Genomic DNA, 115343 nt, shown 5'->3' on the forward strand with positions numbered 1-115343 from the left:
TAATGCTAAATTGGGGTTGTCTTTTAAGAATCGATAGAGTTCTATAAGCACTTTTTCTCCGTTATTGGTAATTGAAGAAGAGTCCGCAGGGAAATAAAGTTTTTCTAGGCGGAATTTGTGTCCTACCTTTATGTCTTTGCTATTAATGTTATCGGGTTCAAAATTTCCTTTATCTATTGTTTTGATGTTCTCTGCCGAAACATTTGGTTTCCTATTTTTATCCAAAGGATCTTCTTTGGGAGTGGTTGTTTTATCTTGTGGTTTAGGATTGTTTTTGGGAGGTGTATTATCTATTGGTTCGTTGATAGCAATAGGATCTGTTGGAATTTCACAAGAAAAAATTTCAGAAGCGTTATCAATCAATACATTGCCATTATACCAAGAAAAAGTAGGTGTTTTGTAGTATGCTTCGATACAAATATAGTTATAATCACCATCTTTAGGATTAAATTCAAAGTCATAACTTCTCCAATCAACATGATCAATAGGATCTTTTAATTCATCTAACAATTCTGCTCGATCACAGTAGCTGTTTCCTCCCCAGATTCTCAAAACTAAGCCTTTGTTAAAATTAATAGGTTGACTTTGGTTTTTACGTGTCGGACTCATATAAATTGGTGATTTGCAAGCATGCAAACTAAATTTATAACAAGAGCCTTGCTTTAGTGGATCTGTCAATCGTTGCGCCACGGCTTCCCATGTTTTGTTATCTCGACTAACCAAGCCAATATAAGTTCTACCGTCTTGGGCAGGACGTGTTACATTAAATCCACCATAAGGCTGAACATCTGGAGGAGATTCTTGGCTGTGACCACAATCTGCCCATCCATCAGGAGTACGACCAGGACGCGGCTGATCTTCAAACGATGGGTTTTCTAAATAAATAACTTGGGTTTCTTGTGCTGCACAAGTATTAGAGATAACAACAAGTATGATTGAAAGTAGTATGATTGATATTTTATACATATACAAATTGGTCTTTGTCTTTTGGAATGATAACAGTAAAAAACACTTTTAGTTTATGAATACTTTACAAGAAAATTATGTCAAATGGGCGATTAGGCATGATTAAGAATGACCCTCTGAATTGATTAAAATGAAAAAATAATACTATTCGTAGTTCTTTCTCAATACAAAAAATCCCCAAATGTTATTTATTGATTCTAAAAATATGCCAAATATAAGGATCTTCAAATCCCTTATTCTGACTCCATAACTCTAAAGCAATAATTTATTGACACACTTAATTTTTTGTTTCTTTTTATGTTGAAGCTTTGAGTTTGCAAAGCTATTATAGTTCACCATATGGGATTAAAAGGAATTAAAAAATAGATACTATTTGATAGTACTATTCTATTGGGTACAGAATTGGTTTTCAGTATTTTTAAAGAAAAAAAACTTATTGTAAAAAAAATATAAAGGTAACACAAATCTAAAAATAAAAAGCAGGTATGCCTTATCCTCTACAAGCGAATAACAAATTTTTAAGCAAAAGTAACAAAGTTCTTAACGCTATTACAATCAATTCTACAAATAAATACTAGAAAAAGATTAATGCTTCTTTTTATAAGATGGACTGTAATGAATTAAAATCTGTACGGGCTTTTTTTTTCAAAAATGTAAGAAAAAATTGAGACTTTATACATTAAATCTATCTTTGAGTAGTCTTAAGGAATAGTGATCATAACTATTTACTAAAGTGCCTACATCATCAATTTTAAATAGGTTGATGAGAGTTATTAATTTAATTAAGTAACAGGCAAAAATATTAGGTAAATCGAAAGGTGACTTTTTTGCTTTACTAAACATTCTATCATTAATAGTCCGTTAATGATCAATTGCGTAGCACTCGTGAAACGAAGCTCCTGCAATAACTGATTTAATTTGATTTTTTAGCGGGCGAATAATCGTACAAACTAATTTAAAAATGCGAGTATTTAAATTTGGAGGAGCATCTATCAAAGATGCTGAATCAATTCGAAATGTAGCCAGTATTGTGCGTCGTTTTCCTAACGACCAGTTAGCTATTGTTATCTCAGCTTCAGGCAAGACCACCAATGCAATGGAATTGGTTTTGAAGGCTTATTGGGAGTGGGATATAAAACAGATGGAAGCGTGTTTAAATAAGGTAAAGGAGCATCACAAAGCCTTGCTTGAAGGTTTGTTTGATAATACAGATCATCCTGTTTATAGTGAGATACATGATATTTTTATTGACTTGCAATGGATACTAGAGGAAGAGCCACAGGATGAGTTTGATTATCTGTATGATCAGATTGTAAGCGTAGGGGAGTTGCTATCAACAACCATTGTTAGTGCTTATTTTAATGAAGTAAATCTAAAAACAACTTGGTTGGATGTTAGAGATTGTATTCAGACAGACAATACTTATAGAGATGCCAATATAAATTGGGAAGAAACAGAGCGAGCCATTCAAGCAACGGTGCCAGCTTTATTAAAAAAAGGCTTGGTTATAACGCAAGGTTTTTTGGGAGGAACGACAGAGAATTTTACAACTACTTTAGGACGAGAAGGTTCTGATTTTACAGCAGCTATTTTTTCTTATTGTTTGAATGCGCAAGATATGTCAATTTGGAAAGATGTACCAGGTGTGTTGACAGCAGATCCTCGGTTATTTGATGATACGACATTAATCGAACAACTTTCTTATTCAGAGGCGATTGAGATGACCTATTATGGAGCACAAGTTATTCATCCTAAAACTATTCGTCCTTTACAGAATAAAAAAATTCCTTTGTATGTCAAGTCTTTTGTGCATCCCGAAGGAAAAGGTACGGTAATAGGGGCTTTTGATTTGGTTCAATACCCTCCAATGATTGTTGTTAAGAAGGAACAGGCTTTGCTAAGAATAATTTCTAAAGATTTTTTCTTTGTTGATGAAACCAAATTTGCAAAACTCTTTGAGGCATTGGCAAAACATCGCATTAAAGTAAATATGACTCAAAATACAGCATTAGCTTTTTCTGTTTGTGTGAATGATGACCCTGAAAAAATAAAGGCATTAGTAGCTGATTTGGAAATGGACTATGAAATTGAAAAAACAGAAAATTTAAAATTAGTAACCATTCGCCACACCTCAGAGGCTCTTTTGGGACGAATTGTAGGAACACGTGAAATTTATCTAGAAGAAAAGATAGGGACTAATATACAGTTGGTTATGAATAAAGCAGAAATTCTTTAGCTGGATTAGTCAATTATACCACCAGAAAAAAAATAATAAAATACAAAAAACGGAATCATTTTTGACTCTTCTTCGTTAAACTGTAGTGTCAAAAAAATGTAAGAACATAAAAGGTCAAATATATTGACTATACAATAACAAAATGACTGTAAGTGAATGTCTATAATAAAAAACAATATTATACATCATTTATCGTTTTAGAAACAGAACTTCTCTAGAGGTCGTTTTTTTACCCAAAATAAAAAACATATATCTTAAGTATGAAAAAAGCAATGCTATTTCTTGCACTATTATTAACTGTAAGTACCACGTTTGCACAAAAAGAATCTGACAAAACATTAGTAAAAACAATGGATCCTAAGGGAACTTCATCCATTAACTTTGATTTTAGAAACAAAGGGATTGAGTCTACACCTTGGGATGAAGGGTTTATTCGTGTTGAATTAGAGATTACAGCCAATTTTCCAGAAGCTGTTTTGGCACAATTAGTAAAAGCTGGGCGTTATACGTTGTCTTCTGAAATTGATGGCGAGACATTTATTATTAAAGCTAAAAACCTAGATAAAGCCGTTTCTATTGGTGGGACAGATTTAGACGATCATGTTCGAATTTTTATCAAAACGCCTGGATATTATGCTGTTTCGGAAGGAGTACTTCAGAAGAATTTCCCTGGAGGAATGGTGGAAGCTGTTGTTGGTCGATCAGAAAATATGAAAGAAGCAACAAAGATGATTAAGGAAATGCGTCAAATTAAAGAAAAGGTGGACGTACAATATCGCTTTGTGTATAAAAAATCTAAAGATGCCCAAAAGGATAACGAAGCAAGCAAAGCTAATCCTGCACTTTCTAAAGAAGGAGAAGCAGGCAACGCAGGTTTTATTCAAGGCAAGAAAAAAACATTGACTCCAAACTCTACTCTAAAAGAAGTGGAAGCTATGTATGGAGATATTATTATTGGTGGAATGTCATTGAATGATTTTGAGGACTAATAAAAACGCCACTAGCAAAAGCACTAGTTTGTTACGCTGCTACTGCATAGTTTCAACGACTGCGAAGTAGCAGCCTAGCTAATTATTGCAAAAGTTAACAATTATAATTTTTTCAATTCATTTTTTTTCTCTATTATAACAATTGCTTAATAGAGAAAGAGCCCCTTTTTTGATGAGAATAGATTTAAATGTTAGGAATGCTATTCTTGTTATCCTGCTAAAATCCACACCTAAATAACTTATTTTTGACCATTCCTAAAAATAAAACTTCAACAACATGAAAGTATTTTCTTTTTTATTCGCTCTTCTTTTTACTACATCTACTATTTTTGCTCAAGACTCTGACAAAACTTTGGTGAAAACTTTAAATCCTGAAGATTGTCCTAATGTACAAATTGACATTAAAAACAAAGGAATGGAGTCCGCACCATGGGACGAAGGTACTATTCGAGTAGAGTTAGAAATTAAGGCAAATGTTCCAGATGCAATTTTAGGACAACTGGTAAAAGCTGGTCGTTATTCAATTGATGGTGGAAAAGATGGAGAGGTGTATATAGTTTCAGCACCTAATTTGTCTAAGTCTATTACAATTGGTGGAAAAGACCTAGAAGAAGAGATTAATATTACGGTTAAGACACCGGGGTACTTTGCTTTGAATGATGCAGGTATGTTGTCTAAAGAAATCAATACAGAAACAATTGCTGCTCGCTCTAATAATGCTGAGGAGGCTGCCGAGATGATTAAAAAAATGAAGGCAATTAAAGAAGATTTGAATATGGAAGTTAAGGTGATCTCTACTTCTAAATACAAAGGAGAGGTGGATTTGTCTAAATACAAGTTAGTTATAGATGGAAAAGAGGTAACTGCCGATCAAATCAAGTTTTAAGATAATTTCTTTTGAGACAACAGTAATCTATTTGTTGGTACCTTTGACAATGTATTGGCTTAAAAGGAGGTGCTAGACAATCATAAAAAATTATAGATATATGATACCTTTGAGTATCTTAAAGTCATTTTCAATATTAGATTGGAAATGACTTTTTTTATGCTTTATACTGAAATGTCCTTTTAGCTGATTATCTTTACAGGCTTTCAAAAAATAGAGCAATTTATAGAATCTTTAAAGTAAGGTTTGTTTGAGTTAAGTTGCTGAGAATGAAGAATTTTTAATCATAATTAAATGCGTTTAAAAAGTTTAGATATAAAAGGCTTCAAGAGTTTTGCTGATCGTACGGTAATTAATTTTGGAGAAGATGTTATTGGAATCGTAGGTTCTAATGGTTGTGGGAAGTCAAATATTGTAGATTCCATTCGTTGGGTGTTGGGAGAGCAAAAAACAAGTCAGTTGCGCTCGGAAAGCATGACTAGTGTTATCTTTAATGGAACCAAAAGTCGTAAAGCATCTGGCTTGGCAGAGGTAACTTTGACGTTTATTAATGATAAAGGTATTTTGCCTTTGGAATACCAAGAAGTTTCTATCAAGAGAATTTTGTACAAAGATGGGTCTAGTGAGTACCAATTGAATGGTGTGAAATGTCGTTTAAAAGATATTTCTAACTTGTTGGTAGATACGGGTATGGGATCTGATTCTTATGCGATTATTGCGCTGGGGATGGTGGATGATTTGTTGCAAGACAAAGATAATTCGCGTCTTAAATTGTTTGAACAGGCGGCAGGTATTTCTAAATACAAAACAAGAAAAAAGGAAACGTTTAGCAAATTAAAAGCCACAGAAGCTGACTTGTCTAGGGTGGAGGATTTGTTGTTTGAAATTCAAAAAAACTTAAAGAGCTTGGAACGTCAAGCGAAACGAGCCAAACGCTATTTTGAGTTAAAGGACGAATATCGTCGGCTAAGCTTGGAATTGAGTTATTTTAAAATATCAGAGTGTAAGACAGCTTATAAAACACTGGACAAACAAATTGATGAGGAGCGAGAAAATAAAAAGGCTCTAGATCAGGAAGTAATTCAATTGGAGAAACGAGTAGAGCGAGAAAAAAATGGCAATGTGGAAAAAGAAAAGGCATTGGCAGATGCTCAAAAGCAATTGAATAGTTTAGTAGGAAAAATCAAAGGGAAAGAAAATGATAAAAAGATTCTGACCCAAAAATCGTTGTTCTTACAACAAAATAATGAAAAATTAGATGAACGTATAGCCTCGAATAGAAAGAGAATTGCTGAGACAGAACAAAATATAGAGCTGCAAAGCGAACAACTAGATGAGCAATATAAATTAGGAAAGGAGTTGAGTAGCCAATTGGCAGAAGCTAAGGAAATTCTAGAAAAAATTCGCAACAAACATGGCAATGTCAAGAAAGAATTAGAAGCATTTTTGGTAGAGCAAAAAACATTAAATAATGCGCTTTTTGAACAGGAAAAAAAGGCAGCTGTTTTGCAAAATCAAGAAGAATCTGCTTCTAAAAGTATTGAACGCTTAGAACGAGTTTTGGAGCAAAGAACTTCTGAAGTAGCGGGCATTACGGCTCAAGCCAGTCAACTTGCCACTGCCCAACAAGAGCAAGAGACTACTTTGGAAGGGTTAAGGGCAGCAGAGGCACTACGAAAAAAGCAATTGGAGGAAACTGAACAGAAGCTGGAAGTTGCAAAAGAGAGTTTGAGTGGCAAGAATCGCAATTTGGATTCAAAACGAAACGAATATAAATTGCTTAAAAGCTTGGTAGAGAATATGGATGGGTTTTCAGAATCTATCAAATTTTTAAGCAAAAATCGTTCTTGGTCAGACAATGCGCCTTTACTATCAGATGTATTTTATTGTCAACCAGAGTACAGAGCCGCTGTTGAGAATTACTTAGAAGCTTATTTGAGTTATTATGTTGTTCAAAATTTTACGGAAGCGTTGCAAGCAATTGAGCTGCTAGATCAACATCAAAAAGGGAAAGCGAATTTCTTTTTGATGGAGCAGTTTCCTACCACACACACAAAAGAAAAGACAACAAACAAAGGAACTTGGGCTTTAGAGGTATTGGAGTATGATGCTAAATATCAAGCTCTAGCGGAGCACTTGCTAGGAGATGTGTATATTGTTGATGAAAAGGTCGGAGTTGAAGAATTAAATGGGCAAACAATTTGGTTGACTAAGGATGGGAAATACACACAACGTGGATACTCTATTCGAGGAGGTTCTGTTGGTGCTTTTGAAGGTAAAAAGATAGGTCGAAAGAAAAATTTAGAATTGCTAGAAACTCAAATTGAAACGCTAACAGAGGCAGCTCAAGTTTTGGAAAATGAGGTAAAAGATTTGAGATTGGTGCAACAGAATCTGCGTCAGAACAATCAGCAAGTAGAGATTCAGAAGTTAGAAAAACAACTAAATAATACTGTCCGACAGGCTATTACGATAAAAAGTAAATTAGAGAGTTTTGAACAATTTAAGAAAGAAACAGAGGAACAGAAGGAAAGCTATTTGGAGCAAATTAAAACATACCAAGTAGCTCAAGAAGGCGTTCGGGGAGAACTAGCTAAAGTGCAAAAGCAATTGGTGCAACTAAGAGAAACGGTTTCTGAAAAGGATGCTTCTGTACAAAATATTGCGGAAGACATGGCAGAGGCTTCTTCCAATTATAATAAAAAGCATATTGAACAGGTTCGTCATCAAAATGGTATGGCTTCAATCGAAAAAGAATTGGACTTTAGCCATCGTCAATACAAAGAATTAAAAGATCAACGCAAACGAGATGAAGAAGTATTGAACGAATCAGGTGGAGACTTAACGTCTACTCAAAAAGAAATTGAAGCAGCTGATATACAGTTGGAAGAGTGGTATGAGGTAAAAAAAACGTATCAAGAACAGGTAGGTCAAGCAGAAAAAGCGTACTTTGAAGCAAGGGGAAATATTGTAGAAACTGAAAAAAAACTGCGAGACAAACAGCGTCAACAAACACAATTATTAGAGTTAATTGGTAAGTTGGATAATAAATTTAATGAGGTAAAACTAAAATTGACCTCTATTGCAGAACGCTTGAATGTCGAGTTTGAGGTGAAGATCAATGATCTAGTAAACGAAGCTCCTAACCCTGAATTTGAGGAAGCTGTTTTAGAATCGAACGTAGAACAATTGAGACAGCGTTTGACGAATTATGGTCCAATCAATCCTATGGCCATTGAGGCGTATGATGAAATTCAAGAGCGCAATAAATTGATCATTGAGCAAAGAGATGATTTGTTGAAATCCAAAGAAAATTTATTGGCGACGATTGCCGAGATTGAATCGAAGGCAACCGAACGTTTTATGGTTGCTTTTAATCAAGCTAGAACTTACTTTGTGGAAGTATTTCGTAGTCTATTTCATAAAGATGATACGTGCGACTTGAAGTTGATGAGTCCCGAAACGCCACTGGAGTCTAAAATCGAAATTGTTGCCAAACCCAAAGGCAAACGTCCTTTGTCTATCAACCAACTCTCAGGAGGTGAAAAAACCTTAACAGCAACGGCTTTGTTGTTCTCTTTGTATCTTTTAAAACCTGCGCCATTCTGTATTTTTGATGAGGTAGATGCGCCATTGGACGATGCGAATATTGCGAAGTTTAATAATATCATTAAGGATTTTTCTAAAAATTCTCAGTTTGTCATTGTGACCCACAATAAGAAAACAATGGAAGCGGTGGATATTATGTATGGAGTAACGATGGTAAAAGGAATTTCAAGGGTTGTGCCTGTTGACTTCCGTGAAATGGAAACAGTTACCTAATAAAAAACTGTTTGAAGGCCAGTAATTCATGGTTCAAACTACTTGTTGCTACAAAAAAGACAAGGCGAGTTGGTAGAAGGCTAACTCGCATAGTTTTTTCTATAAGAAAGGTTGTAAAGAGCTTTTAAATCGTAGTTTTTTTGTACTTTTGGAATATCTGAAATATATTACTTAACCACAATTCTACTAAAAAAAGTACCTAAATAATTATGGCTTTTTATCAAAAACTAGGAAAAATTCCACAAAAGCGACACACACAATTTCGCAAGGAAGATGGTAGTTTGTATGCAGAAGAGTTGGTGAGTACAGAAGGCTTTGATGCCAACTACTCGCTTATCTATCACGTACATCCTCCTACATTGGTCAAAGAAGTTGGAGAACCTTATTCTGTGGAGCCTAAAATTGCAATTAAAAAGAATTTAAAGTCTTTGTCTTTAAAAACGTTTGCTGTCAAACCAGAAGCAGATTATCTCAAAAGTCGTGTGGTTCTGATGGTAAACAATGATTTGCAAATTGGTGTTGCCGCTCCCAAAGGAGCTCCAATGGATTATTACTACAAAAATGCAGATGCAGATGAAATGCTTTTTGTCCATGAAGGGGAAGGAACCGTGCATACGATTTACGGAGATTTAGATTTTGAATATGGAGATTACATTGTCTTACCTAGAGGAACCATCTATCAAATTGAATTTAAGACAGAGAAAAATCGTTTGTTTGTTTTAGAATCATTTAGCCCCATTCGCTTTCCAAAGCGTTATCAAAACAACCAAGGACAACTAATGGAGCATGCTCCTTTTTGTGAGCGAGACATTCGTACCCCACAAAATTTAAAAACGCACGATGAGCATGGTGATTTTAAGGTGTTGATTAAGAAACAAGGAATGATTTTTCCTTATACCTATGCAACACATCCGTTTGATGCTGTAGGTTGGGATGGATACCATTATCCTTACATTTTTTCTATTCATGACTTTGAGCCAATTACAGGGCGAGTACACCAACCGCCACCAGTGCACCAAACTTTTGCAGGTGCGGGATTTGTAGTGTGTTCTTTCTGCCCCAGAAAATACGATTACCATCCTAAGGCGATTCCTGCACCATACAACCATAGCAACATTGATTCAGATGAAGTGTTGTATTATGTAGATGGTGATTTTATGAGTCGTAATAATATTGAAAGAGGTCAGATTACACTACATCCAGGAGGCATTCCTCATGGACCACATCCTGGCGCTGCGGAACGGAGTATCGGTGTAGAAGATACAGAAGAATTAGCTGTAATGGTTGATCCTTTCCGACCATTCCAAATTACAGAAGCAGCTTTGGAAATTCAAGATCCTAATTATTATTTATCTTGGTTAGAACACTAAACGTTAGTAGGTTGAAACGGCACGTAGCGACACAACTAACTACTATTAGAAATAATAAACAATGAACTATAATTTAATTAGTAAAATTTCAGAAAAACAACGCATTAAATTGGCCATTCAAAGTAGTGCCATGTGGTAAGTATTGGACTTTGTAAAACTAGGTACTTTACAAAGTCTATTGGGCTGTTGAATTATAGTTGCTAAATTCATACACTATTTGCTATTTATCTAAAATACTTGACAAAGGATGGTACAGTAAGTGCGATTTAGCAAAAAATTATTATCATTAACTTAAATACACTGGAAAATAGATTTTTAAACGAGTATTGGTGTTTTGATAACGGAGCTTATCAAGTTGTGAGTGCTCTTGAATTTTATCAAAAGTATTTTATACATAGTTTGTTGAAACCACGCAGTAGCAGCGAACCGAGCTATGCGAGCTCACGACCGTAGGGAGCTACCACGAAGTAGCAGCGTAGCTAACTACTATTATAATAACAATCACAAATTTCTGTTGCAGTGTACTAAAAGAGTTTTACTCTATCAAAATAAAATAATCATGGCAAACGATTTAAAAAATTTAGAGAATGTAAATTATGGCATCGAAAAAATCTTTGAAGAAGCAGAGGATTTCTTGCCATTGTTAGGAACGGATTATGTAGAGCTGTATGTGGGCAATGCCAAGCAATCAGCACACTTTTATAAAACAGCTTTTGGCTTTCAGTCTTTGGCATATTGTGGTTTAGAAACAGGGGTGAAAGATCGTACCTCTTATGTATTGGTTCAAGATAAAATACGATTGGTTTTAACAACACCAATGGATGCTGATGGACCTATTGCAGAGCATATTAAGAAACATGGAGATGGAGTTAAGGTGGTTGCTCTTTGGGTAGACGATGCTACGAAGGCGTTTGAGGAAACGACAAAGCGTGGCGGAAAGCCATTTATGGAGCCAACGGTTGAGAAAGACGAACATGGAGAAATTGTTCGTTCTGGAATTCATACTTATGGAGATACAGTACATATTTTTGTAGAGCGCAAGAATTATAATGGTATTTTTATGCCAGGCTTCAAAGAATGGAAATCAAATTACAACCCTGCACCAGTTGGTTTGAAGTATATCGACCATATGGTTGGTAATGTAGGTTGGGGAGAAATGAATACGTGGGTAGATTACTATGCTAATGTTATGGGCTTTGCCAATTTAATTAGTTTTGATGACAAGGATATCTCCACAGAATATACTGCTTTGATGTCAAAAGTGATGACCAATGGCAATGGTCGAGTAAAATTCCCTATTAACGAACCAGCAGAAGGAAAGAAAAAATCTCAAATTGAGGAATATTTAGACTTCTATCAAGGAGCAGGGATTCAGCACATTGCAGTCGCAACCGATGACATTCTAGCAACCGTAAAAGAAATGACTGCTCGTGGAATCGAATTTCTATATGTACCAGGAACGTATTATGATACGGTATTAGATCGTGTTGGCGAAATTGACGAAGAAATACTGAAGTTAAAAGAATTGGGTATTTTGGTTGATAGAGATGATGAAGGATACTTGTTACAAATCTTTACAAAACCTGTAGTAGATCGTCCAACGATGTTTTTTGAGATTATTCAACGCAAAGGTGCACAGTCTTTTGGAAAAGGAAATTTCAAAGCATTGTTTGAATCAATTGAAGCAGAGCAAGCTCGCAGAGGGACATTGTAGAAACTGCTTTTTTGAATAGTTTTTAGAGCAAAGGATAATCATTTAAGCGTATTATCCTTTGCTTTTTTTATTAAAACTAATCTAGTTTGTATTGTTATGGCATAAAAATAACGTTTTTAGGACAACGAATTTGAGGTGGTGTTTTTAGAATTATTTAAGATAAAGTAATGAATAAGGAATGAACAATTCTAAGTAAATCCTATGAATTAATCTGCTTTAGAAGACTTGAATTCATAATTCTTTGTTATTTTAGAGCAAGAACGATATGATTTTGGGGCTATTTGCTTTGATTGTGAAATCTTTGTATAATTAAAGATTGTAAATTGATTCTTGTAAAAGTTTAAAAAAATCATCCATACCCACATCAAAATGAATTGTTATGTTATATAAATGGATTTTAGTAGGAAGTTTAGTTAGTTGTTTTTTTGCTAGTTTTGCGCAGAAAAAAGACTCTATACGTGTTGTTATCGCTATGGATGCCGCTAATGACGATATTGAAACTTCTTATGGGTATTGGGAAGCTCGTTCTAACTTAAAGGTTTTGATTGATATGTATGGGTTTAGTGGGGGCGTAAAGCACTTGGCAGAACAATACGAAATGAAATACGATGTAGGAGAAGAAGCTTGGGTGGTAACCTTGCCGAAGGGCTTTTTTGAACTTCGAGTAGAGTCGTTGGGGTTTACTGATATTAAATCTCCGCTTCGATTAAAACAAGATTATAGAGAGAATATTTTGTTGAATGTAGATTCTACTTCTTATACCTATAAAAACAGAAAACGCTATAATTATATAGCAGGAACATTAAACTTTTGTTCTACGATATTGGTTCAATTTGGAAGTGGAGACCCCGCTGCTCAACGTGATTTTTTATTATCGGCTTTAGAAGTAGAAGGTTTTGAGCACATCTCTGTCCTTAGAACCCAAAAAATACGACATACCAATGCATTTTTAGTTACCCTAGCTATTACCGATCGCACTCCTTTAAATATTCTTTTGTATCGAAAAATGACCAAGCAGCCCGAAATAGAACGAGGCTATTTGATTGGAGGCGATATTACCAAGGCAATTGAGCTATTTCAAGAGAACAGCAATGTTCTTTTTGCCAATCCCAGTTTTTTGAATGACCCCAACGTTGTATTCAAGAATTCGGCTAAATTTACAAAGAGCGAACAGTTGGAACGCAAATTGTTAGGCTTAATGGAAGAGGACAGTCAAACATTGGATAAGATTAATTACATTTTAGATAAAACCACTCCCAAAGAAGAAATAGAATAGGTTCATGTTGCTGTCTGGGAGATTCTCTCTTATAGCAATTGAATCCCCTAATCATCCCTTTTGATTAAAAGTCCTATCATTTTAATTCTAAATGGTCGAAATACAACCACAATCTTATGAGATTAGGCGCATTGTTTTGCATTACATACTTATCATTTTATTCATTAGTTGTTGCACAAGCAGATGTAAAGCTTGAAGTAGAGTACTTTACAGATAGTATGGTTACGGTGGCTACCTTAGATACCAATTATTTGTATCCTTGGAATAAACGTGTCTTGGCTTCTGTAAAAGCTTTTTTAGCTTTGGAAAAGGGAAATCATGATGTAATGATTTTGGTGACTATGCCAAAGGGTAAACCAGCATTTGTTGAGGTGAGTTCAAGACCTCAGTTAAACAAAGAAACGACAGATCACTTGATTCGACGACTGGAAGCTTTGTCCCGTCCTCCTCGATCAGAATTGACGGAATATGCTTACTTAATTACAGCTACGGTAGGGAAAGGCTGCGAAAATCCGCAGTTAAAATTCTTACCTAAGGTGGCATTGCCAGAAGAAAAAGTTCGTGCAAAATTTGAAGCAGCAGACTTAGCAGGCAAAATTGATTTATTCCAGAATTGGGTCATCGAAGATGTCATTCCAGTCTTAGCATTTTATGAAGATAGTTTAAGGTCTGAGCTAAAAGGAGTAAATGCTATTGGTAAAATATTAAAAACCAAAGCTTTCAACGATAAAAGTGCTGAAGAGTTGACTATTGCGAATCCTGAATATTGGCGTGCAACTATGGAAATTGGTTCGGGGAATGGATTGGTTATTTTATCTAAAATTTCTATTCATATTGCGAAAGGAGAGTTTGATTTGGCGAAACGTTACCTTGATGTAGCACAAGCGTTTCCTGAGCAAAATTCAATGGCTCTTAATTTTTATAAACAATTTGGATTTAGAATGGAATGGCTCTATGATGATGTTCGAGAACAAATTCGAATTGGAAAAAAGTTTCAAATTGAGGGAGATTTTGAAAGCGCTGCTTTGCATTTTGAGGCACAACTAAAAAACTTTCCCAAATCTGCTGATTTTAATTTTGAAAAATACTATTCTCGTTCTTTGTTGATTAGCGAACATGATCCTGAGTACATCATTCAATTATGGAAAGATTGCAAAGCTGCTGTTTATGCTTGTGATCCTTTGTATAATATGAATGTTCCTGCCAAAAATAGTAAAGACCTATACTTGATGTCCAAACGACACGAAATTAATTTATTGTTTGATAATCAAGTAAGTATTAGCGAGAACATACTAGAATATGCCGATATTGCTTTGGATTTGGAAGTCTATGGATTTGCTGCTCATATGTATTGGTTAATTATCGGAAATAAACCTGATGCTTTTCCTGAAAGAGATATTTTGGCGCATTATTTATATTGTCTAGAAAAATTGGGCGATACCGAAAATATTCGAACATTTGAAGAAGAGTATACGCGTCAAAAATTCAAAAAAATAGAGCGAGAACGGAAACAAGCAATGGAGAATAGTCCCATTTACAATCGCTCAAAGGGCATTCAAAATAAGAACGACAAGCGCCGAAATAATCAAAAAAAAGATAAGGGATAAACGAAGAAATTTTACTCGTTTGTTCTATGTCTAGGGTGAAAAAGTTGGATTGTTTCTTTGAGGTACCCCATGTCTAAATGGGTGTAAATTTCTGTTGTAACGATGGATTTATGCCCTAGCAAGTCTTGTACGATTCTTAGGTTAGCGCCTCCTTCAATTAAATGAGTGGCAAAAGTATGTCGAAAAGTATGTGGAGAAACTTTTTTATCAATGCCTGCTTTTTTTGCTAAGTCTTTTATGATAATGAAAATCATGTTTCGGGTAAGTTGCCCACCTCGCCGATTAAGAAAGACGATGTCTTCACTTTCTGGTTTGATATTGGTCATTTGATTTCGATCCAATAGATAGAACTCTAAATGCTTAATAGCTTGATCTCCAATCGGAACCATTCGTTCTTTGTTGCCTTTCCCTATTACTTTGATAAAACCAATATGCAAATACATATTGGATAGTTTGAGATTGGTTAATTCGCTAACACGCAAACCACAAGCATACAAAACTTCTAAAATAGCTCGATTTCTAGAACCTTCTTTTTTAGAATGGTCTATTGCTGCAATTAGTAACTCTATTTCTTGATGTGTCAATACAGAAGGGAGCGAACGAGCTAGTTTGGGAGCACTAAGCAACAAAGCAGGATCTTCCAACAAAACATCTTCTAAAATCAAATAACGAAAAAAAGCTTTTAGGCTAGATATAATTCGAGCTTGAGAATTAACACTTAAACCCAATTCATTTAAATAAGTAATGAAATTTTGTAAATCATTGAGTTCTAATTGAGATAATCCCTTATTTAACGCATGAATTTCTATAAACTCTGTCAACTTTTTTAAGTCTTGCAGATAGGCAGTGATGGAGGCAGGAGAAAGCCCTTTTTCTAATGCCAAAAATGCTTTGAAAGATTTTATATAGGGTGTTTCCATTTTTACTCTCCTAAGGTGCTTTGAACGCCAAAATCAATAATTATGCGAGTTTCTGTAATAGGAATGGCTCTAAAGATAACTTTTAATTCCATTTCAAATTCATCTTGAGTAATGTGTTCTTTCATATCTAGAATAGACGGATAGAGTTGGATAGTTCCAGAGTTGGTTATGGGTAAGTCGGTTTGATAGGCCATTTCTTGGCGTTTTGTTCCATCTACGGTATAAAAATAGGCTTGTTGAATGAAATCCAAATTGCTCTCGCCATATTCTACCGTCATTGTAACATAGGCAGGCTTTGCTTCCAATAAGTCAGTACGACTTACGCCAGGAATGTCTCTTAAGACAAAATGATGCGAAAAACCTGTATTGAGTCCTGCGGGGATGGTTACATAGGTTCGAAAAGGAATATCTATAACAGGACCCTTTTGGCAAGCATTAAAAACACAAGCAATGATGATAAAGCAAAAAAAACGCAGCATGATAGTTTATTTTTTGTCTAATGCAATGGCTTATTAAAAATTTAAGAATCACAATTCTTAATTAGTAGTTCGCTAATTCGCACCTTATGCTTCGTTGCTCCCTCTGGTTATTAGGGGAAAACTTAGTCAACAGAAGATAAAAGAGTAGATTTACATTACTTTGTCAACGAACGATTACTTATAGCACAGGAACTATTGCTTAACTCCTTCAAAGATACTATTTTGCTTTAATACACCAACAGAACAAGCTCTGTCATGTTCATATTTCAGGATAAGTTGTCGGTTGGCAGGTGAAAAAGTTAGCAAATAAGCTTCCTTGCCGCTACAGTCTTGAGCAGAGTAAAGAAATACATCGTCGTATTGATTTTTGTTGGAAACCGATTGTGTAACTAAGTTGAGGACATTGCCATTGATAACAAGAGCATTGTCTTGAGTACTTGATTTTGTGATTTCAACTTGTTGATGCTCCAAGTGATCATAAGCTTTCGTAGATTCTTTGTTTTCGTTGGATTTGGCGATGTCTTCATAAGTAATGGTTCCTTCATAAATCCCTATCAGTTGATCTCTGTAGTCCTCTGTCTGGATGGGAGTTAAGGCTTCTTTTTCACAACTAGTTAACAAAAAAAGACTAGAAACAAGGCAAGCAAAAAGTAATTTATTCATTATTTAGCAATTGTAGGTGGTTATATCTTAATGTTTAAGGTTATATACTATAAGACGAACGTTTTTGAGTAAAGGTCTACAATACTACTTTATTTTTCTTAATTTTAACGTTATCTTAAGTGATCTATTGTAGAAGATTATTTCTACCAATAAGTTAAGAATACGTCCATTTTAAAACCTGTTTTGAACTAAAAAATAAAAAATGAATAAAAAAAAGATTTTGATTGGAATAGGGTTATTATTGATTGCGATGCAATTTTTTCAAATTGATAAAAGCCCCATTATGATTGATAATAGAGTAACATTTGCAACGAATGAAAAACCTCCTCAAGATGTTTTGGCACAACTAAAATCCTCTTGTTACGATTGTCATTCAAATGAAACAAAATATCCTTGGTATACGTACGTAGCTCCTGTATCATTTTGGATAAGAGGTCATATTAAAAATGCAAGAAAAGCGTTGAACTTCTCTACGTGGACTATAATGAGCAAAGAAGATCGCCGACACGCTTTGAGAGAATGTGCCGAAGAAATAGAAGAAGGACACATGCCGCCTAAAGGGTATTATAGAATGCATGGCGATGCTTATCTGGATGATGCTAAAAAAGTATTATTACAGGACTGGTTTGAGCAACAGAGCCTCCAATAACATTAATGTTATTACTTCAAAGGGGAGAGCGTTGTCAAACCATTAAAGAAACGCATGATATTGAACCAAGAAGTTGTTGCCGACGAATTTATTTATAGAATTGCTCTGAATTTAATTCCTAGAATAGGAAATAAAACTGCTTTTGAACTGCTAGATTGTTTTGGTTCTGCACAAGCTGTTTTTGAGCAAACATCAATTTCTGATTTACAGCAAATTCAAAAATTAGGAAAAACTGCTGCCCAAAAAATTTTGAATAAAAGCACACTTCAACAAGCAGAAGAGGAGTGGGCTTTTGTTCAAAAATACAGTATAAAAGTATTGGCTCAGGAGTCATTAGGATATCCTAAGCGTCTTAAGAATTGTCCAGATGCTCCTTTTTTGTTGTATTATAAAGGAAATGCCAATTTAAATGCTGCGAAAGTAGTAGCGATTGTAGGAACACGAAAGCCAAGTACAAAAGGGCGGGTATTTTGCGAACGTTTGGTTGAAGATTTGAGCATATACCATCCTTTAATTGTAAGTGGTTTGGCTTATGGGATAGATGTTACAGCACATAAGAAATGCCTAGATTTGGAACTTCCTAATGTCGGTGTTGTTGCACATGGTTTGGATCAAATTTACCCTAAGATGCACAAAACAGTAGCTCAGAAAATGACCAGCTGTGGGGGGATTCTTACTGAGTTTAGAAAAGGAACAGAACCATTGCCACAGCATTTTCCTATGCGCAATCGAATTATTGCTGGGATGGCCGATGCAGTCGTTGTTGTTGAAACGGCTAACCGAGGTGGCTCTATGATCACTGCTTACATTGCCAATGAGTATAATAAAGATGTTTTTGCCGTTCCTGGTCGCCTAGAAGATCCTTTGTCCAAAGGGTGTAACCACTTGATAAAAACACATCGTGCTTCTCTGTTGGAGTCTGCAAAAGATCTTGCTTATATCTTGCGTTGGGAAAAGAAAAATATTGGACAACAAAAGCAATTATTTAATGAGTTGTCCAAAGAAGAACGACTAATAGTTGATCTAATGTTGGGGAAAGAAATCCATTTAGAAACTATGATTCAACAGACAAAAATTTCGACTAGTAAAATGGCTGCTCTTTTATTAGATTTGGAATTGAGAGGTATTATTCGTGCGTTGCCAGGCAAAAATTTCCGTTTGATTTAATCAACAAATAGTTGGTTTTTATGTTGTTTTTAATAGAAACATGTTGTTAATAGTTGCTTTTAGCGCTTACTCAAGTTTATAAGAAAGACCCCAATTGGGAATATCTTATCTCATGCTTTTAGTAGACAACTATCTACAATAGTTCGAATAAAACATCAAATCAAATTAAAAAACAACACATGAATACTAAATTTCAAGCTTGTATAGATGCCTGCCAACAGTGTTTGATCGACTGCCAAGATTGTCTGACACAAATGGCTACAAAAGAGAGTAGTAACGATTGTCCCAAATGCTGTATGGCATGTATAGATGCCTGTTTGATCTGCATCAAATTTATGGTTGCAGATAGCAAATGGGCGGCAAAGTACTGCGAATTGTGTGCGGAAATTTGCGAATGGTGCAGCGAACAATGTGGAGCACATCAACACGATCATTGCCAAAAATGTGCAGAATCTTGTCGTATCTGTGCAGAAGAGTGCCGAAAAGTAGCGGCATAGTTGCTACAAGGCGTTTTAATATGTGGGCAATATGCCCACTACTATTCATGCCAATAATCTCTGCTTATTTAAAAACCTTTTTCTCGTAGTTTGATCAGTTTGTGCTTTTGTGTGCCGTATTGAGAGCTAATGTTTAGAATGATCATTCCTGTCGGAAAACCCTCTAAATAAGGGTGTAAATCGTGTAAACCTTCAGGCAAAGAAATAACTTTTTGTTTTTTACCATCTATGGACAAGAACGTTAGGTTACTATGATCAGATAATTTTAAAAATAGCTCGTTGGCAAATGGGTTGGGATAGGGAGTATTTGTTATCGAATGCTTTCCTGTTACACTAATAATATCAGAATAGTAGAAGCTTTCGTTTGTATCAAAGGACTTCAATCGATAATAAACGGTTTGTGGAAGACTTAAATCTTCAAAATGATAATAAGCACCCTTGGATGTTCCAATTGCGGCAATATTTCCTATTGTTTGGAAATAAATACCATCTATTGATTTTTCTAACTCAAAGTGACTACTAAATTCTTCGGATGAAGTTTGCCAATATAGTTGAGTCAAATTGTTTTGAGGCATCGCAGTAAAAGAAACCAAATTGACAGGTAAGAGACTTGTGTGGCTTACAACAACATTGTCTAAGGTCATCGTTTCTGTTCCTGCCGTATTACGCATGACGACTCTTAAGACTAAGGTGTTGCCCGAAAGACCACTTTGAGTAATTGTTGTACTTTCCCAGTCAGCATCTAAAGCACTTCCGTTTTGACTGTCCCCAGTAAGCGTATGTCCTGGCTCTCCATCTCCATTCCAGTCTTCTATTGTAATAAAAGCACCACCATCAATACTATAAGATACGTCAAAGTAGTCGATATTAACTCCACAAGCACAACCGGGACCTTCATGGTCACCTGTTTCGATAGCATCTAATGCAAAGGTAACATCACTCACTCCCGAGATGTTAATGGATTCAGATTCCCACGTAGAAAAATCATTAACATCTTGTGCTGAAAACGCGCCAGATCTAACTTCAAAAAAATCACCCGATAGGCAAGCGCCGCAGGTACTTGTCCAACGTCCAGTGGTGCCTACTGTCGTTCCATCTGTATAAGCATTAAAATCTTCTTGCCAAATAATTTGTGCACTTAGATACGGGGGGGAAAGCAGCAGTAAAAGGTAGGTAAATATTATTCTCATATTAATCATTTAATAATGTTAGATGAGGGTTCTAATTTGCTGGTTTACAAATATAAAAATAAGAAACTAGAAAATACTATTATCCTCTGTTAGATTAATAAATTGTTACCTTTTACTAGGGATAAAGCACCCGATTTTAAGTATAAATAGTAGCTACTAATTTTCTGCTTCCACCTTGATTTCTAAATTCACAAAGGTAAATACCTTGCCATGTGCCCATATTTAATGAGCCGTTGGTAATTGGAACTTGAATAGAAGCTCCTACTAATGAGGATTTGATATGTGCGGGCATATCATCAGGACCTTCTAAAGTATGGACTAAATAAGGCAAATTTTCGGGAACTAGCTCGTTAAAAATATTTTCAAAGTCCGTTCTAACATCTGGATCGGCATTTTCGTTAATACTCAAACCTGCTGATGTATGTTTTATAAATAAATGAAACAATCCAGTTGATGGAAGAGGAGGTAAAGCACTCAAAACTTCTTGAGTAATTAGGTGAAAACCTCTTTTTTTTGCTTTTAAATTAAACTCTATTTGTTGAATCATGTTGAAAATGGTTGATGAGCAGAAAAATTTTTGTAAAGAAAGTGCAATTTTCAATTAAAAATGAAAGTTTCTAGAAGTTTATATTTTTAGGTCAACTTTTTTTCGGCTTTTTTTGTTATTTTTATGCACTTTCCTCTAGTCGATAAAGTGATGAGCAAAGAATGATTTTTTAGTAGCAATAGTACTTATGAAAAAAGTAAAACGAATAGTAGTCTGGTTTCGAAAAGATTTGCGCTTGCACGATAACGAAGCGTTGACCAAAGCTATTGAAAATAGTGAGGAGGTAATACCAGTTTATGTCTTTAACGAAGAAGAGTTGATGGGAACCACACCTTATGGTTTTCAAAAGACAGGTGCTTTTAGAACTCAATTTTTATTAGAGAGCATCGACTACCTACGCCAAAAATTGAGAGATAAAGGTATTGACTTAGTAATTAGAAAGGGAAAGCCAGAGGAAGAAGTTTTTAAGCTTGTCCAAGAGGTCGAAGCCAGTTATGTCTATGCCAACATGGAGCGTACACATGATGAGGTATTGGTTCAGAATAGTTTAGAGAAAAACTTATGGTCTTTGGGGTTAGAGATACAGTTTTTTAGAGGTAAAATGTTGTATTATACACAAGATTTGCCCTTTCCAATTGCACATTCACCCGATACCTTTAGCACGTTTAGAAAAGAAGTAGAACGTTTTGTGATGATTCGAGAGCCTTTGCCCGAACCAGAGGACTTTGTGCCTTGGACTATTGATGTAGAAGATCAAGCGTTGCCAACTTTGGAGGAATTAGGGCATCAGAAAAATGAACAAGACGAAAGAGGAGATTTGAAGTTTGTGGGAGGAGAATCTGCCGCATTAACTCGACTAGCAATTTATTTTGGTGCTGAACGCCATCTGGATAGTTTTGTAGATAGCCGGTATGAATTAAAAGGTACTTATGCCGCTTCTCGTTTGTCGCCATGGTTGGCATTGGGATGTCTATCACCCAAAGAAGTTTATGCACAGCTCAAAGCGTATGAACAAAAATACAAGTCTAATAAATCCACTCAAACTTTTTTCTTAGAATTACTTTGGCGAGATCATTACCGTTTGATGGGAAAGAAGTATGGAGATAAAATATTTGAAGAAGGAGGAATTAGAGGGCAAGAAACCAAGGATTTAAAAGAAGATACTATTCTTTTTGAGCAATGGAGGAATGGAAAAACAGAAGTTGATTTGATCAATGCTTGTATGTTACAACTGAAAAATACTGGTTTTTTGTCTCACAAAGGACGCCAATTGGTTTCGAGTTACCTAGTCAACGATATGGGAGTACATTGGAGAATGGGCGCGACTTACTTTCAGCATATTTTAATTGATTATGACATTTGTTCTAATTGGGTCAATTGGAATGTGGTAGGGGGCGTTGGTCCTGATACTAAAGAAGATCGGTATTTAAATATTGAAAATCAAGCAAAACGATTTGATAGCAAAGGCGACTATACCGATTTGTGGTTGGGGTCGGTTTGTTCTTAGGTACTTGTTCTAAGATTATCTCTCAAATAAAGTACGGGTATTGCTAAGCTCTAAAAATATGAAAATTATTTGGATACTATGTTGGAGTTGTTGTGCAACATTATTAATTGGACAAAAAGGCAATACTTTTCAAGTAAAACGGCTGAAAAAAATTAAGCAGAAAATTCGACAAGACTTAAAAGGTTTTGGAGTCCAAATTAAAAATGTACGGTACAAAGGTAAGCGCCGTGCTATAGGTGAATTTTGGAATGGCGATGCAATTTTTCAAATGTCTCATGGAATTGTTCTTTCTACAGGTGTTGCAGAAGATGCCCAAGGTAACAATGATATTACAAGCAAAACAGGAGTCAATAGAAAAAAAGGACAAGCTATTTTTAAAACAACAACCAATCAAAAATTGTACGATGCAGCTGTTCTACAGTTTGACTTTTATCCCAATTCTGATTACATTTCATTCAATTTTGTTTTTGCTTCTGAAGATTATCCCGAATTAAGCTATTCTGGTTTGAATGATATTTTAATTTTTATATTAACCTTGCCGAATGGAGAAAAAGTTAATTTAGCCCATTTACCTAACTCCAACCATCCCATATCTGTTGCTACGATCAATCCAACTACACATCCACAGTACTATATTAATAACAGCATCCAATCAGCAATTCAAGTTGAGAATAGTGTAGATACTTTTTTAGAAACGAATTCTACCCACCAACTATTATTAACTCGTTCTTGGAATATGGAACAAGCGATTACAGCAACAAGTCTTTATCCCATTCAATACGATGGTTTTACTAAGGTGCTCCAAGCGCAATCAAATGTCATCCCACATCAAAAACATCGGTTACAAATAGGGATAGCAGATCATGGCAATTATATTTTTGACTCGGCTGTTTTTATCGAAATGGAAAGTTTGCACAGCCACGAGGATTCTTCTTTTCAAGCTGGAATATTAAAGAGGGAACCTAATTATTATTATACCATAGATACTCTATCCCAAACTAGAATTCGACCCATTATTATAGATCACCCAACCCGGCCAAGCATTTGTCTAGACCAACCATCAGATTTGTTATTTAGTTATGATTCTCCTAATTTAAGCCCAACCAACCAATCTTTGTTGAAGCAACTAAGTCAGCAATTACATCAATGCCCTGATTTGAAACTTAGAGTGGTGGGTTATGCGGCGGCTAAGGACAACCGATATAACCGAAAATTATCAAGAGAACGAGCCGAACGAGTTAAAATCTATTTGATAGAACAAGGAATTGCTAATGATCGAATTGAGGTCAACTGGCAAGGAGATGGATCTAAAACGACTAAAAAAGCATTGGCACAAAATCGTCGTGTTAAGCTACAAATTTATTAAAAAATAAAATGACAAACCAAAAAAATAATAAGGGCACTATATGGGAAGTGGCACAGGTGTTTTTTAAGCTAGGATGTATTGCTTTTGGAGGACCTGCCGCTCATGTTGCTATGATGGAAGATGAATTGGTGACAAAGCGAAAGTGGATGAGTCGCCAACATTTTTTGGATTTGATGGGGGCGACCAATCTGATACCTGGACCTAATTCTACCGAGATGACGATGCATTGTGGGCATGAACGGGCAGGTGTATTGGGGCTGTTTGTTGCAGGAATTTGTTTTATCTTTCCTGCGGTTGTCATTACAGGAATTTTTGCTTGGTTTTATGTTCAGTATGGTGCCCTTCCTGTGGTTGCACCTTTGATTTTTGGAATAAAACCTGCCGTTTTGGCGATTATAGCAGGGGCTGTTTATAAATTGAGCAAAAAGGCTTTAAAAAGCAAAGCATTGGGGGTTTTAGGAGGACTTGTTTTAGTTGTTAGTTTATTGGGGGTTAATGAAATTGTGGCATTATTAGTAGCAGGTATTGTTGGGACACTTTTTTTTATGGGAAGAAGCCAATGGCAGAATCATCCGAAGTCTATTTTTCCAATTTTGTTATTACAAACAGGAGGAACGGCAACTGCTAAAATTTCTGGTGGAACCGTTTTTTGGAGTTTTCTGAAAGTCGGTTCCGTATTGTATGGCAGTGGGTATGTTTTATTTGCTTACCTAGATGCTGAATTAGTCATGAAAGGATTATTAACTCGTGCAGAGTTGATTGATGCAATTGCCGCAGGGCAATTTACGCCAGGTCCTGTTCTGTCTACGGCAACTTTTATAGGCTATCAATTGGCGGGTTGGACAGGAGCAATTGCAGCTACATTGGGAATCTTTTTACCTTCTTTTATTTTTGTGTGGTTGCTGAATCCATTGGTGCCTAAGATGCGTTCTTCAAAACCTTTAGGTTTCTTTTTAGACTCTGTTAATGTTGCTGCGTTGGCAGTTATGGTCAATGTTCTTATTGAAATGAGTTTGGAAACATTGTTGGTTACTGCTTCTTGGATGCCTGATTGGCGGGCATGTGTCATTGCGATTTTTGGAGCAGTGTTAGTTTTTGGTTTTAAGAAAATAAATGCAATGTGGGTAGTGCTAGGAGGTGCTTTGTTGGGATATTTATTAATGTTAGTTTAAATAATCAATGGTGTATTAATAATAATAATATGGTGCTAAAATTAATGCTCTAAAAAAAGATTAAAAATTTAGCAGTATTGTTAAAAATGAACACAAAACAGCTAATTTTAGGAACTAGAAATGCTCAATAAGTTTTTTTTAAGTTAAAACAGTTGATTGTTATGAATAAAGACTTATTTGAAGAACATTATCTCAATGCTATCCATCCAATTTATATTGGTGCCATTCCTTCAGAATTAAAAGCACAATTACCAGATTTTGATACATTATGGAATACACATCCTGATGAGTATCATGTGGTGAAAATTTTGGGAAAGGAAGTGCCAACACCACGTTGGCAACAGGCTTATGGGTTTGATTACAAATACACAGGCTCCAAACAAAATGCTTTGCCTATTAGCCCTGTGTTGAAGTTGTTTTTAGATTGGTGCAAAAAAGAAATTCATCCCTCTTTAAATGGCTTGTTACTCAATTGGTATGAGGGAGAAAAAAAGCATTATATAGGACCACATCGAGATGCTGTTGTTGGTTTGAAAGAAGATAGCCCTATTGTAACCATATCATTGGGGGAGGAGCGTATTTTTAGATTTCGTCCTTGGAGAGAAAAAGGCTATCAAGATTTCAAGGTAGAGGATGGAACGGTAGTGATTATACCTTGGGCGACTAATAAAGCGTGGACACATGAAGTGCCGCATTTTGCTCGATTTAAAAACAGAAGAATTTCTGTTACATTGAGAGTTTATGAATAATGGAATGAACAAGTTAAAATTTGAAAACCTCTATCTTATCTTAGAGGTTTTCAAATCGATTCCTTGTTGCAAAAGGACTATTTCAGACCAAGCTCTCGGATACGTTCATCTAGAAACTCACCAGCTGTAATATCTTCGTAAGCTTTAGGATTGTCTTCAGAAACACAACTGTCTAAACAAGACAAATCCATATCGCTGCGTGGGTGTAAGAAAAACGGAGCAGAATATCTAGGAAAACGCATTGACTCCTTGTCCAAATTGATGACACGGTGAATAGTAGATTTTAAGCGACCATTGGTATGGCGGTGTAGCATATCACCAATATTGATAACAATTTCATTTTCTTTTGGAGAAACATCGACCCATTCTCCCGCAGAGTTTTTGGCTTGTAATCCTTTGGCAGATCCACCCATTAACAATGTAATCAAGTTGATGTCACCATGTGCAGCAGCACGAACAGCACCTTCTTCTATTTCATCCAAATTTTTGACAGGGAAATAATGCAACAAGCGAAGTACACTATTACCATTGTGAATTTTTGCATCAAAGTAGTTCTCCTCTAGTCCTAAGTATAACGCAATAGCACGCAATAAATTACGACCTGTTTGCTCAAATGTACTGTATATTTTTTTGCCTACGGTCTCCAAAGAAGGAACTTCTTCCATCCAAATATTGTCAGGGTATTCTGCTTTTAGAGCAGGCTCGTTAACTACTTCTTGACCAATATGCCAAAATTCTTTTAAATCAGGTACTTTTTCTCCTTTGGCAGTTTCTCTACCTTTAGAAATGTAGCCTCTTTGTCCACCGTTGTTTAAGTCTTCGTATTTTTGTTTTATTTCTTGTGGTTGATCGAAAATATTTTTTGAAACTTCAAAAAGTTCTTGACGTAGTTCTTCCGATACGCCATGATTTTTGACAATAACAAACCCAATTTGAGAGAAAGCATCTCCTAAGTCTTGGATAAATTGTTTGCGTTTTTGAGCATCGCCAGATGTAAAATCATGGTAGTCAACAGTTGGAACGGTCTGTAAAGCCATCTTATAATTTGTTTTTAAAAATTAAACAAGTAAATATCATCAAGAATTGTTTTAAGAAGAGGTCAGAAAAATAATAACAAAAAATGGGATTATTTTTTTGAACATTACTTAATATATAAATAGTGGATGATTGGTATACTCTAAAATTTGAATTAGAGATGATGTAGGCATTCCACATCTATACAATTCTAGGTGTAATAATATTTAGTAATTATCGTGAATATACAACATTAGAAGCAGTTGAAAAAGTAGATCTTAAAATCTTTACAGGAATTTATTCTTAAGAAGTGGCTTATGCTTAAATACAAAGGACAAGAATTAGTTTTCTTACCACATTTAAGATAATTTTAAGAGAGGTGTTTTTTGCAAATTACTTGCCCTTTTTTTTTTCTGCACGTTTATACCTTTGAAGCACCAAATACAGCTTCAAATTTCACTTTTAAATTACAGTTTCCTTATAAAAAGCACATCCACTTATAAGGTAGTTATTATATTATATAACAATAATTTTATTATAAAAATAATTATGATAAAAAGGACACTCTTTGCCTCAACTTTAGGGTTGACATTATTATGGACCAATTTATACGCACAAAAAAATAGCCCTTTGGTAGATAGTAATGAGGCAAAAATGCTAGATTATAACCACACACAGACCTATGAAATAGGAGGTATTAATGTTAAAGGGGCAATATATACCGATGCAAATGGAATTATAGCCATCACAGGGCTTACTATAGGTGAAACCATACGTATACCTAGTGATCAAATCAGCAAGGCAATTAGAAATCTTTGGAAGCAACAACTTTTTGTAGATGTAGCGATCAATATAGAAAAAACAATAGGGGATATTGTGTTTTTAGAAATTGAAGTACAAGAATATCCAAGGTTTGCTCGCCATGGGTACAAAGGAATTCCAAAAGGGCAACACGATGATGCAAATGCTGTTGTTCAACGATATTTGCAAAAAGGGCGAGCAGCAACTCCTGCTATGAAACAAAGTGCTATCAATGCGTTAAAAAAACTTTATATAGAAAAAGGTTTTTTGGACGTTGCTATTGAGGTGGACGAAACAGAGGACGTCATTCTAAAAAATTCCATTCGATGGATATTTAATATTCAAAAAGGAAAACGTGTACGGATTGCAAAAATCAACTTTCACGGGGTCAAAAATGCTAAAAAAGGCAAATTGTATCGTTCGATGAAAGAAACAAAACGCAACAACTTCTGGGCGATCTTCAAACCATCTAAGTTTATTCAAGAAGAATACGAGGTGGATAAAAATAACTTGATAGCTTATTATAATTCTATCGGGCATCGGGATGCTCGTATCCTAAAAGATTCTGTATACTTTATTCAGAAGAAAAATAGGAAGGTTTTGCATATTGATATGCAGGTAGAAGAAGGAAATATTTATCGTTTTGGAAGTATAAAATTCAAAGGAAATACCATTTACTCCGATCGAATTTTAAAAAACATTATAGGCATCGAAAAAGGAGCCATTTATGACAAAGATTTATTAACGACTCGTCTAGAATTTGACAAAAATGGGAGAGACCTAAAAACGCTTTATATGGATAATGGGCACCTGTTTTTTAGAGTTGATCCAATCGAAAAAGGAATTCGAGAAGATTCGATTGATTATGAAATTCGTATCGTAGAAGGACCGGTTGCCAAAATTGGTGCGGTTAGAATTATTGGCAATACTAGAACTAGTGAACATGTTATTCGCCGTGAACTGAGAACCTTGCCAGGAAATAATTTTAGTCGTTCTGATTTGATTCGTTCTCAAAGAGAATTGATGGCATTAAATTATTTTAATCCAGAAACGATGCAGATTAATACCCCAGTTAATATAGAACGAGGAACCGTAGATATTGAATATGTCTTAGAAGAGAAAATTTCTGACCAAATAGAGTTATCCGCAGGTTGGGGAGGGACGACCGTTTTTGGAACCGCAGGGATTAAATTGACAAATTTTTCTTTGCGCAAGTTTTTTCAACCCAAAACTTGGAATCCTTTGCCTGCAGGAGATGGTCAAACGCTATCGTTTAGAATACAAACCAATGGACCTAGTTATCAATCGTATAATTTCTCTTTTACAGAACCTTGGTTGGGGGGCAAAAAGCCTAATTCTCTAACGTTTTCTGCTTATTATTCTAACTTTACCAATGGGTACACCGAAGAGAGTTCGGCATTGAGACGTTTGCAGGTAACAGGCGCAACGATAGGGTGGGGAACTCGTTTGCGTTTTCCAGACGACTTTTTTGTCTATCAGGCAAGCCTGAACTATAAGAAAATGGATTTGTTGCGTTGGGATGACATCAATGTTCCTTCAGGAACGTACCACAACTTGAGTTTTAATCAAACTATTTCTAGAAATTCTGTTGACAATCCAATTTTTCCAACAAAAGGCTCCAATATTGCTCTAAGTATGAGTTTTACATTGCCGTATTCTTTGTTGTCAAACAATAATGAAACCTCAGGGACAAAAGACCGATTGGTCGAGTATCACAAGTGGGATTTTACGACGGAGTGGTATGGAAAAATCGCCAAGAATTTTGTTGTGAAAATAGGAGGCAAAATGGGATTCTTGGGCTATTATAATCCAGATTTAGAGGTAACTCCTTTTGATCGGTACGAATTGGGGGGAAATGGTTTGTCTAATCCTCAAACTGTTCAAGGACGAGATGTGATTTCTATGCGAGGGTACGAATTGGGTGATTTGGCAGCGAATGGCGCTGGTGCTACAATTTATAATAAGTTTAGTTTAGAGTTTCGCTATCTGATTTCTCCTAATCCAAGTGCTACTATATGGGCTTTGGCGTTTCTAGAAGCAGGAAATGCTTGGTCGAATGCAAAAGATTACAACCCTTTTGATTTAAAACGATCGGCAGGTTTAGGTTTTCGCATCTTTTTGCCAATGTTTGGTACACTAGGAGTCGATTATGGAATTGGTTTTGACAAACCTAATTTGAGTGGCGTGAAAGATTTTACAAAGTATGGAACCTTTAATATAGTGTTGGGAGTCGAACCAAAATAATTTTAAACAATATTAGACGATTACGAATGAAATGGTATGCCTACAAAAACATCTTGCTTTCTCACCTATACAACTCTATTCGTGATAATGTCTATTCTTAACTGGATTAAAATCAAAAATAACTGACCTCTTTTTTGCGATTTTAATAGATATATTTTCTTATTGCTATTAGATTACCTTACTTTTGTGCAAAAATTATCGTTTATAGGTTTGAGTAAAATTTATAGATAAGATATTACAGTAATCAGACGTTTAAGAATAGTAATTGTATGGTCTTTGTACCATATTGTTGCACGACAAAATTAGTTTGATAAATGTAGCCACAATAAAATGGACTTTTTAATGGCATCTAAATATAACTAAACAATCCAAAAAATAATGATTGTTTATGATTGGGTGTGACATTGAGAGCCACAATGCTGGTTTAAAATTGTTATTATTATAAAAAATATTATGATTCAGAGGTTATTTAGTGTAGTATGCGCTGTGTTGTTGTTATCGAACCAAAGTACTTGGGCACAAGCGACAGAAGAAAAATTAGATTCGTTAGAACCTGCACCATTGATTGATTATAGCGAACCACAAACTTATGAGATTGGTGGGATAGAGGTTGTAGGAGCAAATTATACAGATGCCAATGGAATCATTGCTTTATCTGGATTAACAGTAGGCAAAACAATTCGTATTCCTAGTGATCAGATTTCTAAAGCGATCCGAAAACTATGGAAACAAGGGTTGTTTGTAGATGTTAATATTAACATTCAAAAGAAAATTGGAGATATTGTATTCTTAGAAATCAAAGTAAAAGAATATCCACGTTTTGCTCGTCATGGATACAAAGGTATTCCGAAAGGTCAGCATGATGATGCTAATGCAGCTACAAAGCGTTATCTTCAAAAAGGTCGTGCGGCAACTCCTGCTATGAAACTGCACGCTGTACAAGCCTTAAAAGAAATCTATATCGAAAAAGGATTTTTAGACGTAGAAATAGAAGTGATTGAAGAAGAAGATAAAATTCTTAAAAATTCGGTTCGTTGGGTTTTCAATATCAAGAAAGGAAAGCGTGTTCGTATTGCCAATATCAATTTTCATGGTGTTGAAAAGATGAAAAAGGGAAAGCTTTATCGCTCTATGAAAGAAACCAAACGCAATAATATTTGGGCTATCTTCAAACCTTCTAAGTTTATTCAAAAAGAATACGAACAAGACAAAAAAAATATTATTGCTGCTTATAATAACCTAGGACATAGAGATGCTGTTATCACAAAAGATTCTGTTTATCTAGTTCAAAAAGGGAAGCGCAAAGTCATGAATATTGATATTCATATTGACGAAGGAGCAACTTATGTTTTTGGTGATATTGTATTTAGAGGAAATACAACCTACTCTGATCGTATCTTAGATAATATTTTAGGTATCAAAAAAGGAGATGTGTACAATGAAGAGCTGATTCAAACTCGTTTGAAGTTTGATCGTAACGGTCGAGATATTAGTACGCTTTATATGGACAATGGATACCTGTTTTTTGATGCAACGCCTATCGAAAAAGGTGTTCGAGAAGATTCCGTAGATTTAGAAATTCGTATTTCAGAGGGACCAATTGCTATTATTGCCAATGTGATTATAAAAGGAAATGATCGTACACACGAGCATGTTATCCGTCGCGAGTTAAGAACGTTGCCAGGCAATAAATTTAGCCGTTCTGATATTATTCGTTCTCAACGAGAGCTAACAGCTTTGAACTATTTTAATCCAGAGAATATTCAAATCAATACGCCTGTCAATCCTCAACGAGGAACGGTAGATATTGAATATATCGTCGAGGAACGTCCATCGGATCAGTTAGAATTGTCTGCTGGATGGGGTGGTGTTGGTCGTGGAGTTATTGGTACACTTGGGGTTACGTTCAATAATTTTTCTTTGAGAAATTTATTAAAACCAGAAGCTTGGAATCCTTTGCCACAAGGTGATGGTCAACGATTGTCTTTGCGTGTTCAGACAAACGGTCGTTTTTATCAGTCGTACAACTTCTCTTTCACAGAACCATGGTTGGGAGGCAAGAAACCAAATGCCTTTACAATTTCTGCTTATCATACGAATTTTAACAATGGATTTAGTCAAGAAAGTTCTGCATTCCAACGCTTGCAAATTACGGGAGCTTCTATTGGTTTAGGAACTCGTTTGCGTTTTCCTGATGATTTCTTTGTGTATCAAATTAGTTTGAATTATCAGAACATGGATTTGTTGCGTCGTTATGATTTTGAAATTCCAACAGGATCATTCCACAACTTGAGTTTGAGCCAAACTATTTCAAGAAACTCTATCGACAATCCAATTTTCCCTCAGAAAGGCTCTAATATTTCATTGACCTTGAAATTGACAATTCCATACTCTTTGTTTGATAATAAATCGGCTTCGGATTATGCGTTGATGGATCCTGCAAAGAAATTTGAATTGTTGGAATACCACAAATGGGATTTCTTGGCAGAGTGGTACGGAAAGATCGTGAAAAACTTTGTAGTAAAAGTTGGTGTTAAAATGGGATTCTTAGGCTTCTACAATCCAAACGTTGGTTTGTCACCATTTGAGCGTTATGAGTTAGGAGGAGATGGAATTTCTAATTTCCAAGGATTGCAAGGAAAAGATATCATTTCTTTGAGAGGATATCGTGATCCTGTAACGGATGTTTCTGCTGCTAATGCACAAGGGGCAGCTATTTATAATAAAATTACAATGGAATTGCGTTACTTGATTTCTCCAAATCCAAGTGCTACTATTTGGGTGTTAGCATTTGCAGAAGCAGGAAACGCTTGGTCAAAATTTGAAGATTATAACCCATTCCAATTAAAACGTTCAGTAGGAGCTGGGGTACGTGTGTTCTTGCCAATGTTTGGAACACTTGGATTTGACTACGGAATAGGTTTTGATAAGCCACATTTGAACGGAAGTACTAAAGTAACTGACTATGGAGCCTTTAATATTGTCCTTGGGTTTGAACCTAAATAAGCGTTTTACTGTTACTAAAATAGTAAAGCCGTATTCATAATAAATTATAGTTAAGAGCCGAATTGTGAGTACCCACAATTCGGCTCTTTATATGAAGTATTGGGGCGTTTAGAATCAAAAAATGCCCAAGAACGACTGATTTAACGACTTTTTTTGATAAAAGGACAATATTTAATTGAATATGTTGTTGTAAAAAGTTAAAGTTTTTTAACTTTATTCTAGTAAAAGAAACACAAGGGACTATTTCCCTATTTTTATAATAAAACGAATCGTATTGGCTAAAAAATTTAATAGAAGAAACACCTATAACAAGGGGAATCAACCGAGTCATCGCATTAATGGATTTATCAAAGTACCTGAAGTGCGCTTGGTTGGAAATAATTTTAAAGAAATCAGCAAAGTAGCAGGAAAAGACTTAGAACCAGGTGTCTATCCAACTTCAAAAGCACTGGAATACGCTACTAAATTGGAAATGGATTTGGTCGAAATCTCTCCAAAAGCTTCTCCTCCTGTTTGTAAGATTATTGAATACAAGAAATTCTTGTATGAAAAGAAGAAAAAAGAAAAAGAGCTTAAATCTAAACAGGTAAAAGTAGTCGTTAAAGAAATTCGCTTTGGTCCGAACACAGATGACCACGATTTTGAATTTAAATTGAAGCATGCTAAAAAATTCTTAGAGCAAGGTGCTAAGGTGAAAGCTTATGTTCAATTTAAAGGACGTACTATTGTGTTTAAAGATAGAGGAAGAGATCTTTTGAAAAGATTTTTGAAGGAACTAGAAGGTATTGGCTTCCCTGATTATCCACCTAAAATGGAAGATAGAAGAATGCATTGTACCTTGGCCCCTAAGAAGATGGGTAAGTCTAAATAAAACTTAACATTTTATTAGGAGCAAACTTCAGTAAAAGCCTCTTAATATTTCTTATCTTTGCCCCAAAATCCTGTCTTTGTTCAAAAAGACAGGGTAACTATAACTTAGTGTGCCTTATTGTATACAAATTTTTAAAGGCAAGCTTGGAATTTGCGTATAGCGTGTCGTTGAGACCAACTCGCAAATGAAATGGTTGTTTTTGAAAGGTTACATTGATAAAAATTTAGTATAATTATAATTTCATGTTTGGAGCAAAAAAAGAAAATAATTTACCTAAAGGAAAAGGAGCTTCTTCATCTGCCCACAATAGCTTGGTATTTGGTACGGTCATTACAGGAAATCTTAAATCAAAAACAGATATAAGAATTGATGGCAAACTAGAAGGCAATTTGGAAAGTGAAGCTAAAGTTGTTGTTGGAAAAAATGCTTTAATTGTTGGCAATATTGTCTGCGAAAGCATTTTAATTGAAGGTAGAATAGAAGGTAATATTACCGCCAGAGGTTGTTTGCACATTCAAAGTGCTGGAACGGTATTCGGTGATTTAAGAACCAATAAGTTAATTATTGAGGACGGAGCTGTGTTTGACGGTGCTTCTATTATGAAAAAAACTTCTTCAACACAAACTAAAAATGGACAAGAAGGATCCTCATCTAACAAAAAGCAAAACGTCCAAAAAGCAAGTTAATTTCCTAAAGTATACCAGTATGGCTACTCAAATGGGAGTAACCATTGGTTTGTTTATTTTTGTAGGATTAAAACTAGATGCTTGGTTGGAAACCAAAGTGCTTTTTGTGCTAATAGGTTCTCTTTTAGGGGTTGGACTATCTCTATATTATTTTATCAAACAAGCAATTTCAGATAATGAATCGTAGTTTCTAAATTGGTAGAAACAAAACGATTTTTAATACAAAAGGAGAATGGCTCCCAAAAAATTTTATATACAGCTTACAATCATATCTATTGTTGTCGCTTTATTATTGGTGTTGCTAGACTCATCTAACTTAATAAGCTCTCATCTATCTTTATCATGGATAAGTTGGGGCTTCTTTATTTTATTCTCTATAGGTTTGTTTTATGCTTCTTCCAAAACTGCAAAAAGCGAAAACAAAAATCTATTTGGGCAAATATTCTTGCTGTCTATCTTTTTTAAAATGCTTTTTTGTGCCACTTTGTTAATTGTTTATATGTTGGTAACAGCACCTAAAACAGCTTATTTTGCCTTACCTTTTTTATTTGTCTACTTAGTTTATACAGTATACGAAGTCTATTTTGTAACTAAATTAGCAAAAACATAACGTTTTATGTACGAATCTAATGTTAATGAGAATTATAAATCAATGATAGATCCCAATAGTTTGAACTGGGATTTATTGGAAATAAAAGATGGGAGATTTCATATCTTACAAGACAACCAGTCTTTTGATGCGACGGTCTTGGAGGCGGATTATGAAACAAAAACATTTCGGATTAAAATTAATAGAAATGTTTATAATGTAACACTGAAAGATAAATTTGATCTCTTGGTAGAAAAATTAGGGTTCTCCAATATGACAGCTCAAAAAGTAAACCACATCAAAGCTCCAATGCCTGGGTTGGTTTTGGATGTTTTGGTACAGGTAGGAGATACGGTGGCTAAAGGAGATTCTGTCCTTATATTGGAGGCTATGAAAATGGAGAATATTATAAAAGCAGATGGCGATGCTGTGGTCAAAAGCATTGAAATTGGAAAAGGAACACCTGTGGAAAAAAATCAAATTTTAGTAGAATTTGAGTAATTAGAAGCAACAAAAATACTATTAAGTCAGATAAAAAACGGCTATTAGAAATGTGATTTTCTAGTAGCCGTTTTTATTTAGACTAGTTGAAATGATAAAACTGCTATGCAACAAAAGAAGTACTTGCCTACCGAAAAAAACTTCTAAATACGTTTGAGAGAAAAATGAGTTGCCTAGATAATAGTTATCTGATAAAGGGTAATTGTCTAAAGGTAAGATCGTTTAAATGTAGTTTTAAAATAGCATGAATTTTTTTTTAATACTTTGATTATTATTGATTTATGGTTTTGTTTTTGCGTTTTATTATGAGGTAATTATTCTTTTTTTATCCGTTTTCTGTTCTGATTTCGGCAAATGAAAAACGTATCCTTTGTTGAGGAAATCTTACTTTTATTTCACCCCCACCTCATTTTCGAAATTTATTACAAATAAAACTTAATTATGAAGAGAATTTTCATTTCTATCTTATTCAGTTGTCTATTTGTCCACCAGACAACCGCACAAATGACAAATGAAGGAGCACCTCGCAGTTGGAGTTTAAAAAAAAATCAATCTAGAATTGATTATTACTTAATGCCAAAATTTAATTTAGAAAAACAAAAAAAAATAGATGCATTAAATGCCGCCTCGAAAACAAAACCGTGGCAATTTGGCTATGAATATACCGTCAATTATGGCTTGAATAATAGTGGTACTTGGACGACATTGGCAAATGGAGATCGAATTTGGCAAATTGAGATCGAATCAAAAAATGCCTTAACAATGAATTTTGTTTTTGATGACTATCATTTGCCTAAGGGAGCTACTGTTTATTTGTACAATCCCAAAACAAAAGAAGTACAGGGAGCCTATACTCATGCCAATAATAGTGCTGATAGAATGTTAGGAACGACACTTATACAGGGTGATAATGTTGTGATTGAGTACTATGAACCTAAGGTGGTACAAGGTCTAGGGGCTTTAAATATTAGTATGGTTGTTCATGGATATCGTCAATTAGGAGCTTATCCTAGTAGTAAATTAACGAAAGGTTTGAACGATGCTGGAGATTGTCATATAGATGTGAATTGTCCGCTGGGTTCAGGGTGGCAAGATCAAATCAATTCAGTTGCGTTGATTATAGAAGGAGGGAATGCACTTTGCTCAGGAGCGTTGATTAACAACACTTCTAATGATGGAACACCTTATTTCTTAACGGCAGAACATTGTGGAGCTGCAGGTTTTGGCGCATGGGTTTTTCGTTTTAATTGGGAAAGCCCTGTACCCGTTTGTGCACAAGTAGGTAATAGCCAAGACCCTGGTGCGCCATATAATGAAATAAATGGTGCTGTATTGCGTGCAAAGAAAAGTGATTCTGATGTTTTGTTGTTGGAGTTGAATAACACCCCAACAGGAAATGTTTATTATGCGGGTTGGAATAGAAGTACAACTCCTGCAACTCAAGTAACTGGAATCCATCATCCTTCTGGCGATGTAAAGAAAATTAGTCGAGATAATGATGCTGCTGTATTTTTAAATGCAGGGAAGTCATTATGGAATGTAGAGGGGTGGGATCAAGGAGTAACAGAATCAGGTTCTTCAGGATCCCCTTTATTCAATCAGAATAAATTAATTGTTGGGCAGTTATTTGCGGGGGCATCAGCCTGTGTTGGTACAAGTGGTAATGCCGATGCAGATGCTTACGGTCGTTTTGATGTTTCTTGGAATGGTACAAGTCCTGCGGATCGTCTGAAAGATTGGTTAGACCCAGGAAATATAGGGCTGGTACAACAATCTGGTTACGACCCAAATGCTCCAGTATTGGCTGTAGATGCTGGAGTTGTTCAGATTAATGGAATTGAAGCACTTTATTGTGGCGTAGATTCTTTTATCCCTGAAATTTTAATTCATAATTACGGGAGTGATACCATTACTACTCTAGAGATTGTTTATGATGTGGATGGAATTCCCTATCCTAATTATTCGTGGATAGGAACTTTAGCCCCTAATGGTATTGTAAGAGCTTTTTTGCCAACGATAACCTCGACGGATGGAATGCATACATTTACTGCGGTTACTGTTATGCCCAATGGCATGGTTGATTCTAACACAGTTGATGATGCTCGTAGTATGTCTTTTTCTATTACAAGGGGAGGGCAACAAGTAGATTTGGAGTTAATTTTGGACTGTTTTGCTAGCGAAACTTCGTGGTCACTAACAGATTCTGCAACTGGTCAAGTTTTGTATAGTAGAGATACGGCTTTCTATCTTGATAATTTTTCAACAATAGATACTGCTCAAGAGCGATTTTGTTTGACAAATGGTTGCTATCGTTATACTATCTACGATAAACACGGAGATGGTATGGATGGAACAGGTTTTTGTGGTCGTTCAGGAGATTATACGATAAGGGATGAAAATGGCAATGAGTTAGCTCGTATGACAGCGGCAAATGGAAATTTTGGAGATAGCGCAGTTCATTATTTTTGCTTGCCATATGTTGTTAGTAATCAGATGTCTATTTTTAATTTGAATGAGTTTAAAGTATTTCCAAATCCAACTGATGGAATTGTTTATGTTAATTTAGGATTAAAAGAATCTGAAAATATTAGGCTAGAACTGTATACGGCAACAGGGCAATTGCTAGAGCAAGTAATTGCTCAAGATAGTACATCAGAGCAGTTTGAATTTGATTTAAATATGTATAGTATGGGGATGTATTTTGTGAAACTGCGGGTTGGAGACCAAACACTTGTCAAAAAAATTGTTAAGAATTAAGATACTTTATTTTTTGTCAAAAAGTAGTGGATGTTAGTTACACTCTATGAGCTTTTAGGCTTGTAGGGTGTTTTTTATACCATATTTAGGAGCGTACTAAGTGATAGAAGAGGGCATAAAGAAACTGCTCATGGAATAATCTACGACTACATCGTAACAGTGCAGTACTAAAATTATAGTAATTAAAAGTAAAATAAGCGCCTGAAAGATAGGAGCAAATGGTGTTTTGTTGTTGGCTAGAGTCCTTTTTTTATCAACTTCCTGTTTTGTGTTTTGGCAAATAAAAGACATTCTTTTGTTAATAAAATCTTATTTTTGTTTTGTCCCCACTTTATTTTCGAAATTTTTACCAACAAAGTGTATTATGAGCAGAACTTTTATTTTTATTCTGATAGGTTGTTTATTAGCGATTCAAACTAAGGCACAAATGACCAATGAGGGACACCCTCATAGTTGGAGTTTAAAAAAATCTAGACCAGCAATTGATTACTATTTAATGCCAAAATTTGATTTAGAAAAACAAAAAAAAGTAGATGCATTAAATGATGCTACAGGTATGAAGCCTTGGCAATTTGGATATGAGCATACGGTCAATTATGGTCTTAATAATAGTGGGACATGGACTACCTTGAAAAACGGGGATCGAATTTGGCAAATCGAGTTTGAGTCAAGAGGAGCTTTAACAATGAACTTGGTATTTGATGATTATCAATTACCGGCAGGAGCAACGGTTTATTTATATAATCCGAAAACAAAAGAGGTACAAGGCGCTTATACTAGCCAAAACAACAATGCCGATAGAATGCTAGGAACTACGTTGGTTAAAGGTGATAATATTGTAGTAGAATACTACGAACCGAAAGCTGTCAAAGGAACTGGTGCGTTGAATATAAGTATGGTTGTGCATGGGTATCGTTCGCTTAAAGGTTATCCGATGGAAAAGGCAATTAAAGGTCTTAATGACGGAGGGGCATGTAATATAGATGTTGCTTGTCCATTGGGTTTGGGATGGCAAGATCAGATCAATTCAGTTGCCATTATTATTGTAGGAGGAAGTGGCAACTGTACAGGTGCTTTAATTAACAATACTTCTAATGATGGAACACCTTATTTTTTGACGGCTAATCACTGTGGTACCTCAGGTTTAGGAGCATGGGTTTTTCGCTTTAATTGGGATAGTCCTGTACCTGTTTGTGCTCAAAATGGCAATAGTCAAGACCCTGGAGGACCATACAATGAGGTGAATGGTGCCGTTTTACGAGCAAACAATAGTGGTTCTGATTTTGCATTAATGGAATTAAATAGCGCCCCAACAGGAAATATCTACTATGCAGGTTGGGACAGAAGTACAACGCCTGCTACAGAAGTAACAGGAATTCACCATCCTCGTGGTGATGTAAAGAAAATTTGTCGAGAAGAAGACCCTGTTACTGCACTGAATTGGAGTGGTGCTGCCGTATGGGAAGTAGCAGACTGGGAACAGGGAGTGACAGAGCCAGGTTCTTCAGGGTCTCCTTTGTTTAATCAAAATCAATTGATTATTGGGCAGTTGTATGGTGGAGGTGCTGCTTGTAACGGAACGAATGACAATGGATTAGAGGATAATTATGGTCGTTTGGATGTTTCTTGGAATGGTGCTAGTGCTTCTGAGCGTTTGAAGGATTGGTTAGATCCAGGAAATACCAATGTATTGACACACTCAGGGTACAATCCTAATGGTCCAGGTATTGCTTTGGATGCTGGTGTGGCTCAAATTAGTGGTATAGAAGAGAACTATTGTAATGTTGATTCTTTTATTCCTGAAATTTCCATTCGAAACTATGGCAGCGATACGATTACCACTGTAGACATTATCTATGATGTAGACGGCGTAGCTTATCCTACTTATTCTTGGACAGGAACTCTGCTTCCTAATAGCATGGCAACGGTTGTTTTGCCAACGGTAACGGCAAGCGCTGGAGCACATATATTTAATGCCAAAACGATAACACCTAATGGTGCATTGGATTCTAATGTGGTTAACGATGCTCGTAGTGTGCCTTTCTTTATAACTTTGGGAGGTCAATCGGTAGCATATTCATTGGCTTTTGACTGTTTTGGGAGCGAAACAAGTTGGTCTATTAGCGATTCGGCAAGTGGGATCGTTTTGTATAGCGGCGGTCCTTATAGCAACAACTTTTCAAGTTTGGATACTTTCAAAGAGCAATTTTGCCTAGCAGATGGTTGTTATCGTTATACAATATATGATAATTATGGAGATGGCTTGGATGGTACCAGTAGTTTCTGTGGTCGTTCAGGAGATTATTGGATTGCGGATGCTGTTGGCAATGAACTTGTGAAAATGACTGCTCCCAATGGAAATTTTGGAGATAGCGCTGTCCACTATTTTTGCTTACCTCTTGTTATCAATGGTCAAACAAATGTGAATTCCCTAAACGAGTTGAATGTATATCCTAATCCAACAGAGGGAATGGTGTCTATTGATTTTGCCTTAAAAGAATCTCAAGATGTTCAATTAGAACTATATACAATAACAGGGCAGTTGCTAGAACAAATAAGCTTAGGGAATAGTATTGCGGAGCGACTTGAATTAGATTTGAAACAGTACAATGCAGGAATGTATTTTATAAAGTTGCGAGTTGGTGATCAAACCTATGCTAAGAAAATTATCAAACATTAGTAGGAGCATAGAATCTTATACTAGATAAATAAACATAAGTAATCGTTCATAAAAATTTATAGGCAAAATAGAATTCTTTTTGCACTGTTCTTCATCAAAAAATCTCGTTTTAGCCCGCTACCACGAAGTAGCACCGCAGGTAAAACTTCAATTCTTTTCTTTGAACAGCACTAAAAACAATTACATTTTTAACTATACTTTTTTCTGTCCACTTACTTAATAAAAGAAAGAAAAAACACTCTATGGGCTTTGTCTATAGAGTGTTCTTTTTTGAGATTGGTGTTATAGTTTAAAAAATTATTAAATATAATTAGATGAATCTTGTTTTTGTTCTTTGAGAGTTGTTGATTGTCAATAGTTTTTGCTTTGGATATAGAGGCGATATTCTTTACATATAATTTACATATATAGACCCATTAAAAAAGGCTTGATGTGGCTAAACAAAAGACGTAATTTTGTAATAGTTCTAATCCTCATTTATCTTTCTACAACTATCTAGTCATGCAACAATTTACACACTTCATTGCTATTTGTATATTTCTTTTGCCCTCGTTTCTTTATGCCAATAGTAAAGGACCGTCCATCAAAGAAGCGTTAGAAATTACTGTAGAACAACAAATTTTATCGCAGAAGATTGCCAAAATCTATTTGACTTTATGTTACGATATTAGAAACCCAAAGCTGTACAAAGACAGAGCAGCGACAGTTGCCAAATATGAAGAACAATTGTATCAGTTGAGTTTATTTATACCAAACGAGCGGGTAAAAGAACACATCCAAGCGGTTCGTGTTGTCTGGAAAGAGTTCAAAAGTATTGCTGATTGGTCCATCAAAAAGTCCTCGATTACGGCGTTGTTGAACAAAGCTAAGGAATTGCTAAAAGCCTCTAAAATGCTTCATTCTGCTTATCAAGAATATGAATATACAATTCAAGACGACAATAACTGGATTACTATTAATCAATACATCAATCAGGTGCAACATCAAAAGATTTTGATGCAGCAAATTTTAACGTATTATATGGCAAATGGTCATACCGATGAAACATTAGATTGCGCTACAGAATTAGCAACTTTTCAAAAATCATTTGTGCGTATTTTATACATTCTCGAAAAAGCAACGACTACTTCGGCTTCTATTCAAGAAACATTGCAGTTAATTAGAACCCAATGGCTTTCTATTATAAAGCAGTTTTCGGTTAAAGAAAATGATGTAGAAGCTTTGCATCGAATCTTAGAACAAGGAACAGCTATTGAAGAGAATATCCAAAAAGTAATGGATAGTTATGGTGTGCTTAGTGCCAATCTTTCTTTGAGTCATATGATTCATCAAGGGGCAAAACAATGCGTATTAGTACAGCAAATGTCCACTACTTATGTTACTAGTAATCACAAAGATATCAAGTACGTTTATCAGCAACAAATCTTAGATCAAACCAATGATTTTGAACACAACTTAGAAGGTATGCTGCTGGCAGCACCAACACTTGAAATTCAGGATGCTGTAGAGGTTGTTCAGACTATGTGGAAAAACTATAAGAACCTATTGGTCAATTTTGAGACAATGAATGAGGTGCAAACATTCAAAACTTTGGAACAAGGTTTGGTGGTGATGGCAGCCTGTGACCAAGCCAATGTAATGATCAAACGTCATGCTGAAACAGTTCCTGCTTACCAAAAGATTTTACCCCAAAACAACGGAAATTCTCCCATGTCAGAAGACATGATTTTTCAAATAGAACAGCTTAGTCACTTAAAAATAGAAAGTCAACGGAGCGCACTTTATTTTATGATGAAAGCATTAAATTGGGATATTGCATTGTCTATAAAGCGTTTAGAAGCTAGTCGAGTTCGGTTTAAAAAGTTGTTGGCAATTTTAGAGCAAAGTGTCGAGGAGCCTAGTAGACAAAAAGTTCTAGCTGAAATTAAGAAGCTTTGGGAAACATTGAATGATGTTTACGAAGAAGGGACTAAGGATAATTTTCTCAAAGTCGTTCAGCAGCAACAAGAATTGAATCAAAAACTAAATAAATTGAGCGATGCTTGTATTTATGAATTGAATCAATTATTTGCTCAAGATTTGCAGATTAATTATTGATGTTTTTCGCTTAATAACGATTGTTGAATCGTAACTAAGTTAGTTGATATGTTTAACTGTTTTAGTTGAGTATCAATAGCTTGTTCCTGTGCTAAAGACAGTTTTTTTTGTCTAGAAATAACATCATAACCGTTGGGAGTGAATAATGTTTTTTGAAAATATATAATTGCCCAACTTTGATCTGGTGCAAGGTGTAAAATTTCCCATTTACTAGTTAACATAGCCAGCAGCCCTTTGCCGCGCCACATGAATTTTCGATTATTGGCATCTAGTACTGTATCATAACCTTTAATGGACTTTGTCTTGCCATTTTGTTGATATTGTACAATATCTAATAATCTTTTTTGTCCCTTTTTTTCTTGGAGGGTATAATTGAATGTCGGGTTGGCTTTGTTTCCTTTTAGCCACATTGGGAAATTACTTTGATTGATATACCAACGACCTTCTAAATCTTGTAAGTTGATTTTCATATAGTTATGTTTGTTAAAATATACAGAAGTAAAGGGAGATGGAGTACACAATATTTGACTAATACCACAGAAGAACAGGAAATAAAAAAATGACAAAAAGACAAGGATTGGGTATTTCATAGTGCAATGCTTATTGGGCTTTTTCTTACAATTATTAATATCAATAGCTAGTGCTACTATCGTATAACAACTAGCAACAGCGAGATGTTTAATGGAGCGTATTGAAATATGACCACAATAGTGCCAGCAAACCACCTAAGCAGTGTCACTATATTTATAAACTAATAATGATTGAGCACGTATAATTAGATGCTATTATTAAGCTTCTAAAGCATAAATAAGTACTTTTATTTCTGCCAGCAAACGATTTTCTAACCATGTTTTTTCTTGGATGTCTAATAACTCCAAGATTCCATCATGTTCTAAATTAAAATCCTGCCAGACATCTTCAAGATAACTGGTTTTAATTTCTTTTAATCGTTCTTGATTGTCAAAGTCTAAATGTCCAATTTTAGAAAGCACATTATTCAGTCTATTTTTAGTAATGGAGTTTCTCAAATCTAATAATAAAAAGTTTAGCGCTTCGCTATTGGTTTTTTGAGTTGTGCTAAATGACCATTTTTGAGCTTGATGAAATTTTATATCTTCTGCGAAAGCTTCATTTTTGAGCTTCAAAGTAGGGCGAAAATAAGAAGCATCCAAAGGGTCAACAATATTTTGCAAAGGTTTTAAAACAACTCCTTCTGCTAGATTAGAATGTAGAGGGGGCAAGCCCAACAAGGTAGGTAAGTGGGAATCAAAGGCAATATCATAATCTAAACAAGTATTTAGAGGTCCTTGATGCAATATTGTAGCATAAAAAATGTTTGCCTCCTCAAAATAGGCAATGGCTTTTTCGTAATCCAAATAATAACGGTGTTCTTGGGTTTCAATGGCAATATCAAAAGCACAAAAATGAATATTAGGACTGTAGTAAACACCTGTTTGAATGGCGTGCAAATCAGCAATAGATTCAACTTCAGGGTGTGGATAGGCACCTCCAAAAAGTTCTCCATAGATCGCATAACTTTCGGCGGGAAACTCTAAGGCTAATAACTCAAATAAAGATAATATTTTTTCTTCTAAACGTTGAACCACTATTTGAAAACCAAAAAAGTCGTCTGTCCATGCTAACTTTGTTTTGCGTTTTGCAAACCCTAATGTTCGATCTTTGTAAGTCAAACAAAAGTTAGCGCCATGTACTTTTTCTGTCACGACCCAATCTACTTTATGTAAGAGTGCGTATTGTTGCTCATTCAGACGTAACTTTTTTAAGCTAGTCGGCATTTTTTCGTAGGCCTTAAAATCCATCGTATTCTATTTATAAGTGTACTTGAATAACAGCTAGAACACTTAAAAAAGTTCGATGAAATAAGTATTAATCCGCTTAAAAATTGCATTGGATTGATTGTTAATTTAATATAAAATAAATTTTTATATCTCGCTAACTAAGAGTAGCAACTTCATATGAAATGAAGGTTATGAAATAAATACCACGCAGTAGCAGCACAGCTAACTAAAAGCGCAACGCTCACGAAGTACCACGCAGTAGCAGCGCAGCTAATCACCAAGCTACAAACCTTAATAGGGAGGAGCACAAAACGGTTTGTTCATGAACATTACTGAATAAACAACAAAGCCAATTTAATTTGTGTGTAGCCAATCTCTTGGTTCATGGCTTCATACAGGGCTTTAGAACTCACCGAGCCATCTGGACGGACATCATCAGGCTTGTTGGCTGCCAATATTTGGTTGTAAGCAGCTTGTACTTTCTGCAAAATACCAGCAGGAGGTGCATAGGGAGACCAGTCAAAAGTAGGAAATAAGTCATGGAGTTTGGCGATATGACCTGTAATAGTACTTTCTGTCAATCCACGTTCGGCGGCAATTTGTTGAATGCTCCAGTTTTGATCAACCAGTTCTTTGGTAATCAGGTGGGTTGCTTTTTTCTTGTGTTTTTTCTCCTTTTTTTTCTTTTTATAACGCTCAATGTCTTCGGGATCGGTCAAGCCTCCACAATGTCTTAAAAAACCAAGGGCTCTTTTTTCTAGAGCTGTTGCATCAATTTTAGCTTCTATTTCAGATGATAACTCTTGGAAACGCTTATCTGCTTTAAAGGCTAAAGGATCAACTTGTAGTGCAATATCATTGAAGCCTGTTAATTGAAGTCCCGCTAGGTTTTTCAGACGAGAGAGGGCAACGTAGCCCTGTCCTTTCTCAAAGGTTCGGCTCAAATCAACTTTTGCATAATCCAAGGTCATACCTTGGCTTTTGTGAACAGTAATAGCCCATGCCAATCGAATAGGAATTTGTTGGTAAGAAGCAAGGGACTTTCCCATATCGTCCTCTATAGACCATTCGTTGGGTTCGGCAATTAATTGTTTTCCATCACTGAGCATAATGTGGGGAAATCCTTCTGGTGAATATCCCATCACTTTGCCCAATGTTCCATTAATATACCCATGTTCATAGTTATTTTTGACAAACATTACTTTAGCGCCTTCTTTGAGGTAAACTTGTTCTTCTGCTCGAACAGAGTTTTTGAGCAAGTCTAATAATTTTTTATTGCCTTTTGTTGTTGCTTCGAAGGTGGTAATTTTTCCATCTAAGGCTCTAAGATATTGATTGTTGGTTCTATTGACATCGTGGTTGTGACTATATAGCATGGGCGGTTCCCAGCCTTTGGGAAAGGTCGTATGGGCGGCTTCTTTTAATAACTGCAAAGAGTTTTGAGAAATTGTATTGTTGCGGATTTCGTTCAAAATCTGATTTAGTTGACCGCTTTCTTGTCTATGTTGCTCTGTAAGATAGCAAATGGCAAGTTTGGCTTCTAGCCAAGCTTTAGACATAAAGGCAAATTTTTCTCGATTATTTTCTGTTCCTAAGCCAACTGGAGGAAGTTGGAAAAAATCGCCTGAAAAAATTACTTGTATGCCACCAAAAGCATAGTCATTGCCCTTAAAAAATTTCAAAACTTGATTGACCATATCCAATTGTGTTTTGTGCAACATAGATATTTCGTCAATGATCAATACCTTGGCAGCTTCTAGTTTATCCCGAAGGTATTTCTTGGTTTTCATGAATTCCAAATCCTTTTGGCTCAAATGTGTACGCACGCCAATACCCGACCAAGCATGGATGGTCATTCCATTCATATGCGTAGCAGCAATCCCCGTAGAGGCTGTAACAGCAACAGGGACCCGACGTTCTTTCAGATATTGTATGTACTGGTTGAGTACATAGGTTTTTCCTGCTCCAGCAGAACCTGTTAAAAATACATTTTTTCCTGCTTTGAGAATACGTAGAGCAGTGGATTGTTTCATGAATTAGTTTTTAAGCCCAAAAAATTGTAAAAAACAAAGGTATAAGATGTTCACTTATATTGCAAGCGAATGACAACTTTGTTCTTATGGAGCATGGAAATCTTTACAAGGGGGAGAATAGAGTGGGCATTCTATTTCAAGAGGTTCCTAATTACAATAGTTCGTTGAAAAATCGTATTAGTTTGATTATCAGTAAGATGTATTTTTATTAACCTTTGCGCTAAAAGACTGATAATCAAACTAATGCAAGATGCTTTTTTACGTTTTTCGTAGGAAAACTAAAAAATCAACGGAGTATTAAATTAGATACCTATTTAGTTGAAAAAAGAATAATTAGCCGATAGACGGTAGGCTAAAGGTTGTTTTTCTTATGGAAAATGGCTATCTTAAAATGCAAAATGCTTGACGATATGATATTAAAACAAAGTATGAGAATTATTATTTTAAGTTTATTGTTGAGTTGGTATTGCCAAGAGAGTTTTGCAACTGCCCAAATTCCAGATCAATTAATTTACGAAGGCAAAACGTATTATTTGCACAACAATCCTTTGGAAGCTTATTTTAAAGAACATCCTAAAAAGCGCCCTGAAGGAGACGTTTTATCTACTGCTTTATGGCGAGGCTATATTGCTACTTTCGAAATTCAGAATCAAGTATTGGTATTAAAAGACATACAAATTCAAGTGTATCAACACCAAGAGGGAAAAGAGGAGTGGGCACCCAATGTTTCCTTAAAATCGGTTCTGAAACAAATATTCCCCAAAGACGAGGTATTTAAAATTGATTGGTGTACAGAGATACTGATCTTGCCCGATGGTAAAATAAAGGATTATGTGCATCATGGGTACGCTTCTATTTTTGAAAAATACCTCTTGTTAGAAATAAAGGAAGGAAAATTGATACAATCGAAAGCTTTTGATTCAGTAGGCTACCTAGCTTTTAGAAAAGAGCAATTACAACGATTTAAACAAACAGCAGCTTATCAGGAATATTTGGTAAAATGGAAGGAGAAATATGAATATACAGAAACAGAAATTGATGCCATACTAGAGAATAATATTTTCAACTATTTGAATGGTTTTTTGGAATGAGCAAGTTTATTTTAGTCTGTTTTGCAGTATGATTACTTACTATTTTAATAACACCAAAAATAGTTGTATCATCACGTTTGAGGTATATTCTAAAGAATTTCTACGTATAAAAAATGAAGGCAACATATCATATTACACAACACGTTGAGCAGTTTGAGCAATGGAGAAAGGAAAATCACACACAAGAACAATATGAAAAAGGGTTTACGGATGACCCTGCTTATCCATTTTGGGAGAATATCGAAAGTGATTTAAAGCAATTATTTGAGAGTGGCACACTCCAAAACTTATCTATAGAAGAACAGGAAGGGATAATGTATTTGATTGCTCGAAGTTGGGATGTTGGAAATATTATTAATTGGCTAACCATTAGTGCTGAAGAACCAATTTCTTATTTGGAGTGTACCGAATCTGATTTTTTGCAGATGTGTCAGTGGGCTTTAAAGACCAAAGAAGAAGATGTGAAATGTCAGTTTGTAAAAGTGCTGCCTTTTTTGAAGACGATTTCTAAAGACGTAATAAGAGCACTTTTATTAGATTTTTATAAGGATGGAGGAACGTATACCAAGCGCATGAGTTTATTTGCATTGCAAGAAACTAAATATCCCCATTTAGAAGAACTTGTGCTGACTTCTTGGGCAAGCGAGGAGGATGAGTTTTATACAATTGCTTGCATCAATATTTTGCATAGTTTAAAAAGCAAAGAGCTAAAAGTATATCTCAAAAAAGCCGAAGCGTACAAGGATTGGGAATTCTTGCAAGAAAATATACAGCGTATAAAAAAGGAGGCGAAGTTGAAGTAGTTGTATTTAAATCATTCGCCAAAAAGAATCATTAGCAGTACCTTTTTTAAACTCCAAGAAACGTTGGCAAATAACATACAAAATAACCAAACCGCTTAACCAACACAAATACATCACTTTAATATCACAGCCCATTCTAAAGGCAGCTCCAATAAAGGCATATAAGTATAAGTGTGTGATATAAAAGAACATAGCTGTTTGTCCAAATACTTTGACTGGATGGAGCCAAGCTTTTCCAGAAAGACGGGCAAAAATAGAGAGCAAAACCAAATTGATACCGCAAGTGATAAGAGCAAAAGTAAGACTAGGAGGGTATTTGACCAATGTGAAAAATGCAATCCAAGTATCGTTGTTGGCAATGGAAAAGTTGCCCCATTCTAGTAAGCGAAGTGCCACGAAAATTAAGATAAAAAACAAACCTGTAAAAGCTGAAATTGTATAGATTTGTTGCGGTTTCTTTTGTAATAATTGTGCCCAAAACATACCAAATGTTGTAATACCTAACCAAGGAATAATAGGATAAATCACCAAAGCACCAGGAGACATTCCAGGCACCAACAAAAAATGCTCAAAAAAACTAAAGGCAACATTTGGATTGGAGTTGCTAATATACCACCAAGACAATGCAAAACTACCCACAGTGATGCTTAATAATTGCCATGGTTTTAACTTCCATAAAAAGCCAGCAATCATCATACAACTCCCCAAACCATACAAAACAGATGTTGGAATAAAAAAATAATTCCCAGGAGCACCTGGCATTTGTACACTAGGAGCGCTTATTGTAGGATCTTGGATCTGCAAGGCCATGCTAATTCCCCACGCAGGAAATTCTAAAAAGAACATAAGCAGTAAAATTACTCCTCCTCGTTTTAAAAAATAGGTATAAATTTTTTGATTGGACCATTCCGATTGTAGCCGTTTTTGTGCAAACAGGTAAATACTCATGCCCATCAAAAAGAAGAAACCAGGAGCACATAAATGACTCAAAAAACGTGTTAGCCACCATCCCAAATCGGGATAGCCTCTAAATGGCACACCCCACAGTTCGCTAAAATGCCTTCTTCCAACCATTGCACTGGCATGATCCAATGCCATTAATAACATAATAAAACCACGTAATAAGTCTATGCTATCCGTTCGATAAGTGGTGTTTGTAGAAGTTGTCATAATGTGTTAGATTATTGTTGAGAAGAGTAGTTCAATAGTTCGTTGAAACCACGGAGTAGCAGCGAAGCTAAACTTTATTAGTTTAGCTGCGCTGCTACTCCGTGGTACTTCGTGAGTGCTGCGCAGTTGATAATTAACGAGTTGTTCATTTGTTGTGATTTGAGTTAAAGATTTGATTATCAAATTAATATAAATGTAATTTTTTGTCTTTTTGGTAAAGAGTAAAAAATCAACGACCACGAAGTAGCAGCGTAGCTAACTACTAATAGTTAATACCTAAAGATAAAAAAATCATTGCTTCTATTAATATGCCTTGTGGTAGGCACTTGCTGACCATCTGTCAATTGATGTACGTTAAAGGTGACATATTGTTGTAATTCTGAAATTTTTACCAAGCCATCTTGATCTAAGTCTGCTTTTTGAGACTGCAAGCCTTCTAATACAGAATAAGCAAAAGCACTGTTGTTCCATTCCTTAGATTCCAAAGCAAATTCCATCCCGCCAGCTGCCGAGATAATCGTTGTTCCAGTACCTTTGGTAACATTAGAAAATAAGGTTTGCATATAGGCAAATGAATTATTAAGCCCCATTTTAGGATGGAGGGTATAATCGCCACTTTTGGGATAAGCTTGAACTGCTTCGTGAGGCAATGTTGTTTGTGCTAACTGTTCAACTTCTGACTTGTCTATCTCACCAGAATGGCAAGCATCGATAAATAGTAAGCGTTTGCGAGCAGGAATTTGAGCCAATATACTTTCTAAGGTTTGATAGGCAAGCCCGCCATATTGAGGTTGCTCGAAATTGGTATCGTGCATAGCCAGATAATAATTGAGTTGATCGTCCAACAAGCCATGACAAGAAAAATATAAGATGATTTCATCGTCCACAGTTGTGTTTTGGAGGAGTTCTAATTGTTGAAGGACATATTTTAAAGTGGCTTTTTCATTGTTGATATAATGGGTATGAATTTGTTGGTAAAATGTTGTTTGATTGGAAAATGCGGTTGCAATGTCTTGTGCATCTTTGCTGGCAAAGGTTAAGTTTCTACTACTATCGGCATAGTTAGAAACTCCTACGGCAAAGACATACAACTCTACGGCTTGTTTAGTGGGTTGGTTATAAGCGACTACTTTTTTTCTTTTTAAACTTTCTGCTCCTTTTTTATTGGTTACAGATAAGGTGATTTCATTTAAGCCTTGCGAAAGTTGAAGTTGGATTTTTGCTGTTTGTTGATTTGGATTTCCGTTGGATAAATCTTTGCCCAATAAGCCATAAACAGGAACATCGTTGACATAGACATTCAAACGATTCAACGTTTCTTGTGTGTCTTCTAGAGCTACATCAAATTCAAGATAGCTTTTTTTGACTTCAAAAGGCAGCGGATCCATTATGGACAAGGACGGAACATGAAATTGATCATCTAGCATATCAGGAGTATAGCCCATTTTTTCCAAACGTTTGTTGTAGGCTTTTTGCAGCATACGATTTAAAATAGAACTCGCTAGTCCTAGAGAATCCATTAAAATATCAGGGCGATTGAATTTTAAGTCAAATTGCTCAAAGTTAAAGAGTTGTTGTTCTTTTTTGAAGGCTACCCAATCCAATGCCTTTTGAGTTGCCATATAATAGCCATCTTCGGTATATAAAATATAATCGTTTTGGTCAACCAAAATCATTTTTGCCAAAATAGACCAAGATTTAGTATCCCAAAAAATAATTTGCGCATCTTGACCAGCAGTAGCCATTATGGCTTTGTTCGGATGGAAACTAATGGCAGTAATCAAGCTAGAATGTCCTTCCAAGCGATGCAAGAGTTTTCCTGATGAAACTTCCCAGATTCGAACCTGATGATTGCCCCAACCGCCAACCAAATACTTTGAATTAGGGCTAAAAGCCAAGGCAGAAACATGAACAGGAGCACAGATTTTTTGAGATGTTTCAGAATCCATTTGCCAATGAAAACAATTGTCCACAACCAGCGGAATTTTGGTTTTTATCGTATGTTTGACAGCATCAACAATGTAAATACTAGCAACGGTCTCCGTTCGACTTTTGTATTCTTCTTTTGCGGCAATGGCAAAGAGTGTTGCTTGGGCATTAGTCGCAGTTGCGTTGCGCTCCCCAAAATCCCAAAACATAGCGCCTAGATCTAATTTCCCTGTTTTCTTACCTGTATTAACATCATAAAAATGCAAAGCATTGTTGGCAGTTACTTTTTCATAATTTTTGATTTTACCAACTTCTAACAAGGCAACCTCCTTGCCCGCATTCATAAAGTGAACATTGGGCTTGTGTTCCTCTTTTGGATTAGGCATTTTTAATTGTCCTATATAATGATTGTTGTTGATATTTTGCTGACTAATTTGGTACAAATTAAAATCCTCATCAATCGCTGCGGTATGATTTTGATTAATGACAACAGATTTATCTACATAATCAAATGTTTTTTCTGAAAGCCCTAAACTAAATAATGGTTGCGCTTTGCTTTTTTGACGAAGTGTCACGATGTCTTGATAACTATAATCATTAGTTTGAACAATACCTGCTCCATGAAACCAATAATAATTGATAAAACAGCTTTGTCGATTTGGTGAAAAAATCAACTGTTTGACCTCATCCGATGCCAGCGTTGTGGTGGGTAAATTGCCCACTTCTCTAAATTTCCATACATTGAGAAGAGAATGTTTGTTGGGTATATAAGAGGACTCATTTTCGACCATCCACAAACTTTTGCCTTTGGGATCAAAAGAAAGTGCATTGATCGTTTTTCCAAGAGAAGCATATTCTCTCAATACGAATCCTGTTGATAAATCTATTTGGCGTATGGTAATAATATCTGGCTCAAAGTCACCTTGAAATTGGGTAAAGTGGCTTCCACCTCTTGCCGAGTTATTGCCTGCAAATGCAACAAAGACACTATTCCCATCAGCACTACTTGTGATAGCGGTAATGTCGCCCAAATGTTGTATCCGTTCTGGAGAGGTATTGCCTCGAACATCTTTGGCAGACCACGTCTGTTGAATCAGAATTTCTCCAGGAGTACACACATAAATAGAATCATAATAACTATAAACAAACTGCCCATGAGGAGTCATACAATGGTTCATGACCACATTTTCTTGTTCCTTTAGTAATGTACCCATACTATCGACTAGCTCCCCTGTTTCTAAGCTGTATTTTCGCCAATAAACTTTGTTCCAATCTAATCCATTTTCAGGAATGGTATAAAAAAATGTATTATTTTTATCTGGAATGGCAGCATAAACCCGTCCACCTTTTATAGCGGGCAATGGAATGCGTTTTTGGGGCAGACCAGTACGAGCATCCAATAAAAAAACAACCTCTCCCGCTTCGGTGTTTTCATCTAGACCTTCTCCCCAGTCCAACCCCATGCTTAAGGTAGTTTGCTGGTTAGGGGTATGATAAACGCCATATTTAAACGATGTCCAATGTTCTTGGCGATGGGCTTTTGAGAAGGATTTGTTTAAGTTATAGTAGGGGGTAGATTGAGCTTGAAGACTTTGAAGGTTATAATAAATCAATTGTTGCCCATTAACCCCTTCACAGAAAACAACCGATTTCCCATCAGGAGAAAAAAAGCCTCCAGCCAAGTGTCGATCATCGCCATCTTGAAATGACTCTAATAAAATTTTATGATCCGAAACCCGCAAAAGTAAAAGCTGATCTACCACTTCTGAACGAACAAAACAAAGCAGATATTGATTGTCTTTGGAAAACTCTAGTTTTGAAATTCGGGCGTTTTCTCCTAACAAATTCCATTGTTTAGCACGAAAAGTATTGGACTCAATACCTGAGTCTAAATCCCTAAAGCGAATGGACATATCAGTTCCCCCAGTAGCTAATGTCTTACCATCAGAACTTATGGCAATGGTAACAATTGGTTCGTGATGTCCTTTTTGAAAGCGTAACTCTACTTTTTGGGCATGCGTGGGAGATGGGTTTAGCAAGAAGGAAATAACAAAAAGAACAAGGAATATAATGGAGTGTTTCATTTGTTTAGTTATAATCTAAAGTATCAGCATCTTGGTCGTTTGAATTTTTTGAAAACGGAAGAGATTGAGCCAGCACACAATAAGTACGACTAAAACGATCGTGTATGGCCTGTTTTTTTTCGTCTAATAAGATAGCAGAACAAGAGAAGATAAAGAAAAAGGTAGTCATCTGTATAGTTGCATCTCTACCTATATTAGAGGTTTGTTCTAAATTTTGAAACTCTTCTAATGTATGTGCAGCATAAAAACCATCGATATTAAACAGCGCAAATGTAGAAAAAAGTAAACTCAAACTTACCGCAAAATAAGGCAGAAATCGCAAGGCTGCTTGGTTAAAAGAAAGTGCTTCAAAATTTTCATCTACAACACGGATTTTAAGAGCCATTTTGCCTAAAGTTGCGCCGTATTTCCATTCCATGACAGGTTTGTAAATCCACCAAATAACAGTAATTAGAATACTTAAGCTGAGTACTTTAAATGAGATGGTATTTAAGTTATTTAATATGTTTAAGGGGATAAATACTAAGCAATCAACGATAAAAGCATACATACGTTGTAGAAAAGTAGCATAAACTACAGGGGTATTGGAAGATGTTTGATTCATCAATACTATTTTGTTTTTCATTAGTCTAAAAAAAATAAGTCGTATATCATTTGTTTTTAACAAAGGTATACGACTCAAAATTAATAGAATTCTACAAAAAATAAGTTAATTGTATTTTAATACTTTAGAAAAGTAAAAAAGCTAAGTAAGAGGTCAGAAAAAATAAGAACAAAAAATGGGATTATTTTTTTGCTAGTCCAAGAAGAAAAAGGAAGGCTTAGCGAGCTAAGACAAGTTTTTCTGATGAAGCGTAGCGCAAAAAGAAGGCTGTTTTAGCTGCGCTGCTACTGCGTGGTACTTGTTATTTTTTTGAACGATTACTTACCTTCTATCGAATGCCTAAAAAGGGGCAAAAAATAGGTAAAGATCCTAAAAACGAACAGGTTTGTTTTTAGCTTGTTTTTCACATTTTCGACAACACTGCTTGTAGTTTTTATTGGTGGTGTAAATGCTCACAATAGGAATATCTACAGCAATAAAAGCGCCCCAACGCCAACCACTTGTCTGAGTTTGTAGATTGCCATTGGTAACGGTTCTTAAATTAGGTCCCAATTGAGCGCCCACGCCAATAGAAATGGGGTACTTGGGAACACCATAGACCAAATAGCCACCAGGGGCCAATACATTTTCAAATTTTAAATCAGGCAATTCACTGACATTATCATCCTCAAATCGGAATGCCGTTAAAGCACCAATATCTAAGACAGAAGCTAAAAGACTGATAGAACCATAGTTTTTGAACCCCCAGTTGAATGTTACCCCAATTGGAGTGGCTACCGCATAGTATGGATTTGCGCCTACATTATCTAAAATTTCTTGACCAGCAGATAGTCCGACATAGGCATTAAGGGCAATACTAAATTTAGAATACTTTTTAATCGCTGAACCACCTGGAGGCAATGCAAAAGCAGAAATAACATCCGAAACTTCTTCTGCTGTTTTAGCCTTTACAGCCGTAGCAATGAATGTTCCGTATTTTAGCATGACTTGGCGTTCGCAAGCAAACTGACCTTCGGGCAATAATTTTTCTATGATAAATAAGGTATTAATTAAAGCAGAGGTATAATGTTTTTTACGAACTTCCAAAGCCATTCCATTGATGTCACCAACTATGGTCATATAACGATAAACAATACTATCTTCTTTACTGGTTGCGCCCAAAATCTCTTTTTTAAACTCATACGTATACAACAACAAATCACAAATATTTTGAGTGAAATCATAATATTCATCATACTCAAGTTCTTTGTCTGCATCTGTCATCGGTGCAGCATTTCTATCTCTTCGGCGATCATTAGCTTTGCGACGCATATCTTTAGCCAAACGCTCTAAGGCTTTGGTTTTGTCCAAAAAAGCTTTGAAAGTATTGAGCAATCTACGAACACGCGGCGCATTTTCACGAACGCTCAAAGGTGCTAGATATTCCGCAAATGTTTTTTCACCCATTTGAATATCTTTACCTTGTTGATAAATTAGCCCTAGATAAAGTGTGGTGATAATTGGGTTTTGCAACATTTTAGTAACCTTTTCGGGTTCTACCCAATACCCATTGTCGTCTTTGTTTTCAAGAGATTTAGAAAGCAAGCCCAAAACTTGCAAACTGCTTTGTAAGACAGGAACAAATTTAGAGCTATCGACTTCGGGCGTTATCGTATGCAGGTAAGCATCATCAGCTAAATAATTAATAATATCAGAAGGAGTTGTTTTATCATAAAATAACTCAATAACTTTAAAAAAGTCACTCATCATATGTCGAACAACAGTGTTTTTAATTCTAGAAGATTGTTGAACATAATCTTCGAGATTATAGACCAAATCTTCCAAGTCTGCAAGAAAGCTTTCTCTTAGGACTTCCCAAAAAGCTTTGAACTGATAGATGTTTTCATCAATTTTAAGAAGTACTTTGGTTGTCGTAGGAAACAAAAACTGCATTTCTTCCGAACGCTGCACGATTTTTTGAAAATCTCTAAAGAATGCAATGGACAATTCTTGCTTGGTGCGTTTGACTAAAAAGTCTGTCAAGCCCATTAAGAATGTAGAGCCTGGCAAGCCTAAGCCTGTACTTGCGCTTGCTAGGTCTCCAATAGCACGTTGTCCCGTTTTTCCACTAAAGACAACATCGCCTCCCAAAAGATCTGTTAGCATGGGGGCAATAAAAGGATTGTCACGATACGCATCGACAATCTCATCGTACGTTAGTCCTGATTGAACCGTACTAAAGTTTCGAGCTAAAATTTCGTAAAAAGTCTCTACATCTTCTAAATCATACAGACCATAAGTGTCATAATCTACAAATTCGTGCAGTTTGAATGCATCGTGAATTGCTTGGGCTCGAACAGATTTGCCAAGCGTTCCAATGATTAATAGAGAGAAAAGGAGTTTCAAGTATGCCTTGTTTACCATAGTTTTAAGTTTTTTGTTAAAAGGTTCTTTTGTATTGCAGTTCCGTTAAATACGCTGTAATAAACAGGTCAATAGGTTATTATTTGGATAGATAAGTAATCGTTCAGAAAAAATTCTATAAACCACGAAGTAGCAGCGCAGCTAAACAACCTTCTTTTTGCACTACTCTTCATCGGAAAAATTTGCTTTAGCTCGCTACCACGCAGTAGCACCGCAGGTAAAACTGTACATTTCCTCTTCGATTAGCACTAAAAATAAGGCTATTTTTTGCCTATAATTTTTTATACCCACTTACTTATTGATGATTATTACAAAAGAAATAACAGAACGCTATTCATTATTAGTGTTGTTTATTCAATCAATAAAAAAGCCGCCCAATAGTAAGGGTTTCTATAGCGTTTTCGCATCGTGTGTTGTGCTTCTTCAAAAGCTTGGTGTGCAGATTTGCCGTTGATATACCCTTGGTAAAACAACTGCATTAATTCGGATGTTTGAGCATCTGGAACTTTCCACAAACTAATTAATAATTGCTTGGCACCAGCAGTTTTGAAAGCACGACGCAAGCCCATGATACCTTCATTGTTATCAATATCTCCACGCCCTGTTTCACAGGCAGATAGAACGACCAAATCTGTATTAAACAAGTCCATATTGGCAACCTCTAGAGCTGTCAATATACCATCGTCCAGCCCTTCTATCTCTGCTCCTCCTTTCCACACACGATTGATACCTGCTAACGCTAGCCCTGAACGTAATAAGGGATTGGACAGATTAGCAATTTTATCTTCTAATGTGGCTAATTTTTTGGGGTTAAGCCAACTGTCATCGTCTTCATCGGAGGTAGGGGTGGGAAAGAAGTAACCATGTGTGGCAATGTGAAGAATGGTAGGCGAGTTATCTGCTAAAATTTCTAAATTTTCTTCTGTGGCTAAGGTATCGGTTAATAAATTAACGACCCATCCTTCTGGAAAAACATTGGATATCGCATTAACTTCTTCTAACGTACCAGGGAGGTAATTAAAATCTTCACCTCTAGCCCCTCTAGAGTAAGCCAAATCCTCTTCGCTTAATTCTCTTTCTTCAAATGCTTTTTCTAAGTTTAATTCAGGAATATCGTTGCGTTGCGCCAAGTTTTGGATTTCTTCTTCTGTGAAGGTAAACTTTACCCCTCCAACGAGCCCCACATTGGTGACTCCTGGGCTTAGTTTGCCTACTTGCGGGTTTAGCAAATCACGGAGTGAACTGTAGTAGTGAATGGACCAATCATCCATAATACGGCGTTGGTCATAATCGCTTGTTCGCAAAGTACCAAAGGCAATTTTACTGAGAATTCCTCCAGGACAAATATGCAACCGTTTGGCATCTAGTACATAAGGCAACAACGGCTCCCAAACCAATTGGTACAAATAACGACTTTCCAACTCATCTGTAATATAATTGATGGTATTGGGGGCAATATCTGGTGCCAAGACATCTCCCAATTCTTCTTCTGTTGCCAAGCGAACAAAGATAGGAGCTTCGTAGTTAGAACCAATAACAGCAGCATAGTAAACGGCAGTTTCATAACCACTTTCGTCTACTTGATCTACAATTAAAAAATCAATAGCAAGGGCTGAACTATCTGGAGTTTCTACAGCTTTTAAGATTTGTTTTAGTTGATAAAAATTAAGTTGTTTATTATTCTTACCAAAGTAATCTCTCAAATCTTTAGAGGTCACCCCAATCTCTTTTTCTAGGTCAACAATTTGCGCACTAATATCGTTTTGTTTGTCTAAGGGCAGCGATGTAGATCTGGCCAACACTTTTCGAAGTGCTTGCATTTCGTGGCATTTTTTCTTGAGAACTGTATTTTCTGTTTCATTACAAATACTTTGTAAATTGGTGGATGTTTCTAAGGCCAGCCCCTTGACAGTCAAGTGTGCATTAAAGGCAGCTAAAGTTAAGGTGCTGTCTTTTCTAGGTAGCGCAAAATTAAAAAACGAATTCAGACGCTTAGAGATAGGATTTAAAAATAACAGGCGTTCTTTTTCTGCTAAATTGTTGTAGTTGGCTTCCAATCGTTTCAAATCAATCTGCAAAGCATCTTTATAATAGATAGCAGCCATAGAATCTTGTTCAAGGTTCTCATAGAACTGAGCAAAGGCAAGGTTCAAATTGGCCAACTCGTCTCTATCTCTAATTTTTTGTATAGCAGTTTTATAATAATAAATAGCCTGAGCTGTATCTCCTTTTAATTCTGCTAAATAGGCTAGGTCAGACTGGAGCGAAATATCTTTTTGGAAAGAAACGGGTGTTCTTTTATCATTTTCAAAAGCTTTAATATCATTGTAGTAACTTTCTGCTAACTCTATATAACCGTTGTTTAAATGTATTCGCCCAATATGTCGTTGAATTTTAATGTAAAGTAGTGCCATGTCAAAATTTTCATAGCGACTAAGGCTCGGATTATAAATTTCTGCCGTAGCCAAAGCACTCATGGCATTATCAAATGATTTCATAGCGATTTCGGGCTTCCCTTTTTGATAAGCAATCAATCCTAAATCGTCCAAGCATTTAGCAATAAAAACAAATTCTCTTTCTTTGATAGCTTGATTGACAGTTTGATAGTATAACAGAGCAGCTTTGTTAAGACGACCTGTTTTTCGATAAATTCTAGCCAAATTATAAGAAGCTTCAATGATCGTAAGAATGGTCTTTTTTTGCTTAGGTCGTTCTTCGTAATAATTGATGAGCGAACGATAATAACTTTCCGCTGAAACTAAACGCTCATTTTTGTAATGCCAATCGGCATATTTTTTTAAGTATTTGAGATAATCAAAGCCAATGCCTTGGTCTTGCTTTAAAATTTTTAATTCCTCTTCAAAAAAGAAGGCACTTTCTTCGGGAGTCCATGGGTCATATTGCTCCAAGTTGCCGATGATTCTCCTAACAAGAACTTCATATTCATAACTTTTGCCTTCTAAGTTGCTGTAAGTATCCAAAATTCGTTTGTATGCCAAAAAAGCTTCTCTAGGATGCCCAGGATCGCTTTTACTATAAAAATACCCATCAGCAATCAATTCTAATGCATTGTTATATTCAACACTATAGTTTGTAAACTCTTTGGCGATACTATCTAGTGGTGCTCTTAATAATTCTTTTAGGGGTTCTATCGGATATGTTTTAGGAAGATAGGCGATAAGTGTGTAACTAATTCCTGCAGGGTCACTTTTGAACAAAGAGTCAAGCCAAGGCGTCGCCACGTAATAATTTGAGGTGTCTAGTTTTCGAATGCCTTTAAACAAAAGATTTTCTCCATCTCTACCAAAGTCATATTCTTTGAGATAGTACCAAGCTGCTTGAAACATAGCTCCAATATATTCCTTGCTATTTTGACCATAGACCGATTTCATAACTCGCAAATTGCGTTCTTGGATAACATATATTTTCCAAGGGTGCACAACCTTTTTTATGTACTGCTCAAAAAGAGTTGGGCTACGATCAATAGGAAGTTCTATTGCAAGTTCGTCAAGCAAATTAAAGGCTTTTTGGTAGAGCTTTAGAGCATTTTTATCACTTCCATCCAAGGCTTCTAGGTTCGCTAATTGAATCAAAGCACCTACATATTGCTCACTTTTACCAAATTCCACTTCAATCTGTTTTACAATACTCTCTTGAATGGCAATTTTCTTTTCTTCATTGGTCAAATCCCAAGTGTCTTGAATGGCTTTGACAATAATATAATATTGCCCTTTTTTACCTCCATGGTGTGTTTCTAAGTCTTTTAAGACCAATTTGAAAATTCGATCAGAATCATAATAAATAAAGGTAGCATCGTCTGCGAGCTGTAGAAAAGGACGAAGGTCTGTAATAAAAGTATCACTAGCAGTTTCGTGTCGTTTGATTCTATCCATGATATCTTTTTCCAAAAGATAGAACTTTTTCATTTTAGGGTTAAACGTAGCAAAAGCCTTTTTGTATTTGGGGTGTTTTTTGCCGAGTTTTGCTTCGTAGATGTCTAAGGCATCTGCCAGCCAAGTGTAAGCCGTATCAATATACATATACTCGAAATATCGGATGTCGCTATGTATGATAATATCTGCAAAAGCAGTTATTTTATCGGCTAACTCAATACTATCAATAGGAGGAGAGAAGGCTTCTTGAACCTGAAGTTGTTGTTCAATAAAAGCAATAATGTCTGTAGGTAAATATTCAGACATGTTTTGATAGATTGGAGTACGCTTCTCTTTAGGTAATTTGGGTAAAATTTTATAGGCTTGGTAAGCATACTCGTAGGCATCGCCAGATTCTTGATCTAAGAGGTAAATTTTAGCGCGTTGCAAAAGTGCTTTGACATAAGAAACGGATAGCTTTTTATTGGCTTTTTCAAGTTCTTCAAGTGTCAAATCAGCATCAATTAATCGGGCTTGATGTTCTGAAAGTTGTGCCAAAGATTCTAAGTATAGATTACTTTTCGAGCCTTTTTCTTTTCGAATAATTCGAAGACCAATAGCTGCCCAAATTCGAGCTTCGTCTTGGTTGTTTTCATCTTGATAATATAATAGCGCCAGATTTAAAGCTGCTTTGCCATATTCGATGTGTTCCTTGCTATATAGGGTCTGAGCTTCGGATAATTCTTGTTGTGCTTTGGTTAAGGCTTGCGGGCTTACTTGACTATGCGAATACTGAACAACCAAACAAAAGAATAGAGAGAGTAAAAGTTTGCTATGCATGAGTGGAGAATTATAATCATTTTAGAGGTTAGAGTATAAATTTAGAACTTTTTGCTTAAAATGTCCTTTTTTGGTAAAAAAAAGACGCTCTATTTTGAACAGAACGTCTCTTGATAATCATATTTTTAACAAAAAAATCGTTGCGTAAAACGATTACTAACCTAATATAAGTAGCAATGTTTAGGAGCGCATAATAATTTTTGTGTAATAATGTTGCGTGCCAACTTGTATTTTTAAAGTATACATACCTGCGGCATGTTGCTGAAGGTTGAGTGTAGTTTTGTTATGATTTAATGTTTGTTCATGAACTTTTCTACCAACAGCATCAAAAACCTCAACCGTATAATAAGCACCTTCTAACCCTCTGAAATCGATGTTAAAGATACCTTGGTTAGGATTAGGATAAACCCAATATCCTATATCTTGGATAAATTCGACCGTTCTAACATTACTATAACTAACAAAATCATTGATGTCTGTAATTTCTAGACGGTAATAATTTTGACCGTTCATAGGATTTTTGTCCAAGAAACGATAGGAGGTTGGTTGATTCAAACTGATTAATGAACCAATTTTTTCCCAGTGAACACCATCTGAACTGCGTTGAATGTCAAAGAAACGGTTGTCTTTTTCAGATTCAATTTCCCAAGACAATAAGACTTCTTGATTAGACGTAGGTTGTACCTCAAAATGCAAGAATTTATTGTTTAATAGTACGGTATTATTAACAGGGAATAAAATGCTAAAATCATTAATTCCTGCAAAAGAACAGTGATTGTTACCTGCTGTATTGTCTGCCGTAGTAGCGGGCGAAAAAGTTTGAGGCCAGGCTCCAAAAGCTCTAGAAGGGCGTTTGTACAAGGTGAATTCAGTTAATAAATTAGTTGTAACATTACCATCAGCATATCTAAACAATGGAATAGCTGCCAAAGCTGTATTCACAGAACCAAAATTATTGACGACCCAATATCCTGTTTCAAAGGGAGCATTGGCTGGTGCTGCAACTGGATTTTCAGTAAGAACATGAGTAACGACAATTTCACCATTAGGATGGGTACTTGGAAAGTTAATCTCCAAGTTAGTACCTGTAAAAATAACATTACCATTTGTTGTAACAGATTGAGTATTAGAAATACCACCACCAACATGCACTTCGGAAGGTAAATAAGCTGTTGGATTCACTTGTGCTGTGCTATGGCTAATTCCTAGCGCATCTCGAACGCCCAAATTAGTACCGACAACCTTATCTCTATCAAATTGATAATATACAGCTAGATGAGGTTCAGTACCATCTAAGGATCGATGCATTGCTTCTCGAATTTCTGTTTGTGTTCTAGCAACTTTCCAAATTCGGACTTCATCCATTTTTCCATTAAAGAAATCAGATAAAGCAACACTAGCATCTCCCGAATGGGTACCTATATTATGAATACCACCTGCATCTGCTTCCGTAGAAGTTGTAGAACCGACTAAAATTCCATTGATATACAAGCGCATTTCATTGGTTAACGTGTCGTAAGTACCTGCTATGTGATGCCATTCAGAAGGGGTGATTGCTCCTGTTACGATAGCAGCGCCTTCTTGCTTGAAAAACTGAGCTTGTCCACCTGAAATATCTAGACCCGTTCCAGAAGTGCCAGTATAGTTGTGGTTTCCTAGGATGACTTGCCTAGTAGCCACATCGTCTGGATAAACCCAAGCTTCAAATGTATAAGAAATATCTTGCGTATTAGAAGCACCCAAAGGCGTTGTATCCATAGCAATGTAATCATCTACACCATCAAAATCATACATGTTTCCTCGAACATTACTAAATAAGATAATGGAAACTTGAGCGGAGTCAGATGCTTTTACACAGGTAGGACCACAAGATACACGTCTATACCAGACCGCATCTAAACTGCTGTTAACAATTACTTTTAGAGTATCGCCAGAGACACCATTGGGATACACAGCAGCATTACTAGTTAACAAGTTCCAACCCGTTCCCGTATTGATTTCCCATCCATTGCCACAAGTTTCATTAATACTATTAACAATAAAATCTACCGTATCTCCAGCATTTCCTACTTGTGAAATAGGCTGTCTTGTAATCTGTATCAATTGAAGTGATGTTGTATCACTATTAAGTGTTCCACAAGGACTGTTGATAGCACAATAATATTGATGATTGTTAATGCCTGTAGGGTTGGTAAAGGTAAGGGCAGGAGAAGTTGCACCACTATAAATACCACCATCAATAAGAGCAGACCATGTTGTACCATTAAATTCAAACCATTGGAAACTACTGGCATTAGTTGCTGTGATAACTAAACTAAAATTATTGTTTTCACATTGGATCGTATTGGCTGCTAAATTTGTAGTGATGTTTGGAGCAGCTGTATTGATGGTTAATGTGGCATTATTGGAAGTGGTATTGCAGGAACCATTGGCAACAACACAACGATATAAGAAACCATTCATGGGCGCATTGATGCCAGAAAGGGTCAAGGTTGCAGAAGTTACTCCACTGTAAATGCCACCATTGGTAATATTCACAAAGCCGCTTCCTTGGTCTTCTTGCCATTGGAAAGTAGTTGCAGTTGGTGCATTGATAGTAAACGTCTCGTTGTCCCCAACACAACCATCTTGGTTGGTAGGTTGTGTTGTAATTGTTGGAGTTGTATTAACGGTTAGTGTGGCACTATTGGAAGTAGTATTACAAGTTCCATTAGCAACAATACAACGGTATAGGAAGCCATTCATGGGCGCATTGATGCCAGAAAGGGTTAAGGTTGCAGAAGTTGCTCCACTGTAAATACCACCATTGGTAATATTCGCAAAGCCACTTCCTTGGTCTTCTTGCCATTGGAATGAGGTTGCAGCAGGTGCGTTGATGGTAAACGTTTCATTATCACCGATGCAGCCATCTTGGTTGGTAGGTTGTGTTGTAATAGAGGGGGCTGTATTGACGGTTAGTGTTGCATTATTGGAAGTTGCATTACAAGAACCATCGCTAACAAGACAGCGATACAAAAAGCCATTCATGGGCGCATTGATTCCTGTAATGGTTAAGGTTGCCAAAGTTGCCCCACTGTAAATACCACCATTGGTAATATTCGCAAAGCCACTTCCTTGATCTTCTTGCCATTGGAACGTAGTTGCAGCAGGCGCGTTGATGGTAAATGTTTCGTTATCACCAACACAACCATCTTGATTCGTAGGTTGTGTATTAATGGTTAACCCACCACCAATTGTCAACGCAGCATTGTTAGAAGTGATGGATTGGTCACAACCATTGCCAACGATACAACGATACAAAAAGCCATTCATCGGAGCTGTCACCCCTGTTAGATTTAGAGTGGCAGAAGTAGCACCACTATAGACGCCACCATTGCTAATATCAACAAAACCACTTCCTTGGTTTTCTTGCCATTGGAAGGTTGTACCACCAGTAGCTACAATCGAAAAAGAAGCATTGGCTCCAGCACAAGCGTTGGTAGGATTGGGCTGTGTGGTAATGGTGGCAGCAGGGGAGATGAAAATACCATAGTCCTCTGATTCTCCTGTAAATAGATTGTCACAAGGACCTGATAGATTAAATTGGTCATTAATAACTCTCATTCTAAGCAAGTCGCCTTCAACAGCATTGGTAGGAATAACAACATTTTGAGTAAACGTTTGATAACCACTACCTGCTGTAGTAGAACCACTCAAAATGCTCTCGCCTGCAGAGAAAACGCCATCATCATTATAATCAATAAAACAATTATAAAAGCCATCTTGCCCGCCACTGTTACCTACTGTAATGGACAAAGAATAAGTTTGTCCTTCTGTTACACAGGTTGTTTGAGTACATGAAAAATCTTGTGGTCCATTGGTTGCAGGAGGAGTGCTGTTGTTGATATTGTTGAATGTTACATTAGAAAAAGAATAGCCAAAGAAACCCGTGTTCTGAATGCCAGGGGTACAGGCTGCTGTAGGAGATTCATAAATAGTAATATAACCTGTTTTTGTTTCTGTATTGCCAGCTCCACTCGCATTCGTAGCCACAAGTGTTACTGCATAGGTTCCTGCAGTATTGTATACCACGCTTGGATTTTGGGCAGTAGAGTTGGCAGGTGTACCTCCAGGAAACGTCCATGCCCAACTTGTTGGATTGTGTGTTGATAAATCATAAAATTGGATGGTGCTTCCCGTGCAACCAGCAACAGCAGTACTAGCACATTCAGTTGTGAAATCACTAACAGGGGGAGCTACAGGAGTACAACCCGCAGAGGTCAACAAGTCAGCACGACCACTCGTTAAGAAGGAGCGTGCTCGTGTTTTTTGACCAGCTGTAAATTCTGTTTGGCAATCATCACTAGAGTAATCCATAAAATTGTGAATGTGATTGTCTCTTAGCGTCCCACATAAATTATTCGTTCCTGTAAGGCAAGCGCCAGAACGTTCATGGGGAGGCGTGTCACAAACTCGATCGCCATCTGTGTTACAGTTAGTGTTAGTAGGACAGGCGGTGCCTCCTGCATCTCCTTGGAAGGTGTGAAACAACCCAAAAGCATGCCCTAATTCGTGAATTAAAGTAATGTTGTAATTGGTAAAACTTTTGACATTAAAACATCGAGCAGCAGTCGGATCAAAGCCCAAGGAATTATGCATAATCACGGTACCATCAACGGCAGCACTAGCTCCTGGGAAATAAGCAAAGCCCTGTGTCCCACCTCCTGCGTTATTGCCATCAATTTCACTCACAACCCAAATGTTGTAGTAGTCCGTGTTGGGCCATCGACTTAGTGCTTTGATGGTAGTTTCGTTGTTTGTACCTGTTGTTGTTAGTCCATTGGCAGCATAGTCACTAGTTCCAGAAGCGTCAACACGATTGACACCATTGGTTGGGTTGCCAGAAGGGTCTTGTGCCGCTAAACAAAACTCAATTTCCATATCTACTCCATTACTGTTATAAGGGGCAATACCTCGGTAAGCATCGTTTAAACTAGCCAAGGCGCTTAGGATTTGCTCATGAGAAATGTTGGTGCCTGTTCCTTCGGCTTCTCCCAAGTGCATGACATGGAAAACGACTGGAACTGTCAGCAATGGAGCTCTACCTGTAGAGGAAGGGTTGTTTCTGATTTCTTGTTCTACTCTTCGTTGTATATCCTCAAAGTTTTGACGGTATACAGGGTCGTTATTTAATAAACGTTGATGAATTTGGTCTGAGCCACATTTTTCTTGTTGATTATGCAAAGATGGGTTGGTATAAATACTGGCATTTTGACTTTTCAACGTGTGTTGAATAAACAAGAAAGTGGATAAAAATAAGAGAATTTGTTGAATTTGTTTCATAGAGATACGTTTAGGATGAATACAATTAAATCTATTAAGATACTGTTGTGCGACACAGTAATATAGAGTAAGAAGAAAAAATAAAAGGTGTTTAATAAAAGGACGTTCTTACAATTATATTCAATAATTATTAGCAATATAGTTGATAATCATATTAATATGACTGATGTTTGGTGTATTGCGATAACATTCATTAAGTTATCTAATTAAATATTGTGTACAACTTAGGCATCTGAGTGATTCAGACGTATAATCTTGAGAAAACATTACAACATGAATAACATCCGCTAATGCTTTGCTAGCTACGAAACAACTACATGGCTTTAACGAGTTATTGTTTTTATATCTAAAAGCTTATTTGTTTTCTTAATTTTTAGGTTCAAAAGTGTCTAAAACTAGACAAACGCTTAAGGGGAAATACGATGATTTTCAGTTTTTGTGGAGTAGAAGGACAAGGGATTTGAAATAGTTGTATGCTTCTACGCACTATTAACGTATTACTTAGATATTTATTGGGGAGGTGTATCAATTCCTTTATGTGTATTTTTAACAGATTATTACCTTTTTTAGGGAATAATAGTTAACAAACTATTAATTTATTGACCTTACAAAAGCTCTGTTACTACGTTGTGGTTTACTAAAATTTACCACCATTTTATTGATTCTTAATTAGAATTAACGGTTTAAAGTAAAGAAAAAAATACTTGTGAAGAGAATAATAATTGTAAAAAAAGAAAACAGGCAACCTTTTGTCAAAGATTGCCTGTTGAATAATGATTAAAAAAACTATCGAATTAAAGTCAAGTCGCCTTTAAAAATCTCCGTAGAACCATCTACATAACGGACTCGAATGTAATAGACAAACACGCCTGTGTTCATCGGTTGTCCTAAGAAAGTTCCGTCCCATCCATAGGCAGGATAATTAGGGCGTCCATCTTTATGATGACAAAGGAGTTCCCCCCATCGATCAAAAATCATAAATTCTTCGATTTTGTCAACAGAACCAGAACTATAGAGCATAAATACTTCGTTGGTACGATCTCCATTCGGAGAGAATGCGTTTGGAACATAGACGCCTTTATCTTCATCAACTTCTATGAATACATCGGCTGTACTAGTACAGCCCTCATCTCCTGTAATGGAGACAGTATATAGGGTAGAAGTAAATGGTTGTGCTGTTAATTGATAACAAGTATCGCAACTCAAGCCAGTATTGGGCGTCCATGTTACAACAGGATTAGTTGGAGAATTAACAGGCATCTGAACAAATAGTGGTACTGTCTCTCCAAATTTGATACTCATATCGGCAGGAACTCGTAAAACAACAGAATCAGCAACAGCAACCGTTGCGCTTGTCGTAAAGATACAGCCACTAGCATCTGTGATTTCAACAGTATAGTTGCCAGCTCCTAAACCACTAAATGTGCCTGAATTTTGAACAATCCCTCCATTCAAAGAGAAGAAATAAGGAGGCGTTCCACCAGCAGCAGTTGCCACAATTTTCCCATCGGTGTCGCCAAAACAATCCAATTGGTCATCGCTAGCCGTGCCAGATAGTTGGGCAGGATCAGTGATTAACGTATTCAAAGAAGTAGAGCAACCATTTTGGTCTGTTACTGTAACAGCATAGGTTCCCGCACTTAGATTTCCTACCGTAGAACTGCTAGGATCAACTATTTGTATTCCATTGCTCCAACTAAAAATATAAGGACCAGTTCCATTTTGAGCTTCTATGGTTAGCATTCCGTTGTTGCCATTTTTACAATCTGCATTACTAATTTGCGTGAAAGTAGCCTGTAGTTCATCGGGTTGATACAAGAAAAATGATTCAACATGAGTACATCCATTGGCATCAGTTATGGTACAATAAAACGTGAAATTGGCAGCAATACCGCTAATAGAATTACTAGTACTGGGGCTATTGGACCAAGTGTAGGTTAAAGGAGGCGTCCCACCAATAGCACTAACAACAGCCGTTCCATCGTTGGCTCCAAAACAACTAATATCAGTACTCGTAGAAGTCACTAAAATAGGATTGGGATGATTGATGAACACAGAATCTAAGATGGTACAACCTTTGGAATCTGTTACCAAAAGCGTATTCCACCCATACGTTAAATAGGTTGGAATGCTATCATTGTAAGTAGAGGTATTGTTCCATTGGAAATAATAAGGTGTTGTACCTCCAGAAACTAGGGGAGTAGCAGAACCATTTTGATTAACATTGCAATCAATATCTATAATATTCGTAAAGGTTAACCCTAGTGGAGAAGGTTGGGTAACAATTTCTTGGAACGTAGCCGTACAACCACTATTATCGGTAACCGTTACAGTATACAAACCAGCAATTAGATTAGAAGCTGTACTAGTCGTTTGACCATTTGACCAAAGATAGGTGTATGGCGCTGTACCTCCACCAATTTGAATACTTGCTGTTCCGTTATTACCACCGTGGCAATTAATGGGAGTTGTAGAGCTATTGATTAGATACATAGCTGTTGGTTCTGTTATAACAATAGAAGCACTTGCTTGACAACCATTCATATCCGTTAGGGTAGCAGTGTGCATACCAACCGCAAGGTTGTTATTAATAGCAGTGCTTGTTCCATCATCCCATAAAAAGCTAAACGTAGGTGTGCCCGAAATTGGAATAATTTCAGCGGCTGCATCTTGACCACCTGCACAAGAAACATGATTAATTAGATTGATCGCTACGTTGGTTGGCGCAGGTTCTGTTAAACTTACTTGAGCAGTATCAGAACAGCCATTGGCATCTGTTATCTGCACAAAATAGGTATGTGGTCCCAAGCCTGTAGCGGTAGCAGTCGTTTGCCCATCAGGCCAAAGGTATGAAAATGGAGCTGTTCCTCCGATTGGCAGAGCCGTTGCCATTCCATCATTGGCACCCACACAACTGATATCAACACCATTATAGTTAGAACTAACACTTACAGTTGCCTGTAATAGACCAGGAGCAGTGATGGTTATACTAGCACTATCCATACAGCCATTGTTATCGGTAATTGTTACGGCATAATTGCCAACACCTAGCCCTGTTGCAATTGAATCGGTTTGCCCATCAGACCATAAATAGCTGTAAGGGCTAGTTCCTCCCGTTGTGCTAGCAGTTAATTCTGCATCGGTTGCTCCAAAGCAACTAATTGGAGAACCATTATAGTTAGAACTAATACTTATGGTTGCTGCAATAGAACTAGGTTCTGAAACAGTAATACTTGCTGTAACGCTACAAGCATTGGCATCACTTACCGTTACGGTATAAGCTCCAGTCGGCAAGTTGGTTGCAGCTGAACTGCTTTGCCCATCAGACCACAAATAAGTATAAGGAGCAGTGCCTCCTGTTGCTGTAACAGTTGCACTACCACTACTATCTCCAAAACAAATTGCTGGAGCAGCTGTAATGGTAGCGTGCAGTTCGGTTGGTTGGAAAATATTCACATCATCTGTGATCGTACAACCGTTGTTATCTGTAATGGTAACACTATGTATACCAAAGTCTAGGTTATTGACAGAGGAAGAAGTTGCTCCGTTATCCCATACAAAGTTATAAGTAGGAACTCCTCCAGAAACTACGACCGTGGCTTGCCCATCTGAAGCCCCAAAACAACTTGCATTTTGAACAGCGATAAATGTGTCAGAAAGGGCAGGTGGAGCAGTCAATGAATCGGTGTGCATGGTCCAACAACCATTAATATCTGTTACTGTAACAGCATAAGTGCCTCTAGAAAGTCCGACGGCAGTAGTGTTGGTTTGCCCTCCTGACCAGACATAGCTATAGGCACCAGTTCCACCTGTTGCACTCACTATCGCTGTTCCATCGTTGGCATCGTGACAACTAACATTATACCCATTGTAGTTGGAGGTGATGTTAGTTGTGATAACAATTTGTGGTGGATGCATGAGTGTAACACTGTCTAGGGCTGTACAACCTTGTGCATCTGTGACGGTTACGGGGTAAGTGCTAGCCTGTAAGCCTGTGATGGTATCGGTTGTTTCGCCATTAAACCATTGATAACTATATCCAGGAACTCCCCCAGAAGCACTAATCATGGCAATTCCATCGTTTCCATCGGCACAAGAAATTTGTTGCCCATTGTATGGGGTAAAAATAGTAGTATGGGTAATAATAGGAGAAGGACTATGAATGGAATCCTCAATAGTAGCGGAACATCCATTGGCATCCGTGACAGTGGCTTGATAAACCCCTTGGCCTAAGTTATGATTAGAAACGGAGTGGTTGCCATTGCTCCAAGCATACGAATAAGGGGCTGTGCCTCCACTGACAGTAAGCGTAATACTACCATCGTTACTATCAAAACAGTTGGCATCATTCACCAAGCTTGCAATTTGAATAGAATCGGTTTCGCTCAAGGTAATTGCCATGGCAGCTGAACAGCCATCTATATCTTCAACGGTTACTTGATAAACACCTGCACAAAGCCCTGTTGCCAAAGCCGTAGTTTGATTGTTCGGGTCATTCCATGTGAAGTTGTAAGGGCTACTACTGTTTCCGCCCGATGCGGATACAACAATAGAACCATCACAATGACCAAAGCAACTAGGGCTTGTTTGATTGATAACACTTAGGTTCAACGAAGTATTAGCAGGAATTAGTATGCTAGTATCAATGCTGCATCCATTAGCATCTGTTACCGTAACTTGGTTAAAGTTGGGGCATAGATTGTTAGGGGTAGGGCTGGTGTTCCCATTCGACCATAGGTAGGTATAAGGGGCTTGCCCGCCGCTTACTGTAACCGTTGCTGTCCCATTACAACCTGTCGAAGAACAATTGGAAGCAGTTGTGTTTTGTATCCTAATAACTAAAGGATTAGGTTCTAGAATTACAACTGAAGTACTTGTTGTGCAATTGTTTCTGTCGGTAACGGTTACTGTATGAGAACCTGCAAGGAGTTGTACTGCTGTTTGATTGGTTTCTCCATTATCCCATAAATAACTATAAGGAGTCGTCCCTCCAGTAGGGGTTGCTGTTGCTTGACCATCGGCAAGACCTGTACAACTAACGGGTTGAATAGGAGCTGCCAAGGTTGTTAAGGGAGCAGGTTCTGCCAAATTAATCGTTTCTACAACAAAGCAGCCACTATTATCGGTGACGGTGACGGTATAACTTCCTGCACATAGGCTAGAAAGGGCATTGGTCGTATTTCCTGTATTCCAAGCGAATGTGTGTGGTGTACCTGTTGTCGGAACAACAATGCTAATCGCCCCATTACAATCGCCATTACAAGTAATCATTTGGTCTATTGTTGGTGTTACTGCAAATGAGTTGGAATTGGCAATCGTAACAGCTAAAGTAGCAGAGCAATTGTTGACATCTGTCACCGTAACGGTATTGGTTCCTGCACAAAGGGCTGTTGGAGTTGCGGTAGTTTCTCCATTGGGCCAAAGGTAAGTAAAGTTTCCAGCACCACCACTAGCTGTAATGGTAGCGGTTGCATCGCAAGCCCCACAACTAGCTACGGTTTGAGCGTTTAGAACAACGTTAATGCCTGCTGGTTCGCTAATGGTAACAGGAATTGTAATGGTACAATTATTACTATCTCGAATTACAACGGTATAATTATTTGCCGTAAGATTTAAGAATGTTCCATTATTACTAAAGTTAATACCATCAAGAGAGTAACGATAAGGAGCCAAGCCAGAACCTGCTGTCGCTTGAACAATAATTTCACCATCATTATTACCAAAACAACTAACGTTAGAAGAGGCAATTAACGTTCCCGTTAATGCGCTTGGTTCAGTAATCACAATAGTTATAGAGTCTTGGCAATTATTGGCATCTTCTACCAAAATACCGTAATCTCCTGCTGGTAAATTATTAAATGTGTTGCTAGAACTGCTTATTAATAAGCCTACATTATCATATAAACTGTACGTGTAAATTGGCGTGCCGTTGGTTGCTAGTACTTGAACAGAACCAGTCGAATCACCGTTACAATTGATGTTGGTTTGATTGGCAATAGATGCTGTTACGCTTGTTGGTTGTGTAATGAGGATGCTTAAGGTATCCGAACAGCTATTGTCATCTGTCACCGTTACTCGGTAAGCACCTGCACACAGTCCAGTAGCTTGGGCGGTTGTTTGCCCATTGGACCATAGGTAACTATAATTGCCTACCACAGAGCCACCAGTAGTAGAAAGAAAAGCAGCACCATCACAGACTCCATTGCAGGATGCTGTTGTCATCGAATCTACTTGTATGGTCATCGGATTTGGTGTGCTGATAGTTACATTTGCTGTATCAAAACAAAGGTTGTCATCATAAACCGTAACGGTATAATTTCCAACACATAAACCAGTTGCTGTTGCTGTTGTTTGATTTCCTGCGGCGGCATCCCATAAATAAGTATAGGAAGTGGCAACACTTCCTCCAATAGCCACAACAGAGGCTTGTCCATTGCAATCGCCACTACAACTTACATCAATTGTATTAGCAATAGAAGCAGTTAGTAATAAGCCGTTATCAACAACAACACTAGCAGTATCAAAACAGCCGTTTACACCTGTAACCGTAACAAAATAAGTTCCCGCTGCCAACCCTGTAATTGTAGAATCGGTACGACCATTGCTCCAGTTAAAGGTATATGGAGCAACGCCGCCTAAAGTAACTGCTGATGCGGTACCATCATTAAGTCCAGAACAACTTAGAGGCGTTGACACTGGATTTAGGACAGGGTCCGTGGTAGTGGTAATCATAATTTCTCCCACATTATCACCTCCCAAACTACCAAATCCACCATCTAATTGAATGACATAAGGCGTATTAGGAGATAACCCAGTATAGGTTTGAGACCAGTTAAAAGGTTGAACGTCACAACTTGTAAAGGTTTGGCAATCGACAAGCGTATCGGGGTTATTGTCGCAGGGGGTCGCATCTTGGAATAGAGAGATATTAAATCCATCGGTTGGTGTAATACCCAAAATACAATTCCCATTAGAAACAGCATTGATGATACTGAGCGTTACGTCGCTGCCATTACAATCCGAAACAAAGTAATAATACACTGAATTTTCGGGATTGTCACCTTCTGAACATTCAAAATATCCAGGGGCACCACCCGAAACATTTTCCCCATTTGCACCAGCTGTATTAAAGCAATAAGGAACATTGGGCAGCATCGGTATTGCCAAGGCATCCAAACAGTCATCAAACCCACAACCTTCCGAAATACACAATTCATAGTCTTCTTCATCATCGTCTCCGTCTTCATTGAATACTTGGAGCCAAACGGTAGAGCCTGGAGTAGCTGCAACCTGAAAGGATACATCGCTACTCAAACCTCCTTGATCGCAATCAATAGGCGTCAGGTTGCCACAGGTGCCCGTATAAGCTACAACGGTTAATTCAGAAAAATCGCCTAAAATACCACCACCAACATTATCGTCATTGCCTTCAATGACTGCATTGCCAGAGGCTGGCATGGTAAATTGATACCAAGTGTCACCGCAGTTTCCTCCGCAGCCTTGTGCGAAAGCAGGGTTATAAGTAATGGTTGGTAAACCATAGTTTAATTGGGAGAACGTTCCATTGGCATTTAAGCAAGATTCAGATTGCACGGTTAGTGTAATAGCGCTATCGCAGGCATTATTAGCTGGTTCAGGATCACCTGCTACTCCTGTGCCATAACTTGGGTGTATATCTTCAATAGATATGTTGAACGTGCCCTCAATGACCAACCCAGAGCCATCGACTTGGATGAAGTAAACATTTCCAGGAACCAAGCAAGTTGCCTCTATGTTTTCCGTAATCAGAGCTGTTGGCCAAGTAGAACTTTCTATTTGTGATAATGCCCCCGTACAACTATTGTTAGACGAAGAAAATAGTCTGACTTCTGGATCCATTCCAAGAAATAGGTTGGTTGAGGTAACATCAATTTCAACACGCCCAGAAGGTGGTGCTGTAAATTGATACCAAACGGTATGAGTGGCATAGCTACCAACACCAGGTTCGCCTAGTTCTATGTTGGCGCAAACATTGGATTCACTATTGAGTGTTTGTGTTGTATTGGGAATTCCAAAATTATAGGCATTACAAATGTCATTATTATAAGGAAAATTGCTTGTACCTCCGTCATCTCGAATCTCAAGGGTGAACCAACCGTCTTCATCGCCAAAAGCACCATTGGAGCCGTCTACTTGTAAGAAATACAAACGACCAGGTTCTAAACAATCTACGCTCAATGATTCATCTTTGTTAAAAATATCGTAATCACTGTCTACTTCTAAGAATGGACCAGAGCAAGTGTTGTTAGGAGAATAGTACAATGCCAATTGTAAATCAATTTCGTCCCCTATGTTGTTTGGGTCGTTTTGGGCATCAATGGTTACATTACCAGAAGCGGGAGCTGTAAAGGTAAACCAGACGGTTTTATCAACACTAAATGCAGAAGGGGTAGGTTCGCCAGGTTCGGTATCTGAACAAAGATTGGTATAATCAATATTGTTATTAATAGAACCTCCATTGGGAACAACGCCTAGAGGTTCAGCATTACAAATAATATTATAAGGAGGGCGATAACCAGCTCCATCGTCTTGTACTTCTATTTGAAAATAGCCTTCCAAGTTCAGTGCAGAACCGTCTACTTGTACCCAATATCGTCGTCCTGGATATAGGCAGGTGACACTCACATCAGCATCAAAACTGAATAGTGGGTCTGCATCGCCATTTTCTAATAACGTCATATTTCCGGTACAAGTACCATTGCTAGACTCATAAACAGCTAATTGTAAATCAACGGTATTACCAACACCAGCAGGATCAGATTCTACAGAAATGGTAACATTGGCAGTTGTGTTAGCGCCGGGATGATTGGGGGCGACAAAAGAAAACCAAACCGTCTGTTCAATACTAAATGGATTGGGTTCGCCTGATTCTACGTCTGCACAGAAGTTATAATAATTATTACCATTGTTAATCGAACCACCAATAGGCACGACACCTAAGTTTTCATGTTGGCAAATTAAATCGTTGGTAGGAATAGGAACGGCTGTTGCCGCAGAAATACTAATGTCAAAGTATCCTTGAACATCCAAGAAAGAGCCATCAACCATGACATAATAGGTTTTTCCTGCTTCCAAACAGGGGACATTCAAGCTCTCGTTGAATAAATCTAAGAGCGAATAACCACTTTCAACCTCTGTTAGAGTACCTGTACAAAGGTTATTACTAGATTCAAAAACAGCTAACTGCAAATCAATGGCATCCTGATTGCCAAACGGCCAAGGCAAACTAGAAGTCGTATTAATATCAACCGCATAAGGACCTCCTGTTGCAGGAGTTGTAAATGAGTACCAGACGGTTTGATCTGTTCCAAAAGCAGAAGGTGTTGGGTCGCCCAAATCGTCGGCACAAAGGTTGTGTTGATTGGTAATGCCAACAGTTCCTGCAAAAGGATTGCCTAGTGCAATAGCATTACAGATAGAATCATTGGGCGCAACAGGAATAGAAGGGATTTCAGTAATGGTAATGTCAAAGTAGCCTTCGTGACCTTCTAATAAAACAGGTGGAGAACCATCAACTTGGATGTAATATATTTCACCAGGTTTTAAGCAGTAAACATCTAAATCAACGTCGTATAATAAATCATCGCCACTCACAAATTCTCTCCAAGGACCTGTACAGCCTGGCGTTTCCCAAACAGCAATCTGCAAATTGATAGGATCTGTTCCTCCAATAATAGGGTCAGAATTCATGTTAATATTAACGTTTCCTGTGGAAGGAGCGACAAAGGTGTACCAGACAGTTTGGTCAGCAGTAAAACCAGATGGTTGAGGTTCGCCTGTGGCTGTAGCGCAGAAGTTGTTTTGAGAACCATGGTTAGTGATAGGGCTAGTACCAACAGAGCCTCCTGTTGGGTCTCCTAATGCCAAAGCATTACAAGGATCATCGTATGGTGATGCCAAATCCCTAGGATCTCCATAAACCTCAATGTCAAAGATACCTACTTGCAAATCAGGGTCAATTAAAGACCCTTCCCCGTCTACTAATATCCAGTATTCTCGACCAGGAATTAGACATTCAACTTCCATGTCTTCGTCCCAGAGAATTCCAATTCCTTCGTGTTCTGACTTTATTTCAGTTGGAACTCCTGTACAAACCGCACCTGTTAAATCATAGACCGCTACTTGTAGGTCAATATTATCGCTGCTAAAAGGACCTCCATTATCCAAACGAATTTCTACTTTGCCAGAGGGCGGAGCAATAAACGTATACCAAACCCCTTGGTCATTTCCCCAGTTGGCAGGAATGGGTTCAAAGATATTATCTGCACAGTAGTTGTTTTGATCAATTAAGCCTACTGTACCTCCTGGAGCAGGCTGCCCTAGAGGAATGGCGTCACAAATTAAATCATTGGGAGCTGGAAATATTCCTCCATCTGTTATCGTCAAATCAAAGATTCCATCTACATTGAGAGGGGAACCATCGACCATTACCCAATAGTTTTCGCCAGGTGTTAAGCACTTGACGTCCATCGATTCGCCAAACAAACCTGGGGTATAATCAGAGGCAATAAAATCTAGTACCCCTGTACACGTTCCTGTACTAGTCCCATAGACTGCTAATTGTAAGTCGATAGGGTCGTTGGACAGAGGGAGTAAGGGGTCACTATCTGCATCTATAATCACATGCCCAGAGGGGGGGGCTTGAAAACGAAACCATACAGTTTGGTCCGAAGCCCAAGCACCAGGGTTGGGGTCGTTGGTATTGGTCGCACAAACATTGGAGCGACTTAAATTAGGAGTGGCTACCGATCCTCCATTGGGGACGGCACCCAGAAATTCGGCGTCACAAATTTCATCTCCTGCCTGTAAGATTCCTCCATCTACCACTTGCAACCCAAAGAATCCTTCTTGACCTCCTGTATTGATAACGTTGGTTCGTTCTCCATCTACTAATATAAAGTATGTTGTATTTGGGGACAGACAATTGACAGTCATGTCTTCATCGTTTAACAGACCTAAACCTTGGTATTCTTCATCAATTAAGTTTAATGTTCCTGTACAGGTTCCATTGCTAGACTCATAAAGTGCTAATTGCAAATCAATATCGTCTCCAAAGTTTTGTGGATCACTTTCGGCTTGAATATCAATTACAGCAGAGGGGAAGGCACCAGTTGTGAATTGAAACCAAACCCCTTGATCGTTGTCTCCACCCCAAGGATTGGGTTCGCCTATATTATCTGCACAGTAATTTCCATAATTACTCAAACCGCTATTACCAAGTGTTGTGTTAGAATTAAGTGTTCCTAAATTAATGGCATTACAGACAGTATTGTAAGCACTACCAGGCAGATTAAAACTTCCTGTTGCTGTAATGGTAAAATTGACATTTGCTGTACTTGATCCTCCTACCGCAAGGCTATAAGTAATGGCATTTCCTGGAGTTGGGGTAGCAAAATTTTGGCAAATTTGTTCCAAACAACTTTGACTAACCACACAGGCTGCGCCATCATCTTCAAATGCTCGGAGGCAAACTTGCAAATTGGCAGGATAGTTATTCGGGCAATTGAATGTTTCGTTGTATTGCGTATTGGGTGGATTGGTAAAACAAATTCCTCTTCTAGGATAAGTGGTATAGCCTTGACCAGCAACCTCTACGCGCCAATGTGGTTCTGGAGCCCCTCCAAAAAAGCCATCGGTACAGGTCGTGGTGGAATTTCCACTGTTGATTCTCACCGTCAGAGTGACTTGTGAACATAAAGTTGTGCTAAAACACAATAATAAAGGACATAGAAGGAAGGTCAATAGTACTTTCATAACAAATGTTCTAACAAAATTGCAGCAATGCAATGTTGAAGGTGGAAATTGATTGATACGAGATACTCATTTTTTGAAATGAGTGCTCTTATTTTTTTCGGATTTAGGAACTAGCGAATATACTAAAATAAAACGAAATATTTTAGGATTCATTGCAGTGTAAAGCTTAGAGGGACATTAATTTAACTGTCTGGTTGGTTTTATAGAGAAGAAGAACAAGAGGAGAGGAATGATGATGATGGGTGTTGGAATTGAAAAGAGCAGATGCAAAAAATGCATCTGCTCTAAAACAGCAATAGAGTTGCTTTTATTTTTATAAAAGAATCGTTATGGTAGCGACTAGTTAATATTCACATTTAATGGACCAACCCAGTTTGTGGGAGTTCCATCCTTGCAAATTGTTCGAACATAAAAATCGTAATCTTTGTTTCGAGTTAGCGGACCATAAAACACAGTCACACTTCTTGCTGTGCTTGTCACGGTTTCTATATTTCCAGAAGTAGGAGCATATCCATTACTAACTAAATTAAGTTCGTAATCGGTATTGCCTCCATTATCTTCCCAAGTACATTCTGCCCCAAATGGTCGGGAAAGGCTATCTCTAACAATCGAAAATGATAAATTGGATGGTGGCATGCAAATATTGAAATTTTCAGAGGCATAATGTGTGAATGGTCCAGCCCAATCGCTCCAACCTAATGTATTGTTACAATAACCTCGGACATAAAAATCATAGACTTTTCCTTGCTCTAATACCATGTCTCTACAATTCATATTATTGGTTGTAATTTTTTCTCCTGCACTTGCGGACGTTCCTGCAATTCCATAACTCACTTCGTAATAAGAAGAACTTGTATTATTATTATAATTATTCCAAACAAACCCAGAGTTGCCAACAAAAGTTAGACCATGTGGAGCTTCACAAAAATCCCCAAAGTTGATTAAAACAGGATTAGACCAGTATATAACAGATAAGTCATTGAGTGTAGCAGAAACATTAAATGTATAGATACCACCTGATCGAATAGACAACTCACTTATTGTTTTGGTAATGGTGCTGGTTTCTGTTGTTGTAAAGTCTCCAAAATGGCTTGAACTAGCATTAGAATTGCTATACGTTATTTCATAGTATTGAACATCTTGACCTGTAGCCGAAAAATTAAATACAAGATCATTGTTTGATTTTGTAACTGAAAAAGAGGCAATTTGAGTGCCAGTAGGTTTCTCTTCTTGGCAAGAGGTTAGATAGAATATTCCCAAAAGAAAAAGGCAGATGTACTGGGGTGAGCAATGCATAAGTATGTTGATTTTTTTTTATAAAAAGAGTTGTAAAATAACGATTTATTAGTGCTAAGCAATCGTTCAAAGAAAGTTATCTTTTTAGAGCAGGCATTGGAATATACGTATTGTCGTCAGGAACCATTGGAAATTCTTTGTTTTCCCAATCTTTTTGAGCCTCTTTTAAGCGAGTTTTGCTATGAGAAACAAAATTCCAAAGCAGATAATGTTCCTCAGGCAACGGAGCCCCGCCAAACAGCAAAAGTTGCGTTTGAGCGTCCAAGCAAATTTCGCAAGCTTCATTGGTTTTGCTAATGAGCATTTGCCCTGCTTCAACTCGTTCTTCTTGATCGCTAATAGAGCCTTTGACAATAACAAAAGCAACTTCCCCTTTTAATTGATTTTTCAGCGAAATGGTTGTCGCTTTTTCAGCGTAGATGTCAACCATAAATAGGGGAGAATAACCTTGTAAGGGAGCTGATTTACCGAAGGCATTTCCCGCTACTAGTTTGAATCGAACACCATTCTCTGTCCAAGTTGGAATTTCTGAACTTGGATAATAATCAAATCTTGGTTCCATTTCTTCCTTTTCCTTGGGAAGTGCTACCCAAATTTGATAGCCGTGCATGGTAAATGTTTCTTCTTGTCGTTTGTGTTGAGGTGTCCGTTCTGTGTGGGTAACCCCACATCCTGCTGTCATAAAACCAACATCGCCTGGAGTGATAATTTGAATACTGCCGATGCTATCTCGATGCTCTATTTCTCCCTCAAAAAGATAGGTTAGGGTACTTAACCCAATGTGCGGATGTTGATCTACATCTAAGTACTGACCATTTCCTAATTCTGCTGGTCCTATGTGATCTATGAATGTGAATGGACCCACTTGTCTTTTTTTGCGAAAAGGCAATAACCTTCCGACCATAAAGTTTCCTAAATCAGTCTGTCTTTCGTTTACTAGTAATTTGTTATTAGCCATATTCGTTATTTTATGAAAAGTCCATTGTTTGTACTATCTACAAATATAAATAATTTTACGTTTTTAGTAGGAAGATAATTCTCTGGTTTTGACTTTACTTTAGAGAGGCTTATACCAAAATGATACTTTTTAGGAAGGTCTTATTATTAGAATGTGACTTTGCTTGCTTTTTTGAGGTCTTGGATTGACGAAATAAAATTATCTCCAAAAAAATGCCATTGATACTAAGGTGTTTGTGGTGATAGGCTACTTTTTATTAATTATAGCCTCAACAATTGCGACAGTATTCTAGTTTATAGATGGAAATAGAAATAGATTCGCAATAAATTAAGTAATCGTTCAGAAAAAATTATATAAAAATAAGTCTATTTTTTAGCTATATTTTTTCTGCCCACTTACTTATCAAGAAAAAAATAGGAATGAAAAACAAAGCAGCAAACCCCATTAAGTTTACTTGTGGTGCCAGTATGAAGAACAGATTTATGTTGGCTCCAATGACCAACACACAGAGCCATGAAGATGGGCAACTTTCTAAAGAAGAATTAAATTGGCTAAAAATGAGAGCAGAGGGACAATTTGGTTTGGTAATGACCTGTGCTACCCATGTTCAAGAAATAGGAAAAGGGTTCCCTGGACAATTAGGACTCTTTTCTGATGAGCATATAGAGGGGCATAAAAAATTAACGCGTGCGATTAAGGAAAATGGCAGCTTGATTGTTAGTCAATTACATCATGCGGGAATGCGTTCTCCAATGGATTTGCTTCAAGATAAGCCCGTTTGCCCCTCTGATAATGAGAAACACAATGCACGTGGGCTTTCTTTAGAAGAGGTGAAACAACTTCGAGATGATTTTATTCAAGCAGCAATTCGAGCAAAAGAAAGCGGATATGATGGTGTGGAAATTCATGGAGCACATGGATATATTTTAACCCAATTTTTGAGTGCTGCAATCAATCATCGGACAGATGAGTATGGAGGAAGTTTGGAAAATAGAGCGCGCATTTTGTTGGAAATAGTTGATGGTGTTCGAACGACTTGTGGTTCTGATTTTTTATTGGGAGTGCGCTTATCGCCCGAACGATTTGGAATGGACTTAAGAGAGGTTACAACCATTTGTCAGCAGTTGATTGATGGTGGAAAGATTGACTTTTTAGATGTTTCTTTGTGGGATTCCTTCAAAGAGCCAGAGGAGGAGCAATACAAAGGAAAATCTTTATTGACTTATTTTACAGAACTTGACCGTAAAAATGTTTTGCTGACTGTTGCAGGAGGAATAAAAAGTGCTCAGGATGTTAGAGAGGTTTTAGATGCAGGAGTCGATTTTGTGACGATTGGACATTCTGCAATATTGCATCATGATTTTCCGAAAAAAGTGATGGAAAATGATAATTTTGAACCTACACCAACTCCTGTCTCCAAAGATTATCTTCGAAAAGAAGGATTGGGAGAAGATTTTATCGAATACATGACTCGATGGTCGGGGTTTGTAAAACAATAGTAGCAGCGTAGCTAACTACTATAAAAGAAACGTCCGAAAAAGTTTAAGATGCTGAAAACTAAAAGGATAATCTAGCATAAATTAGTATTGTGTTATAAAAAAGGAGTCGTCAATTGAAAATCAATTGGCGACTTTTAGGTTGATGCCAAAGGATCATTTTTAGAATGAGAATAGTTTACTAAGAAAATGTATTAACTTAATAGCAAGTACCGTATGAGTGTTAATAAGACCCCTTTTTTAAATTGAAATCATTATTTAATATGAGAATAGGATTAACTGCTTTATTACTGTGTTTGGGATGTTTGTTGCAAGCGCAAAATGAATTTTCAAGTAAGCAATATCAATTTATTGCTTATGATAAGATTCCGACTTGGAAAGGAGTTGCTACTAATTGGAATGAATCTTTAAAAAAAGTGTATTTATTTGATGTAGAACAGTACAAAGGGCATGGTAATTTTGTTTGTTATGGTTTGAAAACAGGACTTCGATTTAATCAGTTTAAAGAATTGGTACGTCATCCTGACAAGAGAGTTTATTTGCCTATTTTTTTGTACGATTTACGGACAATGCCCATTCAAAAAGATGGGCAAGTATATACTTGGGCGGTGCGGTTAGAGGATTATAGTTATACCGATAGTCGTTGGTCTATGGAACGTACTTTTGTAGAGTTGATGGAAGTGGTAGAACGATATATCAAACAGCAAGTTCCTGAAGTAGGAAAGGGAATTGCTATTTTAGCAAGCCCAAGTGCTTCCTTACCTAATTTAACAATTCGAGAAGGGATCGAAAAGGCGGGATATGTTACCATGACATTGGGTGAATTGATTAAAAGAGCCTCTAAAAAAGAAGCTAAAGAAAAGACAAAAATTGCTCCTAAACAAGATGGATATTGGTCGGCTAATGTCTTAAATGAGGGGGTGGCAGTTGGTTATTTACGGTTTGTAAAGGAAGGAGAGGAAACACAAGTCCAAAGCGATTTTAAAAATATTTTGCTTTATCAGCAAATTCCTTATCGAGTACCGATTGCAAATGGAATACTTACTTTGGCACCTCAAACACCTTTTTCGCACATCAACCTTTTAGCCAAAAACCGAGGAACAGCAAATGCTTATTTAACGCAACAGTTACCAAGTGATTTTCGAGCAAAATATGAGAATAAGTTGGTGAAAATTATTTGCAAGAAAGAGAAAGGAAAAAACATTCTAACAATAGAACCTATTTCTGAACAAGCGGCTCAGTTGCATTGGTCGAGTCAACGAAAATTGAAGATTGATTTACCAAAACCAGATGTATCTGTTCGTGCTTTTTCACATTTTACGACAGGAGATAGATCGGTGCAAACGGTTACTTGTATAGGGGCAAAAGCAAGTAATTATGCTTTGTTGTATCATGAATTACCCAACTATACTCGACCTGGTTTTGCAATTCCTTTTTACTTTTATTTTCAAACGATACAAGCTTGTGGGGCAGATCAACTGATTCAAACACTGCTAAAACAGAAACACCAATGGACAAAAGAACGTTTGCACAAGCAGTTGGAAACTATTAGAAATGCAATAATGGGAGCTACTTTGAAGGAGCAAGTTTTTAAGGAACTAGAGATTATCTGTAAGCAATATTACAAAGGCAAAAAAATCCGCTTGCGTAGTTCGACCAATTGTGAAGATTTGCCAGAATTTAATGGGGCTGGATTATATGTTTCCAAAGGTTTTTGGGAGGGGAGCGAACGAACTGTTATACAGCAAAAAATATTGGAAGTCTATGGGTCTTTGTGGTTGGCTCGTGCATTTGAAGAACGTGATTTTTTTGGAATTGATCATAGTAAAGCCGCAATGGGAATCTTGATCAACGAAGCTTTTCCTGATGAATATGCCAATGGAGTGGCATTGACATTGCCCAACCCTACAGGAACGCCAAGTATTCATATTAACACACAATATGGTGAACAATCTGTTACAAATCCTGAAGGTAAAGCCGTGCCAGAGGTAATTTATTTTCGGCAGTTGAATAGCAAATGGTATGTCACAGAGTCCAAGTCGTCTATACACAATATTTTTGTTGAAAATGCGACACTGACACCCCTTGTTCGTCAATTGCAAAGTGCTTGTGCAACATTGGATACCTTGCTGAAAAAAGAGCTTGAACACCCTACACATTATGGAGTGGATGTAGAATTTAAAATTATGAAAGAAGAAAATAAATTTCGATTGTACCTAAAACAAGCGCGTCTGTTGAATGTAAATTTGCCTGAGTAAGTATACTTCTATACTTCCAGAAGTAGTGTAAGAGGAGGAACAGCTATATTTTAGCCATTAACAGACTTTAGGTAAAAACCAATCGCAATAAAACCGCCAAAAATTAATACTCCTGCTGCTAGTGGTCCCCAAATACTATTGGTATCATAAACTTTGTGCTCTTTTAAATGATAATTCCAAAAAGGACCAATTAACAATAGACTGCTAAAGGCATTAAGCAGAGGATATAGAATAGGAAAAGGGATTGAAGATAGTATTGGGTAAATTTTAGAAATGACAAACCCATTGACGATTGCGATGGATAAAATGGTAGGAAAAATCAGGTGCTTTTTGTTGACTACCTGTAAATTGGATATATATACAAAAGCTCCAAATAAAGAACCGAAGAATGTGGATAAAAATAAAATAGATGCTTTGGAAAAAAAGGAAGGGATTTCTCTTTGATCGTCAATAACTTTCATGGATGTAATTTTAGAATGTTTTACTGTTTAGTGGCAGAAATTTGGTGAATGTAAAAATAGTCGCTAATAACAGGATCAATATATATAGCCTTATTTGTCTGTAAATCAATGATAACATTATAGTCGTGATTTTTAAAAAAGGAACTACTAAAAAATCTATGTAAATCCATCCCCAAAAAATCTATTTTTCCAACAAGATGTTGAGCTTTATACTTTGCTTGAAGTTGTTGATCTTGAAAAATGAAATTGACAATAGAGTTAAACAAAGCAGCATAGCCAATACAATTTGCTTTGCCTGTTTTTAAAACGGTATTAGGATTTCTAGAACTTTTTATAGTTGTAAACGAAAGCGTTTTATTCGTAAGGCAGTGAGCTACATAGAGAATATCTTTCAGGGAAATTTTCGATGTTTGAGAGGTGTTGATGCATTTGACAACTTCTTGTTGCACTATTTTGATAAATCTTTTATCCTCTAACAAAATAGTGGCTCTCTGATCAATTGCAGAATAAGAAAACATCATTATGAACAAACAGGTTCTAAAAAGGAATGTTAGAATGAGTAGCATGCTTACTATCTTGAATCGTCTGTACGAGTTTTTCATAAGCCATTATACCTTCCAAATCCCATTCTTAAACAGCTGAAACCATTTTTCAATTGTAGCAAGGTCATATAATTCTAATTGCAAGAATATTTCTTTGGCAAATTCGATTGGAGCAATCCCATTAGCAGTTATAATATGGCGACTAGAAGTAGCTAGCGCATCAGTATAATTGACAGCACCAGTATATTGAGGAGCAATACTTTGCAAATAATGAAGGGCATTGCTAGTGTGTTTGATTTGATTGAGAAGACCGAGTTTGCCTAAGTAGGTTGTTGCAGCACAGATAGCAGCAATACTTTTTTTGTTTTCGACTAAGGATTTGACCAGCGTTTCTATTTCATTATTTTTATTGCGCTCCCATGCACTCCCGCCAGGAAGTACCAATAAATCAACTTCTTGCGGATCAATTTGTTCCAATGAAACATTAGGCATCACCTGTAATCCTCCCATAGATGAGACAGCTTGTCCTGTACTTGAGAAATAAATAAGTTCAATCGACTGACTTTTTTTGATTTCAGGAGAAAGAAAAGCAATTTCCCAGTCTGAAAATCCGTCAAAGAGAAAGATAAATACTTTTTTATGCATAAAATCATTTTGAGTACTTTTAACTAAGGTAGCGCACAGTACTAGATTAATAATGTTTGGTTTCGAAATGAGAATGGTTTTTATAGCGAATTACCAATTGTCATTTCTTATAGCCTAAAAAATAACCTCTAGCAATTGCTAGAGGCTAAGGTATTAATTGATTATTGAAGTTTTATATTTTGGTATAAAAATATATTGAAGTATCGACTGTTAGAGTATTAATAGATTCTAAAAGTTAATGTAGTTGTGAGCCCCTAGGACAGTTACTTTCATGCCTTTAGGAACAAAAATTTGATATTCTAACACTTCTTCTAACACTTCTCCTTTGATGCTTACTTGGTGTGCTATTCTAGGCATTTGAATTTTCATGACACCATCAATAGTTTCAGAAGAAATAGCATAGCGCCCTAGGCTTACCAAACGCATCAGAACCTGATCACTAAAATTATTGATTTCTATGTTGCTCATGACACGTACATAATCTTCATCCCATTCGTTGACCAAAACACGACCAACCATATCAACGACTAGTTCTTTTGAATCGGTGTCAAAAGATTTGATTAAAGCTTTTTGTCCTTGTGAAAAAGACATAGGGAGGAGTACTATATTTAAAATTAAAGTAAAAATTATATGCTTCATAATTACTATTTTTTGAAGGTGAGATAATAGTACGTTGTCATCGATTATTATCCTGTATTGGATGTATTCTCTTGCAACATATTTTGATTAAAATTTTTAATTATTAAGGATTAAAACTTGTATTGATAAAACAAATAATTGGATTAAAAAGTTGGTTTTATTACTCCTAGAATTGCTAAATATTAGTTAAAATTCACGACTGCGAATAACAATCGAATTGGATAGTTGAGGTGGTGTGGATGAAACCTTTGTAAAGCTTTTTTAAGAAAGGGAATGATATGGTATTAAGACAATTATAATGTATTTTAGCTTAAAAAGCAAGTGGGTAAGTAGGATGATTAGAAAGTGTTTAGGTAGGTAGAGTAATTGTTGTAAAACAAAAAAAAGTAAAGAAAATTTGGAAGTTTCAGAAAAAAAATACTAGGTTTGTAGTAACAAATCAGAAAAAACACTTCTAATAATAATTATGTTTTTGAGTAACACACATACACATCATATCCATCATTTGCTGCATTGTCAGTCAAGTGAGGCTACTGTATGTGTCCATCATTCTACTCATCATAATTTCCATTCCTAGCGAATCAATTAGGTAGAAGACAAAATACGAAAAGGCTTATCACTTGGTGATAAGCCTTTTTTGTTTTTTGCCCATCTTATATTTCTCTTTTTAATTACAACAAACAAGGTCATGAACAACGAAATTCTTCGTATTGCCATCCAAAAGTCAGGTCGGCTAACTGAAAAATCAATGCAATTGTTAAGCGATTGTGGTATTCAATTGCAAAATGGAAAACGAAAGTTATTGTCACCCGCAACTAATTTCCCTTTAGAAATTTATTATTTGAGAGATGATGATATCCCTCAATATGTAGAAGATGGCGTTGCTGATATCGGTATTTTAGGGGAAAATGTTTTATTAGAAGAACAAGCTAAAGTAGACAAGATATTGGACTTGGGCTTTGCACAATGTCGCTTGTCTTTGGCCATTCCTAAAAATGAAGTTTATACTGGATTGGATTATTGGCAAGGAAAAAAAATTGCTACCACTTATTCCAACATCTTACGACAATATCTAAAAGAAAAACACATCGAGGCAGACATACACTCTATTAGTGGCTCTGTTGAAATAGCACCTAGCATTGGATTGGCCGAAGGGATTTGTGATTTGGTTAGTTCGGGCTCTACTTTATTGAGCAATGGCTTGAAAGAGGTAGAAGTTATACTAAAATCGCAAGCGGTACTCATTGCCAATCAAAACTTATCCCTTGGCAAGCAACAGATTCTCGAACAATTACTCTTTAGAATTCGAGCAAAACAAGCCGCTGCTCATAACAAATACATTCTACTGAATGCTCCAAATGACAGAATAGAAGCAATTTGTGCTTTGTTGCCAGGTATGAAAAGCCCTAGCATTTTGCCCTTGAAAGATAAAAATTGGAGCTCTTTACACTCTGTAGTTCAGGAACAGGCTTTTTGGGAGGTGATTGATAAGCTCAAAGCCGCAGGGGCCGAAGGTATTTTGGTCATTCCCATTGAAAAAATGATTGTATAGTTATGAATTATAGTAGCAGCGAAGCTAACTATTGGAATCAATCTATTTGTCTAAAATTAAAACAGAAAAAAACGTTATGAAAATTATTGAGTATCCTAAAAACTGGGAAGCTTTGTTGCAACGTCCTGTTATCGAGACAGAAAACCTAGAAGGGCTTGTGAAAAATATTCTCTCTAGGGTAAAGGAAAGGGGAGATGCAGCGGTAAAAGAATACACCCAAAAGTTTGATCAAGTCGCCATAGATAACTTGAGTGTTTCGGAGGATGAAATTAAAGCAGCCATCCAATTAGTGCCTGAAGACTTAAAAGCAGCCATTCAAGCTGCCAAAAAAAATATAGAAACCTTTCACGAGAGTCAAAGAGATAGCGTGAAAGTGGTTGAAACCACTTCAGGAATCAATTGTTGGAGAAAAAGTGTGGCGATTGACAAAGTGGGCTTGTATATCCCAGCAGGAACAGCGCCTTTGTTTTCTACGGTTTTAATGTTGGGGGTTCCTGCAAAATTAGCGGGTTGCCAAGAAATTATTCTATGTTCACCACCGACTCAAGAGGGTAAAATCAATCCCGTTATTTTATACACTGCCAGTTTGGTTGGGTGCACCCAAATTTTTAAAGTAGGTGGGGTACAGGCTATTGGAGCGATGGCTTCTGGAACAGAAAGCATTCCTAAGGTATACAAAATTTTTGGACCAGGGAATCAATATGTTACTTGTGCCAAGCAACTGGTCAGTCAACAAGGTGTTGCGATAGATATGCCTGCAGGACCTTCTGAGTTGTTAGTTTGGGCAGATGAACAAGCCAATCCTGCTTTTGTTGCGGCTGACTTACTTTCTCAAGCAGAACATGGAGTGGATAGCCAAGTTATGTTGGTTAGTGATAATATGAAGGTCGTTGAAGAAGTTCAAAGTGCTATAAGCCAGCAAATTGAACGGTTGCCAAGAAAAGACATCGCAAAAGTAGCCCTTCAAAATAGTCGAGCCGTTGTATTGCAGAACTCAGAAGAAATGATTCGATTTATCAACGCATATGCACCCGAGCACTTAATTCTAAATCTAGTTGAGGCAGATAAAATGGCTGAAAAAATAACCAATGCAGGATCGGTCTTTTTAGGAAACTTCACGCCTGAATCGTTGGGAGACTACGCTTCAGGAACCAACCACACCTTACCAACCAATGGCTTTGCTTGCAATTATAGCGGTGTTTCACTAGACTCCTTTGTCAAAAAAATAACATTTCAAAAAGCGAGTATCAAAGGCTTAAAAAACATTGGATGGGCAGTTGAATTAATGGCTGCTGCCGAAGAGTTGGAGGCACACAAAAATGCTGTCAGTATTCGATTAAGAACACTAAAATCTACAGACATTAAAAATTAGAAGTATGAAAAAAATAAAGGAACTGGTTTGCCCCCATATTTTAAATATGACTCCTTATGCCTCGGCACGTTCAGAGTTTAAGGGGAATGCTAACGTATTTTTAGATGCCAATGAGAATACCATTCGAACCAATTACAATCGTTATCCTGATCCATTGCAAAACGATTTGAAAAAAGCCATTGAGCCTTTGGTGGAATTAGATGCCACGCAAATTTTTTTGGGAAACGGAAGTGATGAGGCTATTGATTTATTGTTGCGTATTTTTTGCAACTCTGGAAAAGATGCCATTATTACATTGCCACCAACTTATGGGATGTACGAAGTATCTGCTTGTTTGAATAATATTCAGGTCATAGAAGTACCCTTAGAATTAGATTATCAACCTAACGTAGAAGGCATCTTAGCGGCACAAAGCGAACGAACAAAGATACTCTTTCTGTGCAGCCCCAACAATCCAACAGGGAATGATTTTGATGTAGGAAAACTACAGCAGCTGATCGAAAAATTTGAGGGAATCGTAGTTGTAGACGAGGCCTACATACACTTCTCAACGCAGGCTTCTTGCACACGATGGATTCAAAAATATCCTAATTTGGTGGTGTTGCAAACCTTTTCTAAAGCTTGGGGAATGGCTGGCATTCGATTGGGGATGGCATTGGCAAGCCCAGAAATCATTGCCTTGTTCAACAAAGTTAAGCCGCCTTATAATGTTAATGTATTAACGCAAAAATACGCCTTGAGTCAACTACAAGATTGGAGTACTTTGAAAGAAGACATTGCTACGATTTTATCCGAACGAGCATTGCTAGCAAAAGCCTTGTCTAAGCTAGTGTTTGTAGAAGAAATCTACCCATCTGCATCGAATTTCTTATTAGTAAAAGTCACGCAAGCTGATACAATTTATCAATATTTAATAGAACAAGGGATTATCATCAGAAACCGAAGCAAGGTGATTTTGTGTGATAATTGTTTGAGAATAACGATAGGAACAAAAGTAGAAAATGAGAAGCTGCTAGCGGTTTTAAGTAGTTATTCCACTTTAAAAATAAAATAACAATGAGCAAAAAAGTATTATTTATAGACAGAGATGGCACTATAGTAATTGAGCCACCTATTGATTATCAGTTGGATAGTTTGGAGAAACTAGAGTATTACCCTAAAGTATTTCAATACCTTTCTAAAATAGCAGTGGAATTAGATTATGAGTTAGTTATGGTAACCAATCAAGATGGTTTGGGAACAGATTCTTTTCCAGAAGCAACATTTTGGCCTGCTCAGAATAAAATTATTCAAGCTTTTAAAAATGAGGAAGTTGTGTTTGGTGAGGTTTTGATTGATCGTTCTTTTCCTGCTGATAATGCGCCAACTAGAAAGCCTAGAACGGGCTTGTTGACCCAATACCTAGAAGGGGATTATGATTTGGAAAATTCCTTTGTAATAGGAGATCGCTTGACCGATATGGAGTTGGCTAAGAATCTAGGCGCAAAAGGAATTTGGTTAAATCCTTCGGAGTTGGGAAAAGAAGAGTGTGCGGCAAGAGTGGAGCAATTAAAACAGACGATTCAACTAACCACCAAGGATTGGCAAGAGGTTTATGAGTGTTTAAAATTACCATCTAGGATGGTGCAAATAGAGCGAAATACCAAAGAGACTCAAATTAAAATCCAGTTGAATTTAGATGGAACCGCTAAGACCAATAATCAGACAGGAATTCGCTTTTTCGACCATATGTTGGATCAACTGGCACGTCATGCGGGAATTGATTTAGAGGTATTGGTTGAGGGAGATTTGGATGTGGATGAACATCACACGATTGAAGATACAGCCATAGCTTTGGGCGAAGCATTTAGAAAGGCTTTGGGTAATAAAAAGGGAATAGAACGTTATGGTTTTTGCTTGCCAATGGATGATTGTCTAGCGCAAGTGGCATTGGATTTTGGAGGACGAAATTGGATCGTCTGGGAAGCAGAGTTTAAGCGAGAAATGGTTGGGAAAATGCCTACAGAAATGTTTTTTCACTTTTTTAAGTCTTTTTCTGATGCGGCACGTTGCAATTTGAATATTCAAGCTAATGGAACGAATGAGCACCACAAGATAGAAGCCATTTTTAAGGCTTGGGCAAAGGCTATCAAGATGGCTATCAAGCGAGATGTTTACAACCAGCGTTTGCCTTCAACGAAAGGAGTATTGTAAGCTTGGGTCGGTATGGGGGATTTAAAAATTACAAAATTAACGAACTATTGAAACAATAAAATGAAAGTAGCAATTATAGATTATAATGCAGGAAATACCCGTTCGGTACAATTTGCGTTGGAACGTTTGGGAGTAGTACCCATTTTGACAAAAGAAGCTGCTGTTCTTTCTGAGGCAGACAAAGTAATTTTTCCTGGAGTTGGTGCCGCCAATTCAACTATGGCTTATTTAGAGCAAACAGGTTTGGATGTGGTGATTAAAAATTTGAAAAAGCCTGTATTGGGAATTTGTTTAGGGATGCAATTGCTTTGCGATTTTTCGGAAGAAGGAAATGTCAAAGGTTTAGGAATTTTTCCACAACAGGTGAAACGTTTTATGCCTCAAAAAGGAATGAAAGTGCCACATATGGGATGGAATCAACTGTCTTGTGAGCCTACAGCCTTGTTAGAGGGAGTTGCTTCGGGGAGCTATGTATACTTTGTACACGGCTACTATGTAGAGGCAAGTGTCCATACAATCGCCCGTTGTAATTATGGAGGAGCATTTAGCGCAGCGTTACACAAAGATAATTTTTATGCGACACAATTTCATCCTGAAAAGTCGGGAAGTGTTGGCGCAAAAATTTTAAAAAACTTTATAGACTTATAAAAATTATGATAAAAATTATACCTGCAATAGATATTATTAATGGTCAATGTGTGCGCTTGACACAAGGAGATTATGAACAAAAAAAAGTATACAATACCAATCCTGTAGAGGTCGCCAAATCGTTTGAAGATGCTGGCATTCAGCAGTTGCACTTGGTAGATTTGGATGGAGCCAAAGCGAAGCATATTGTTAATGCTAGTGTTTTAGAAAATATCGTCAAAGAAACCAATTTGAGGATTGACTTTGGGGGAGGAATTAAATCGGATAAAGACCTTAATGTTGCCTTTTATGCAGGAGCAAGTCAAATTACAGCGGGAAGCATTGCGGTCTCCAATCCTGAGTTAGTAAGTCGCTGGATAGAAGTTTATGGAGCCGATAAGATTATATTGGGAGCCGATGTTAAAGGAGTGAAAATAGCTGTTCATGGTTGGCAAAAAGAAAGTTCAGAAGAGTTATTTCCTTTTTTAGAGAACTATTTAAAAAAGGGAATAGAATACTGTATTTGTACGGATGTGGCCAAAGATGGTTTGTTACAAGGAACATCTGTTGGCTTATATGAGACTATTATCAAGCATTTTCCTAAGGTAAAATTGATTGCTAGTGGAGGCGTCAATTCGATTCAGGAGATTGAGCATTTAGAGGAGTTAGGCTGTCATGGAGTGATTATAGGTAAGGCTATTTATGAAGGAAAAATTAAATTAAAAGAACTCGAAAAATTCATAGTATCATGTTGACAAAACGAATTATTCCCTGTTTAGATATAAAAGATGGGCGAACGGTAAAAGGGGTTAATTTTGTAGGTTTAAGAGATGCTGGTGACCCCATTGAATTGGCAAAAAAATACACAGAAGCAGGGGCAGATGAACTGGTGTTTTTGGATATAACGGCTAGTCATGAAAAACGAAAAACATTAGTGGATTTGGTGGAAAAAGTAGCACAAGCTATTTCAATTCCTTTTACGGTTGGCGGTGGAATTAGCACGGTTGAAGATGTAGCACGTCTATTGCAAGCGGGAGCGGATAAAATTACAATTAATTCTGCTGCGGTTCGCCAACCTAATTTGATTCAAGAGCTAGCGAATTGCTTTGGAAGCCAATGTGTCGTGGTGGCAATAGATGCTAAGTTAGAAAACGGTCACTGGCGTGTTTATACAGGAGGAGGTCGTCAAAAGAGTGACTGGGAATTACTGGCTTGGGCAAAAGAAGTAGAGCAACTGGGAGCGGGTGAAATTTTATTTACCTCTATGGACCACGATGGGACTAAAAAAGGCTTTGCCAATGAGCTATTGGCTTTGTTGTCAAAAGAGCTGACCATTCCTATTATTGCTTCTGGAGGAGCTGGAAATTTAGGGCATTTTAAAGATGCTTTTGAGGTAGGATTAGCCGATGCGGCTTTGGCCGCTAGTATTTTTCATTTTGAAGAAATTAGCATCCCTGAGTTAAAAAATTATTTAAATCAACATAAGATAGCTGTACGATTATAATGATAGAATTGAATTACGAAAAAACAGGAGGCTTAGTACCCGCGATTATACAAGATGCCAAGACAAAAAATGTCTTAATGTTGGGGTACATGAATCAAGCTGCTTTTGAGCAGACAAAAGCTACAAAACTAGTAACATTTTATAGCAGAACGAAGAAGCGTTTGTGGACAAAAGGAGAAACTTCGGGTAACTATTTGAAAGTACTTGCTATCCAAGTGGATTGTGATAAAGATACTTTGCTAATACAAGTGCAGCCTAAAGGCCCCGCTTGTCATAAAGGGACAGGAACCTGTTTTAATACAGAGAATAAGTCCAATTTTGATTTGAAATACTTAGAGACTGTCATTCAGTCAAGGAAAAATAATTTGAAAAATAGTTCGTACACTGCTCAATTATTAGAAAAGGGGATCAACAAAGTAGCTCAAAAGTTGGGAGAAGAAGCCATAGAGTTGGTGATAGAAGCCAAGGATGATAACAAGGAATTGTTCTTGGGAGAGGCTGCGGATTTAATGTATCATTATTTAGTGCTACTGGCGGCTAAAAACTATACTTTGAGCGAGGTATTAGCTGTTTTAGAAAAGCGCCATCAATAACAGTTTTGTATGGCTTTTTTATTGTTTAAAATGATTAGACAGTGCCTTTGTAAGTCTTGGGCACTGTCTAACGAAAAGCTATTTTTTTGTTGTTTTAGCCTCTTGCTTTAGGCGTTCTTTTCGAGCTTTTTTCTGATCATTGTTGCTTTCGTAAATGGTGTAGTTTTCATATTTTGCCTTATTGTTTTCTGCCCAAATATCCTTTCCTATATTACAAACTAAAACCAATTCACGATAAAGTTCGTTGCCCAATTCAATGCGTTTTTCTACAGAAATGTCTCTATCAGAAACTTTATCTTGTTGGATATGAATGGTATTTTCAAATGCTGCTGCTGCTCTTTGAACAGCATCTATGTGAGGCTGCCTCAAGCCTGTTTCCGCCAAAAAGTCCAACAGTTTATTAGAAACACGTACAACACGACGCCCACAAAGTAGCAACTTAGGATCACTCATATCATTCATTTTGATAGTACCAAACTTTCGGTAATGTCCCGAACGCGTATTGTATTTGCTAGCAACGCGAGTCATAACGGATCGAATGGCTGTTTTTAGTTTTTCTTTTGCATCATTTTTCTTGCTAGTAGCTTCCATTTGATTGCCAATCAACTCGTCATCATCTGGCAAATCAGAGAATCTTTTACACAATTGCTCAAAGTGCTTGATTTTACTATCAGCATAAGCATAACTTTCAAATTCTTTCTGATCTCGTTTGATATATTGGATGCGTTCTTTGCATTGGGCATACAAATCTGCATCAGGGAAATTATATTCTCTATTGATACTCTGTTTTTTCATATTTATAAATAATCTGTTAACATTTTTAGTTAAGTAAAACTAATTTTTTTTTACACAAATGTCAAGTTTTGCTTCTTATTTGTTTCTAAATTTTACTCCGATATAATTTTTTTAGCAAAGTTAAGTGTTAAGGTTGTATTTAATATTTTAAATATTTGATATTTTAATTGATTATATCTAATATAATTTATATTTTGATATTGTTATTATTGAAAAATGAAAGGGATATGAAGGAATACAAAACAAGAGCGTTGACAATCAAAGTTCGACCTGATGGAATTATCGAAATGCATACCAATGAGGGTTGGGATCAACCCGATACGGTTGAGATTGCCAAAGAGAATATCGAAATGTTAATTAAAGCAGTAGATAATAAGCCGAGAGCTTTGCTGAGCTATATGCCAAGTACTTATATGAGTAAAGAAGTGTTGGATTGTTATGACAAAGCAGAAATTGGTGAAGTGGCAAGTGCTATGTTAACGACTTCTTTTGGTGCCAAGGTTATGGGTAATGCTTATTTGAAATTGACAGGAAAAGCGGCTAAATCAAGTCAAATTAAAAATCAAGCTCCTGTTAGAATTTTTAGCAAAAAAGAAGATGCTGTCGTTTGGCTTTTGAGCCAAATAGCCAAGCATCAATAGATTTTTTGGCGACAAATTGTCTTGCTTATTTTTGGTGCAGGTGGTTAATTAATAAATTAAATACCTTGCTCCAATAAATAATATGGATTTCGTATGTCTAAAATTAAAAAATATATTAATTTCGCACTCTTTAATTCAACCCCCCTCAATCAAAAGCCTTCTAATACGAAATTAATTTACATTTATTAAGATTAGATAACCATGAAATTAACAACACGAGCATTGACAATTATTGTTCGCCCTGATGGAATTGTAGAGATTTTAAACAATGAAAACTGGAATGACGCAGACACAATAGAAATTGCTCAAGAAAATATTGCAATGTTAAAAAAAGCAGTAGATGGACAACCAAGAGCTATGTTGAGTCACATGCCAAGTACATACATGTCAAAAGAGGTATTGGAGTGTTACGAAAATGCTGAGATAGGAGAAATAGCTAGCGCTTTGTTAACAACTTCCTTTGGATCAAAAGTAGTCGGAAATTTGTTTTTAAAATTGACAGGTAAAGCTGCTACGAAAAGCGTAGAAGGCAAGGCTCCAGTAAAGATATTTACAAAAAAAGAGGATGCTGAAGCATGGTTGCTAGAACAAATAGCAAACCATACAAATTGATGTAATTCAAAACGATAGAAGTTGAAGGATAGCAGCAAGGTGTATGGTTGATAGATCGTAGTTCTGTTTCACTGATTTGGCATTTGATTTATAAGAAATAAGCTTATTTTAATTGTCAATTTAGCTAAAAGAAGAAAAATGGAATACAAAACAAAATCTATCACAATTAAGGTTCGGCCAGATGATATTGTAGAAGTGACCAATAACGAAGAGTGGGAAAATATAGATACAATTGAAACCGCTACTGAAAATGCCAAGGTGCTAAAAAAAGCAGTAAATGGAAAAAAGAGAGGTATCTTGAGCCATATGCCAGATACGTATGTTGGAAAAGAAGTGCTGGAATGTTATATCAAGGCAGAAATAGGAGAAGTCGCAACTGCTTTAATGACTCGGTCTTTTGCTTCTAAAGTAGTTGGAAACATTTATTTGAAATTAACAGGAAAAAAGAAAAATGCAGAACAGGAAAGTGACAAACCTCCTGTCAAAATATTTACCAAACGAGAACTAGCGGAAGCATGGTTATTGGAGCAAATCGCTCTCTATTCAAAATAAAGGGTTGAAGAGTAAGCCTTATCTTTGAAAAATTGATATAGGAATACTTTTTATTAAATCACAATTTTATTATTTGAGCTTTTTTGTCGAAAAAAAAGCTTATTTTAATTGTCAATGTTTAACCCCAAAAACAGAGCGATATGGAATTTAAAACTAAATCAATGACTATTGTAGTCCGACCAGATGACATTGTAGAAGTAATCAATAATGAATATTGGGACAAGCCTGATACAATTGAAACGGCTACTGAAAATGCTAAAGCTTTGAAAAAAGCTGTGGACAAGAAGCAAAGAGGCATATTAAGACATCTGCCTGATCATTATATAGGAAAAGAGGTCTTGGAATGTTATATCAATGGAGAGATAGATGAAGTGGCTACAGCACTATTGATTACATCGTATGGATCAAAAGTAGTCGGTAATCTGTATTTAAAACTGATAAAAAAATATTCTGAGTCTAATGATAAGCAAGCGACATTTTTAGTAGATATTTTCACTGAAAAAGAAGCTGCTGAAAAATGGTTACTCAATGAAATTGCTAAACGCAAGTAATTTTACTTTGACGATAAAAAACAAAAGCCATTTCCAATCTTTGGAAATGGCTTTTTGTATGAAAAAGATTCGATTATGATGCTCTTTGGTTAATTTGTTCAGACGAATACTTCATGTCTTCTAAAATATGCTGGTGGTGGCGATATCTATTGGTTACAAATTGCCAATGATAAGTAGCGGATAGAATAGAATTAAGCCCATCGGCAAATTGCAAAACGGTTACCTTTTCTTCTACTGTTAAGCCCTTAATATCGGTACGAATTTGTTTGATCATCTTCTTAAATTCGGCGTGGCAATTATTAACCAAATCAATGGATTTTTGAATTGCTTTATCTAAGGTTTTTGTTTGTTTAAGCACCCCAAAACTATTCACTAAATTGAACTGGCTATGGCTTTCCTTAGGATAAGAAAATATATCATTTGATAATCCTCCAATATCTGCACATAAGTCAATAGCGGTTTGCAAGCTAGGTACTTTCTCTAGAAGATCGTGATTTAAATACCTGCCCGTGCAATATTCAATTAAATAAATGGCAACATACATCCCCGAAAAGTTTCTTCTTAATAGAATATATTCTTCTGTCGATTCGTAGGCATCTGGTTTTAATTGATCTCTCAAATGTTCAAACAAAAGCCAAGATAATTTTTTGAAAAAAGTAGGTTCGCAACTTTGAAATATTTTGTTTCGAACCCATTGTAATGCAGTGCAAACTGTTTTTATCTCATTGCTAGTTAGTTGGTTATAATAAATGCTGTTTATTTTTCCTGTTTGCCAGATATACATCAACTCAGACAAAGCAGGTTTGTCTTCCTGTTGGTTCTTTTCTATATCTTCTCCAAATAAATCATCAATGTAATACAGCAAATCATATAGAATATTAACAATAACGATTCTGTACTTTCCAGATTTTGGATATAAAAACGAGGTCATTGTTGTATGGGCTGCATAGGATTGGTCAATTTGGATATTTAGTTCTTTGGATAAACGTGAAGTTGCCAATAAAATGCTCTCCATTGCTTCATGATGTTGGGGTCTTAGTTCTGAAATACTGAGCTGTTGAGAGTTAAAAGTGGTTGTGGTTCGTAGTGTGAAATGATTTGAAAAAAAGTCGAAATTTTTAGTGGTTGTATTTCTTTCTTTCATAGTGTGTGGTTTCTTTTAAAAGGGATAAATAAATGGCATTGTGAGGTTCCCTAATTTGCTTATTTATAGAAGCCTAATTCTTTGTTAGATGCTGCATAGTTTTGGTTTATTGTTGGTTCTGAATTATTTTATGCAGTTAACAGTTTTGTTCAGTCAATGCAAGGCTTCGCCAGTCTTCGCAAAACGTCAATAAGAGTATTACAAAGGAGGAACAGCACAAGCTTTTAAAAATGAAATTGCAAAAAATAGAGGCTTCTTACCCTTAGATATTAAGATTAGATTGTGTTAATAAATTTTGTAAGAAAGTGTCAACTGGTACGTGTACTCCTTAATAGAGTGAGTGGTATATTCGCTATACAGTATTGAAGGGAATAATTTGTGGGCGAAACTACTTTTAAAAGTAAGTATGTCGTTTTACTATGTTGTTTACAAATATAAACAAAATAATCAAATGTTTTAATTAATATAAAATTAATTTTAATAAATTATATGTGTCAATTTGTAACGGCTTTTAATGAGCTGCTAATATAAATTAATTTCTTTTTTTTATTAGTATCTAGATTGGTTTCTTAAAAATATATTGTACTTTAATTCTTGATATTTATTATAAATAAGTATTAGAATTGAATTATACGAGAGGATATTGGAATTTTTGACCAAAATAAGTAAATACATATAAATAAAGAACCCTATATGGTCTTGTTAAGGTGTAGTTTACATATATTTATTGTACAGTTAAAAAATTAATTTATTTTTGGAGTAAAAAAAAGATTCTCAAATCTCTCTTGTACTTATATTTTATAACATACTTAATAATTGATGTTATTGGAGGATTTCCCCTTGGCATTATATTCAATAGATAATTATTAATTACAAAAAAAATGGAGTTCAAAACAAGAGCCTTGACGATTACAGTTCGACCAGATGACATTGTAGACATTGTGCCAAATGAAGATTGGGTGGAGCCCGATACGATGGAAATCGCCAAAGAAAATGTCGCTGCCATGAAAAAAGCAGTAGATGGAAAACCTAGGGGGTTGCTTAGTCGCACACCAAGTACGTATCTAAGCAAAGAGGTAATGAACTATTATAGTGAAGCAGAAGTAGGAGAAGTGGCTACTGTTATATTGACCAATTCGTTTGGATCAAAAGTAGTCGGAAACCTTTTCTTAAAACTAACAGGAAAAAGCAGAGGAGATGCTCCTATACGTATTTTTTCGGCAAGCAACAAAGAAGAAGGGATTGCTTGGTTATTAGAGCATATTAATAAAGCTAAAAAACAGGCTAAAAGGGGCTAAAATAATAGTTTTTAGTTATATTTCTTTTTTATGAATTTATGTTTTCATATATTTAGATATACTGTTGAGTTTACTTAGAATTATAAAACAACATAAAAGTATAATAAAGAACCTTAAACATAAAGATTATGGAATACAGAACTAAAGCACTAATTATCAAGGTTAGACCAGATGATATTGTTGAGATTATCCCTGATAAGAACTGGGTAGAACCTGATACCTTAGAAATTGCCAAAGAGAACGTGGCAGCAATAAGAAAAGCAGTAGATGGAAAACCCAGAGGGCTGTTGAGCGAAAACCCCAATACTTATCTTAGTAGAGAAGTTATGAACTACTACAATGAGGCGTATGTAGGAGAAGTGGCTACAGCAATGTTAAGCACTTCTTTTGGGTCAAAAATAGTAGGCAATCTATTTTTGAAGTTAACAGGCAAAAGTAGAGGAGATGCACCTGTTCGTATTTTTGCAATGAGCGATCGAAAAGCAGCAATTGAGTTCTTGTTAGATGAAATTGCCAAAGCCAAAAAACGAAAATGATAAAATTAAGAAAAATATAAAAATACTCCTATATATTTTATGTTTAATTGTTATAATAATGTTATATTTATTAGGCTTAATATGTGATTGTAACAAACTTTAAATATAGAAACTATGGAATACAGGACTAGAGCACTAATCATCAAGGTTCGACCCGACGATATTGTTGAAATATTGCCTAACAAAGAATGGACAGAGCCTGATACATTAGAAATTGCACAAGAAAATGTGGCTGCTATGAGAAAAGCGGTAGATGGCAAAGTGAGGGGATTGTTAAGTAATACGGCAAATACTTATCTTAGTAAAGAAGTTCTAAAATGTTATTCTGAAGCAGAAATAGGAGAAGTCGCAACAGCAATGTTAACCACTTCTTTTGGTTCAAAGATTGTCGGAAACCTTTTTTTGAAAATAACTGGTAAATCCAAGTTGACAGATGGCAAAAGAGGACAAGCTCCTGTCAAAATATTTGATGAAAAAAAACGAGACGAGGCAATCAAATGGTTGCTAGAATGTATCGAAAAAAAGAAAAATGGATAAAATATTACATCAGAGAAATAAAAAAACTATCTATTGAATTTCAGTAGATAGTTTTTTTATGCCTATTCTATTAGCTAGCTGGATTTCTTTTTTGAACTCGAACCTTAATACCATTCGTTGGACTTAGAGTAAGCAAAGGTTTAAAACCTATGTTTTGTCCTGGCGATAAGACAAATTTGTACCTCCGAATAAACATGGCTAAAATGAATTGCATTTCCATAATAGCAAAATTTTTCCCAATACAAATTCTTGGCCCTCCTCCAAAAGGTAAATAAGAAAAAGGAACCTGTTCTTTTTTATTTTCTGGAGTGAAACGCTCAGGGTCAAAACATTCAGGATCTTTCCAGTACTTAGGATTATGATGTAGACCATATACAAATGCTGCAATGTCTTCTCCTTTTTTGATTTTGATACCCGAAAACTCGTCATCTTCTACGGGTTCTCGGTCAATAAGCCAGACAACGGGATACATTCGCATTGTTTCTTCTAGGACTTGTAGTGGATAAGTCAATGAGCGAATACTTTCGATGGAAGGTTCTTCATCTCCCAATATTTCTGTGACTGATTGCAGCACTTTTTCTTCAATTCCAGGGTGTTTGGCTAGCAAATAGAAGAGCCAAGCCATTGTAACAGCAGATGTTTTGTTGCCTGCAACAATCAAAATAATAGATTCATCTAGCAACTGTTTATTCGTCATCTTAGAACCATCTTCATACTCGGTATCCAACAACATACCTAGCAAATCATCTTTTGATTCGCCAGATTTTTTTCGTTCTTCGATGAAATCTAAGATAAATTTATCTCGAATATTTTTTTGTTTGACAATATGCTTATAAGCGCCATTGAGATGATACCAAGGTTTTAGAAATGGTTGTTTGGCAACAGCGACAATGTATTCATTTGCTTTGGCAATGCTATCATCAATAACATCAATTTTTTCATTGTCAAACTCTTGCCCGAACAAGCTTTTGGAAACTACTTTTGATGCCAAGTAAGTCATTTCTTTTTCGAGATCAATTTCTTGGTTTGTTTCTGCATACACGTCCAAGATATTATCCATATATTGATTGATTTCATCAAGCATAATTTTAGAAATGCCAACTAATTTTTTTTTGTGAAAACCAGCTTGGATAGCTCTGCGTTGTTTCAACCAATATTTTCCGTCAGATGTAAAAAGACCATCTCCAATTTGATCTCTTACAAAAGTTCTAACTAAAGAGGTTTTGATATAGTTAGAATTATTCTTTTGTAAAAAATACCGAATCAATTCAGCGTCATCGGTTAGGGTAAGTTTGTTAGGAAGTTTGATAAGACCATCATTCTGGTCTAATATTTCTTTAAAAAAAAGGATCAAGTTGCGATTCATACTAGGAAGCTTGCGTAAAAAAGCAAGCAATCCCATTTTAGGAACATTAACTTCAGGGTTCTCCATTATGAAAATATATTAAGTGTTTTGAATCAATAATCCACTAACTTTATAGTTGTGTAATACTAAAAAATTAGTGACTGTTTAGGTATAGACATTGATAGTCAGACCAATAAAAATTTGAGGAAATAACAATAGAATTAAATGACCTTAGTCTACTAAAAGACTAAGGTCATACTTTGTATTAAGATAATAAATTTCATTATCATTCAGTCGATAATTCCATTTACTTTATGCATGTTTCTTGATTAGAGGAATCAAATTCTTAACTTTCGAATTGAATGTATAAGTAGATTCGTGTTTCAAGTCTTCCAAAATGTGGTTGTCATGTCTGAAACGCTGAGTAACAAATTGCCAGTGGTAGCTTGCTGATAAAATATCTTTTAGACCCTCTGCAAATTTTAACACAGTAATTTGTTGCTCTTCAGATAAAACCTTAACCTCTGTTTGAAGTTGCTCTATGGCTTGGTCAAATTCAAAGTGACAGTCGTTAACTAGGTCGATAGAATTTTGAACAGCTTCTTTTAATGTCATTTCTGGATGAGCAACTAAATAACTGTTGACCAAATTAAACTTGCTGTGACTTTCTTTGGGATAGGAGAAAATATCGTTTGATAAACCTCCAATATCAGCACATGCATCAATTGCTTTTTGTAGACTAGGTACTTTTTCTAAAGTACCTGCGGCAAGGTATCTATTGTTGCAGTATTCTACAAGAAACGCAACAGGGTACATTCCACCAAAACGTCTTCTTAGCAAAATATATTCGTCTACAGTGCTAAAGTCTTTAGGCTCCAACTGATCTTTCAAATGCTCAAAAAGCAGACCAGATAGTTTTTTGAAAAATGCAGGCTCAGAGCTCTGAAATAACTTAGTTCTAATCCAAAGTAAAGCGTTATAGATGTTCTTAATTTTTGGGTTTTTAATAGCATCTAAAAAGCCATCTTGGATTTTTCCAGTTTTCCAAATTTGCATCATTGCCATCAATGAAGGACGCTCGTCGTCTTCTCCAATTTCTATGTCCTCTCCAAAAAGATCATCGATGTAATATAGAAAATCGTAGAGAACATTGGCAATGACCAATCTATACCTACCTGAGTTGGGGTATAAAAATGCAGTCATACTTGTATGAGCAGAATAGACCTCTTCTAGTTGAATATCTAACTCTTTGGTCAATTTAGAGGTAGCTTTCAAAATATCTTGAATAGCTTCGTGATAGTGTATTTCTAGTGTAGAAATGGTTAGCTGCTTAGAGTTGAAGGGGCTAACAGGGCATGCGGATAAATTGTCTTGAAAATCGTTAGCGATTTGTGATACGTTGGGTTTGTTACCTTCGTTTGCTTCTTGATTTCTTTCTTTCATGGTACAATTTCTTTATAAGGGGTTGAAAAATAAGATTGTACATTTTCCCTGTTTTTATCCATTAGATATAAGACTATTACGATCATCACTAACACTAAGTGTTGCTTTTTGGTTAGGACATACAAAAGCCGTTTTAACTATCTAAAAACATTGTGATAATTAACTGGAGTAATGGAAAGTAATTCGTACTTTCAATAGATAAAAATCTATACTGGATAAGGTGAATATCTCGGGCTATATGTTGTGATTTTTGTTTTAAAACAGAAGGATCTCGCTTGATATAACTTATCAATAAAAAAAGTTAAATGAAGAAAAGTTAAATGAAGGCATAAGATGTCCCAATGATTGTGGTGGTTCAATCATCAACAAACATTAAGCACATAAATCACCTAACTAGACAACAGCCTTAGCAGCGTTGAATAGGAGGGACAGTACAAACTTTAAAATTAAAATTGTAAAATAGGAGGTATCTCACTCTTGCGATATTAAAAATGGGTTGTTTCTAATTTTGTAAGAAAGTCAATTGGTACGGATTGCTCCCTAAGTGGAGCGAGTGATAATATAAGCGGTACGGTATAGAGAGGTTGTTAAAATAGGAAACTTTGAGTTATGGTTGTTGGTGAAGTTAGGGAATTAAAAATTGATTGTGTTAAAAGTTAAATAAATAATAGTTTTGTTGTGCGTGTATTGTCTGTATTACTTAGTAATACTAATATACGTAAAAAAAATGAATATTACAAATTATGTAACGGAAAAAAGTTAATTTAGCAAATTATTAACTGTGTGTTAGTTTTGTGTTAATGGATATGTTTTTTGTAACTTTATGAAAGTTAGTATTTTAACTTTTTTAAAGTGAAAAAATAAATGATTTAAAAAAAAGTTTAATAAAATGATAAAATTTATTCTTAATAATGAATTAATAGAAACTGACTTACCATCGGGGATGGTATTGGCAGATTATATACGATATAAAGAATGTCTAACAGGAACCAAGCTCGGATGTCGTGAAGGTGATTGTGGCGCTTGTACCGTTTTAGTTGGAACAAGAGTTGGATCAGAGGTAATTTACGAATCGGTTACTTCTTGCTTGATGCCATTAGGTAATGCGCAAAGCAAGCATATTGTTACCGTAGAAGGTGTTAATATTATAAGATTAAATAAAATACAAGCAGCAATAGCGGATGAAGGAGGAACTCAATGTGGTTTCTGTACCCCTGGTTTTATCATGTCTTTATGCGGTTTTGCCTTGTCCAAAGAGCCTAAAAATCAAGAAAAAGGAATTTTGGCGATAGCTGGTAATATCTGCCGATGCACGGGCTACAAATCAATTGAGCGAGCGCTTGAACAGATTGTGCAAGAATTGCAAGAACTAGATACCAACAATAGGATAAATTGGTTGGTTGAAAATGGTTTTTTGCCCAATTATTTTGTCAATATTGAAACGAAACTCAAGGAATGTGTGCTTCAAGAAACTGATTTGGGGCATGATGCACAAAAAGTTTTCGTAGGGGGAGGGACAGATTTGTATGTACAGCGCCCCACCGAAATGTTGCCCGCAGAGATAGTTCATACAACGCAACGACAAGATTTAAAGGGGATTTGGAAGGCAAATGGGCGATGTCATATTGGTGCCTCTACCTCTACCGAAGCACTCAAGCAGTCGCCACTTATACAAAGTTTAAGCCCTAATAGTGATCATTTTTTTAATTTAATATCTTCATTGCAAATTCGGAATATGGCAACCGTAGCAGGAAACCTTGTTAATGCTTCTCCTATTGGTGATTTGGCGGTGTTCTTGTTAGCGTTGAATAGTAATATCATATTAAATGACAATGGGGCATTGAGAGAAATTCCACTAAAGAACTTTTTTAAGGGCTATAAAACACTGGATAAAAAAGAAACAGAGTTTGTTCAAGAAATCAATTTTGATCTGCCAACAGAGAAGCATTATTTTAATTTTGAAAAAGTTTGTAAGCGTACTTATTTGGATATTGCTTCTGTTAATACTGCGATAAACATAGAGTGCAATTTGCACGGTGAAATTACAAAAGCAAGCCTAGCAGCAGGAGGTGTTGCACCTGTTCCTAAGTACTTAACCAAGACAAGTGCTTACTTAACAGGACAAACAGTTTCAGAAGCTCTTTTTAAAAATTCTTTGGACATAGCACAAGAAGAGATCAGCCCAATTTCCGATGTTAGAGGTTCTGAAGCATACAAGCGTTTGTTGTTGCGTCAATTGATGAAAGCACATTATCAAGTCTTATTTCCTGAATTCGTAGTGTAATGATATTTTGTTGCTTTTTTAGTTGTATCAATATTTGAGTTCTATGGGGATATACATCTTGATGGGACTTTTTTTATCCTTGTTTTTGAGGAAGAATATCCTTAGGTTATTAAAAATACGTATACTTAATATATGTAATTTTACGGATGGTAAGCACTAAATTTTTCATCTACTTTTGAAAGTATTCAATCACTTTTAAAACTTAAATATAAATGAAAAGTTTAAAATTATGCTTAGGCTCAATGTTGCTGTGCGCTGCAATTAGTCTTTATGGGCAAACCCCAACGTATTATGGTTCTGGAGCAGGAACGGCAGGTTCTTATAATTCATTTTTTGGTCAACGTGCTGGTACTGCTACTACAGCTAGTTATAATTCAGCTGTTGGAGCTTTTAGTTTGTATACCAATACCACGGGGCAGAGAAATGTTGCCATGGGCTACAGTTCTTTGAGAAAGAATACAACAGGAAGTTACAATATTGGGGTTGGTATGAGTTCCTTATACAATAACACCATAGGAAATTATAATGTAGCGGTAGGTTATTATACCTTAAACAAAAATAGCAATGGAATTCATAATGTAGGGATTGGATATTATACCTTGTATAGTAATACTGAAGGGATTGACAACGTAGCAACGGGAAGCAACGCTTTGTTTTATAATACAACAGGAAATTCGAATGTGGCTACAGGAAGTCATTCGTTACAAGAAAATACAACGGGCAGCGAAAATGTAGCAACGGGATATCGTGCTATGTTTTATAATACGACAGGTTATAAAAATACAGCTATCGGTACTAGGGCTCTAGAAGATAATACTTTAGGTTATAATAATGTTGGTGTTGGAGCTGATGCTTTGAAAAATAACGCAGGAGGATATCGAAATGTGGCCATAGGTAATACTGCTTTAGGCTATAACACAACGGGGATAGGCAATACTGCTATAGGATATAGCGCTGGTCCAGGATCAGCAGGTAGTGGTTATTTCTATTCTTCTGGTTTAGGAGCTTATGCTATCCCTACTGCTTCGTATCAAGTAAGGGTAGGACATACTGGAATTACTAGCATAGGCGGTGCCCAAAATTGGACGAATTTATCAGATGGGCGTTTCAAAGAAGATGTAAAGGAAAATGTTGTTGGTCTGGACTTTATCAAAGCTTTGCGCCCTGTGAGTTATTATGTTAACAAAGAGGCTGTCAATCAATTTTTAGACGTAGAGTTAGAAGAGGCTGCTATTAACAATACAAAGCAATATCAAACAGGATTTATTGCTCAAGAAGTAGAAGCAACAGCCAAAGAGTTGGGCTTTGAATATTTTGGAGGAGTCGATGCTCCTAAAAATGGAAATGATTATTATGGATTGCGGTACGCAGAATTTGTCGTGCCATTGGTAAAATCTGTACAAGAATTAAGTGCTCAAAATGATGAATTAAAAGCATTGATACAGGAGCAACAAGCTCAAATTGATGCTTTGTTGAAAGCCAATGCACCAATAACTTTAGATTCTAAAACGCTACCTACTTTGTCTAAAGCAAAATTATACCAAAATACGCCCAATCCATTTTCAAAAGAAACGCAAATTAAACTATTTGTCCCTGAAGAAGTACAGCAGGCAATAATTCAAGTTTGTACGATAGATGGAAAACAATTGTTTTTGAAAGAGGTGTCTGACCGCAATGAAACGTTGGTGACCATTGAAACTAATAATCTATCAGCAGGAATTTATCTGTACACATTGATTGTTGATAATGAGATTGTTACTACGAAAAAAATGGTTGTAACAGAATAAAAAAATTTAGATAGTTACTTTTTTATCATCCCATCAAGATCGCTTTTCTTGATGGGATTTTTCTGTAGGTGGCATAAATGTTAAAATTAATTGAATGTTCGTATAATAAATTGTTGATTTTTATTTGTTTAGATGAAATTGAAATATTGGTTTTTATCACAAATGAAAAATTTCATGTTGACCCAATAGGCAGATAGTCATAGCTTTGAATCATTCAATCACACTTAAAACTTAAATAAAAATGAAAAAATTAGGATGGTTAATTGGGCTTTGTTGCTCAGTTGGATTGGTTAATGGTCAAACAAATACTAGTTATGGAACAGGTGCAGGAACGGGAGGTACAGGTAGTACTTTTTTAGGATACTATTCAGGTAAAAGCACTACTATAGGAACCAATAATGTCGGTGTTGGCTTTTACTCCTTATATAGTAATACTTCTGGTTATAGCAACATAGGAATAGGCAGTTTGTCTTTGCATGACAATACTATAGGAGATGAAAATGTAGGATTAGGTACATTTTCATTACGTTCTAATACAACAGGTAGCCGAAATACAGCTATCGGAAATTCTGCTCTTAACAAGAATACAACAGGAGCATATAATACAGCATTAGGAGGCTCTGCTTTAGAAAAAAATGAAACAGGAAATTATAATACAAGTACTGGTTATCAAGCAATGTATGACAATCTTAATGGTGCTTATAATACTTCTCATGGTGCCTTTTCCTTATCTAGTAATACAATAGGAGATAAAAATACAGCTATGGGAAATAACGCTGCACGAGTTAACACAACAGGCAAAAACTTGACAGCAATAGGTTATGATGCTTTGAGATACAATACAACTGGTACAGGAAATACAGCTATAGGCTATAAAGCAGGACCTACATCGGCAGGGAGTGCTTATTTGTATTCTTCAGGTTTGGGGGCTTATGCTATACCGACTGCTTCTTATCAAGTTAGGGTAGGACATTTTGGCATTACTAGCATAGGTGGCGCTCAAAATTGGACGAATTTATCAGATGGGCGCTTCAAAGAAGATGTAAAGGAAAATGTTGTTGGTCTGGACTTTATCAAAGCTTTGCGCCCTGTAAGTTATTATGTCAATAATGAGGCTGTTAATCAATTTTTGGGTGTTGAATTAGAGGAGGCTGCTATTAACAATACAAAGCAATACCAAACAGGATTTATTGCTCAAGAAGTAGAAGCAACAGCCAAAGAGTTGGGCTTTGAATATTTTGGAGGAGTCGATGCTCCTAAAAATGAAAACGATCACTATGGGTTGCGGTACGCAGAATTTGTCGTGCCATTGGTCAAATCTGTGCAAGAATTAAGTGCTCAAAATGATGAATTAAAAGCATTGATACAGAAGCAACAAGCTCAAATTGATGCTTTGTTGAAAGCCAATACACCAGTAACGTTAGATTCTGAAATGTTATCGACTGTATCAAAAGCAAAATTGTATCAAAATACTCCCAATCCATTTTCAAAAGCAACGCAAATTAAGGTATTTCTTCCTAAAGAAACAGAACAGGCATTGTTGCAAGTAGGCACGATTGATGGCAAACAGTTGTTGATAAAGGAGATTCAAGATAGAGGTGAGGCAACCATGACATTAGATGGCAGTTCTTTAGAGGCTGGAATCTATCTCTATACGCTGATTGTTGATAATAAGATAGTAGCTAGTAAAAAAATGGTTCTGACTAAGTAATAAAGGTAATTCGTTTATAAAAAATAATCAATCCTATTGAGATCATGACTCAGTAGGATTTTTTTTGCGAAATAGAATCAACTTGCTTGAGTTGGTGAATAATCAAAGAGATAGAACAAGACCTATAAGGTTCAACAGCTGTAAAATAAAATCATTTTTTATTTTATAGCAAAAAAAATGTAAGTATATTGAATGTCGAATGAATTTGAACGAACAACAAAAAAGTTGTTATTGGCCAAGAAAAAGATACGATGAAAAATATAGATTCATATACACATACACGAGGCGAATCCATTTATGTAGATGATTTGCCAATTTTAGGTGGAACTTTGTTTGCTGCTATTTTTGACGCTCCAATAGCACATGGAAAAATCACAAAACTGGATGTAACGAAGGCAAAGCAATTAGCAGGGGTAAAATACATTATTACCCATCGAGATATTCCTGGAGAGAATCAAATTGGAGGCATTTTTCCTGACGAACCTGCCTTGGCTGATGGAGAAGTACATTTTAGAGGGCAACCAATTGCTTTGATTTTGGCAACGACCAAAGAAGCGGCACACAAAGCATTAAAGGCAATTGTCTTTGAAGTAGAGGAATTACCAATTATTGTTGATCCTAGAGAGGCGGCTGCCAAAGGTGAAATTATTGGTTCGGTTCGAACATTTCGATTGGGAGATGTTGAGCAAGCGTGGAAAGACTGTGTGTATATCTATGAAGGGCGTGCCGACTGCAATGGTCAAGAACATTTGTATATAGAAGGTCAAGGAGCGTATGCTTTTCCTGTTGAAAATGATTGCATTCGTATCGTATCATCTACTCAAGGGCCAACTCAAGTACAGCGAGGAATTGCACGAGTCTTAGGAGTACCCATGCACAAGGTCGAAGTCGATGTACGTCGTTTGGGAGGAGGTTTTGGTGGCAAAGAAGATCAAGCCACGCCTTTTGCTGTCTTGGCTGCTTTGGGAGCATATTTGAGCAAAAAACCTGTTAAATTGGTCTTAGATAGGGAAGAAGATATGCGCATGACAGGAAAAAGACATCCATATTCCGCAGATTTTAAGATTGGGTTGGATCGCAATTTCAAAATTATGGCCTATGAGGCAGATTATTATCAAAATGCAGGTGCTGCGGCAGACTTGTCTCCAGCAGTATTAGAACGAACATTGTTTCATGCTACCAATGCTTATTTTGTGCCGAATACACGCTTATCGGCAACAAGTTGCCGCACCAACTTACCGCCTAATACTGCTTTTCGAGGCTTTGGTGGACCTCAAGGAAAATTTATCATCGAGTCAGCCATTACAATGGCAGCAGAAGCCTTAAATATTGATCGTGCCATTATTCAAAAAGCGAACTTACTGAAAGATGGCGATGAATTTTCTTATGGGCAAATTGTTGAAAACTGTGAAGCTGAAAAGACTTGGAATCAAGCGGAACAAGATTATAAAATAGAGCAAATTAGGGAGCGTGTGGCAGCATTCAATGCTACGAATCAATACTTGAAAAAAGGAGTAGCGTTAATGCCTATTTGTTTCGGAATTTCCTTTACCAATACTCCTATGAATCATGCTCGTGCACTTGTTCATATCTATCAAGATGGTAGTGTTGGAGTTAGTACAGGAGCGGTAGAAATGGGGCAGGGGGTCAATACTAAAATGGTACAAGTAGCTGCTCAAACATTTGGAATAAATCCTGATCGAATAAAGTTAGAAACTACCAATACGACGCGGGTTGCCAATACGTCACCAACCGCAGCAAGTGCAGGGGCAGATTTGAACGGGCGGGCTTTACAAATTGCTTGCAAGGCTATACGATTAAGGTTAAAAGCCTTTGTACAAAAAGAATTTAATTTAGAATCTATTGATGCGGTCAATTTACAGGACGAGTGGGTGTATGTAGATGGTGAAAAAACGGACTGGACTTGGGAAGATTTGATCTTAAATGCTTTTGGAGCAAGAATCCAATTGTCAGAGAAAGGGCATTATGCTACGCCTAGGGTGAAATTTGATAAAACGACAGAAAAGGGACATCCCTTTGCATATCATGTTTATGGAACAGCCATTACAGAAGTCACCGTAGATTGCATTCGAGGTACCTACGAATTTGATGCGGTTCATATTGTACACGATTTTGGACAGAGTATGAACAAAATAATCGACAAAGGTCAAGTGGAAGGTGGTTTGGTACAAGGTATGGGGTGGTTGACAATGGAAGATTTGCGTTATAATAAAGAAGGACGTTTGTTGTCGGCTGCTTTGTCTACTTATAAAGTACCAGATGTTTTTTCTGTCCCCAAAGAAATTAATATCAAATTCTTAGATACCAATCATTCTAATTTAGCAATTATGAAGTCGAAAGCAGTAGGTGAACCGCCATTAATGTATGGTATAGGGGCACATTTTGCGATTACAGATGCTATAAAAGCCTTCAATCCTAAGGCTATAGGATTGTTTGAAGCTCCCATGACACACGAACGGGTTTTGATGGCTTTGTATCGTAAATAATCGCTGAATAGTGCTGCTCAGTTTTGGGTTGAATGAAGTAACCAAGTAGTTCGCAAACAAAGCGATTCAGTAGTAGCGGTTTTTATAGAAATCGTGAGTGCTGTGCTTTTAGTTAGCTGCGCTGCTACTGCGTGGTTTCAACGAACTATTGTTAAGTAGATAGCAAAACTAACAAAGTCATGCAAATTGTTCGGAAATGATAAACAATAAGAATAACAATATATGGGCATAGTAGAAACAATGATAGGGATTGTTGTGAGCATCTGTTTGTTTGGAACAGTTATCATTAAAAAAATGGTGGCACAATATGAAGCAGATCCTAAACGTCAGAATGAAAAGGATAAGGATTTTGCTGCTAATATGAGCTTTTTTCGAAAGTGGCTTTTTTTTATAGCCTTCTTTTTTGGAGCAGCTTATTTGATTTATAATCAAGTAGCAGGAACTCCTTGGCAAGCGCACTTGCATGAGTGGTTAGATTTGATTTTCCGTTGGTTGCACATCATCTTTGGTATCTCGTGGGTAGGTGCTTCTTTTTATTTTGTGTTCTTAGAAAATTCATTGAATAGAGAACATGGTATTCGAGATGAATTGGCTGGAAACCTATGGGCAATTCACGGAGGAGGCTTTTATTTTTTAGAAAAATACAAAGTAGCTCCAAAAAAAATTCCACCCCACTTACATTGGTTTAAATACGAGGCTTATTTTACTTGGTTAACAGGAACTTGTTTGTTGACAATTGTCTATTATTTTAATGCCGAGTCCTTTTTATTAAACCCAGAAATTACCGAACTAACACCTGTATTGGGAGTTATGATTGGCATTTCGTCTATTCTATTTTCTTGGATATTTTACGAACTCTTGTCCCAAACTTCTTTGTTAGCGCCCAATAAACGACCTGTTTTTTTCTTGATAATGGTCATTTATCTCTTGCTTGTTGCCTATGTTTTATCTATTGTTTTTAATCCAAGAGCAGCATATATTCATATGGGGGCAATTATGGGAACGATGATGGCAGGCAATGTCTTTTTTGTGATTATTCCAGCTCAAAAAGAAATGGTGTTTGCAGCCCAAGAAGGGCGGGAACCCGATGGAGAAGTTGGCAAGCGGGCAGGTTGGCGTTCTTATCATAATAATTATTTTACATTACCTGTTTTGTTCATTATGATTAGCAACCATTTCCCAAGTACCTTTGGAAATGAGCATAGTGTTTTAGTCTTATTACTAATATCCTTGGCAGGAGCAGGAATCAAGCATTTTCACAATCAGTGGGAGCGAGGCGAATTAAATCGTTGGATTGTTCCTGTTAGTTTGCTATTGTTAGTAATAACGATTTACTGGACGGCTCCAAAGTCTAGAGAGGACTTGGCAAATGCAGCTAAAGTGCCCTTCTCGGAGGTGGAAATGATTATAGGGCAGCGTTGCCGTCCCTGTCATTCCAAAAATCCAACAGATGATGTGTTTATTGTGGCACAAGGAGGAATGATGTTTGACACGCCTGAACAAATTATTGCAGCCAAGGATAAAATTATGAATCGGGCTGTTATCACCAAAACAATGCCGCAAGGAAATAAAACAAGAATGACAATGGACGAACGAACCAAAATAGAGACTTGGATTATGCAGGGGGCTGGATTAGAATAGTTTATGAAAGAGCAAGGACGCTTTTGGGAGCACATTCAGAATTTGATTAAAACTGGTGCTCCATCCAATATAGATTTAGCCCTCCAATTGGCAGCAGGGCAAGGAATTGCGGCTGATGTCGTGATGAAAGATTGGGATGTTTTGTTAGACTTTTTAGACATCGTAAAAGGAAAAAAACATCAATTACCAGATCTTTTTAAGATTCAAGAGATTTCTTATTATAATGGGAATTTGTGGCGCATACCCAACAATATTGGCTATTTGTCTGGTTTAGAAAGATTGGAGTTAAGTTCTTGCGGTGTTGACGAGTTGCCTTGTGAAATAGGTTTTTTAAAGAATTTGAAACAATTGTATTTGATTGGGAATAACCTGTTCTCATTGCCCAATGAAATTGGAGAATTGCAAGAATTGGAAACAATAGACGTGACGAGGAATCAAATTAACGAGCTGCCTGATTCGTTGGCGAACTTGGAACAGCTAACTACTTTAAATTTGTATTTCAACCCAATTAGTTGCTTGCCTACAGAAATGCACCGTCTCAAAAAATTAGAACGTTTAAATTTGGGAAAGACCACCCTTTGGTCTTTTGTAGCTACGATTGAATGCTTGGTTGATACACCATTAACGTACTTGTCATTAGAGGACAATCATCTGCAAACGCTGCCAGAAGAATTGAAGTATTTGGATTGCTTGCAACAGTTGAATCTGAGTCGAAATAAATTTTCAGATCAAGAGAAAGAGCGAATTCAGTCCTTATTACCTAACTGCACAATTTATTTTTAAGAATATGGAAGAAAGTTTTGTTATTTATAGTGAACGTGTTGTTTTGCCAGAAGCGATTGGAGCCTTCTCCATCACCATTACAAAAGGAAAAATAACAGCCATCAAAAAAGGTCGTCAAAACCTTGAAAACTTGCCTTTTTATGATTATACCAAATTGGTAATCATGCCGGGCATTATTGATCCTCATGTTCATATCAACGAACCAGGAAGAACCGAATGGGAAGGTTTCGATACAGGAACAACAGCAGCAGCAGCGGG

78 protein-coding genes (2 of these 78 cut by a window edge) are annotated in these 115343 nt (G+C 36.5%); 51 read left to right on the top strand and 27 right to left on the bottom strand.

What is annotated here, in order from left to right; translation table 11 throughout:
• Positions 1 to 966: the 5' portion of an OmpA family protein gene (locus CG11_RS23625; RefSeq protein ID WP_052599325.1), read on the bottom strand. Its footprint begins 243 nt before the window's first position; the window shows 966 of its 1209 coding nt (coding positions 1-966); its start codon is at positions 964 to 966; its stop codon lies off the left edge, out of view.
• Between the two features lie 961 nt (positions 967 to 1927).
• On the opposite strand from CG11_RS23625, the gene CG11_RS23630 reads away from it, so the two are divergent.
• The 8 genes from CG11_RS23630 (at position 1928) to CG11_RS23665 (ending at position 14866) form a co-directional block, all read left to right on the top strand.
• Entirely contained in the window at positions 1928 to 3202 is a 1275-nt protein-coding gene (locus CG11_RS23630; protein ID WP_052599326.1) for an aspartate kinase, read from the top strand.
• Positions 3203 to 3462: 260 nt separating this feature from the next.
• Positions 3463 to 4191, top strand: a complete 729-nt coding sequence (locus CG11_RS23635) for a hypothetical protein (protein ID WP_052599327.1) — start codon at positions 3463 to 3465, stop codon at positions 4189 to 4191.
• 277 nt (positions 4192 to 4468) lie between these two features.
• Positions 4469 to 5077 (top strand): hypothetical protein, encoded by a 609-nt coding sequence (locus CG11_RS23640; protein ID WP_052599328.1) that lies wholly within the window; start codon positions 4469 to 4471, stop codon positions 5075 to 5077.
• A gap of 294 nt (positions 5078 to 5371) precedes the next feature.
• Positions 5372 to 8899 carry a chromosome segregation protein SMC gene (gene smc / locus CG11_RS23645; protein ID WP_052599329.1) on the top strand — a complete coding sequence of 1176 codons (3528 nt, stop codon included), beginning with the start codon at positions 5372 to 5374 and terminating at the stop codon, positions 8897 to 8899.
• A 209-nt stretch (positions 8900 to 9108) separates the two neighbouring features.
• Positions 9109 to 10269, top strand: coding sequence for a homogentisate 1,2-dioxygenase (locus tag CG11_RS23650; RefSeq protein ID WP_052599330.1), 1161 nt, complete (start codon positions 9109 to 9111; stop codon positions 10267 to 10269).
• Positions 10270 to 10828: 559 nt separating this feature from the next.
• Positions 10829 to 11983, top strand: a complete 1155-nt coding sequence (gene hppD / locus CG11_RS23655; RefSeq protein ID WP_052599331.1) for a 4-hydroxyphenylpyruvate dioxygenase — start codon at positions 10829 to 10831, stop codon at positions 11981 to 11983.
• 379 nt (positions 11984 to 12362) lie between these two features.
• Positions 12363 to 13259: a hypothetical protein gene (locus tag CG11_RS23660; RefSeq protein WP_052599332.1), complete on the top strand. Its 897-nt coding sequence runs from the start codon at positions 12363 to 12365 to the stop codon at positions 13257 to 13259.
• Positions 13260 to 13375: 116 nt separating this feature from the next.
• Entirely contained in the window at positions 13376 to 14866 is a 1491-nt protein-coding gene (locus CG11_RS23665) for a hypothetical protein (RefSeq protein ID WP_052599333.1), read from the top strand.
• Positions 14867 to 14877: 11 nt separating this feature from the next.
• On the opposite strand, the gene xerD is transcribed toward CG11_RS23665, so the two are convergent.
• From xerD to CG11_RS23680, 3 genes are all read right to left on the bottom strand, one after another.
• Positions 14878 to 15786 (bottom strand): site-specific tyrosine recombinase XerD, encoded by a 909-nt coding sequence (gene xerD, locus CG11_RS23670; RefSeq protein WP_052599334.1) that lies wholly within the window; start codon positions 15784 to 15786, stop codon positions 14878 to 14880.
• Between the two features lie 2 nt (positions 15787 to 15788).
• Entirely contained in the window at positions 15789 to 16265 is a 477-nt protein-coding gene (locus CG11_RS23675; protein WP_052599335.1) for a hypothetical protein, read from the bottom strand.
• 192 nt (positions 16266 to 16457) lie between these two features.
• Complete coding sequence (locus CG11_RS23680) at positions 16458 to 16928, bottom strand: hypothetical protein (protein ID WP_052599336.1); 471 nt, start codon at positions 16926 to 16928, stop codon at positions 16458 to 16460.
• 202 nt (positions 16929 to 17130) lie between these two features.
• Between CG11_RS23680 and CG11_RS23685 the strand changes: the two genes are divergently transcribed.
• The 3 genes from CG11_RS23685 to CG11_RS23695 all read left to right on the top strand — a co-directional run bounded on the left by CG11_RS23685 (position 17131) and on the right by CG11_RS23695 (position 19241).
• On the top strand, positions 17131 to 17577 hold the full coding sequence (locus CG11_RS23685; protein ID WP_052599337.1) for a heme-binding domain-containing protein: 447 nt from the start codon (positions 17131 to 17133) through the stop codon (positions 17575 to 17577).
• 54 nt (positions 17578 to 17631) lie between these two features.
• On the top strand, positions 17632 to 18744 hold the full coding sequence (gene dprA, locus CG11_RS23690; protein WP_052599338.1) for a DNA-processing protein DprA: 1113 nt from the start codon (positions 17632 to 17634) through the stop codon (positions 18742 to 18744).
• A 179-nt stretch (positions 18745 to 18923) separates the two neighbouring features.
• Positions 18924 to 19241, top strand: a complete 318-nt coding sequence (locus CG11_RS23695; protein ID WP_052599339.1) for a four-helix bundle copper-binding protein — start codon at positions 18924 to 18926, stop codon at positions 19239 to 19241.
• A 68-nt stretch (positions 19242 to 19309) separates the two neighbouring features.
• On the opposite strand, the gene CG11_RS23700 is transcribed toward CG11_RS23695, so the two are convergent.
• Complete coding sequence (locus CG11_RS23700) at positions 19310 to 20431, bottom strand: T9SS type A sorting domain-containing protein (protein WP_052599340.1); 1122 nt, start codon at positions 20429 to 20431, stop codon at positions 19310 to 19312.
• Positions 20432 to 20567: 136 nt separating this feature from the next.
• Complete coding sequence (locus CG11_RS23705) at positions 20568 to 20978, bottom strand: secondary thiamine-phosphate synthase enzyme YjbQ (RefSeq protein WP_052599341.1); 411 nt, start codon at positions 20976 to 20978, stop codon at positions 20568 to 20570.
• Between the two features lie 187 nt (positions 20979 to 21165).
• Here CG11_RS23705 and CG11_RS23710 point away from each other — a divergent pair, with 187 nt between their 5' ends.
• From CG11_RS23710 to CG11_RS23725, 4 genes are all read left to right on the top strand, one after another.
• The gene (locus tag CG11_RS23710; protein WP_052599342.1) at positions 21166 to 22485 is read left to right on the top strand and encodes a DASH family cryptochrome; all 1320 of its coding nucleotides are present in this window, start codon (positions 21166 to 21168) and stop codon (positions 22483 to 22485) included.
• Positions 22486 to 22543: 58 nt separating this feature from the next.
• Positions 22544 to 23851: an OmpA family protein gene (locus tag CG11_RS23715; RefSeq protein ID WP_052599343.1), complete on the top strand. Its 1308-nt coding sequence runs from the start codon at positions 22544 to 22546 to the stop codon at positions 23849 to 23851.
• Between the two features lie 8 nt (positions 23852 to 23859).
• A complete protein-coding gene (gene chrA / locus CG11_RS23720; RefSeq protein ID WP_052599344.1) occupies positions 23860 to 25023 on the top strand; it encodes a chromate efflux transporter in 1164 nt (387 codons plus the stop codon).
• Between the two features lie 161 nt (positions 25024 to 25184).
• On the top strand, positions 25185 to 25772 hold the full coding sequence (locus tag CG11_RS23725; RefSeq protein ID WP_052599345.1) for an alpha-ketoglutarate-dependent dioxygenase AlkB: 588 nt from the start codon (positions 25185 to 25187) through the stop codon (positions 25770 to 25772).
• Positions 25773 to 25849: 77 nt separating this feature from the next.
• Here CG11_RS23725 and CG11_RS23730 read toward each other — a convergent pair whose 3' ends face one another.
• Positions 25850 to 26809 carry an isopenicillin N synthase family oxygenase gene (locus CG11_RS23730; protein WP_052599346.1) on the bottom strand — a complete coding sequence of 320 codons (960 nt, stop codon included), beginning with the start codon at positions 26807 to 26809 and terminating at the stop codon, positions 25850 to 25852.
• Between the two features lie 526 nt (positions 26810 to 27335).
• Between CG11_RS23730 and bamA (CG11_RS23735) the strand changes: the two genes are divergently transcribed.
• The 10 genes from bamA (CG11_RS23735) to CG11_RS23775 all read left to right on the top strand — a co-directional run bounded on the left by bamA (CG11_RS23735) (position 27336) and on the right by CG11_RS23775 (position 43039).
• Positions 27336 to 29852: an outer membrane protein assembly factor BamA gene (gene bamA / locus CG11_RS23735; protein ID WP_052599347.1), complete on the top strand. Its 2517-nt coding sequence runs from the start codon at positions 27336 to 27338 to the stop codon at positions 29850 to 29852.
• 453 nt (positions 29853 to 30305) lie between these two features.
• Positions 30306 to 32858: an outer membrane protein assembly factor BamA gene (bamA, locus tag CG11_RS23740; protein WP_052599348.1), complete on the top strand. Its 2553-nt coding sequence runs from the start codon at positions 30306 to 30308 to the stop codon at positions 32856 to 32858.
• 274 nt (positions 32859 to 33132) lie between these two features.
• Positions 33133 to 33729 (top strand): translation initiation factor IF-3, encoded by a 597-nt coding sequence (infC, locus tag CG11_RS23745; protein WP_052599349.1) that lies wholly within the window; start codon positions 33133 to 33135, stop codon positions 33727 to 33729.
• A gap of 242 nt (positions 33730 to 33971) precedes the next feature.
• Complete coding sequence (locus tag CG11_RS23750) at positions 33972 to 34415, top strand: polymer-forming cytoskeletal protein (protein ID WP_052599350.1); 444 nt, start codon at positions 33972 to 33974, stop codon at positions 34413 to 34415.
• Positions 34360 to 34602, top strand: a complete 243-nt coding sequence (locus CG11_RS29130; protein ID WP_063833198.1) for an AtpZ/AtpI family protein — start codon at positions 34360 to 34362, stop codon at positions 34600 to 34602. The genes CG11_RS23750 and CG11_RS29130 overlap by 56 nt, the downstream gene beginning before the upstream one ends.
• A gap of 45 nt (positions 34603 to 34647) precedes the next feature.
• Positions 34648 to 35025 (top strand): hypothetical protein, encoded by a 378-nt coding sequence (locus tag CG11_RS23755; protein ID WP_052599351.1) that lies wholly within the window; start codon positions 34648 to 34650, stop codon positions 35023 to 35025.
• Between the two features lie 6 nt (positions 35026 to 35031).
• Entirely contained in the window at positions 35032 to 35505 is a 474-nt protein-coding gene (locus CG11_RS31025) for an acetyl-CoA carboxylase biotin carboxyl carrier protein subunit (RefSeq protein WP_052599352.1), read from the top strand.
• Between the two features lie 441 nt (positions 35506 to 35946).
• A complete protein-coding gene (locus CG11_RS23765; protein ID WP_063833199.1) occupies positions 35947 to 38262 on the top strand; it encodes a T9SS type A sorting domain-containing protein in 2316 nt (771 codons plus the stop codon).
• A 364-nt stretch (positions 38263 to 38626) separates the two neighbouring features.
• On the top strand, positions 38627 to 40942 hold the full coding sequence (locus tag CG11_RS23770; RefSeq protein ID WP_052599354.1) for a T9SS type A sorting domain-containing protein: 2316 nt from the start codon (positions 38627 to 38629) through the stop codon (positions 40940 to 40942).
• A 501-nt stretch (positions 40943 to 41443) separates the two neighbouring features.
• Positions 41444 to 43039 (top strand): hypothetical protein, encoded by a 1596-nt coding sequence (locus CG11_RS23775; RefSeq protein ID WP_052599355.1) that lies wholly within the window; start codon positions 41444 to 41446, stop codon positions 43037 to 43039.
• Here the strand turns inward: CG11_RS23775 and CG11_RS23780 are convergent.
• From CG11_RS23780 to CG11_RS23790, 3 genes are all read right to left on the bottom strand, one after another.
• Positions 43033 to 43509, bottom strand: a complete 477-nt coding sequence (locus CG11_RS23780) for a lipocalin family protein (protein ID WP_052599356.1) — start codon at positions 43507 to 43509, stop codon at positions 43033 to 43035. The genes CG11_RS23775 and CG11_RS23780 overlap by 7 nt on opposite strands.
• 318 nt (positions 43510 to 43827) lie before the next feature.
• Positions 43828 to 44859: an RNA ligase family protein gene (locus CG11_RS23785; protein ID WP_052599357.1), complete on the bottom strand. Its 1032-nt coding sequence runs from the start codon at positions 44857 to 44859 to the stop codon at positions 43828 to 43830.
• A 308-nt stretch (positions 44860 to 45167) separates the two neighbouring features.
• On the bottom strand, positions 45168 to 46871 hold the full coding sequence (locus CG11_RS23790; protein WP_052599358.1) for a helix-turn-helix domain-containing protein: 1704 nt from the start codon (positions 46869 to 46871) through the stop codon (positions 45168 to 45170).
• A gap of 410 nt (positions 46872 to 47281) precedes the next feature.
• Here CG11_RS23790 and CG11_RS23795 point away from each other — a divergent pair, with 410 nt between their 5' ends.
• The gene (locus CG11_RS23795; RefSeq protein WP_156039876.1) at positions 47282 to 47962 is read left to right on the top strand and encodes a hypothetical protein; all 681 of its coding nucleotides are present in this window, start codon (positions 47282 to 47284) and stop codon (positions 47960 to 47962) included.
• 113 nt (positions 47963 to 48075) lie between these two features.
• A complete protein-coding gene (locus tag CG11_RS23800; RefSeq protein ID WP_052599360.1) occupies positions 48076 to 48765 on the top strand; it encodes a hypothetical protein in 690 nt (229 codons plus the stop codon).
• Between the two features lie 6 nt (positions 48766 to 48771).
• Here the strand turns inward: CG11_RS23800 and CG11_RS23805 are convergent, their stop codons facing one another.
• The 9 genes from CG11_RS23805 to CG11_RS23845 all read right to left on the bottom strand — a co-directional run bounded on the left by CG11_RS23805 (position 48772) and on the right by CG11_RS23845 (position 81036).
• Positions 48772 to 49935, bottom strand: coding sequence for an acyltransferase family protein (locus CG11_RS23805; RefSeq protein ID WP_052599361.1), 1164 nt, complete (start codon positions 49933 to 49935; stop codon positions 48772 to 48774).
• Between the two features lie 269 nt (positions 49936 to 50204).
• The gene (locus tag CG11_RS23810) at positions 50205 to 53948 is read right to left on the bottom strand and encodes a caspase family protein (protein WP_052599362.1); all 3744 of its coding nucleotides are present in this window, start codon (positions 53946 to 53948) and stop codon (positions 50205 to 50207) included.
• A 4-nt stretch (positions 53949 to 53952) separates the two neighbouring features.
• Positions 53953 to 54552, bottom strand: coding sequence for an RDD family protein (locus tag CG11_RS23815; protein ID WP_197043922.1), 600 nt, complete (start codon positions 54550 to 54552; stop codon positions 53953 to 53955).
• Between the two features lie 369 nt (positions 54553 to 54921).
• Positions 54922 to 56955 carry a hypothetical protein gene (locus CG11_RS23820; protein ID WP_052599364.1) on the bottom strand — a complete coding sequence of 678 codons (2034 nt, stop codon included), beginning with the start codon at positions 56953 to 56955 and terminating at the stop codon, positions 54922 to 54924.
• Between the two features lie 350 nt (positions 56956 to 57305).
• Entirely contained in the window at positions 57306 to 61667 is a 4362-nt protein-coding gene (locus CG11_RS23825) for a CHAT domain-containing protein (RefSeq protein WP_052599365.1), read from the bottom strand.
• 180 nt (positions 61668 to 61847) lie between these two features.
• The gene (locus CG11_RS23830) at positions 61848 to 66989 is read right to left on the bottom strand and encodes a LamG-like jellyroll fold domain-containing protein (protein ID WP_052599366.1); all 5142 of its coding nucleotides are present in this window, start codon (positions 66987 to 66989) and stop codon (positions 61848 to 61850) included.
• Positions 66990 to 67775: 786 nt separating this feature from the next.
• Positions 67776 to 78782 carry a T9SS type B sorting domain-containing protein gene (locus CG11_RS30890; RefSeq protein WP_156039877.1) on the bottom strand — a complete coding sequence of 3669 codons (11007 nt, stop codon included), beginning with the start codon at positions 78780 to 78782 and terminating at the stop codon, positions 67776 to 67778.
• A gap of 339 nt (positions 78783 to 79121) precedes the next feature.
• Positions 79122 to 80078: a hypothetical protein gene (locus tag CG11_RS23840; RefSeq protein WP_052599368.1), complete on the bottom strand. Its 957-nt coding sequence runs from the start codon at positions 80076 to 80078 to the stop codon at positions 79122 to 79124.
• A 76-nt stretch (positions 80079 to 80154) separates the two neighbouring features.
• A complete protein-coding gene (locus CG11_RS23845) occupies positions 80155 to 81036 on the bottom strand; it encodes a pirin family protein (RefSeq protein WP_052599369.1) in 882 nt (293 codons plus the stop codon).
• 419 nt (positions 81037 to 81455) lie between these two features.
• Here CG11_RS23845 and CG11_RS23850 point away from each other — a divergent pair, with 419 nt between their 5' ends.
• The gene (locus CG11_RS23850) at positions 81456 to 82535 is read left to right on the top strand and encodes an NADH:flavin oxidoreductase (RefSeq protein WP_052599370.1); all 1080 of its coding nucleotides are present in this window, start codon (positions 81456 to 81458) and stop codon (positions 82533 to 82535) included.
• A 260-nt stretch (positions 82536 to 82795) separates the two neighbouring features.
• Positions 82796 to 84790 carry a PEP/pyruvate-binding domain-containing protein gene (locus CG11_RS23855; RefSeq protein WP_052599371.1) on the top strand — a complete coding sequence of 665 codons (1995 nt, stop codon included), beginning with the start codon at positions 82796 to 82798 and terminating at the stop codon, positions 84788 to 84790.
• Between the two features lie 50 nt (positions 84791 to 84840).
• Here the strand turns inward: CG11_RS23855 and CG11_RS23860 are convergent, their stop codons facing one another.
• From CG11_RS23860 to CG11_RS23875, 4 genes are all read right to left on the bottom strand, one after another.
• A complete protein-coding gene (locus CG11_RS23860; protein ID WP_052599372.1) occupies positions 84841 to 85251 on the bottom strand; it encodes a hypothetical protein in 411 nt (136 codons plus the stop codon).
• A 20-nt stretch (positions 85252 to 85271) separates the two neighbouring features.
• Positions 85272 to 85772, bottom strand: a complete 501-nt coding sequence (locus CG11_RS23865; RefSeq protein ID WP_156039878.1) for a hypothetical protein — start codon at positions 85770 to 85772, stop codon at positions 85272 to 85274.
• Positions 85773 to 85859: 87 nt separating this feature from the next.
• Positions 85860 to 86438 carry a DJ-1/PfpI family protein gene (locus tag CG11_RS23870; RefSeq protein WP_052599374.1) on the bottom strand — a complete coding sequence of 193 codons (579 nt, stop codon included), beginning with the start codon at positions 86436 to 86438 and terminating at the stop codon, positions 85860 to 85862.
• A gap of 228 nt (positions 86439 to 86666) precedes the next feature.
• Positions 86667 to 87077, bottom strand: a complete 411-nt coding sequence (locus CG11_RS23875; RefSeq protein WP_156039879.1) for a hypothetical protein — start codon at positions 87075 to 87077, stop codon at positions 86667 to 86669.
• Between the two features lie 688 nt (positions 87078 to 87765).
• On the opposite strand from CG11_RS23875, the gene hisG reads away from it, so the two are divergent.
• The 8 genes from hisG (at position 87766) to hisIE (ending at position 94918) form a co-directional block, all read left to right on the top strand.
• Positions 87766 to 88629, top strand: coding sequence for an ATP phosphoribosyltransferase (gene hisG / locus CG11_RS23880; RefSeq protein ID WP_052599376.1), 864 nt, complete (start codon positions 87766 to 87768; stop codon positions 88627 to 88629).
• 76 nt (positions 88630 to 88705) lie between these two features.
• Positions 88706 to 90001: a histidinol dehydrogenase gene (gene hisD, locus CG11_RS23885; RefSeq protein ID WP_052599377.1), complete on the top strand. Its 1296-nt coding sequence runs from the start codon at positions 88706 to 88708 to the stop codon at positions 89999 to 90001.
• A 4-nt stretch (positions 90002 to 90005) separates the two neighbouring features.
• Positions 90006 to 91055, top strand: coding sequence for a histidinol-phosphate transaminase (gene hisC, locus CG11_RS23890; RefSeq protein WP_052599378.1), 1050 nt, complete (start codon positions 90006 to 90008; stop codon positions 91053 to 91055).
• Positions 91056 to 91057: 2 nt separating this feature from the next.
• A complete protein-coding gene (hisB, locus tag CG11_RS23895; RefSeq protein ID WP_052599379.1) occupies positions 91058 to 92194 on the top strand; it encodes a bifunctional histidinol-phosphatase/imidazoleglycerol-phosphate dehydratase HisB in 1137 nt (378 codons plus the stop codon).
• Between the two features lie 60 nt (positions 92195 to 92254).
• Entirely contained in the window at positions 92255 to 92842 is a 588-nt protein-coding gene (hisH, locus tag CG11_RS23900) for an imidazole glycerol phosphate synthase subunit HisH (RefSeq protein ID WP_052599380.1), read from the top strand.
• An 8-nt stretch (positions 92843 to 92850) separates the two neighbouring features.
• Positions 92851 to 93576 (top strand): 1-(5-phosphoribosyl)-5-[(5-phosphoribosylamino)methylideneamino]imidazole-4-carboxamide isomerase, encoded by a 726-nt coding sequence (hisA, locus tag CG11_RS23905; protein ID WP_052599516.1) that lies wholly within the window; start codon positions 92851 to 92853, stop codon positions 93574 to 93576.
• Positions 93570 to 94325 carry an imidazole glycerol phosphate synthase subunit HisF gene (gene hisF, locus CG11_RS23910; protein ID WP_052599381.1) on the top strand — a complete coding sequence of 252 codons (756 nt, stop codon included), beginning with the start codon at positions 93570 to 93572 and terminating at the stop codon, positions 94323 to 94325. Before hisA ends, hisF begins: the two co-directional genes overlap by 7 nt.
• A complete protein-coding gene (gene hisIE / locus CG11_RS23915; RefSeq protein WP_052599382.1) occupies positions 94325 to 94918 on the top strand; it encodes a bifunctional phosphoribosyl-AMP cyclohydrolase/phosphoribosyl-ATP diphosphatase HisIE in 594 nt (197 codons plus the stop codon). The genes hisF and hisIE overlap by 1 nt, the downstream gene beginning before the upstream one ends.
• A 78-nt stretch (positions 94919 to 94996) precedes the next feature.
• Here the strand turns inward: hisIE and CG11_RS23920 are convergent, their stop codons facing one another.
• Complete coding sequence (locus CG11_RS23920; RefSeq protein WP_052599383.1) at positions 94997 to 95713, bottom strand: hypothetical protein; 717 nt, start codon at positions 95711 to 95713, stop codon at positions 94997 to 94999.
• 227 nt (positions 95714 to 95940) lie between these two features.
• Here CG11_RS23920 and CG11_RS23925 point away from each other — a divergent pair, with 227 nt between their 5' ends.
• The 4 genes from CG11_RS23925 to CG11_RS23940 all read left to right on the top strand — a co-directional run bounded on the left by CG11_RS23925 (position 95941) and on the right by CG11_RS23940 (position 98069).
• Positions 95941 to 96354 carry a hypothetical protein gene (locus tag CG11_RS23925; protein ID WP_052599384.1) on the top strand — a complete coding sequence of 138 codons (414 nt, stop codon included), beginning with the start codon at positions 95941 to 95943 and terminating at the stop codon, positions 96352 to 96354.
• A 201-nt stretch (positions 96355 to 96555) separates the two neighbouring features.
• Positions 96556 to 96966, top strand: a complete 411-nt coding sequence (locus tag CG11_RS23930; protein WP_052599385.1) for a hypothetical protein — start codon at positions 96556 to 96558, stop codon at positions 96964 to 96966.
• Between the two features lie 138 nt (positions 96967 to 97104).
• Complete coding sequence (locus CG11_RS23935) at positions 97105 to 97518, top strand: hypothetical protein (RefSeq protein ID WP_052599386.1); 414 nt, start codon at positions 97105 to 97107, stop codon at positions 97516 to 97518.
• 161 nt (positions 97519 to 97679) lie between these two features.
• Positions 97680 to 98069, top strand: a complete 390-nt coding sequence (locus tag CG11_RS23940) for a hypothetical protein (RefSeq protein ID WP_156039880.1) — start codon at positions 97680 to 97682, stop codon at positions 98067 to 98069.
• A 73-nt stretch (positions 98070 to 98142) separates the two neighbouring features.
• Here CG11_RS23940 and CG11_RS23945 read toward each other — a convergent pair whose 3' ends face one another.
• Entirely contained in the window at positions 98143 to 99213 is a 1071-nt protein-coding gene (locus CG11_RS23945; protein WP_052599388.1) for a terpene synthase family protein, read from the bottom strand.
• Positions 99214 to 100094: 881 nt separating this feature from the next.
• Between CG11_RS23945 and CG11_RS23950 the strand changes: the two genes are divergently transcribed.
• The 3 genes from CG11_RS23950 to CG11_RS23960 all read left to right on the top strand — a co-directional run bounded on the left by CG11_RS23950 (position 100095) and on the right by CG11_RS23960 (position 101584).
• Positions 100095 to 100511 carry a hypothetical protein gene (locus CG11_RS23950; RefSeq protein ID WP_052599389.1) on the top strand — a complete coding sequence of 139 codons (417 nt, stop codon included), beginning with the start codon at positions 100095 to 100097 and terminating at the stop codon, positions 100509 to 100511.
• A gap of 128 nt (positions 100512 to 100639) precedes the next feature.
• Entirely contained in the window at positions 100640 to 101047 is a 408-nt protein-coding gene (locus tag CG11_RS23955; RefSeq protein ID WP_052599390.1) for a hypothetical protein, read from the top strand.
• A 114-nt stretch (positions 101048 to 101161) separates the two neighbouring features.
• Positions 101162 to 101584 carry a hypothetical protein gene (locus tag CG11_RS23960; RefSeq protein ID WP_052599391.1) on the top strand — a complete coding sequence of 141 codons (423 nt, stop codon included), beginning with the start codon at positions 101162 to 101164 and terminating at the stop codon, positions 101582 to 101584.
• Between the two features lie 70 nt (positions 101585 to 101654).
• On the opposite strand, the gene CG11_RS23965 is transcribed toward CG11_RS23960, so the two are convergent.
• Both CG11_RS23965 and CG11_RS23970 read right to left on the bottom strand, forming a co-directional pair.
• Positions 101655 to 103016 (bottom strand): cytochrome P450, encoded by a 1362-nt coding sequence (locus CG11_RS23965; RefSeq protein ID WP_052599392.1) that lies wholly within the window; start codon positions 103014 to 103016, stop codon positions 101655 to 101657.
• Positions 103017 to 103241: 225 nt separating this feature from the next.
• Positions 103242 to 104372 carry a terpene synthase family protein gene (locus CG11_RS23970; protein ID WP_052599393.1) on the bottom strand — a complete coding sequence of 377 codons (1131 nt, stop codon included), beginning with the start codon at positions 104370 to 104372 and terminating at the stop codon, positions 103242 to 103244.
• Positions 104373 to 105261: 889 nt separating this feature from the next.
• Between CG11_RS23970 and CG11_RS23975 the strand changes: the two genes are divergently transcribed.
• The 7 genes from CG11_RS23975 to allB form a co-directional block, all read left to right on the top strand.
• Positions 105262 to 106656, top strand: a complete 1395-nt coding sequence (locus tag CG11_RS23975; protein WP_052599394.1) for an FAD binding domain-containing protein — start codon at positions 105262 to 105264, stop codon at positions 106654 to 106656.
• A 212-nt stretch (positions 106657 to 106868) separates the two neighbouring features.
• Complete coding sequence (locus CG11_RS23980; RefSeq protein ID WP_052599395.1) at positions 106869 to 108443, top strand: tail fiber domain-containing protein; 1575 nt, start codon at positions 106869 to 106871, stop codon at positions 108441 to 108443.
• Positions 108444 to 108684: 241 nt separating this feature from the next.
• Positions 108685 to 110154, top strand: a complete 1470-nt coding sequence (locus CG11_RS23985) for a tail fiber domain-containing protein (protein WP_052599396.1) — start codon at positions 108685 to 108687, stop codon at positions 110152 to 110154.
• A 251-nt stretch (positions 110155 to 110405) separates the two neighbouring features.
• Positions 110406 to 112661: a xanthine dehydrogenase molybdopterin binding subunit gene (locus CG11_RS23990; RefSeq protein WP_052599397.1), complete on the top strand. Its 2256-nt coding sequence runs from the start codon at positions 110406 to 110408 to the stop codon at positions 112659 to 112661.
• Between the two features lie 222 nt (positions 112662 to 112883).
• Complete coding sequence (locus tag CG11_RS23995) at positions 112884 to 114302, top strand: urate hydroxylase PuuD (protein ID WP_052599398.1); 1419 nt, start codon at positions 112884 to 112886, stop codon at positions 114300 to 114302.
• Positions 114303 to 114305: 3 nt separating this feature from the next.
• Positions 114306 to 115085 carry a leucine-rich repeat domain-containing protein gene (locus CG11_RS24000; protein ID WP_052599399.1) on the top strand — a complete coding sequence of 260 codons (780 nt, stop codon included), beginning with the start codon at positions 114306 to 114308 and terminating at the stop codon, positions 115083 to 115085.
• A gap of 4 nt (positions 115086 to 115089) precedes the next feature.
• Positions 115090 to 115343, top strand: the start of a protein-coding gene (allB, locus tag CG11_RS24005) for an allantoinase AllB (RefSeq protein ID WP_052599400.1). It continues 1090 nt past the right edge of the window; 254 of the gene's 1344 nt are visible here — the first part of the coding sequence; the start codon lies at positions 115090 to 115092; its stop codon lies beyond the right edge, outside the window.

It is taken from the genome of Aureispira sp. CCB-QB1, from assembly GCF_000724545.1.
Taxonomy (GTDB): Bacteria; Bacteroidota; Bacteroidia; order Chitinophagales; family Saprospiraceae; genus Aureispira.

Bases quoted from the DNA above. Each gene is read 5' to 3' on its own strand.
- CG11_RS23700 (WP_052599340.1), bottom strand. From the start codon at position 20,431: ATGAGAATAATATTTACCTACCTTTTACTGCTGCTTTCCCCCCCGTAT.
- CG11_RS23680 (WP_052599336.1), bottom strand. From the start codon at position 16,928: ATGAATAAATTACTTTTTGCTTGCCTTGTTTCTAGTCTTTTTTTGTTA.
- CG11_RS23805 (WP_052599361.1), bottom strand. From the start codon at position 49,935: ATGACAACTTCTACAAACACCACTTATCGAACGGATAGCATAGACTTA.
- CG11_RS23820 (WP_052599364.1), bottom strand. From the start codon at position 56,955: ATGGTAAACAAGGCATACTTGAAACTCCTTTTCTCTCTATTAATCATT.
- CG11_RS23855 (WP_052599371.1), top strand. From the start codon at position 82,796: ATGAGAATAGGATTAACTGCTTTATTACTGTGTTTGGGATGTTTGTTG.
- CG11_RS23975 (WP_052599394.1), top strand. From the start codon at position 105,262: ATGATAAAATTTATTCTTAATAATGAATTAATAGAAACTGACTTACCA.
- CG11_RS23850 (WP_052599370.1), top strand. From the start codon at position 81,456: ATGAAAAACAAAGCAGCAAACCCCATTAAGTTTACTTGTGGTGCCAGT.
- CG11_RS23935 (WP_052599386.1), top strand. From the start codon at position 97,105: ATGGAATACAAAACAAAATCTATCACAATTAAGGTTCGGCCAGATGAT.
- CG11_RS23815 (WP_197043922.1), bottom strand. From the start codon at position 54,552: ATGAATCAAACATCTTCCAATACCCCTGTAGTTTATGCTACTTTTCTA.
- CG11_RS23830 (WP_052599366.1), bottom strand. From the start codon at position 66,989: ATGAAACAAATTCAACAAATTCTCTTATTTTTATCCACTTTCTTGTTT.
- bamA (WP_052599348.1), top strand. From the start codon at position 30,306: ATGATTCAGAGGTTATTTAGTGTAGTATGCGCTGTGTTGTTGTTATCG.
- CG11_RS23960 (WP_052599391.1), top strand. From the start codon at position 101,162: ATGGAATACAGGACTAGAGCACTAATCATCAAGGTTCGACCCGACGAT.
- hisC (WP_052599378.1), top strand. From the start codon at position 90,006: ATGAAAAAAATAAAGGAACTGGTTTGCCCCCATATTTTAAATATGACT.
- hisG (WP_052599376.1), top strand. From the start codon at position 87,766: ATGAACAACGAAATTCTTCGTATTGCCATCCAAAAGTCAGGTCGGCTA.
- CG11_RS29130 (WP_063833198.1), top strand. From the start codon at position 34,360: ATGGACAAGAAGGATCCTCATCTAACAAAAAGCAAAACGTCCAAAAAG.
- CG11_RS23705 (WP_052599341.1), bottom strand. From the start codon at position 20,978: ATGATTCAACAAATAGAGTTTAATTTAAAAGCAAAAAAAAGAGGTTTT.
- CG11_RS23640 (WP_052599328.1), top strand. From the start codon at position 4,469: ATGAAAGTATTTTCTTTTTTATTCGCTCTTCTTTTTACTACATCTACT.
- CG11_RS23940 (WP_156039880.1), top strand. From the start codon at position 97,680: ATGACTATTGTAGTCCGACCAGATGACATTGTAGAAGTAATCAATAAT.
- CG11_RS23945 (WP_052599388.1), bottom strand. From the start codon at position 99,213: ATGAAAGAAAGAAATACAACCACTAAAAATTTCGACTTTTTTTCAAAT.
- CG11_RS23780 (WP_052599356.1), bottom strand. From the start codon at position 43,509: ATGAAAATCAACTTACAAGATTTAGAAGGTCGTTGGTATATCAATCAA.
- hppD (WP_052599331.1), top strand. From the start codon at position 10,829: ATGGCAAACGATTTAAAAAATTTAGAGAATGTAAATTATGGCATCGAA.
- CG11_RS23715 (WP_052599343.1), top strand. From the start codon at position 22,544: ATGAAAATTATTTGGATACTATGTTGGAGTTGTTGTGCAACATTATTA.
- CG11_RS23730 (WP_052599346.1), bottom strand. From the start codon at position 26,809: ATGGCTTTACAGACCGTTCCAACTGTTGACTACCATGATTTTACATCT.
- hisF (WP_052599381.1), top strand. From the start codon at position 93,570: ATGTTGACAAAACGAATTATTCCCTGTTTAGATATAAAAGATGGGCGA.
- hisIE (WP_052599382.1), top strand. From the start codon at position 94,325: ATGATAGAATTGAATTACGAAAAAACAGGAGGCTTAGTACCCGCGATT.
- CG11_RS23870 (WP_052599374.1), bottom strand. From the start codon at position 86,438: ATGCATAAAAAAGTATTTATCTTTCTCTTTGACGGATTTTCAGACTGG.
- hisD (WP_052599377.1), top strand. From the start codon at position 88,706: ATGAAAATTATTGAGTATCCTAAAAACTGGGAAGCTTTGTTGCAACGT.
- CG11_RS23980 (WP_052599395.1), top strand. From the start codon at position 106,869: ATGAAAAGTTTAAAATTATGCTTAGGCTCAATGTTGCTGTGCGCTGCA.
- CG11_RS23990 (WP_052599397.1), top strand. From the start codon at position 110,406: ATGAAAAATATAGATTCATATACACATACACGAGGCGAATCCATTTAT.
- CG11_RS23765 (WP_063833199.1), top strand. From the start codon at position 35,947: ATGAAGAGAATTTTCATTTCTATCTTATTCAGTTGTCTATTTGTCCAC.
- CG11_RS23630 (WP_052599326.1), top strand. From the start codon at position 1,928: ATGCGAGTATTTAAATTTGGAGGAGCATCTATCAAAGATGCTGAATCA.
- CG11_RS23970 (WP_052599393.1), bottom strand. From the start codon at position 104,372: ATGAAAGAAAGAAATCAAGAAGCAAACGAAGGTAACAAACCCAACGTA.
- CG11_RS23725 (WP_052599345.1), top strand. From the start codon at position 25,185: ATGAATAAAGACTTATTTGAAGAACATTATCTCAATGCTATCCATCCA.
- CG11_RS23650 (WP_052599330.1), top strand. From the start codon at position 9,109: ATGGCTTTTTATCAAAAACTAGGAAAAATTCCACAAAAGCGACACACA.
- bamA (WP_052599347.1), top strand. From the start codon at position 27,336: ATGATAAAAAGGACACTCTTTGCCTCAACTTTAGGGTTGACATTATTA.
- CG11_RS23785 (WP_052599357.1), bottom strand. From the start codon at position 44,859: ATGGATTTTAAGGCCTACGAAAAAATGCCGACTAGCTTAAAAAAGTTA.
- CG11_RS24000 (WP_052599399.1), top strand. From the start codon at position 114,306: ATGAAAGAGCAAGGACGCTTTTGGGAGCACATTCAGAATTTGATTAAA.
- CG11_RS23790 (WP_052599358.1), bottom strand. From the start codon at position 46,871: ATGAAACAATCCACTGCTCTACGTATTCTCAAAGCAGGAAAAAATGTA.
- CG11_RS23875 (WP_156039879.1), bottom strand. From the start codon at position 87,077: ATGAAGCATATAATTTTTACTTTAATTTTAAATATAGTACTCCTCCCT.
- CG11_RS23695 (WP_052599339.1), top strand. From the start codon at position 18,924: ATGAATACTAAATTTCAAGCTTGTATAGATGCCTGCCAACAGTGTTTG.
- CG11_RS23775 (WP_052599355.1), top strand. From the start codon at position 41,444: ATGCAACAATTTACACACTTCATTGCTATTTGTATATTTCTTTTGCCC.
- hisB (WP_052599379.1), top strand. From the start codon at position 91,058: ATGAGCAAAAAAGTATTATTTATAGACAGAGATGGCACTATAGTAATT.
- CG11_RS23950 (WP_052599389.1), top strand. From the start codon at position 100,095: ATGGAGTTCAAAACAAGAGCCTTGACGATTACAGTTCGACCAGATGAC.
- CG11_RS23675 (WP_052599335.1), bottom strand. From the start codon at position 16,265: ATGCTGCGTTTTTTTTGCTTTATCATCATTGCTTGTGTTTTTAATGCT.
- CG11_RS23995 (WP_052599398.1), top strand. From the start codon at position 112,884: ATGGGCATAGTAGAAACAATGATAGGGATTGTTGTGAGCATCTGTTTG.
- chrA (WP_052599344.1), top strand. From the start codon at position 23,860: ATGACAAACCAAAAAAATAATAAGGGCACTATATGGGAAGTGGCACAG.
- CG11_RS23965 (WP_052599392.1), bottom strand. From the start codon at position 103,016: ATGGAGAACCCTGAAGTTAATGTTCCTAAAATGGGATTGCTTGCTTTT.
- CG11_RS23795 (WP_156039876.1), top strand. From the start codon at position 47,282: ATGATATTAAAACAAAGTATGAGAATTATTATTTTAAGTTTATTGTTG.
- CG11_RS23710 (WP_052599342.1), top strand. From the start codon at position 21,166: ATGAAAAAAGTAAAACGAATAGTAGTCTGGTTTCGAAAAGATTTGCGC.
- CG11_RS23750 (WP_052599350.1), top strand. From the start codon at position 33,972: ATGTTTGGAGCAAAAAAAGAAAATAATTTACCTAAAGGAAAAGGAGCT.
- CG11_RS23660 (WP_052599332.1), top strand. From the start codon at position 12,363: ATGTTATATAAATGGATTTTAGTAGGAAGTTTAGTTAGTTGTTTTTTT.
- CG11_RS23845 (WP_052599369.1), bottom strand. From the start codon at position 81,036: ATGGCTAATAACAAATTACTAGTAAACGAAAGACAGACTGATTTAGGA.
- CG11_RS23985 (WP_052599396.1), top strand. From the start codon at position 108,685: ATGAAAAAATTAGGATGGTTAATTGGGCTTTGTTGCTCAGTTGGATTG.
- hisH (WP_052599380.1), top strand. From the start codon at position 92,255: ATGAAAGTAGCAATTATAGATTATAATGCAGGAAATACCCGTTCGGTA.
- CG11_RS23825 (WP_052599365.1), bottom strand. From the start codon at position 61,667: ATGCATAGCAAACTTTTACTCTCTCTATTCTTTTGTTTGGTTGTTCAG.
- CG11_RS23920 (WP_052599383.1), bottom strand. From the start codon at position 95,713: ATGAAAAAACAGAGTATCAATAGAGAATATAATTTCCCTGATGCAGAT.
- CG11_RS23925 (WP_052599384.1), top strand. From the start codon at position 95,941: ATGAAGGAATACAAAACAAGAGCGTTGACAATCAAAGTTCGACCTGAT.
- CG11_RS23685 (WP_052599337.1), top strand. From the start codon at position 17,131: ATGAATAAAAAAAAGATTTTGATTGGAATAGGGTTATTATTGATTGCG.
- smc (WP_052599329.1), top strand. From the start codon at position 5,372: ATGCGTTTAAAAAGTTTAGATATAAAAGGCTTCAAGAGTTTTGCTGAT.
- CG11_RS23665 (WP_052599333.1), top strand. From the start codon at position 13,376: ATGAGATTAGGCGCATTGTTTTGCATTACATACTTATCATTTTATTCA.
- CG11_RS23770 (WP_052599354.1), top strand. From the start codon at position 38,627: ATGAGCAGAACTTTTATTTTTATTCTGATAGGTTGTTTATTAGCGATT.
- CG11_RS23955 (WP_052599390.1), top strand. From the start codon at position 100,640: ATGGAATACAGAACTAAAGCACTAATTATCAAGGTTAGACCAGATGAT.
- CG11_RS23860 (WP_052599372.1), bottom strand. From the start codon at position 85,251: ATGAAAGTTATTGACGATCAAAGAGAAATCCCTTCCTTTTTTTCCAAA.
- dprA (WP_052599338.1), top strand. From the start codon at position 17,632: ATGATATTGAACCAAGAAGTTGTTGCCGACGAATTTATTTATAGAATT.
- CG11_RS23635 (WP_052599327.1), top strand. From the start codon at position 3,463: ATGAAAAAAGCAATGCTATTTCTTGCACTATTATTAACTGTAAGTACC.
- xerD (WP_052599334.1), bottom strand. From the start codon at position 15,786: ATGGAAACACCCTATATAAAATCTTTCAAAGCATTTTTGGCATTAGAA.
- CG11_RS23800 (WP_052599360.1), top strand. From the start codon at position 48,076: ATGAAGGCAACATATCATATTACACAACACGTTGAGCAGTTTGAGCAA.
- CG11_RS23755 (WP_052599351.1), top strand. From the start codon at position 34,648: ATGGCTCCCAAAAAATTTTATATACAGCTTACAATCATATCTATTGTT.
- CG11_RS31025 (WP_052599352.1), top strand. From the start codon at position 35,032: ATGTACGAATCTAATGTTAATGAGAATTATAAATCAATGATAGATCCC.
- CG11_RS23930 (WP_052599385.1), top strand. From the start codon at position 96,556: ATGAAATTAACAACACGAGCATTGACAATTATTGTTCGCCCTGATGGA.
- CG11_RS30890 (WP_156039877.1), bottom strand. From the start codon at position 78,782: ATGAAAGTACTATTGACCTTCCTTCTATGTCCTTTATTATTGTGTTTT.
- CG11_RS23810 (WP_052599362.1), bottom strand. From the start codon at position 53,948: ATGAAACACTCCATTATATTCCTTGTTCTTTTTGTTATTTCCTTCTTG.
- CG11_RS23865 (WP_156039878.1), bottom strand. From the start codon at position 85,772: ATGATGTTTTCTTATTCTGCAATTGATCAGAGAGCCACTATTTTGTTA.
- CG11_RS23840 (WP_052599368.1), bottom strand. From the start codon at position 80,078: ATGCATTGCTCACCCCAGTACATCTGCCTTTTTCTTTTGGGAATATTC.